This is a genomic window from Amycolatopsis vastitatis (assembly GCF_002234595.1).
GTDB lineage: Bacteria > Actinomycetota > Actinomycetes > Mycobacteriales > Pseudonocardiaceae > Amycolatopsis > Amycolatopsis vastitatis.
The window spans coordinates 1-113,569 of the sequence record NZ_NMUL01000002.1; the positions used below are offsets into that span (position 1 = coordinate 1).

The following is a 113,569-nucleotide window of genomic DNA, read 5'->3' on the forward strand; positions in this document are numbered from 1 at the left end:
GAACGCCACATTGGGGCGTTTGAGTCTCAGCCGACGCTGGTCAGTGGCGGGAGGCCGATCGACGCCGCGAGCGCGTCCAGCTCGCGGCGCACCGGCCCGGCCAGTGGCACGCCGAGGGCCCGGCACTGCTCCAGGTGCTGGGCCTCCCGCCAGCCGGGGTAGCGGATCGGCGTGCTGCCGTCCCAGCCCAGCATGCTGCCGAACAGCGCGCTCGCGGCGCGGTAGAAGCCGTCGGCGCTGCGCAGCGTCGTCGGCGCGATCGCCAGCACCAGCAGGCCCGTGTCGTGGTCGTGGTCGGCGACGCCGGAAAGCACCCCGGCGAGGACCTCGACCAGCAGCGTCAGCCCGGCGGCTTCCGAGCCGAGTTGATCCAGGTCGAAGACGAACTCGGGGTACGCGCCGCCGGGGGCGGCCATGCCCAGGGGGTTCAGCGGCTGGCCGGGTTCGCCGCCCGCGGCGAGGACCAGCCCGATCATCGCGTGCGGCAGGGCGCGCGCGGCGTGGTGCCCGGCCCGGCCGAACGGCCCGGCGCCGCGCATCGACACGAGCCCGACGCCGAAGCGGCCGGCCCGGGTCACCGCCCGGTCCATCGCGTCGCCGACGGCCCAGAGCCCGGGCCCGCGGCGGTAGTCGATCAGCGCGGCGGCGCCGCGGTCGGCGATCATCAGCGGCCGGGCGTGCGGGACGACGAGCCCGTTCTCCAGCAGCGGCAGGTGGACGCGGGTCAGGTCGGCGACGCCCGTCTCCGGCGAGCCGGTCAGGTCGCCGTGGCAGAGCGCCTCGGCCGCCATGCGGGCCCGCACTTCGGGGAGGCCGTGGGCGGCGAAGACATGTGCCACGAGGGTGACCAGCTCGTCGGCCCGTACGCGGGGCCAGGCCTGTTCCGGGATCGGGGTGTCGGGTGTTTCTTCTTCGGCGATCGCGGGTTCGGGGCGGGCGGAGCGGAAGGGACGCGGTCTGAGAGGCACTTCCCCGACATTGCCCAGCCCGGCTACGGGCGTCAACGAGGTGGGCCCGGGCCTACCCGACCGTGTGATCGAGGCGTCCGAAGAGTCGTACCCTGGGCGGCATGTGCCGAAACATCACCACCCTCCGAGGGCTCCAGCCGGCCGCGACGGGCGAGGAGATCGAGGCCGCGGCCCGCCAGTACGTCCGCAAGGTGACCGGCGTCCAGTCCCTTTCGGACGCCACGCGCGAGCCGTTCGAGGCCGCGGTGGCCGAAATCGCGGAGATCACCGCCCGGCTGCTGGAGCAGCTGCCCGAACGCCGTCAGCCCCCGGCGACCGTGCCGCCGCTGCGCCGTCCCGAGGTGCGGGCGCGGATCGCCGCGAAAGCCCTGCAGCAGCCGTGAGTCAGCGCACGCGCTGCGCGTAACCCCGCTCGTCGGTGTGGTCGACGCCGTCGTCCTTCGACAGGCTGTAGAGCCGGATTTCGGTGCCGTCCGGGTCGTTTGGGCGCACCATCCAGCCGGTGGTGGCCTCGAACAGCGGCGCGTGCTCGACCCCGAGCTCGTCCAGCCGCGCGATCCACGCCTCGGCGGCCGAGCGGTCGGCGGCTGCGCGCCAGGTCGCGCACGGGGAACTTGACGTGGTGGAAACCTTCGATCTTCGCGGTCATCGCCGCCCTGTTTTCCCAGTCCCGATAGGGTGATCACATGGGTGGACAGGCTTTGGTACTGGGCGGCGGCGGGGTCGCCGGAATCGCGTGGACGACGGGACTGCTGGTGGGACTGGCCGGCCACGGCCAGGACCTCACCGGCGCGGACCTGGTCGTCGGCACGTCGGCGGGCGCGGCGGTCGCGGCACAGGTGACGAGCGGTGTCGCGCTGGACGAGCTGTTCGCGCGCCAAGCGGACCCGGCGCGCCAGGCCCCGGAGATCCCGGCCGACATCGACTTCGAGAAGTTCGCCGCCGACTTCGGCGGCGCACTCACCGGCGCGACGACCCCAGCCGACGTGCGGCGGGCGGTCGGGCAGCTGGCGGTGAAGGCCGAAACCGTGCCCGAAGCGGATCGCCGCGCGGTCATCGAGGCCCGGCTGCCGGTGCACGACTGGCCGGAGCAGCGCCTGGTCATCGTGGCGGTGGACGCGGAAACCGGCGAGCCCCGCCGGTTCGACCACGAGTCGGGGGTGTCCCTGGTCGACGCGGTGGCGGCGAGCTGCGCGGTCCCGGGCGTCTGGCCCCCGGTGACGATCGACGGCCGCCGCTACATCGACGGCGGCGTCCGCTCGGCCGAAAACGCCGACTACGCGGCCGGCGCGTCCCGGATCACGGTCGTGGCGCCGCTGGGCCTGGAGTCACAGCTGCCGGCGGAGAAACCACTGCTCGTAGTGCTGGACGAACTGCGCGCGGCGGGCGCGGAGGTTGCCCTGATCACCCCGGACGAGGCTTCGGTCGCGGCGGTCGGCGAGAACCCGCTGGACCCGTCGACCCGCACGCCGGCCGCCGAGGCGGGCCGGGCCCAAGGTGCCGCGCTCACTTTGACCTGGGCTTGAGCGGATAGGCCGGCACCAGCAGGCCGGCGAGCCCGATCAGCAGCCCCGCCGCCGGAACCGCGAAGATCCAGTTACCCGGCAGCAGGACCTCGTCGGTGGTTTCGGTCGCCATCTCGGGCTTCCCGGGCCAGTAGCGCACCTCGATGCGGCTGCCCCGGACGTAGCCGGGACCGGATCGGACACGGGTGTGGCGGTCGTAGTTCGTGTGGGTCCGCACCTCCCGGGACCGGGCGCCGCCCGGCTCGTCGACGCGCGCCACGACCAGGTCCACGTCGAGCACGCGCTCCACGGTCGCCGCGGCCACGACCGAACCGGCCCGCTCCCTGAGCGTGACCCCGAGGAAGATCAGGCCGCCGAGGGACACCAGCGCGATCGCCAGGCAGATCATCGAGAACGGCGTCACGGCTGACCCCTCGGCGTCCTCCTCTCGCGCACCCTCGCCGTCCCATCGCGTCTTCATGCGGTGAGCACGTCCGAGGCGCGGACCGGGTTGCCTCGGGCCGTCGGCTACCCTCGTGGGGCGAGGTAGCGTGTCCGAGCGGCCGAAGGAACATGTCTTGAAAACATGCGAGGGGGCAACCTCTCCGTGGGTTCGAATCCCACCGCTACCGCTCCGATGACCCGGGCGCGGCCGCGCCCGGGTTCAGCTTTTCGGCCTCCGACAGGTGATCCAGCACGCGCTCGAACGCCGCAGCGATGGTCGCCTGCTCCTGCGGGGTCAGCAGGTCGATGAGGTGCTCGCGCACGCCTTCCACGTGCGTCGGCGCCGCCGTCGTCAGCAGTGCCCGGCCCTCGCCGGTCAGCTCCGTGATCACCCCGCGCTTGTCGTCGGGGTCGCGGGCCCGGCGGACCAGGCCCGCCGCCTCCAGCCTGCCGGCCTGGTGCGAAAGCTTGCTCTTCGTCGACCCCATGTAGACCGCCAGCTCCGACATCCGCATCCGGTGCCCTGGCTGGCTTTCCAGGCAGACGAGCACCTCGTAGTCGGTCAGCGACACCTCGTGCCGGTCGGACAGCTCGCGGTGCAGCCGCTGCCGCAGCAGGAGGGTCGCCACGATGTAGGAGCGCCACGCCGCCATCTCGGCTTCGTTCAACCACCGCACAGGTCGCTCCTCGGTCATAAGACAGCGTAGAACGCTGATCAAGGGACCGCGCGATCCGACGCCGATCCGTCGGCCGGTGAAAACCCCGCCGCAACATCGCCCGAAGGTGGGGTTACGAAAAGGTTGAGACTCGGCCGGAAAAGGCGCATTCTGCTTGTCGGCGGACGGTCGGCCAGGGTATGAGGCGCGGCGACGGTGACGTGCCGGCCCGGCTCCCCGCCAGGAGAGGTCAGGTGGTTGCGTGACGGGTGATCCTCGCGGTTGACCGCCAGCTGCGTCCCCGCGACTGAAACGGACAGAACCGAGTCGGTCGCGATTGTGAACAGCTACTGCGCGGGCTTCCATGCGTTCACGCATACGGCGTCGGTCGGGCCTGGATCCGGTCACGGCCTCGGAAGCCGTGACGACAGCGCCTGAACGCCGGTCCGGAAGCGGCCAACCGCTCGACAAAGACATACCTCGGTACAAAGAGCCTGGGCACGCCCGTCAGCGCGACGGCCGTGCCCAGGCTCGTTACGATTCTCGGGTGAGATTCGACGACGACGCCGGCCTGGACACTTCCGAAGTCCAGGACCTGCGCGGAAGCGGTGGAGGCGGCGGCGGGATCGGCGGCCGCGTGGCGCTCGGCGGCGGCGGACTCGGCGTCGTCGGCCTGATCATCTACTTCGTACTGTCCCAGCTCGGCGGGGTCAGCGTGCCGAGCGGGAGCAGTCTCGGCGGTGGCCTCGGCAGCGTCGGGTCCGGCCAGCAGGTCGACAACTCGAAGCTGGCCAGCGAGTGCAAGACCGGCGCGGACGCCAACAAGAACCACGACTGCGCCATCGTCGCGATCGTCAACTCCGTCCAGGACTACTGGACGCAGCAGTTCGCGCGCTCCGGCTCGACGTACCGGAAGGCGCCGACGAGGTTCTTCAACGGCGGCGTGCGCACCGGCTGCGGCAGCGCCACCTCCGACACCGGCCCGTTCTACTGCCCGGCCGACTCCGACGTCTACATCGACCTCTCCTTCTTCGACGAGCTGAAGACCCGCTTCGGCGCGCAGGGCGGCCTCTTCACCGAGTCGTACGTGCTCGCCCACGAGTACGGCCACCACGTGCAGAACCTGCTCGGCACGTCGAAGAAGGGCACCGGCACCGGCCCGACGTCCGGCTCGGTGCGCCTGGAACTGCAGGCCGACTGCTACGCCGGCGTCTGGGCCAACCACGCCTCGACGACGCCGACCGAGAGCGGCAAGCCGCTGATCACCGACATCACCCAGGACGACGTCGCGGCCGCGCTGGACACCGCGTCCCGCATCGGCGACGACTACATCCAGCAGAACCTCGGCGGCGGCCAGGTCGACCGCTCGAAGTTCACCCACGGCACGTCCGCGCAGCGCAAGAAGTGGTTCACCACCGGCTTCCAGACCGGCGAACCTGCCCGCTGCGACACGTTCGGCACGAACAACCTGGGCTAAGTCGCAACCCGTCGTGAGTGAGTAACAGTGTTAGAACACTGTTACTCACTCACGACCGGGAGTCAGGCGGTCAGGGCGTGCGGGTCACCGGCCACGGCGTGCGCGGTGAGGGACCGCTGGGTCGAACGCTTCTGCGCCGTCAGCGACTTCGACTTCGCCTTGCCGGGCTGGACGCCGTTGACGCTCTCGGTGCTCGTCGCGTAGACGCCGAGGGCCCAGGCGACGCCGTCCGCGTTGCGGTCCAGCGCGACCCGGTCGATGTTGCCCAGGTTGTCGCAGGCCTGGTGGTAGCACGGGTCGAAGGCGACGCCGGCCGTGCCGCCCCACTTCGCCGCCTGCGCCGGGGTCTTCAGCACCTCGGCGCCGGTGTCCAGGCCGCCGGCCGGGATGCCGACGGCGATGAACTCGCCGTAGTCCGAGCGGCCGGTGAAGTCGGTGCCTTCGAGAGACACTCCCCGCGCGGCCTGCATGAAGTCGACGAAGGTCTTCTCGATCTGCGCCGAGCCGTACGGGCCGGCACCCGCGCCGACGCCGTCGGAGTTGTCGCCGTCGTAGGCGAAGTACCCGGCGTTCGGCGAACCGATCATGTCGAAGTTCAGGTACAGCGCGATGTCGAGCTGCTGCTCGAAGCTGAGCTGGTCGACGTAGTAGGTCGAGCCGATCAGGCCGAACTCCTCCGCGCTCCAGAAGCCGAAGCGGACGGCGTTGTTGACCTTCGGGCCGCTCCCCAGCTGCAGCGCGGTCTCGAGCAGGGTCGCCGAGCCGGTGCCGTTGTCGTTGATGCCCGGGCCCGCCGGGACGCTGTCGAGGTGCGAGCCGAGCATCACGACGTTGTCCTTGCGCCCGGTCTTGGTCTCGGCGATGACGTTGTAGCTGGTCCGCGCCTCCTGGAAGGCGCGCAGCTCCAGCGTCACGTTCTGGCCGCCGAGCGTGGCCAGCCGCGCCCCCGCGGCCGCCGTCACGCCCCCGGTCGGGATCTTCGCGTTCTCCGGGCCCCCGAGCGTCCCGTTCAGGTCGCCGTCGGTGTTGTTGTAGACGATCGCGCCGACCGCGCCCGCGGCCGCGGCGGTCTGCTGCTTCTGCGCGAACGAGCAGCCCCCGCGCTTGATCAGGGCGATCTTGCCCGCGACGTCCGCGGGGTAGTCGGTGGCCTCGCAGCCGCTGGTGTCGTCGACCGCGACCACGGCGAGCGGCGCGGTGATGCCGCCGACCGGCGTCGAAACCGTGTACTCCATGGCGATGACCGGGACGTTCGCGCCGCCTGCGGTCAGCTTCTGGGCCAGGGTCTGCGAATAGGTGAACGGGAACTCCTGGCGCGTCACCTGGAACCCGGCCGCTTCGAGCTTGGCCGCGATGTACTCGGCGGACTTCTTGTGGCCCTCGGTGCTCGCCGCCCGGGTGCCGCCGTTGGTGTCGGCGAACCGCTGGAAGGCGACCAGGTGCCGGTTGACGCCGTTGACGTCGACCTTCTTGACCAGTTGTTTGGCCAAGGCCGGGCCGTCGGGGACCGTCGTCGCGGCGGCGGCCGGGGTGAGGCCGAGCACCAGCGTCGCACCGGCGGCCAGAGCCACCGGCGGGAGAAGTCTTGTTCGGAAGAGTGGCATGGTTGCTCACCTTTGTTCCGAATGCGAGGTACGTCAATGCGTCATTCGGCGGGAGATTCACCCACCGGTATACAGTCGACACATGTACGCGATCACCATCCGTGAGCCAGGTGACCCGGACGTTCTCGAGTGGGCGGAAGTCGCGGACCCGCGTCCCGGCCCCGGCGAAGTGCTGCTGGACGTCGCGGCGAGCGCGGTGAACCGCGCGGACCTGCTGCAACGCCAGGGCCACTACCCGCCGCCACCCGGCGCCAGCGAAACCATCGGCCTGGAGTGCTCCGGCACGATCGCCGAACTCGGCGAGGGCGTCGAAGGCTGGACCGTCGGCGACGAGGTCTGCGCGCTGCTCGCCGGCGGCGGCTACGCGGAGAAGGCCGTCGTGCCGGCCGGACAGCTGCTGCCGGTACCGGGCGAAATCGACCTGCTCACCGCGGCCGCGCTGCCCGAGGTGGCCTGCACGGTGTGGGCGAACGTCGTGATGCACGCGAAGCTCACCGAGGGCGAGGTGCTGCTGGTCCACGGCGGCGCCGGCGGGATCGGCACGCACGCCATCCAGGTCGGGAAGGCGCTCGGCGCCACCGTCGCCGTCACCGCGGGCTCGGCCGACCGGCTCGAGAGCTGCCGCCAGCTCGGCGCCGACATCACGATCAACTACAAGGACGAAGACTTCGTCGAGGTGCTCCGCAAGGAGACCGGCGGCGCGAACGTCATCCTCGACAACATGGGCGCGTCCTACCTGGGCCGCAACGTCGACGCGCTGCAGCAGGACGGGCGGCTCGTCATCATCGGCATGCAGGGCGGGGTCAAGGGCGAGCTGAACGTCGGCACGCTGCTCGGCAAGCGGGCGAGCGTGTTCGCCGCCGGTCTGCGGTTCCGCCCGCTGGACCAGAAGGCGGCGATCGTCGCCGACGTCCGCGAGCGCCTGTGGCCGCTGGTCGAGCAGGGTTCGGTCAAGCCGATCGTCGGCCAGGTCGTGCCGATGGCCGAAGCCGCGTCGGCGCACCGGATCCTGGAAGAGGGCAGCGTGTTCGGCAAGGTCCTGCTGGCAGCTAAGTCCTAGCGGAGTTCTTCCAGGACCCGCACGAGCTGGTTGATCTCGAAGACGTTGGAGTAGTGGGCGAGCCCGATCCGCACGGCGCCGCCCACTTCTCCGACACCCAGTGACGCGAAGACGCCGCTCGTGCCGTCATCGGCGAAAGCGCACAAGCCCTGCTTCGCCAGGTACTCGGCGACCTCGGGCGACTTCTTGCCGGCGACGGCGAAGGCGAGCGCGGGAATCCGGCGCATGGCGCTGCCGATGACCATGATGTGCCGCAGCGACAGCAGTTCCGTCGACAGCTGCGCGAGCAGTCCGGCGTGGTACGACTTCGCGGAGCCGAGCGAAGTGACCAGGCGTTCGCGGCGCGATCCGGCGGCGGCGTCGTCGAGACCCGCGAGGTAGTCGATCGACGCGATCAGCCCGGCCAGCAGCGGGTAGGCGTGCGGGCCGAGTTCCAGGCGCGCGGCGCCGCGCGCCATCGGGTCGAGCGACGCGGGCGGGATCCGCTCGATCATGTCCGGGTCGCGGAACACCAGTGCGCCCACCGAAGGGCCACCCCAAGCCTGCGCGGACACGACCATGACGTCGGCGCCGAGAGCGTTGATGTCCAGCGGCAGGAACGGCGCGGCGTAGGTGGCGTCGACGACGACGAGCGCGCCGACCCGCTTGGCGAACTCGATGATCGTCGGCACGTCCGGCCGGGTGCCGACGGAGCCGGACGCGAGCGTGACCGCGACGGCCTTCGTCCGCGCCGACACGAGCTGCTCGTACTGCCACGCGGGCAGCTCGCAGGTCTCGATGTCGATCTCACCCCAGCGCACGACCGCGCCGACGCGCTTCGCGGCGCGCTGCCACGGCGCCAGGTTCGCCTGCTCGTCGAGCCGGGACACGACGAGTTCGTCGCCGATGGTCCAGCGCTCGGCGAGCGCGTCGACGAGCCGGCGCAGCATCACCGGCGCGCTCGGCCCGAGCACGACGGCGGCCGGGTCGGCCCCGACCAGGTCGGCCACGGCCCGGCGGGCCGCGGTCACGATGCTTTCCGCACGTTGTGAGGCCGGAAACGCTCCGCCCGGCCCGGACACCGGTGCGCGCATCGCCGTGGACACGGCCGAAGCGACCTGTTCCGGTACCAGCATTCCGGCGGCGCCGTCGAAGTGAATCCAGCCGTCACCCAGCGCGGGAAAGAGCCCACGAATACGAGCGACGTCGAACGCCATGGGGACACCGTACGGACGTGCGGTTTCGCCGTGCGTCCGGGGTTGGGTGGAGAGCCACCGGGAACCCCGGAAGCCGCTACGCTCGGAGACGGACACCCCATGGGTGTCGCGGAGCGTGGCGAACGCGAGCCAGGATGGAGCACATGACCGAGCCGAACTTCACAGCGGGTGACCCGGGCCAGGAATCTTCACCCCACGTGGTGGTCGTCGGGCCGGACGGCACGCCGGTGGGAGCCGGCTCCCCCGATGGCGACCACCCTGAGTCGGTGGGCGACCTCGTCGAAGAGCCGGCGAAGGTGATGCGCATCGGCACGATGATCAAGCAACTCCTGGAGGAGGTCCGCGCGGCCCCGCTGGACGACGCATCGCGCACGCGCGTGCGCGAGATCCACCAGACGTCGATCCGCGAGCTGGAGAAGGCACTGGCCCCGGAGCTGCAGGACGAGCTGGAGCGCCTGGTCCGCCCGTTCACCGACGACTCGACGCCGTCGGACGCGGAGCTGCGGATCGCCCAGGCCCAGCTGGTGGGCTGGCTGGAGGGCCTGTTCAGCGGAATCCAGACGGCCCTGTTCGCCCAGCAGATGGCGGCGCGGGTCCAGCTCGAGCAGATGCGGCGGGGGTTGCCCGCCGGTCCTTCGGGTGCGGCCGGGCACGGGCATGAGCACGGGCCGGGGATTTCGGGGACGGGCCAGTACCTCTGAGCAGTTGTCCACAGACCAATGGGGATGTGGACAACTCCTGTGGACAACTCACTTTCCGTCGGCCTGTGTCATGAACGACTCTTTCCTGTCGTCAGACGTCATGAACGAGTCGTTCACGACACCCGGCCACTTTCAGCGCAGTGAGCGGAAGAACCCCCGGATGTCGCCGATCAGTGCGTCCGGTTCCTCCAGCGCCGGGAAGTGTCCGCCCGTCGGGAACTCCGTCCAGCGGACGATCTTGTCCGTTCGCTCCGCCAATGCCCGGATCGGCAGGCCGATGTCGTCCGGGAAGACCGCGACCGCCGTGGGGACCGTGTTCGGCGGGGGTGGCGCGCCCCAGCCGCCCGTCAGTGCCGCGTACAAGCGAGCCGAGGAGTTCGCCGTCTCCGTGAACCAGTAGATCGACACGTCCGCCAGGAGGTCGTCGCGGTCGATGAGGTCCTGCGTCGCGTTCGAGAACGAGCGGAACTTCTCCGCGATCCACGCCAGCTGGCCCGCCGGGGAGTCGTGGAGCCCGTACGCCAGCGTTTGCGGCTTCGTCGCCTGGATCATCGCGTAGCCGGTGCCCTCGCGCGAGAACTTCGCGCCCTTCTCCAGCGAACGCCTACCCTTGTCGAGCTCGTCGAGGCCCTCGAGGTCGGCTTCGGTGCGGACCACCGCCGTCGCCAGCATCGTCACGTGGATGCCCAGCAGCCGCTCCGGGAACCGCACCGCCAGCTCGCGGGAGATGATCGCGCCCCAGTCGCCGCCGTGGGCGCCGAAACGCGGGTAGCCGAGGCGGGTCATCAGCTCCGCGAACGCGCGTGCGATCCGCTCCGGGCCCCAGTCGGGCTCCGGTGTCGGGCCGGAGAAGCCGTAGCCGGGGATCGACGGGACCACCACGTGCAGGGCGTCCTCGGGGTCGCCGCCGTACGCACGGGGGTCCGTCAGCGGCCCGATGACGTCCAGGAACTCGACGATCGACCCCGGCCAGCCGTGCGTGAGCAGCACCGGCGTCGCGTGCGGCTCGGGCGACGTCACGTGCAGGAAGTGCACGTTCGTGCCGTCGATCGTGGTCGTGAACTGCGGGAACGCGTTGATCCGCTCCTCGTGCGCCCGCCAGTCGAAGCCCGTCCGCCAGTACTCGGCCAGTTCGCGCACGTAGCCGACGGGCGCGCCGAGCCGCCACTCCGCGCCGCCGGCGGGCTGGTCGGGCCAGCGGGTGTTCGCCAGCCGCGCGCGGAGGTCGTCGAGATCGGCTTGCGGGACGTCGATGCGGAACGGGGTGATTTCCGAAGTCATGCCGCAACGGTACGAACCATTGCGGACAGCAGCTGTCCTCAGCCGAGGATGCGCCTCGACCAGCGCCGCCTCAGCGACTCGGGCTGCGGCTCCGGCGGCGCGTCGGCCGGCTGCCGTCGCTCGACGGGGGCGTAGACGGTCCTCGCCACCTCCACCTTCGCCTTCCGGAGCCGCGCGAGGACGTCCGGCGCGTAGCCGCCGGCGGTCGGCCGGTCCGGCACCTGGCCGAGGTCTTCCAGCACCGTCCAGTTGGAGCCGAGCGCGGCCAGCGAGCGGTGCTTCGTCGCGTAGTAGTCCGGGTTCACCGACACCGCGACACCGGACGCTCCCACGGCCGCGGCCAGCATGTGCACGTGGAACCGGGTCGAGATCCAGGTCTGCCGGGGGTTGGCGGGCAGGCCGTGCGCCCAGACGTGGGAGAACGGGTAGAACCGGGCACCGGGCAGCTCGCGCTCCAGCAAGGCGAACACCTCGCGGTCGACCCGCGGCACGCCCTCGACGACGCCGACGCGCTCGGGCGGCACCTTCCACGCGCGCAGCATCGACAGCACCGCACCCGCCAGCTTGCCGATGCCGACCTCGACGAGGTCCGACTGCAGGCACAGCATGACCTCGGGCTGGTCCTCGGCCGTCTCGTAGCGGTGCGGGCCGATGCCCAGGAACGCGTCGTCGATCCCGGGCTGCACGTCCACGAGCTCAGCCGAGGCTTCGTCACGGACCTCGACGACCTCGAAGTGGTCCATCAGGCTCAGCAGCAGGGGCGTGACGTCGTCGCAGGCCGGCACGAGACCGTGCCCGGTCATCGCGGCCCGGCCGCCCGACCGTTCGACCGCCGCCGCGGCGCCGGCGAGGAGGCCGATCTGCTTGGGCCAGAGCTTGTTGATGTAGCCGCCGCCGACGACGTGCACGACGTCGGCCGTCGCGAGCAGCTCGATCCCGCCGTGCAGGCGAGGCATCATGCCGGGGTTGTGCACCGCTTCGCGCACCCACGCCGCCGCCTGCCACGGGTCCTCCGACGGCGCTTCCCAGCACAACCGCCACAGCGTGTCGGTGAACTTGGCCCGGGGGTGGATCCCGTCGAGCAGGACGGCCGCCGGCCCGGGGGAATGCGTGTCCACCCAGACGTCGGCGTCCGGTGCCATTTCGGCCAGCTCGCGGAGCCAGCTCGCCGCGATGAGCTCGTCGCCGTAGTTGGGGTGCCCCACCGGAGCCACCACGTAGTAAAGAGCACGCTGGGCCGACTTCGTCGACGAAGTCCCGTTCGGGGCGACCACCATGCGCGGAATGGTACGGCGTGACGGACTGTAATCCAGGTCACGTTGGCATTAGCCCCGGCCGCCGGTTGCGGACGGGGTTGGCCAGGCCGGTGGCGGGCACATCGGTACCCTCGTCCACGTGCATGCCACCAGCACGGTTCAGGCCGCGGAATCACCCGTAGCGACGTCGGCGCCGCCGACGTCGGACAGCAAGACGTTCGCGCGTGCCTTCGCCGACATCAAGGCCGGTTTCCGCGCCCGCGAGCTGTGGGGTCACCTCGGCTGGCAGGACATCAAGCAGCGCTACCGCCGCTCGGTGATCGGGCCCTTCTGGATCACGATCAGCCAGGCCGTCATCGCGCTCGGGCTCGGGCTGCTGTACTCGCAGCTGTTCAACACGCCGATCCAGGTGTTCCTGCCCTACCTGTCCACCGGCTTCATCCTGTGGGGCTTCATCAGCGGCTGCCTCGCCGAGGGCATGGAGACGTTCATCGCGAACGAGGGGCTGATCAAGCAGCTCCCCGCGCCGCTGAGCGTGTACATGCTGCGCACGGTGTGGCGCCAGACGCTGCTGCTGGCGCACAACATGATCGTCTACGTCGCGGTGCTGGCGATCTTCTTCACCGCGCTGGACAACCCGTACTCGCTGGGTTCGAAGGACGGGCTCTGCGGCGACCACGTGTACTGCCACCCCGGCCTCAGCTGGACCATGTTGCTGGCCATCCCGGGCTTCGTGCTGCTCGCGCTGAACGCGGGTTGGGTGACGCTGCTGCTGGGCATCATCTCGACCCGGTTCCGCGACATCCCGCAGGTGATCAACTCCGTGATCCAGCTGCTGTTCTACGGCACGCCGATCGTCTGGCCCGTCGACCAGCTGCTCGCGGGCGGCGCTCGCGCCAACGCCTCGTGGGCCTTGCCGATCATCCAGCTGAACCCGCTGTACCACTTCATGCAGGTGGTCCGGGCGCCGTTGATCGGGCAGTCGTTCACCCCCGGCAACTGGATCGTGGTCGGCTCCATCACCATCGTCGGCTGGGCGCTCGCGCTCGTCGCGATGCGCAATTACCGTGCCCGCGTCTCCTACTGGGTGTGACACATGGTCAGCATTGACGTCCACAACGCCTTCGTCGACTTCCCGATCTTCGACGCGAAGACCCGGTCGATGAAGAAGAAGGTGCTCGGCAAGGTCGGCGGCAAGATCGGCACCGACACGAAGGTGCCGATCATCGAAGCTCTGCACGACGTGACGCTTTCCCTGCGCGAAGGCGACCGCGTCGGCCTGGTCGGGCACAACGGCGCCGGCAAGTCCACGCTGCTGCGGCTGCTGGCCGGGATCTACGAGCCGACCCGCGGGTCGTCCCGGATCGAAGGCAAGATCGCGCCGGTCTTCGACCTCGGCGTCGGCATGGACCCGGAGATCTCCGGCCAGGAGAACATCATCATCCGCGGCCTCTTCCTCGGCATGACCGCCAAGGAGATGGAGAAGCGCGTCGACGACATCGCGGAGTTCACCGAGCTCGGCGACTACCTGCAGATGCCGCTGCGGACGTACTCGACGGGCATGCGCGTGCGGCTGGCGCTGGGCGTCGTCACCTCGATCGACCCCGAGATCCTCATCCTCGACGAGGGCATCGGCGCGGTCGACGCGGCGTTCCTCAACAAGGCGCGCGACCGGCTCAAGGACCTCGTCAAGCGCTCCGGCATCCTGGTGTTCGCCAGCCACTCGGACGAGTTCCTGTTCGAGCTGTGCGACTCGGCCCTCTGGATGGACGAAGGGCACGTGAAGCAACGCGGCTCGCTGCGGGACGTCCTCACGTCGTACAAGGGGCGCGACCCCTTCGAGAACATGAGCCAGGAGACCCTGGACCGCTTCGGCATCGAACCGGTGGCAACGACGAACGGCGGGGAATGATGGCCAGCGAGACCCGGCAGCTGCCCGACGGCGCGGTCGTCGGCGTGGTCGTCACGCGGCACCGGCGGGAGCTGCTCGCGGACTCGCTGAAGGTCATCGCGGCCCAGACCCGGCCGGTCGACCACCTGGTCGTGGTGGACAACGGGCCGGACGACTCGGCGCGCGAAGTCGTCGAGAACTACCCGCTGCCGTTCACGTACCTGCCGTCGCACCGGAACCTCGGCGGCGCCGGCGGGTTCGCGCTGGGCATGCTGCACGCGCTGTCGCTGGGCGCGGACTGGATCTGGCTGGCCGACGACGACGGGCGCCCGGCCGACGAGAACGTCCTCGCGATCCTCCTGGAAGAGGCGGAAAAGCGGGACCTGGCGGAGATCTCACCGGTGGTGTCGAACATCGACGCGCCGGACAAGCTGGCGTTCCCGCTGCGCCGCGGCCTGACCTGGAAGCGGTCGCAGTCCGAGCTGGGCGTGGACTTCCTGCCCGGCATCGCGTCCCTGATGAACGGCGCGCTCTTCCGGGCGTCCACTTTGGACGTCGTCGGCGTGCCGGACCTGCGGCTGTTCTTCCGCGGCGACGAGGTGGAGCTGCACCGGCGGCTGGTCCGCTCGGGGCTGCCGTTCGGCACGTCGCTGAAGACGAAGTACCTGCACCCGGACGGCTCGGACGAGTTCAAGCCCATGCTGGGCGGCAAGTTCCACGCGCAGGACCCGGAGAACGAGGTCAAGCGCTACTACACCTACCGCAACCGCGGCTACCTGCTGTCCCAGCCGGGCATGCGGAAGATCGGCGCGCTGGAGATCGTCCGCTTCGGACTGTACTTCGTGGGCGTGAAGCGGGACCCGAAGGCGTTCCTGCAGTGGCTGAAGCTGGTGCGCCAAGGCCGCGCGGAGAAGTTCTACCGCTACTAGGTTCACGCGAAAGGGCCCCCGCGCCGCGGGGGCCCTTTCGTCTCGTCCGCCTTATTCGCCGATGACCGGCGGCGCGGTCCGCAGGTCGGTGCCGAAGACCTCGTCGGGGTCGCCCTCGACCAGGTACGTCGGACGCGAGTGCTCGGTGTCCTCGTCGCCCTCGCCCTTCTGGCCGCGAGCCAGGCCGCCGCCGGGGCCCATGCCACCGCGGCCGGCGCCGCCCGCACCGAGGCCACCCATGCCGCGGCCCGCGGCCGCTTCGGCCGCACCGATTCCGCCCGGCCGAGCGGCGCCCGACGCGGCGCCCGCGCCCGTGGCGTTGCCCGCGCCCGAGCCGCCGGGACCGAAACCGCCGCCGCCACCGCGGCCGCCGCCACCGCCGACCTTGGAGTTGTAGGCCTCGTCGCCGCCGAAGTTCATGCCGCCCATGGGCATCGGGCTCATCGGCGGCATGGCGCCGAGAGACGGGTTCTGGTTCGACGATCCCCCGCCCGTAATCGAACTGGGCGTGAAGCTGGACGGCGTGGTGCCGCCGGCCGGCACGAACCCCGCCCCGGTGGTCGAGCCGGGACCGGAGATGTGCGCCGCGGCCCCCGAGCCGAAGTGGCCGCCACCATCCTGCAGGAAGCCCTGGGTACTGGCACCCGGCCCCGGGAGGTTCACCGAGCCGGGACCGGGGTTGTTCGCGCCGGACGGGAGGTTGATGCCGTTCTTGTCCCCGCCGCCGTTGGGGTCGCCGCTGCCGTTGCCGGTGCTGAAGCTGGGCGGCGGCGCGAAGGCGGGCTGCTTCGACGCGGCCTCGTAGAGGTTCTTGTCGTAGGTCGCCATGACGCCCGCGGCCTCGTCGTGCGCCGCCTGGCTGTCCTTCTGCTTCTGGATGGACTTGTCGACGTTGTCGGCCAGGTTGAGCGGGTTCGACGTCGCCCAGCCCTTGAACTCGTCGGTCCAGCTGAACGGGATCGGCGCCGGCATGGAGTTCTTCGCCGTGGCCGCGGCCTGGCCCTGGTCGTAGATCGTCTCCGAGGCCAGCTTCGCGTTCTGGGAGTTCGCGTCGGACCACTTGCTCAAGCTGGTGAAGTACTGCTGCGCGTTCTCGGCCGCGCTTCCTTCCCAGGTGCCCTTGGAGGAGTTGACGGCGGTGGTCATCGCCTGCGCGAACTTGTCGAAGACCTGGTGGACCTGGTGATAGGCGGTCGAGACCTCGGACACCTGGTCGACGTCGAGGTTGCTTTGGAGGAACGCCTGCAGCTGGGTGTGATCAGTGCCCTTGTAGTCCGCGTTCGGCGCGTGCAGCCCCTGGACGTACTCGACGTCGCGGCCTTTGGTGGCGTCCTCGACGTTCTGCTTCCCCATCTGCTGGGACTGGTTCTTCGCCTGGGCGCGAGCCATGTAGTCCTGGACCCACCCGAACAGCCAGTTGTTCGGATCGACGCCCTCGTCGGCCTTCTTCTGCAGGTAGGCGTCCCGGTCGGCGGGCGCCATGTCCTGGAGTTCCTGGGGCGTCTTGTCCGCCTGCTTCGGCGGCTCCCGTCGCGTCGTCATCTGGGATCCCCTTACCCCTTGGGCAGCTTCGGTTCGACGATCTTCGTGGCCATGTCTTCGGCGATCTGACAAGCCTTGTCGACGGTGTTCAGGCCGGTCGCGTTCACGTCGACACGCGACTTGTCGCCCACCCCGAGGGCGACGGTGCAGCCGAGCGGCGCGTCGCTCGACGCCTCCTTGGCCGGGCGGCCGTTCACCGGGAGGTCCTTCACGCCGTTGCCCGTGTCGTTGACGGAGTCGAGCGGGGCGTTGTCGCGGATCGCGACGCTGAGGATCATGCCTTCTTCGGTCGCCGAGGCGGTCTTGTGCTGGAAACGGCAGATCCGGGCTCCGCCGAGCTTTTTCTCTTCGGCAGGCTCGAATGAAGAGGCGTAACCGCTGACATCGGCTGCGGTGAGCAACGTGCACGGCTCCAGTGCCGCGGTCGAAGCACTGCCCGGGTCCGCCGAACTGGGGTTCTCGCTCGAAGGCGCGGCAGTATCCGACTTGACCGGCGAGGCGGTTCCCAGCTGAGTGCTCGTACAACCGGCCAGCAGGAAGGCACCCGCGACGAGGGGCAGGACGGCCCGTGCAAGGAGTTTCATCATTCCCTAAGGCTTGGACTTCATGGCGCCGAAAGCGGCGTCCTCGGACTCGTTGTAGAGGCCGGCGGCTCGTTCGAGTGCCTCGGTCGCCTGGCGGGCCACTTCCTTGAGCTGTTCGAGCACCACACTGGCGGAACCCTCGGCGTCGGCTGCGCCCTTTTGGTCGTGTGAGGCCACCGTGCGCCCGTACGGGTGATTCCCCAGCTGGGGTGACTGGTTGAGCGTGTAGATGGCGTCGCCCTTGTCGCGCAGGTCGTTGACCAGGTCGTTCAGCGCGTTCGTGAGGGGCTTCACACCCTCGGGCGTGATCTTGAAGCCGCCGCTCTTGGCCGCGCTCAGCAGCTTCTGCGTCTCCGCGGTGACGCTCTGCACCGCCGCCTTCATGGCTCCGGACGTCAGCGGATTGACGATGTCCGACATCGATCCGCCACCGCCATCGGCAATCAGCATCGCTGTTCCACCCCGAATCGCTTCACCCGTGCGCGTGCACCCGGGAGTCTACTAGCCGGGCACCCTCCGCCACGGCCGTTCACCGATCTTCACCTGGGACGCAGCCCCGCGGCCGGTGGTTCCCGAGGCTCAGAACCGGCCCTCGAGCTGGGCGTACAGCTGCTGGGCCAAGCGCGCGTTGTCGGCCGGGGCGTAGGTGATCCAGCGCTGGCCGTCCGCGGCCGCCCTCGACGACATCAGCCAGCGGCCGGACGGGGTGTCGAACCAGGCCAGCGGGGGGAACGCGCCGCCGCGGGTCTGGGCCGTGAACTGGCCGATGCGCTTCTTCGGCTCCTGGAACACGCGCTCGATCATCCGGAGCTGGGGGCCGCCGGCCCCGCCGCTGGGCGCGCGCGGGCCGGTGACGCCCGCGAACGGGTCGTACACGTCGTCACGGCGCTGGTGGCGGGGCTGTTCGGCCGGGCGCGTGATGGTGACCGACTGGCCGGGCGCGGCCGGGGTGAGCGGGAGCAGGTCGACGATCGCCGGGACGATGCCGGTCGGGCGGACCTCCTCGAAGACGATCAGGTTGTCCTGCTGCCGGGCGAGCACCGCGAACTGGCCGTCGGTGGCGACGCGGGCGAACAGGTGCCGGTCGCCGAGCTCCGCGGCCGCGTTGATCGTCACACTGCCCCGGACGAAGGTGGCCAGCGCCAGCTCGGCGTCCGGGTCGAGGCGGCCACGGCTCCACAGCCCGCGGCCGGTCAGGTCGCGGACGACGGCGTCGCGGATCATCGCGCGCTGCTCGACGGTCGTGCCGACGTGCGGGACCTCGAACGGCGTCGGCGCGCGGCCGAGCCCGAGCTGCTCGAGCAGGATGTCCACCGCCGCCAGTGACAGCGAGAACGAGTGCGGCATTCGCTTCCAACCCCCCGCGGATGAGTCCGGCCTTCCCCGAAAACGGTAGTCCACCCGGCCGCTGCGACAACCGGGGCTTCGCCCGGGGGCCCCCGAAAGACGGCTCTGCCCTCAGCGAACCCCCTTGCCCAGCCAAGATCGCCGCTGGTCCGATGGACGCATGGCCGACCCGAAACCCGCACTCGTGCTGCACCTGGCGACCGGCGGCGAGCCGCTGCTGTTCGCGCTGACCACCGAAGAATCCGGAAAGCTGGCGGGCAAGCTCACCCAGCTCGTCAAGGCGGGCGCCGTCGAGACGGTGACCACCAAGGACCACCAGGAGGTGGCGATCAACTTCGCCCACGTCGCCGCCGCCTACCTCGACGACCTCACCCGGAAGACCACGGTGTTCGGCATGCGGTGAAACGCACGAAGGCCGCCCCACGGCGAGCGTGAGACGGCCTTCGCGGAGCCCGTGGCTCAGAGCTTGTACAGGCGCTTCCAGTTCTCGCGCGAGGTGAGCTCGGGCATGGCGCGCTTGTACTGCTCCTGCACCGCCGCGCCTTCCTTGCGCAGCCGCTGGATGACCCGCGCGCCCTGCTTGGCCAGCGCGAACATCTTCACCCGGTCGTACGACCGGACGCGGACGCCTTCCTGGCTGGCGTCGGTGACCACCGCGGTGTCGAACAGCGCGATGTGCCACCAGTTCGCCTCGTCGATCGGCACCGCGCCGAGCCCGAAGCGGCTGCGGCCGAGCACCCGGTCGAGGACTCGCTTGATCAGCACCAGGCGCTGCATGCTGGGCCGCGGCGCGCTGTTGATGATGCCGATGTCGTTGGACGCGATGCCCGGGACGTCGGTGGCCTTGTGGCGCTTGGTCTCGGGGTAGGCGTCGCGGATGCGGCGGATCTCCTTCATCGCCTCGACCCCACCGTCACGCAGGATCTCCGGCCCCGCGAGGAAGTCCTCGACGGCCTTGATCAGCGTCGCCGACAGCCCGTACTGCATGCCCAGCAGGTAGCGGACCAGCTGCGCGATCAGGACCCGCGAAAGCAGGTTCAGGTTGAACGGCGAGTGCAGGGCGGCGGTGATGATCGAGTTGCGCAGGTTGAAGTACCGGTGCCACTCGTCCCAGTCCTTCATGTGGAAGTCCGCGTGCCACACGCCCGCACCCGGCAGGGTGACGGTCGGGAAGCCGTGCGCGCGGGCCCGGTAGGAGTACTCGGCGTCGTCCCACTGGAAGAAGAACGGCAGCGGGTAGCCGGTGGCCTGGACGACCTCGTAGGGGATCAGGCAGGACCACCAGCCGTTGTAGCCGGCGTCGAGACGGCGTTCCTGGCGGTTCGGCTTCAGCGTCTCCTCGTCCACGCCGAGCAGGTCGGCGGTGGACAGCGAGTGCTCGACCGGCTGGCCGGGCTCGAGCGTGTTGAGCCGGGCGTACTCGGCGCCGACGTGCAGCTGGTTCGGGTGGAACAGGTTCAGCATCTGCCCGCCGACGATGATCGGGTTGGCGGCGCGGTTGGAGAACGCCGTCATCCGGATCACCAGGTCCGGCTCGAGCAGGACGTCGTCGTCCATGAACAGGACGTTCGCGTGCTCGGTCGCGGTGTGCCCGGCCACCTCGAAGAGGCCGCGGGTGAAGCCGCCGGCGCCGCCGAGGTTGGGCTGCTTGATGTAGTGCAGCTTGTCGGCGAGGTCCTTGGCGACCTGCTCGAAGCCGTCGCGGGACTCGACGAGGTCGGTGCCCTGGTCGGCGACGTAGATCGCGTCCAGGGTGTCCAGCGAGGAGACGTCCGCGGCCAGGGCCTGCAGGTTCTTCAGGCAGTCGTCGGCGCGGTTCATCGTGCAGATGGTCACCGCGGTCGGGCGGATCGCGGGCGGTGCTTCAACTGTCCAGCGGACCTGCTCGACGCGCAGCGTCTGGCCGCCCTCGGTCTCCAGGTCGAGCCAGAGCGCGCCACCGTCGTAGAACTTGTCCAGCTTGCCGGTCAGCGCCACCTTGGCCTGCTTGGCGTCCGAGACCTGCTCGGCGGCCACGACCCGGGGCTCGCCCTCGACGTCCGAAGCGCCCATCGACAGCAGGCCGGTACCGGTGACGACGGCCTCGACCGAGACCTCGGTCACCGTCGTCCACCGCTGCCAGTAGCTGGCCGGGAACCGGCCGAAGTACGTGTTGCCCGACACCTTGGAGGCGGGCTCGAGGGTGATCACCGCACGTTCCCGCACGGCCGAGCCCCACTCGAGCTCGGCGTACAGGTCCTTGCTCACGATCGGCGCGGGGCCGGCGTAGAGCCCGCGCTGCGCCGTCAGGCGACCCTGCGGAGTGTGCTCGGTGAACCGCGTCTCGGCGGCCGCGCCGGCTTCGGTGGTCGGCGCCGGGGTGGCTGTTTTACCGGGCATTGGTTCCTCAGTTCTCCTCAGTCGACGGTTCGCGGAAGACGACCCACTTCAGCATCACGAAATTGATCACGGTGGCGGTGGCCTGCGACACGGCCCAGCACAGCGTGTGCTGCCACGCGGACTCCGGCAGCACCTGCAGCATGAGCTGGTTCACCCCGACCGCGACGAAGAACGTCACGGTGTAGAGCATGACGAACGAGCCGACCTGCGCCTTCCCGTCGCGGCGCCCGCCGGCGAAGGTGAACTTCCGGTTCAGGAAGAACGCCGTGGTCGTGCCCACGATGAAACTGATAGCGCGGGCGATGTCGACCCACGGTGAAGCGGCCATCCCGGCCAGCTGGGTCAGCAGCGTGTAGGTGCCCAGGTCGACCAGGGCGCAAAAGCCCCCGATCAGGGCGAAGCGGATGAGCTGGCCCAAGAGTCCTGGGGAGGACTGAGCAGCCGCTACGTCGGCTTGCGGATCGGTCGCCACCACTGCATTACCTCATTGCCTGAGTCATGGTCACCCGCGCGGGCGCTTGTGCCTTGATTCGCAAAGTGTAGAAGCGGGCATTTCAGGGTCACGTCTCGGGCGTCGTTCGGCGTGGCTACCCTGGTCGGGTGACCCACCTTCCCGAGACACAGCGTCGCACGCTCACCGGCTGGGGACGCACCGCACCGACCGTCGCCGACATCCTGTCCACCCCGGACGTCGAGGTCATCGCGCGAGCCGTCGCCCAGGCGGGTGAACGCGGTGTCATCGCGCGTGGCCTGGGCCGCTCCTACGGCGACCCGGCGCAGAACGCGGGCGGCCTGGTCGTCGACATGACCGCGCTGGACCGGATCCACTCGATCGACCCCGACTCGGGCGTCGTCGACCTGGACGCCGGGGTCAGCCTCGACAAGCTGATGCGCGAGGCGCTGCCGTACGGCCTGTGGGTCCCGGTGCTGCCGGGCACCCGCCAGGTGACGATCGGCGGCGCGATCGCCAACGACATCCACGGCAAGAACCACCACAGCGCGGGCAGCTTCGGCAACCACGTCGTGTCGATGGATCTGCTGACCGCGGACGGCCAGGTGCGCACGCTGACGCCGGAGGGCCAGGACGCGGAGCTGTTCTGGGCGACCGTGGCCGGCATCGGGCTGACCGGGATCATCGTCCGGGCGAAGGTCCGGATGAAGAAGACCGAGACCGCGTACTTCATCGTGGACGCGGACCGCACGGCGAACCTGGACGAGACGCTCGGCCTGTTCACCGACGGCTCGGACCTGACCTACGACTACTCGATGTCGGTGCCGGACCTGATCTCGTCGGACCACCGGCTCGGCCGGGCGACGTTCTCCCGCGGCTCGCTCGCGAAGCTGGACGAGCTGCCGCCGAAGCTGCGGTCCGCGCCGCTGAAGTTCGACGCGCCGCAGCTGGCGACGCTGCCGGACGTCTTCCCGAACGGCCTGGGCAACAAGCTCACGTTCGGGCTGATCAACGAGCTGTGGCAGAAGACGGTGCCGAAGAAGGGCGCCCGGGGCAAGATCCAGAACCTGACGCAGTTCTACCACCCGCTGGACATGCTCAGCGAGTGGAACCGGGCCTACGGCTCCAAGGGTTTCCTGCAGTACCAGTTCTCCGTCCCGTTCGGCGCGGAGGACCAGCTCAAGGCGATCTGCCGGCGGATCGCGACGTCGGGCCACTACTCGTTCCTGAACGTGCTGAAGCGCATGGGCGAGGCCAACCCGGCGCCCATGTCGTGGCCGGCGCCGGGCTGGATGCTCAGCGTGGACTTCCCGGTCAAGCGCGGCTTGAGCCGGTTCTGCCTGGAGCTCGACGAGGCCGTCCTGGCCGCGGGCGGGCGGCTGTACACCGCGAAGGACTCCCGCACGTCGCCCGAGACGTTCGCGAAGATGTACCCGCGGCTCGAAGAATGGCGCAAGGTGCGCGCTTCCATCGACCCCGAAGGCGTTTTCGCCTCTGACATGAGCCGGAGGCTCGAACTGTGATCGACGCGGTGGGCAACCCCCAGTCCCTTCTTCTGCTCGGCGGCACGTCCGACATCGCGCTCGCGATCGCCGAGAAGTACCTGGCCGAGAAGCCGCTGCGGGTCGTGCTGGCCGCACGGCCGTCGCCGCGGCTCGACGCGGCCGCGCAGCGCCTGAAGGACAAGGGCGCCGAGGTGTCCACTGTGGACTTCGACGCCACGGACACGGCGTCGCACCCCGGCGTGCTGGCCAAGGCGTTCGATGGCGGCGACATCGACGTCGCGGTCGTGGCGTTCGGCCTGCTCGGCGACCCGGAAGAGGTCTGGCAGGACCACACCAAGGCCGTCGAGCTGGCGACGGTGAACTACACCGCCGCGGTGTCGGTGGGTGTCGCGCTGTCGGAGAAGCTCAAGGCGCAGGGCCACGGCACGGTGATCGCGCTGTCGTCGGTGGCCGGCGAGCGCGTCCGGCGGTCCAACTTCGTCTACGGCTCGACCAAGGCCGGTTTCGACGGCTTCTACCTGGGCCTCGGCGAGGCCCTCGCGCCGCACGGCGTGAAGGTGACGGTCGTCCGCCCCGGCCACGTCAAGACGAAGATGACCGCGGGCCTGAAGGACGCTCCGCTGGCGCAGACGGCCGAGCAGGTCGCGGAGATCGCCGTCGGCGCGGCCCGCGCGGGCAAGGAGCTGGTGTGGGCGCCCGCGCAGTTCCGCCTGGTGATGTCGGCGCTGCGGCACGTCCCGCGGCCGATCTTCCGCAAGCTCCCGATCTGAGTTTCACACCTCGTCGAAGGCCCGCACCGCGAGGTCCGGGTCTTCGGCGAAGAACTGGCTTTCGACGTCCACGAGCAGGAACACGCCGGCTCCTTGCCCTCTCTGGGACCAGACCTCCCCCACCGCTCCCAGGGGGGCGACCCCGAGTCCAGTCTACCGTCGGCGGCCGACGGAACTCGCCGGAAAGCCGACGACCGCGCGAGTTGTCCACAATGGGCGCCGGGTGTGGACAACTCAGTGAGCGGTGGCTCAACCGCCCGAGGTGTGGGCCGGCAACAGGTACAGGTTCTGACTGCCCATCCACGGCGAATCGATGTGCCAGCTCGCCAGTGCCGCCGGTGGCGGCGCGCGGCGGGTCGTCGCCAGGACCAGGTCCGGGCTGAGCGGCGCCACGCTGTGGTCGAAGTTGTGGAAGTTGGCTTCCAGCAGGGCGCGGCCGATCTCGCCGCTGCGGCGCTTCGTCTCCGTGATCGCCGGGTCGACCGCGCCGCGGTCGGAGAACTCGTCGACCAGCTCGCAGTCGCACGCGTACGCCAGCGCGCCCACCTCGCCCGCCGTCTCCACCTTGCGGCCGTGGGCGATCGCCGCCAGCTGACGGCCGATTTCGCGGTACTCCGTCGTCGACGCGTGGTTGCTGGTGATCGGCGCGAACTGGCGGGGGATGCCCGGCAGCGCGTACACCGCGACGCTCGCCGCCAGCGTCATTCCGGCCAGCGTCCACGTCGCGCGCCGCACCCGCTCCGGGACCGCTGACGCGTACGCGGCGAGGAAGATCGTCGCGCCGATGATGCTCGGGGCGTAGTACCAGTGGTACGGCGGCACGCCCAGCCGGCTGTAAGCCAGGTAGTGCAGGGCACCCGCGACGGCGAGCGCCGCGAACGGCGTCAGCCGGCGGGCGGTCTCCGAGCCACGGCGGTACTGGACGATCCACGCCATTCCCGCCAGGCCGCCGAGCAGCAGCGGCAGGAAGGACAGCGCCGCCGCGGCCGGGAAGTTGCGCCAGTACAGCAGCGGGCCGTTGGTGAAGCCGAACGGTCCCCACGACTGCTGGCTGATCTTGATGACCAGGGTGTCCGGCACCGCCGACCCGAGCACGACCCAGCTGAACGCGAACCACGGCAAGGTCACCGCGAGCGCCGCGAACGCCGTCCGCCAGATGCCGTCCCAGAACTCGCGGCGGGCCGCGAACACCACGGCCGCGATCAGCAGCAGGTCGAGCCGGACGAGCGCGAGCAGCCCGATCATGACGCCGAGACGGCCCGGGCTGCGCTCCCCCGCGTAGACCAGCGTCCACACGACGCCGGTGGCGCCGAGCGCCACCTCCAGCCCGACCGAGGACAGCAGCAGCGGGTTGACCAGCAGCAACGCGAACGTCAGCGGCGCGAACGCCGCCGGCAGGCCGGTGCGCTCGCCCAGGCGGCGCAGGCCCAGCACGAGCAGCACCTGCGCGGCGACGAACACGATCCCGGCGGCCAGCACCGCGTCCCGGACGACGAACGTGACCGCGGCGAGGGCCAGGACGTTCAGCGGGGACGTCGCGGTGTTCGCCGTCCCCTGTTCGATCAGGCCCCAGTGGGCGTGAAAGGCGAGGTTCTTCGCGTACGACAGCGTGATGTAGGTGTCATCGATCAGATGGTGGCTGACCAGGGCGAACACCAGGGTGGAGGCCGCCGCGGCCGCCGACGGGAGGACCCACGAGCGGGCGACGGGGACGGCCACCGGCAGCGCACCGGCGGCTTTGGGGAGTTCTGCGGAGGCGCTTCGCATCCGAGCCACCGTACCTCGCTCGTGATGCTTCTGTGATCTGAGCGGGGTACGGGTGGCCCAGGACACAGTCCCGGTCAGATGCCGTCGCCGGATCCCGAGTTGCCCGAGTTACCGGAGTTGCCGGGGTTGCCGCCGCGGAAGCCCGGGCCGTGGCCGTTGAAGCCCTGGTTGCCGTTCGGGGCGTTGTACTGGCGGTGGATGCCGGGCCTGCCGCCGTGGTGGTCGGTCGCCGCCGCGATGCCGCCGACGATGCCACCGCCGATCAGGACGCCCAGCACGCCGACGCCGACCAGCTGGGTGGCGCGGTGCCCGACGAACCGCCGGAACCCGCCGGGCTGCCGCTGAGCGGCCGGAGGCGGGCCCCAGGCGCCGTAGGCCTGGCCGGGGCCGGGCTGGGACAGCTGCGGGGTGGGTGGCGGCGGCTGGCCGTGGACGGCCGTCTGGTCGGCTGCCGGGGGCGCATCGGCCGGGGCGGCGGGCCCGCCGGTCTCCGGCGCGTGCGCGGCAGGTGGAGTCCGGTCGGCCGGGGCGGCGGGCTCAGGCGTGGGTGCGGCGGGTGGAGTCCGGTCGGCGGCAGCCGCCTCGGCCGTGGGCTGCACAGTCGTGGGCTGCTCGACGGTCGGCTGGTCGGCCCCCTCCGGGACCTTCTCCTCGCGCGGCTGGTCATTCATGGTCGCTCCCGTGGTCACGGGGACGGGCGCACTGCCCGCCCCCACCACTCAGGGTGCGCCGCTCAGCTGTGGACGACCTGAAGCGAACCTGTCGATCTGCCATGAATCATCACAGGTAGAACGCCAGGAACAGGGTGACCACCCAGGTCGCGCCCAGCACCTGCAGGATGCGGTCCTTGAGCGCGATCTCCTCCGGCTCGCCCGCGATGCCGCCGTCGACGTCCACCGCGTACCGCAGCACCGCCACCAGGAACGGCACCATCGAGATGAGCGCCCACACCGAGTTGTGCTCGGTCTGGCGGATCTCGAACGCCCACAGGCAGTACGACATGATCAGGATCGCCGCCGACGTCGCCCAGACGAACCGCAGGTAGCTCGCCGAGTACTTCTTCAGCGACGAGCGGATCTTGGCGCCGGTGCGCTCGAACAGCATGATCTCCGCGTAGCGCTTGCCGGCGACCATGAACAGCGAGCCGAACGCCGTGACCAGCAGGAACCACTGCGAAAGCGCGATGCCGCCCGCGACACCGCCGGCGATGGAGCGCATCAGGAAGCCCGAGCCGACGATGGCCAGGTCGACCACCGGCTGGTGCTTCAGGCCGAAGCAGTAGCCGAGCTGGACGGCTTCGTAGACGCCCAGCACCACGGCGAGCTGCCAGCTCGCCGCGAACGACACGCCGAGGCCGGCCAGGAAGAACACGACCGCGGCCCCGTACGCGACGGGAACCGGCACGATCCCGGCCGCGATCGGCCGGTTCCGCTTGGTCGGGTGGGCCCGGTCGGCCTCGACGTCGATGGCGTCGTTGATGAGGTAGACCGAGCTCGCCGTCAGCGAGAAAGCCACGAAGGCGATGATCGCGTCGATCAGGAGACCGGTGCGGTCGGTCGACTTCGAGAACGCGAAGAACGGGGCCGCGAAGACCAGGACGTTCTTCACCCACTGCCGCGGCCGCGCCGTCTTGATGACGCCGGCGATCAGGCCGAGGGGGCCACGTGACGGTGTCTCTGCCGGCGCTGCCGAAGACTCAGCCGTCTCCGGAGCCTCAGGAGTCACGGCCGTCTCTTCACTGGGGCGCTGCTCGGTCGTTTCGCTCATGGGTTCTTCTTCAGCTTCCGTCGTATCAGTCCACCGACGAGCCCCCCGAGGGCCGCACCGGCCAGGACGTCTGTCGGATAGTGAACGCCGAGCACGAGCCGCGAGGCGAGCATCGGCGGTACCAGGGCGGGCACCAGGTTACGCCCGGTCAATCCGGAGTAGAGCACCGCCGCCGCCGTCGTGGACGTCGCGTGCGACGACGGGAAGCTCAGCTTGCTCGGCGTGCCGACCAGGACCTCTACGCTCGGGTGGTCCGGTCGCGGTCGCCTGACCACGCGTTTCACCGCGATCGACGCGGCGTGCGCGCCGACGACACCGACCGAGGCGACCAGCCAGTCCTTGCGGCGCTTCTTGTCGACCGCGGCCCCGATCAGGCCGAGGGCGAACCACCCGGCACTGTGCTCGCCGAAGTGGGAAAGGCCGCGCGCAGCCTTCACCGAAGCTTCACTCTTCAGAAAGCCCTGGGCCTTCGCCAGGACCGCGACCTCGCCCGTCGGGCTGCCCTTCTCAAGCATCGAGGGACCCGTCGAGCGGCGCGCCGTCGGTCAGGTGCGGGGCGATCTTGTTGTCGAACGCCGACAGCGCCGACCCGATGGCCATGTGCATGTCGAGGTACTTGTAGGTGCCGAGCCGGCCGCCGAACAGGACGTTCTTCTCGCGCGCCTCGGCCTTGGCCAGCTCGCGGTAGGCCTCGAGCTTCTCGCGGTTCTCCGGCGTGTTGATCGGGTAGTACGGCTCGTCGTCCTCGCCCGCGAAGCGGGAGTACTCGCGGAAGATGACCGTCTTGTCCTTGGGGTAGTCCCGCTCCGGGTGGAAGTGCCGGAACTCGATGATGCGGGTGTAGGGGACTTCCTGGTCGTTGTAGTTGACGACCGAGGTGCCCTGGAAGTCACCGGTCTCGGCGACCTCGGACTCGAAGTCGACGGTGCGCCAGGTGAACTTGCCCGCCGAGTAGCCGAAGTAGCGGTCCAGCGGCCCCGTGTAGACGGTCGGGGTGCCCGCCGGGATGTGCTCGCGCACGTCGAAGTAGTCGACGTTCAGCCGGATCTCGATGTTCTCGTGCTCGGCCATCTTCTCGAGCCACGCGGTGTACCCGTTGACGGGCAGGCCCTCGTAGGTGTCGTTGAAGTACCGGTTGTCGAAGTTGTACCGGACCGGCAGGCGCGTGATGATGTTCTCGCCCAGGTTCTTGGGGTCGTTCTCCCACTGCTTCGCGGTGTACCCGCGGATGAACGCCTCGTACAGGGGACGGCCGACCAGCGAGATGGCCTTCTCCTCGAGGTTCTGCGCCGCGCTGGTCTCGAACTCCGAGGACTGCTTCGCGATCAGCTCGCGGGCCTCGTCCGGGGTGTGCGACTTGCCGAAGAACTGGTTGATCAGCGCCAGGTTCATCGGGAACGAGTAGACCTGGTCCTTGACCCGCGCGAACACCCGGTGCTGGTAGTTCGTGAACTCGGTGAAGCGGTTCACGTACTCCCACACGCGCTTGTTCGACGTGTGGAACAGGTGCGCCCCGTACTTGTGCACCTCGATCCCGGTCTCCGGGTCGGGCTCCGAGTACGCGTTGCCGCCGAGGTGGCTGCGCCGCTCCAGGACGAGGACCTTCTTGCCCAGCTCGGCCGCGGCCCGTTCGGCGACGGTCAGGCCGAAGAAACCGGACCCGACGACGACGAGGTCGTAACCTGCGAAATCGTCTTCAGTAATCTGTGCGGGGTTCGTGTGCGCGCTCACGGGCGTCGAGGGTACGCAGGTCGGTCGCGCGGCCTGCACCCGACTATCACATTTCGGCCTACGACACACCTGGAAAGCAGTGCCTGCACCCGAGGACTTCTGGAGTTACTTCGCCGCGGTGGCCACCTACCTGGCCGTACTGGCGGTCCCCGGCGGGCTCGTCGGGTGGGCCGCCGGCCTGCGCGGCTGGGCGCTCGCCGGGCTCGCGCCGCTGCTCAGCTACGCCGTGACCGGCCTGGCCGGCCCGTGGCTGGCGATCGCGCACGTGCCGTACGGCTCCCTGAGCGTCGCCGCGTGCACCCTGCTGCTCGCCGGGGTGCTGCTCGGCCTGCGCCGGGTCGCCACCGCGCGAGGCTGGTTGACGCCAGGTGCGGAGGAGCCGCACCCGCCGTGGACGCGGCGGGCGCACCTGGCCGTCGGTGCCTGCGTCGCGGTCGCCGTCGCCGTGTCGATCGTCGTGGTGGTCTCCGGCCGCGGCGGGACGACCGCGGTGTTCCAGCGCTGGGACACCGTCTTCCACGCGAACGGCATCCGCTACATCGCCGAAACCGGCGACGGCTCCCTGACCGGCATGGGCACCATCAACTGGTACCCGGCCGGCTCCTTCTACCCGAACGGCTACCACCTGGTCGGCGCCCTGGTCTACGAGCTGTCCGGGACGTCGATCCCGGTCACGCTCAACGCCGTCACGATGCCGATCGCCGGGCTGTTCGCACTGGCCATGGCCGCGGTCGTGCGCCAGCTCGGCGGCCGCGCGGTGTTCGCGGGCAGCGCCGCGCTGGTCGCGGGCGGCGCGACGACGGGGGCGTACGAGTCGGTGTCGAGCGGGCTGCTGCCCTTCGCGCTCGGCATCGTCCTGACGCCGCTGGCGGTGGTCGCGCTGCAGCGGTTCGTCGTCCGGCCGGGCGTCGACACCGGCGCGGTGCTGGCGCTGAGCGCGACCGGCCTGCTCGCCGCGCACTCGAGCGCCCTGTTCGGAGCGATCCTCTTCGCGTTCCCGCTGGTGGTGCAGCGCTGGTACCGGACGCTGCGGGGCAAGCGCGTCGACGGCGTCCCCGAGGGCAAGCGCGCCTGGCGGGTCGTCGTCGGCGACGTCCTGCGGATGGTGCCGGTGATGGTCGCCGCCGGGGTGCTGGCCGCGCCGATGATCCTGGGCGCGATCGGCTTCACGTCCGGGTCGTACCCGTACTACGCGTGGGGCTCGCACATGCCGGTGGGCAAGGCGCTGCTCATGCTGGCGACCTTCAAGCAGGTGCTGCCGGTGCCGCAGATCTGGCTGACGGTGTTCCTCGCGATCGGCGTGCTCACGGTCCTCGCGCTGCGGCGGATGCGCTGGCTGCTGCTCTCGGCGATCGGGTTTTCCGTGCTGTTCGTGCTGGTCGCGTGCTTCGGCGGCGAGCACTGGGTGATCAGCTTGTCGCGGCCGTGGTGGAACGACCGGTTCCGGCTGATGGCCCTGGCGGCGATCCCGATGTGCCTGCTCGCCGCGCACGGGATGAGCGAGACGCAGCGGTGGCTGGCGAAGGTGGCGAGCGGGCGCGCGTGGGTGCGGGCGCGGCCGTGGCTGACCGGCCGCGTCGGGCTGGCGACGGCGGTGCTGCTCGTCGTGGCGATGGGTGTGCTGACCGGCGGGTTCTACCGCGCGGCCAACGCCAAGACGGTGTCGCTGCTGTACTACAACGGCCTGCCCGGCGAGGTGGTCCCGCCGGTGAGCGCCGACGAGATCGCAGCGATGGAGAAGCTCGGCACGCTCGGCATCCCGGCCGACCAGAAGGTGCTCAACGACCGGCTCGACGGCACGGCCTGGATGTACGCGCTGACCGGCGTGCACCCGGTGGCCGGGCACTACGACGCGGGCGTCGCGCCGCCGGACGCGACCTACCTGGCCCAGCACTTCGGCGACTACGACAGCGACCCCGAAGTCCGCGCGGCGGTCCACCGGCTGAACGTCCACTACGTGCTGGTCGGCAGCGGCACCATCCGCCGCGACACCCCGATCGCGCCGGGCCTGCGGAACCTGGACGGCCACGACTTCGTCCAGGTCATCTACCGGAACCCGGGTGCGGTGATCTACCGGATCGTGAAGTGAAGCAGCCCTCGTGGCCGCGGCCCCCAGCCGCGGCCACGAGGGCTTCCGTACCCCCGGGGTTGATCTCTCGTCCCTCCATGAACCCTGACGCCCGCGGGACGTGAATCGGTTTCCCGGCCACGCGGATGTCACTCGTTCGGAGTAACGATCACCCGCGGAGCTCCGGCAGGACGTCGCTCGCGACCTGCTCCAGGACGGCTTCGCGCCCCTCGTACGGCGACGACGACCGCGGCCAGTGCGAGATCACGTCGGTGAAGCCCAGCTCCCCCGCCCGGCCCACCGCGTCGCGGAACGCCTCCACGCTGCTCAGCGAGAACACCGGCGAAGAGTCCAGGCTGAGGTGCCGCTGGATGCTCGCCCGGTCCCGGCCCGCCGCGTCCAGCCGCCGGTCGAAGACCTGGCACAGTGCCGCCACCCCGCGCCACCACTCGTCGGCGGTCTCGCCGCCCTTGCCGGTCGTGACCCAGCCCGCGCCGAAGCGTGCCGCCAGGGTCATCGTGCGCGGGCCGTTCGCCGCGACGACGAACGGCAGGCGCGGCCGCTGGACCGGGCCGGGCAGGTTGCGGGCCCCGCGGGCCCGGTAGTACTCGCCCTCGAAGTCGCACTTGTCGGTCATCAGCAGCCCGTCGAGGGCCTCGACGAACTCCGTGAACCGGTCCACGCGCTGCTTCGGCGTCAGCTCGGGTGCGTCGAGGACCGCGCCGTCGTAGTGCAGGTGGTCGACGCCCGCGCCGACGCCGAGGACGAGCCGTCCGTCCGAGACGTCGTCGAGGGTGTTCAGCTCGCGCATGAACGGCACCGGGTGCCGGGCCACCGGGGAAGCCACGAACGTCCCCAGCCGGATGCGCGACGTCACCATCGCCGCCGCGGTCAGGGTCGGGACCGCGGAGAACCACGGGCCGTCGACCAGGTTTCTCCACCCCAGGTGGTCATACGTCCAGGCGTGGTCGAAGCCGTATTCCTCGGCGGCGCGCCACTTCGGCTCGGCCGCCCACCAACGATCTTCCGGAAGAATGACGATGCCTACTCGCACAATGCCGGACGCTATCGGGAACCACCGACAATCGCTCGGACGGGGCGGACCTCACCCGAACGTGTCAGGGACAATGGCGGGGTGGAGAGACCCCAGTTGATCGCGTCCGACGTCGACGGCACCCTGCTCGGCCCCTCCGAATCCCTGACCGGCCGCACGATCGCGACCGTCCGCCGGGCGATCGAGGCGGGGGTGCCGTTCGTGCTGGCCACCGGCCGTCCGCCGCGCTGGATCGCGCCCGTGGCCAAGCCCCTCGAGCTGACCGGGTACGCGGTGTGCGCGAACGGCGCCGTCCTGTACGACTGCGGCCGCGAGGAGGTCGTCGCGGTGCACGGCCTGCTGGCGCCCGAGCTGCTCCACGACATCGCCCACGCGCTGGACAAGGCCCTGCCCGGCTGCCGGCTGGCCACCGAGCGCGTCGGCACCGGCGCCGACCACGAGATGCGCAACTTCGTGATCGAGCCGGACTACCACAACCCGTGGGGCGACGGCGAAGGCCGCACCGCGCCGCGGGCCGAGGTGCTCGGGCACCCGGCGATCAAGCTGCTGGTCAGCCACCTCGGGATGTCGTCGGAAGAAATGGCGGACGGGGTGAACGCGCTGTTCGACCGGGAGGTCGACGTCACCTACTCGTCGTCGGGCGGCCTGGTCGAGCTGTCCGCGCACGGCATCACCAAGGCGACCGGTCTCTCCGACGTCGCCGAGCGGCTCGGCATCGAGCGCGAGCGGGTCATCGCCTTCGGCGACATGCCCAACGACGTCGAGATGCTCCGCTGGGCGGGCCACGGCGTCGCGATGGAGAACGGGCACCCGCAGGCCCAGTCCGCGGCCGACGAAATCACCGGTCCGGCGGGCGAGGACGGCGTCGCGCAGGTCCTCGAGCGCTGGTTCTAGCCGTCTTGCGGGGGTCCGGGTGGCGGAGCCCCCGGCCCGGGGCGAAGCCCCGGATGTCACAGCCGTCTTGCGGGGGTCCGGGTGGCGGAGCCCCCGGCCCGGGGCAAAGCCCCGGATGTCACAGCCGGTCCAGCTCGGCCGCTTCGGCCGGGGTCGGCGCCGTCCCGCCCAGGTGGGCGGGCAGCCACCAGCGGTCCTCGTCGGACGCCGGCTGGTCCGGGTACTCGGCCTGGGCGCGCTCGAGCAGCGCGCTCATCCGGGTGCGCAGCTCCTTTGTGACGACGTCCCAGTCGTCACCCTTCGCTGGGTGCATCGGCTCGCCGATGAGGATCGAGACCGGCACGTGCCGCCGGGTCAGGTCCTTCGGACGGCCCTTCGTCCAGAGCCGCTGGGTGCCCCACAGCGCCATCGGCACGACCGGGACGTCGGCCGCGGCGGCCATCCGGACGGCGCCCGACTTGATCTCCTTGACGGTGAACGACCGGCTGATGGTGGCTTCGGGGAAGACCCCCACGACCTCGCCGGCCTGCAGCTTTTGGAGCGCCTCGCGGTAGGAGGCCAGCCCGGCGGAGCGGTCGACGGAGATGTGGTGCATCCCGCGCATCAGCGGGCCGGCGATGCGGTTGTCGAAGATCTCCTTCTTCGCCATGAACCGCGTCAGCCGCTTGGCCGGGCGCGCGCCGAGGCCGCAGAAGATGAAGTCGAGGTAGCTCACGTGGTTGCACGCGATCACCGCGCCGCCGCGGCGCGGGATGTGCTCCGCGCCCTCGATCCGGATGCGGTTGTCGAGTACCCGGAACATCGTCCGGGCCGCCGCGATCACGGGCGGGTACACCAGGTCAGCCATCCGGCAAGGTTACGGGACCGTAGGTTGTCCGCGGCCGTTCGAGCGGTGAAGGCCACAACCGGGGACAGCCAGGACGAGCGCGAGCAAGATCGCGAACAGCGCCACGGACTGGTGCTTGATGCCCTCGATGCCGTCGCCGAGGGCCGCCGTGCCGAACTGCGTCACCGAGACGGCGAACAGGAACGCCAGCACGACGCCGAGCGCCTTTCGCCGCTCGAACCAGGCCCTGAACAGCACGAACAGCCAGATCGACACCAGCGCGAACAGCCCGAGCGGGGCGATCAGACCGGTGAGCCACGACACCACCGGCACCCGGTACTCCTGCGCGTGCGGCGGGAACCCCGCGCTCTCGTCGAAGCTGCCGAGGTAGTCCGGCCGCGCGGTGAGCTGGTCGCTCGCGGCGCGGTTCAGCACCTCGAGGGTGCGGCCGGGGTGGGTCGCGAAGTACGTCACGACGTTCCGGCGGCTGATCCGGTCGCGGTACCGCGGGTACAGCGGGTCCATCGTCGCCGGGTGCGGGTGCCACCAGCCGTTGCCCGCGTACTGGGCGAACGACGGCGGCAGCCCGAGTTCGGCCAGGTCGGCCCGGGTGTCGTGCCGGCCGTCCACGATGTTGAGGAAGATCGAGTTGAACGCGTTGATCTCGCGGGAGTCGTCCCCCGGGAACTCGGTGTACGTGCCGTCGGGCGCTCGGGCGGGCTCGACGCTCTGCTGCGCGTAGAGCGTGACTGCGCCGACCGCGCCGATGACCAGCAGCGCCGACGCCCACCGCCGGACGCCGCGCAGGGTGCCGGGCCGGGCGAACAGGATCGCGAGCGTGAGGATCGGCAGGATGGTCAGCGTCTGGACCTTGGCGTTGACCGCCAGGACGCCGCCCGCGAACGTCACGGCCATGCCCGCGTAGCTCCACCGGCCCTCGCGCGCGGTCAGCAGCAAGCCGCCGGCGACGAGCAGCAGGCCGAGGAAGGCCGTGCCTTCGCCGAGGATCGCGGCGAAGTACCCGAAGAACGCCGAGTCGGCGACGACCAGCAGGAGCCCGGCCGCCGCGAAGAGCCGGGTGCGGCGCCGGTACGGCAGGCCGAGCACGATCGCACTGATCGCCGCCGCGGCGATGACGCTGCTCAGCAGGCCCAGGACGACCAGGCTCAACGTCCGGGGGAAGCCGGCGGCCCCGGCGATCCGGACGGCCAGGTCCGCGAGCCAGCTCTGCGTCAGCAGGTACGTCGGGCGGCAGGGCGGCGTTCCCGGCGCTGCGGTGTAGGCGAGGTGGACGAACGGTTCGGGCAGGCCCGTCCAGGTGATCCCGGCGCCGCACAGCACGCGGCCGCCGTCGCCGTTGTTCGAAATCGCGATCGGGCGCGGCACCAGGAACCGCACCACGAACAAGGCGAGCGCGGTCCCGAACACCCCGATCCCGAGCCGGGCTTCGGCGCCCAGCCGCGGTTTCGGGACGTCGAGCTTCACGACGGACAGGGTACGTAGCTGAAGTCCGGGTCCTTGGCGAGGTCGGCGACCAGGGTCTTCGCCTGTTCCGCCCGCGGGTACACCGAGACCCAGTACGGCGTGCCGACGCGGCGGAACGTCGCGACCTCGTACTTGCCCGCGTACACCGGGTCGATCGCGCAGTGCTGGCGGTCGGCGTAGCCGCCGTCGGCGGGGACCGCGACGGTCGGGCGGCGGCCGTTGACGACGTAGTCGTAGTCGGTCGAGGTGCCGCCTTCGTGCCGTCCTTCGCGAGCGATGTGATCGTCGGTGCGGCCGAGGACGTCGATGATGAGCAGCTGCCCGCCGTGGGTGGCGAGCGAGCCGGGCGCGGCGGCGCTGACCACCGACCCCGGCGGCAGGTACTCGCCGAGCCAGCCGCCGATTTCGGCGAGCTCGGTGCCGTGCGCGCGCCAGTCGCGCACGCGGTCGAGCATCTCGGGGCTGAACACCGACACGAGCACCGCGATCCCCGCCAGCCCGCAGGCGGTCACCGGGACCAGCCGCGTCGCGGACGACCTCCGCCTCGGCGACGGCTTCCCTTCGGCGTCCACGGTCAGCACGCCGAACACCGAAGCGGACGCGACGGCGAGCAGCGGCGGCACCGGGGCCAGCAGCCGCCACGACGGGCCCGGGTCGCCACCGACCAGCACCGCCGCCACGGCCAGCCCGGCAGCCGTCACGAAGAGCAGCCAGATCAGCGCGCGGGCCTCGACCTCTCCACGAAAGGCAGATTCGGTGCGACGCAGCAGCAGCGCGACCGCGGCGACCAGCCCGAGCAGCAGGAAACCCTGGTGCGCCAAGGCGAATCCCGAAACGTACGGCCAGCCGGCGTCGAGTTGCGCACCGAGCGGCCCGCCGAGCTTCGCGGCCAGCGGCGCGGGGAGGAAGTGCTGGTAGAACGTCGCCCGCCAGGCCAGCCGGGGAATCAGGAAGACCAGCGCGCCCAGCGCGTAACCCACGGGCGCCCACCAGCTGTGCTTCTCCTTCAGCGCGGCGCCGACGAGCCACAGCCCGGCCAGCACGGCGACCACCAGCCCTTCCGGACTGGTCATGACGGCGAAGGCGACCAGCACGCCGGCGACCACCGGGCGACGCGCCGCGAGCGCGTAGCCGAGCGACAGGACGAGGAGCACGAACAGCGGGACCTCGGAGCCGGACGGCCCGTAGACGGCGAGGCCGCCGGCACTCGCGGTGAGCACCGCGGCGGCGACGCCGAGCGCCGGGCGCGGCTCGGTGCCGGGTGGCGTGGCCGCGGCGACGATCCGGTTGACGAGGAAACAGGAAACGAGCACACAGCCGAGCGCGGAAAGGACACCGAACACGACGGCGGCGGTTTCCACGTCGGCGCCGAACGCGGCGCGCGGTAAGGCGATCAGCACCAGCCAGAGGAAGTTCGTGTAGCCCTCGACGCGTTCGCCGGGGTTGAAGACCGGGCCGTTGCCGTCGGCGATGTTCTGCGCGTAGCGGAAGGTGATGAGCGCGTCTTCGGTCACGGTCGCGAACAGCAGCTGGTGGAGCAGGGAAAGCCCGAGGGTGAGGGCGAGGACGAATCCGCGCCAGCCGCGATCGGTGTCGAGGCGGTCCCAGGTCAGCACCACGATCGCGGCGAGGACCAGCCACGCCACCACGACCGCGTAGACCACCCGGCCCCCTCCACCTCGTCAGCGCCCCTGCCGGTCAGGCGGGTCTCTCGCCAGGCTATCGATCATCCGCGGCGAGGCGTTTCCCGTCGGCCGATCACTTGCCCGAATGGGCGAAGATCAGCCCGACGGCGCCACTCAGGCAGGGGAAATTCACCTCCCAGAATAACCCGTTCGGGTGTTGCGCCTGACGGCCGAAGTGACGTCCCGGAAAGGCGCTGATCGGCGTATCACCCCAGCTCATTCGGGGGATCATGGTCGGCTTAGTCTCGACCGTGCTTTCCGTCACCGTCGCGATTGTCGTCATCGCCGTGCCCGGTCTCGTGACCGGTCTCACCGCGGGTTTGCGCGGCTGGGCCCTGGCCGGGTCGACCCCGTTGCTGAGCTACGCCATCGGCGGGCTCACCGGGCCGTGGACCGCGGCGATCGGGGTGTCGTTCAACGCCGTCACGTACGCCGTTTCGACCGTCGTGTTCGCCGCGGTCGCTTTCGGCGTCCGGAGACTGACAGTGCGTCGCTGGGCACCGGAGCCGGAACCCGGGCTGTGGGCGCGTCGCGGGCACCTCGCGGTGCTGGCGTGCCTGCTGTTCGCGTCGGCGGCCGGCGTCTACGCGACGCTGCTCGGCATGGGCCGGATCGGCGTGCTGCCGCAGGGCTTCGACGCCGTCTACCACGGGAACGCGGTCCGCTCGATTGCCGACACCGGCGACGGCAGCCTGTTCGGCACCGGCCACGTGAACTGGTACGGCGACGCGGCCCCGGTGTTCTACCCCAACGGGTACCACCTCCTGGCGGCGGTGACGTACCGGCTCAGCGGGGCGTCGATCCCGGCGACGCTGGACGCGAACACCGTGCTGCTGCCCGGTTTACTCGCGTTGTCCCTGGTGACGCTGGTGCGGGAGTTCCGCGGCCGGGCGGTGCTGGCGGGCGCGGTGGCCTTGACGGCGGTGGCGCCGGTGATGGGTGTCTACGAGTCGATGGACCGCGGGCCGCTGCTGCCGTTCGCGCTGGGCGTGACGCTGACGCCGCTCGCCGCGGTGGCCCTGCGGCGGTACCTGGAGCGGGTCGCGCCGGACACCGGCCTGGTGCTGGTGCTGGCCGCGGTGGGCTTGCTGTGCATCCACTCCTCGACGTTGTTCGGCGGGATCCTGTTCGCCGGGCCGCTGCTGGTCCAGCGCTGGCTGGGCTCGTGGCGGCGGATCGGCCGCGACCTGCTCGCGCTGTCGCCGGTCGCCGTGGTGTCGCTGCTGGTGGCGTGGCTGCAACTGTTCGGGGCGCTGGGGCTGGCCGAGAGCACGCTGCCGTACTACGGCTGGCCCAGCGAGTACCGCGCGACGACGGCGCTCGGCGCGTTGCTGGGTTTCCAGCATTTCGAGCCGCACCCGCAGGTGTGGCTGTCGGTGGCGTTGTTCCTGGGGATCGTGTTCTTCACGCGGGCTGGCGCGTTGCGCTGGATCGGCCTGACGGCGGCGGTGACGGGCTTGGCGTACATGGCGGTGGCGTCGTCGAACGCGCCGATCGTGATGGCCCTGTCCCGGCCGTGGTGGGACGACCCGTACCGGTTCTTCTCGATGGCGGCGATCCCGCTGACCGTCCTGGCCGCCCACGGCCTGGCCTCGACGCAAGCTTGGTTGCGAGACAGGGTGCGGGTGCCCGCCGTGGCCGTCGCGGTGGTGGTGCTGGTGGGATTCGTGGTGCTTTCGAACGGGCTGTACGTCCGCTCCAACGGCGACCGCGTGTACACGGGCTACCAGGCGGCCGACCCGGCGACGCTCCGCGTGACACCCGGCGAGCAGGCGGCGATGGCGGAACTCGGGAAACTGGCGAAACCGGGCGAGTGGGCGATGAACGACCGCTTCGACGGAACAGCGTGGACCTACGCTTTGTCGGGAATTCGAACGGTGGCCGCGCATTTCGACGAAACTTCACCACCTTCGGACGCGGTACTGCTCGCGAACCGCTTTCGCGACTATTCGACGGACCCCGCGGTCCGGGCCGCGGTCCGGCGGTTGAACATCCATTGGGTCATTCTGGGAAAGCCGTCCACCGAACCGGGCAAGCCTTATCAGCCGGGGTTGATCGGGCTGGCTGACGCGCCGTTCCTGAAGGAGGCCTACCGCAACCCGGACGCGGTGATCTACCGGCTGACGTCCTGAGTTGTCCCCAGGTGCGTCAGGGTTGTGGACAGCCTGTGGACAACTCGGTCAGGCGGGGGCGGTCACCGAGCGGGCCGAGCGGGCGGCCACCGCGGCCAGGCCCGCCGTCAGGAGGTCGGCCACCGTGAACATCACCCGGGAGGCCACCGCGAACGCCGTGGCCTGGCCGACGGTCAGGCCACTGGCCGTCAGGACCGCCACCTGGGCCACCTCGCGGACGCCGACTCCGCTCGGGAGGATGAACGCGAACGTGCCCACCGTCATCGCCACGGCCATCGCGCCCACGCACAGCACGAAACCGCTGACGCCCGGCGTGCCGACCGAGTTGGCCAGGAGCCACAGGTGGACGCCCTGCAGGCACCACGCCGCCGTCGAAGCGGCGAAGACCTTGCCCACCACTCGCCAGCCCAGGGGGTGCGCGAGCGGAGGGCGCCGGAGGATCCGCAGCACCAGCGACGTGCCCCAGGTCAGGATCTTCGGGTGCAGCATCGCCAGGCCGAGCGGGATGAGCACGAACAGCCACAGCGCGCGCGGGCTGTTGCTGAACACCGCCGGCGCCGCCAGGAGCGACACCACCAGCGCCGACACCACGCCCACGCCGAGCTGGATCAGCGAGCCCGTGAAGATCCGCGCGCGGGCCAGGCCCGCCTTGCGGCCCAGCTCCATCTGCAGCAGGTACGCCCAGACCGAGCCCGGCACGTACTTGCCGAGCGAGCCGACCAGGCAGATCTGCGCGCCGCGGGCGTAGCCGATCGGCTTGCCCAGGTCGTCGACCATCGTCTGCCAGCCCCAGGTCGACACCAGGATCGCCGCGACGAGAGCAACCAGGCTCAGCAGCGACGACTCCCAGGCGACGTCACGCAGGGTGTGCCAGAACTCGCCCCAGTTCGACGCCAGCTGCTTCGCCGCGAAGGCGATGACCAGCAGGATGGCGACCCAGCGGACGACGTCGAGGATCTTCGCCTTCGCCGACTTCGGCGGTTTGCCGGCAGCCGGCAGCTCCTCAACTGTCGTCATCGACCGTCTCCTCAGGCCTGCACCGTGACCAGGCGGCTGAACTCGGAGAGCAGATCGTAGCCGTCCCACACCGCCGAGAACGTCAGCGCGCTGCCGAAGGGCACGATCCGGTCGACGCCCCGGCCCGCCAGGTCGTGCGCGAACGCCGTCAGCTCCTCGGTGGTGAAGCCGAACTGGCTGACCGTCTGGTCCTTCCGGAGCACGATCGGCACCAGATCGGACAAGGAGGACACTCGCGCGTTCGCGAACGTGCCCGCGCCGAGCCACTCGCGCGGCAGCACCGCCGGGTCGGCCAGCTCCAGCGTGGCGAGGCCGTTGCCCTGGAACTCGATCTCCTTGACCAGCCCGTCGACCGCCGCGCCGTACGCCGAGACGCGCTTCTGGACGGCCATCGCCGGCTCCGTGACGTGCTGCTTCGTCTCCAGCACCGCCGCCAGGAGCTTGCGGAACTCGCTGCCCGCCGCCCGGGCACCGGATTCGTCGCCGACCCAGAACACCGCGCGCGGAGACGAGCAGGCGGCCTGGTCGAACCAGTACGAGTCGTTGTAGAAGCCCTCGGCGGCCGCGCGGCGCTCGGCTTCGGACGCGCGCTGCCAGCCGTCGACCGAGGCGACGGCGAACGACGAGCGGTCCGGGAACGTCAGGTCACGCGCGTGCGGCGCGAGGGGGTACTTGCGCAGCGCCGCGACCGAGCCGTCACCGCCCCAGATGACGCGCAGGTCGGCGGCCAGCGACAGGGCGCCGCTCACCTCGTCGCTGCGGTCGTAGGTCACCATCCGCTGGGTGGCCGTGATCGCGGCCGCCGTCGCGGCGTCCACTTCGGACAGTGCGGCGTTCAGCGCATCCAGCACCGCCTCGGCGGCCCCCGCCGAGCGCGACGAGACCCGCACGACGTTGTGGTTGCCCGCCAGCGCGGACAGCGCCCACGAGTAGACGAAGATCGTGTCGACGTTCGCCGGCGGCACGTGGAACACCAGCCCGCGCGGGAACCGCAGCGCGGTCCCGGAAGTGTCCAGAGTGGACAGTGCCTTGGCGATCTCGCCCTTGCGCAGGAAGAAGCCGAGGGAGGCCAGTTCCGGGAACCGTCGCGCGGTGGCCGGGGCCAGCAGCTTGCGCGCGAACTTCGTGACGAACTCGACGATCCGCGGGTCGCCCACGCGCAACCGGCCGCCCGGCGGCGACGCCCGCAGCTCGTCGACCAGGGCACCGGCCTCGACCGGAGGACCGGCGGGGAAACGCTGAGTCAAGGACGTCATGCCGCCGCTCCCGAGAACGTGTCCGAGCAGCCGCGGGCCTCGGCCTTCGGCAGCCTGCCGAGCACGGAGAAGTGCTTGCCGGGCCAGTCGCCGTCGTCGATGCCGTTGTAGACGCCGAGGTCTTCGGTGAGCAGCACGTGCCCGGGGTAGGACCGCGGCAGCGTCGAGACGACCTCGATCACGCCCGGCTCCCCGACCGGCTGCTCTTCCCACGTCTCCGGGTTCCGGATGACGACGTCGGCGAAGTCCGGGCAGTACAGCGAGTTCCCGGACGGGCCTTCGAGGAACACGGTGCCGATCTGCTCGATCATCCCGTAGTAGTTGTGGATCCGGGTCAGGCCGGTGTCCTCTTTGAACCGCCGCCGGAACTCCGTGTTGTCCACCGCGCGGTCGATCAGCTTCTTCCAGCCACCGCTGTGGATCAGGATGCCGTTCGACAGGTCCAGGTCGTTGTCCCGCGCGACCTCGTACAGGTACAGCCACACCATGAACGTGAAACCGAAGATCAGGAACGGCTTGTCGCCGTACTCGGCCAGGAACTTCTTGACCGCTTCGACGTCCGGCTGGTCGTTCTCGTCGAGCACGTACGTGTGCTTGCGGCCGAAGTTCGCCATGCCCAGCACGCCCGCGCCGCGCGCGGAGAACGAGCGGCGGTTCTTGATGATGCCGATCGTGTCGACCATCAGCATCGGCAGCCGCTCGCCGCCGAGGACCTCCTGCAGCGTCGCGCCCAGCTGCTTGGTCTGCGCGCCCGCCGCCTCCTTGTCGAGGTAGATCCGGGACGCGCCGGCGCCGGTGGTGCCCGACGACGTCAGCGTCTTGAAGACATCGCTGTCCGGGACGGACTTGAGGTCGTGCGTCTTGAACATCCGCACCGGCAGCCACGGCAGGTCGGCGATCGAGCCGAAAGCCGCGTCCGGCGCGATCCCCAGCGAAGCCAGGATCCGGTCGTAGCCCTCGGAGTTCGCCCGGTGGTGGGCGGTGAGCGAAGCCAGCTCGGGCAGCAGCAAGGCTTCCCGGTCGGCTCGCGACCGCGTGAATACGCTCATACCCGCCCCTCCAAGGTCCGGTAGTCGATCTTGCCGCTGGCCAGCAGCGGCACGGTGTCGATCGGGCGCACGTCGAACCCGCTGACGTGCAGGTGCAGCCGCTCGGACAGCGCCCTCGACGCGTCCTTGCAGATGTCCTTGTCGGCCCCTTCGGCGAACAGCACGACCTTGTCGCCGGCGGCCACGGCCGCCACCACGTCGATCCCGACCGCCGCCGCGCGCGCGGCGTGCTCGAGGTCGTCGAGGCTGACGCGGTTGCCGAACACCTTGCCGATGCGCTTGAGCCGCCCGGTGATGAACAGGTACCCCTCTTCGTCGACGTACCCGAGGTCACCGGTGGCCAGCACGCCGCCGTACTCGTCACCCTTGGCCAGTCCGGACTCGTCGTCCGCATAGCCCATCATCACGTTGGGCCCACGGTAGACGACCTCACCGACGATTTTCGGGTGCGTGGTCTCCGAGCCGTTGTCCCGGCGGACCGCGAACTTGCCGCCCGGCAGCGCCGGCCCGGCGGAACCGAGCTTTTCGGCCAGCCGCTCGGCGGGCACCGTCGTCATCCGCGGCGACGCCTCGGTCTGGCCGTACATGACGTACATCCGGCCGCCGACGGCGAGCATCTTGTCGTTGAACTCGGCGATCAGCTCGTCGCGCAGCTTCCCGCCGGCCTGCGTCAGCGTGCGCAGCGTCGGGTACTTCGCGGGGTCGAACTTGAGCCGCCGCAGCATTTCGTAGTGGTACGGGACACCCGAGAGGGACGTCACGCCGTAGGTGTTCACCGCGTCCCAGAAGCCGCGGCCGAGCACGCCGGACGGCTCGATCACCACGGTCGCGTCCCGCACCAGGTGCGAGTTCAGCACCGACAGGCCGTAGCTGTAGTGCAGCGGCAGGCAGGTGGGCGCGACCTCGTCGGCGTCGATGTGCAGCACCTGCGCGATGGCGTCGGCGTTGGCCAGGATGGCCTGCCGCGAAAGCCGCACGAGCTTCGGGTTGCCGGTCGATCCGCTGGTCGGGAGCAGAACGGCGAGGTCGGGGTGCGGGTGCACGCCCTCGGCGGCGTCGCGGACCCAGTCGGAGCCCCGCAGCGAATACCCGTCAGGCGCGTCGCCGGAAGCCGACAGCACCGCCGACGGCCGGAACCGCGAGACCAGCCCGGCCAGCACGTCGGCGTCCAGCGCCGGGTCGATCAGCGCGATCGCCCGCCCGGACTCGAACGCGCCCAGGTACGTCAGCACACTCGGCAGGTCGACCGCCATCCGCGCGAAGACGACACCCGTGGGGAGCGCCGCCAGCTTCTCCATCGAGCGGCCGACCTCGGCCGCCAGTTCCGCGCCCGCCAGCGTGCGGCCCCCGGCCACGTCCACCAGCCGAGCCCCCGCACCCAGCAACGTCACAGCACCAAGCCTCCGTCGATCCCCAGCACCTGGCCGGTGATGAACGACGCTTCGTCGCTCACCAGGAACCGGATCGCGTTCGCCACTTCTTCGGGCCGGCCCAGGCGCCCCAGCGGCGTCCGGCTCGAGTTTTCGGCCTTCGCGTCCTCGCTCAGGCCCGAGGTGAGATCGGTCTCGATCACGCCCGGCGCGACCGCGTTGACGCGGATGCCGGACCGGCCGAGCTCCTTCGCCGCCGAGCGCGCGATGTTCGCTACCGCCGCCTTCGACGCCGCGTACACCGTCTGACCAGCGCTTCCGTACTCACCGACGATCGAGGCGAGCACCACGATCGCGCCGGACTTCTTGCGCATCATCGCCCGGGCCGCGGCCTGGACGGTGTGCAAGGTGCCGGCGACGTTCGTGCTCAGCGTCGTGTCGACGAGTTCTTCCTTGATCATCCCGAGGAGCGCGTCCTCCATGATCCCGGCGTTCGCGACGACGATGTCCAGCTTGCCGTGCTCCTTCGCGACGCCCCTGACCAGCGCAGACACCGCCTTCGCGTCGGTGACGTCGAGCGCGAGCCCGGCCGCGGCCCCGGCCGCCGAAGCCGCCTCCTTGGCGCGGGACTCGTCGCGGCCGGTGAGCACCACCGTCGCGCCCGCTTCGGCGAGCGCGCGGGCGGTGGCCAGGCCGATCCCCCGCGTCCCGCCGGTGACGAGCGCGACGCGACCCGACAGCGACAAATCAGTCATTCTTCGACTGCAGCTCGGTGACCATGTCGACGGCGACCTTGAAGCTCGACATGTCGATGACCTGGTCGGTGTCGAACTCGACGTCGAACTCGTCCTCGATGGCCGCGACCAGCGCCATGTGGCCGACCGAGTCCCACGCCTCGATGTCGCGGTACTTCAGGTTCTCTACGTCCACACCGCCGTCGAGGTCCAGCGCCTCGACGAAGACCTCGCGCAGCTTGGGGGCGACTTCCGACATCTGACAGCTCCTAGTGCTCGTCGCGCGGGCGAGCGTCCCACGCCTTTACCAAGGTAGAGAGGTCGCCGGGCAGCGTGACGTCCGGGAGACCTTCCTTGCCCTTCAGCCACGGCCCGAGGGCTTCGATCGTCTCCTCGTCGAGACCGCGGCGGGACAGGCCCACGACGTTGACGCCGGTGACGCGGGCCGGGTTGCCGACGGCGATGGTGAACGCGCCGATCTCGCGCCGCACCGCCGAGCCCATTCCGATCATCGCGCCGGGCCCGACCACGACCTTCTGGTGCAGGATCGCGCCCATGCCGAGGTTCGCGCCGTCCCAGATGTGGCAGTGGCCCCCGGTCACGGCGTTCGAGGCGATCGTCACGCCGTCGCCGACCAGGCAGTCGTGCGCGATGTGGGAGTTGCGGAGGTAGTAGCCGTCGCTGCCGACGGTCGTTGTCCGCCAGGTTCCTTGATGAACACTCACGTACTCGCGGATGCGGTTGCGGCTGCCGATGACGACACCGTGGCCGTCGTGATCCGGGTCACCGGTCGGAGCGTCTTCCCAGGAGGCGGGATGCGGACGGTTGCGGTCCTCGCCGGGTGTGCCGATCGTCACGTGCGGGCCGATCCAGTTGCCGTCGCCGATCCGGGCCGGCCCGGCGATCACCGTGAACGGCCCGATGACGTTGTCCTCGCCGAGCTCGACGCCTTCGCCGATGACGGCGGTCGGGTGGATGCGGTTGGCCACGGGCGGGTATCCGTTCGTCGGCGGCTGGGTACTGGGCGTGCTACCGCGCCCGGTAACGTGTGGCCCGCGTTGTTGCAGGGCGGCCGGGCGCAGAACCGGCGGCTCACTGTACCGGACGCACCGAAATCGCCTGCCGAGAGAGACTGCCCATGATCCCCATCACTGTGGTCGACGTCCGCGACGCGGAGGACCTCGTCGTCGAGGTGCTGCGCTCCGGCGCCATCGCACAGGGACCGATGGTCAAGCGCTTCGAAGACGCCTTCGCGGCGGTCTCCGGGACGAAGCACGCGATCGCGGTGAACAACGGGACCACCGCGTTGGTCGCCGCGCTCCAGGTGCTGGACCTGAAGCCGGGTGACGAGGTCATCACCTCGCCGTTCACCTTCGTCGCGACGCTGAACGCGATCCTCGAGGCCGGCGCGACCGTCCGGTTCGCCGACATCCGGCGCGACGACTTCGCGATCGACCCCGACGCCGTCGCCAAGGCCGTGACGGACCGCACGAAGGTGCTCATGCCCGTGCACCTCTACGGCCAGACGGCGGACATGGGCAAGCTCGCGCCCCTGGCCGCCGAGCACGGCCTCCAGGTCATCGAGGACTCCGCGCAGGCCGTCGGCGCGTCGTTCGAGGGCAAGCAGGCCGGCTCGTTCGGCATCGGCTGCTTCTCGCTGTACGCGACGAAGAACATCACCACCGCCGAAGGCGGCGTCATCACCACGGACGACGACGCGCTGGCCGACAAGTTGCGCGTGCTGCGCAACCAGGGCATGCGCGCCCGCTACCAGTACGAGGTCGCCGGCCACAACTACCGGATGACCGACCTGCACGCCGCCGTGGGCATTCCGCAGCTGGCGAAGCTCGACCAGCTGACCGCCGCCCGCCAGGCGAACGCGAAGCGGCTGTCCGAGGGCCTCGCGGGCACGCCGGGCCTCGAGGTCCCGAAGGTGCTGCCGGGCCGCGAGCACGTGTGGCACCAGTACACCGTGCTGGTCGGGCCGCACGCGTTCCTCTCGCGCGACGAGCTCGCCGCGGCGCTCACCGAACGCGGCATCGGCAACGGCATCTACTACCCCAAGATCGTCTTCGACTACGACTGCTACGCGGGTCACGACCTGATCCCGGGCGCGCGCGTCGAGGACTTCCCGGTGGCTCGCGCCGTCTCGGAGCAGGCGCTGTCGCTGCCGGTGCACCCGCACCTGACCGAGTCCGACCTGGACACCATCATCGAGACAGTTCGCGAGGTACTGGGCGCATGACGCATCGGATCGCTGTTGTCGGGACCGGGAACATGGGATCGCTGCACGCACGCGTGCTGGCCGGGAACGAACGCGTGGATCTCGTCCGCGTGATCGATCCGCGCGAGGAAGCGGGCCGGGCCGTCGCCGAGCGGTACGAGACGAAGTGGACGCCCGAGCTCGGCTCACTGTCCGATGTGGACGCCGTGGTGCTGGCCTCGGCCACCGAGGTGCACTACGACCTGGCGCAGGAGATCTTCCGCCAGGGCAAGCCGATGCTGGTCGAGAAGCCGGTCTGCAACAGCTTCGAGAAGTCCCAGGAAATCGTCTCGCTGTCGGCGAAGAACGACATCCCGCTGATGTGCGGGCTGCTGGAGCGTTACAACCCGGCGGTCATGACCGCGCTGGCGCTGGTGCAGGAACCGATCCACCTGATGGCGCGGCGGCACGGCCCGTACGCGCCGCGGATCAAGACCGGCGTCGCGTGGGACCTGCTGGTGCACGACGTCGACCTGGCGATCCAGTTCTTCGGCGGGGCGACGCCGTCGCGCGTGACGTCCGGCGCGGGCTACTTCCACCCGCAGTCGGCCGAAGGCGCCGAGGACACCATCGAGACGGTGCTGTCGTTCCCGACCGGCCTGGCCACGGTGTCGGCGTCCCGGCTGGGACAGCGGAAGGTCCGGTCGCTGATGGTGTCGGAGCTCGACCGGCTGATCGAGATCGACCTCCTGCGCCGCGACGTCACGATCTACCGGCACGTCTCGCACGACTCCGTCACCCCGGACGGCCTCGGCTACCGGCAGCAGACGGTCATCGAGATCCCGGAGCTCGTCACGGCCCGGGAGCCCCTCGCGACCCAGCTGGACCGGTTCTGCGACCTCCTCGAGGGCAAGATCGACGCCGACACCGAGCGCGACCTGATCCTGCCGTCGCACCACGTCGTCGAGCAGGTCCTGACGCAGGCCGCGGCCTAGCTCACCGGCACCGGGAACGCGGCCGGGCTCCGGCGATCGCCGGGGCCCACCGCGCGGACGCCGAAGAAGACGTTGTCCTTCGACAGGTCGATCTTCGCCGTCAGCGCCGGGCCGACGTCGATCGCGTGCGTCCAGTCCGGGGCCGTCGTCTCGCGCCAGAGGACCTCGTAGCTCGTGGCGCCCGGCGTGGCGTTCCAGAGCAGCTCGGAGTCGTTCGTCAGGGCCGCCGTGCGGATCTTCACGGCCTTCGGCGTGCCCGGCGCCGTCGCCAGTGACCACAGCGCGGCGCCGTTCACCCGCGCCACCCGCGCGATGAACGGGAAGTCGCAGAACTCCGGCAGGTCGCCGTACTGGACGCCGTTCTCGACGCGGACGTCCTGGTGCTGGTGCGCGAAGTCCTCGTTCGGCTCGGTGAACCGCGCCGCTGGGTAGCCCTGCTCGAGGAAGCCGATGTGGTCGCCGCCGCGCAGGTAGCGGTCGCGCCGGTAGATGACCCGCACGGTCATGCCGGTCGCGTCGTTCTCCGCCACGGACTTCACGAACCGGGCCAGCTGCCGCGGCGGGGAGTCGTTCTCGCCGCCGATGCTGCGACGCAGGTTCGCTTCGGCCGGCGTCTCCGCCGTCGGGACGCCCTCGGCGAACAGGCGGATCGTGAAGGGGTCGCGCGTGCCGTCGTCGGCGCGGCTGGAGCCGACGATGTCGTCGGTGAACATCGCCTGGACGTCGGTGCCTGCCGCCTTGAACTGCTGCGCCAGGTACCGCGAGCCGTAGAGGCCCTGTTCTTCGCCCGCGACGGCGGCGAAGACGATCGTCGCGGGCGGCTGCCGTGTCGAGAGCACCCGGGCCAGCTCCAGGGAGACCGCGACGCCCGAAGCGTCGTCGTCCGCGCCCGGCGCGTCCCCGGTGAAGTCCATGACGTCGGAACGGCGCGAGTCGTAGTGCCCCGAAACGACGTACACGCGCCCGGGATCGGTGGACCCGCGCAGCGTCGCGACGACGTTCGTGATCTTCGTCGGCACCGGGATCCGGTCCGCCGGCGGCTGGACGTACGACTGCAGTTCGACGCTCAGCCGTCCCCCGGAGGCCGCCGCGACCTGCTGGAACTGCGCGAAGAGCCAGTCACGGGCGGCGCCGATGCCGCGGGCACTGTCGTCCTGCGCGGACAGCGTGTGCCGGGTGCCGAACGCGGCCAGCCGCCGGACGGTCGCTTCGATCCGCCGTTCGTCGACCTGGCGCAGCAAGGCACGCTGCTCCGGATCCGGGCGCTGGGGGCGAACCGGGGCGCCGGGCCCGCGGTCCCCCGGTTCGGCGGCGCCGGCCGGGACTCCGGTCGCGGACGCCGCCACCGTCGCGGCCGACGCGGTGAGGAACGCTCGTCGAGAGGTCACGGTGGGGTTCTTACGCCCGCCGCGCGTCCGCGTGTACCGCCTATTTGGTGAGGCGCTCGCCGTTGGCGTCGTACGCGACGAGCGGGGTCAGCGACGCGGAGTCCGGGACCTGGTCGGGGTTGAACCAGAAGATGACCACGTTCGGATCGGCGGTCCACTTCGCCAGCTTGGCTTCCACCGTGGCGCCGTGGACCGTGGTGGTGATCTTGGTCGCCGGCCCGGCGAAGTAGCCGAAGACCGGGATGACCTCGCCCTCGAGGGTCTCGCCGCCGTCCGTGGCGTGGAAGCCGAACGACCGGTCGGAGCCGCGGAACTCGTTCGTGACCAGCACGGCCTGCAGCGAGGTCCCGGACCGGAAGCCGGCCACCAGGCCGAAGCGGACGCCTGGCAGCTCCGGCAGGTCGAGGGCCCGCGCGTAGAAGACGAGCTCCCCGGCAGAGGTCCGGATCCCGGTGCCGACGACCTCGCCGATCGGCTGCTCCGCGTGCGGCGCTGGGGCCGCTGTCGACAAGGCGGGCTGGGGCGACGGCGGCTGCGCGACCGGGGCGGGCGCGGGCTGCCGCAGCTGGACGGCGAACACCACCACGAGCACGACGGCGGCCGCGGCGGCGATCCCGGCGGTGCCCGTCAGCACGCGGCGGCGGCGCCGGAGCCGGGTGCCGTCGGCCATGATCCTGGCCAGGTCCGGCTCGGCGAAGGGCTCGTCGGGCGGCTGCCGGAGGGCGGCGCGGAAGTCGTCGAGATCGTTCATCGCCCGCTCCCTCCGATCAGCGTGTCCTCCGGGCCGACCTCGACCCTCAGCTTGGCCAGGGCCCGCGAGTTGGTGCTCTTCACGGTACCCACCGAAACGCCGAGCTCACGGGCCACGTCGGCTTCGGGCAGGTCGAAGAAGTGCCGCAGCACGACGACGGCGCGTTCGCGGTCGGTCAGCTTCTCGAGCACCGCGGTGAGCCACGCGCGCTGGGTGACGGCCTTGTCGACGTCGAGGCGGTCCTGCTGCTCGGGCAGCACCTCGGTGGCGTACTCGCGGATGGGGCGCCGCCAGCCGTCGATGACGTGGTTGACCAGGACGGTGCGGGCGTAGCCGTAGGCGTCCTTGTGCCGGACCCGCGACCAGGCCGCGTACGTGCGCGTGAAGGCGGTCTGGGCGGCGTCCTCCGCCTGGTGGCGGTCGCCGGTGAGCAGGTACGCGGCGTGGGTGAGCCGGGCCGACGAAACGCGGACGAACTCCGCGAACTCCTCGTCGCCGCGCGCCATGCGTCACCTCTTTTCGTCCGTTTTCACTGACGGCCGGGCGGCGGAAAGGTTGCCCTCAACCTTTCCGAGCGTACGCCCGTACTGAGCTGTGGACGATCTTGCGCCCCGGCTCGGCCGGGGCGCCGACTGAGGGAGAAAGCCGATGAAGAAACGACTTTTCGTCGCCGGCGCGGCCGTCGCCGCGTGTGGCGCACTGGTGGTGTCCGGTGTCCTGGCCACCGCGAACGCCGCCGCGGCACCGGCCGCGGACACCGTGGCCGCACCGGTTTCGCCGCCGCCCACGCGCGTCGCGGCGTCCCAGCACGAAGTACTGGGCGACGTCATCCCGTCGGGCTTCGGCGACGTGGTCTTCTACGGCGTGAAGCTGCAGGAACCGCGGCTCCCGGAGACGACGTTCGGCATCATGGCCGGCGCGCGTGACGCGGCGGGTCGGCTGACGGACCTGATCATCGCCAACGAGACGACGGGCTCCGACAAGGCACCGGGCTTCCACGCGGTGTCCGGCGGCCTGAACATCAACGGGCACGACGTGCCGACCTTCGGCTACTACTCCGGCCCGGCCGCGAAGATCACGGGTCGCATCTGGGGGACGACGGGCGTGGCGCACCAGGCGCGCTGGAGCGCGGACCCGAACGTGGTCGTGTTCTGGTTCAACCCGGGCGTGGCCGAGCCGGAGAACCTCAAGGCCTACGACGCGGCGGGCAACGAACTCCCGGCGGGCGACACGGGCGTCGGCCACGGCTGAAACGTTGCGTAACCGCAATCCCACGGGACGTGACTGAGAGCTAGATTGTCCTCCGGACGCAACTCGGGGGCTCTCTTCGCCGCCGCATGCCTGTTGACCGGGGTCACAGCGTGTCGGGGCGGCTCCGCGACGGCGGCGTCGGCGACCACGCCGGCGCCGCCGTCATCCACTTCGGTAAGCGCTACGGCCGCTGGGCGTGCCGAGTGATGAGGGCGTTCAGGTCGATGGTGAGTTCGGCACCGGCGAACTCGAGCTTGGCGATGCCGGATTGTTCGCCGAAGTCTTCGTAGTCCTCTTCGACCAGCCTGTAGGTGGTCATGCTGACCGGCGGGTCGAGGTCGATGATCCAGTAGTGCTCGATCCCGGCCTCGGCGTACTCGGAGAACTTCGTGACCCGATCGGTCCGCTTGCTCCCCTCGGACAGGACTTCGACGGCCAGTCGTACCTCACCGACAGCCAACCGGGCCGGATTCGCCTCCACGAGAGCGGTCGGTACCACCATCACATCGGGTACGCGCACGGTGAGCGGCACCTCGGCGACCACCATCTCGGTCTCCTGTAGTGCAGTGAACTCGCCCGGGATCTGCTCGTCGAGCCAATAGGTCAGCCGCGTGACGGCACGTTGATGGAACGACAACGGGCGCGGCGACACGAGAAGGACCCCTTCGACCACTTCGACATGGAACTCCTTCATTTCCGGGAGTTCGATCCAGTCGTCGAGGGACAGGAGATGGTGAGGCCATTCCATGACACTCAACCGCCTTCTCCTGTCTTCGGTCACTGGACGTCATCTTCTCACGCAGCCTGCCGTATTGCCACTGCTCTGAGTAGTCACCCAATGGGGCCCTACCAGCGCAAACTGTCACAAACGCCGAACAGCGAGCCACCGCCAGCGCTGCCGCTCGGTGACCACTGTGGCGGCCGCCAGCACGCTCACGACGATCGCCGCCCACGCAGGCCAGGCGATCCACGAACTGACCACCGCGGCGACGAGCTGCAGCAGCACCAGCAGGATCGTCACCCAGCCCGGCACGGCGACGATCACCTTCGCCTTGTCGCCCGGTGTCGAGAAGCACGTCGGCAGGCCGATCAGCACCACCACGGACAGCGCCGCCAGCAGCCAGGAATGCCCGGCCAGTGCCCATGGCGTGGCCACCCAGGCGACGAGTTCGGTCGTGAAGCGCAGGACGGACGGCAGGCGGTCGTCAGGACGGCCCGCGGTGGATTCCCCAGTCACCCGCGAAAGCTACTCCGAAAAGTCGCCCGGCGGCGCGCCCCAGCCGGGAGACTGGCCGCGTTCCTCCGCGATCTCCCGGCGGCGGGCGTTCTCCGCGCGGACCCGGTCCACTTCGGACTGGATGTACTCCTCGTCGTAGCGCTGGAAGACCCGGGCCGGGTTGCCGGCCACCAGCGTCCGCGGCGGGACGTCCTTCGCCACCACCGAGTTCGGCTGCACCGTGGCGAAGTCGCCGATCGTCACGCCCGCCATGATCACCACCAGGCCGCCGATGAAGCAGCCCTTGCCGATCTTCACCGGTTTGCGCTCGATCAGGTCGCTGCCCGAGTGGTTCTGCAGCGTCATGTTCGCCAGCCAGCTGGAGTGCGTGAAGATCAGCGTGTTCAGCCCGATGCTGGTGTGCTCGCCGATCTCCAGGCCGCCGCTCGCGTCGAGCGCCGCGCCTTCGCCGATCCAGCAGTGCTCGCCCATCTTCAGGTTCTCGGGGCTGATGATCTTCACGCGCTCGCGCACCCGGCACGTCGAGGGCAGCCCGTAGAACGCCGCCCGCTCGGCGTCGTTCATGTACTGCGAGACCAGCTCGGTCAGGATCTGCGGGCGCAGCCGGTGGCTGCGCTCGTCATCGAAGAACATCGGCTTCCGACACCAGCTTCTCGAACGTCCTCAGGTGCTCTTCGGTGACGACGTCGAGGCCGAAGTTCGACCGCACCATCTCGCTCTCGCGCTGCGCGATCAGCGCCCGCTTCTCCGCGTCGTCGAGCAGCTCGATCACCGTGCGGGCCACCGCTTCCGAGTCGTCCGGGCGGACCAGCAGAATGTTCTCGCCGTTGCGCAGCTCGATGCCCGGGTAGTTGTCCTCGGTGACCGACGCGATCGTCGCCGTGCCGGAGAGCATCGCCTCCAGCGACGCCGTGCCGCAGCCGCCGTTGAGGTCGTGCGTGACGATGTCCGCCGCCGCGAAGTACGCCGGGACGTCCTCCTTCGGCACCGGGCCCGCGACGACCAGGGCGTCCGAGACCCCCAGCTCGGCGGCCCGCTTCAGGAACGCGTCGTGGTAGACGCGGCCGACCACGACCACCCGGACACCGGGATGTTTGTCCAAAATGGACGGCAGAGCTTCGATCAGCGGCAGCCGGTTGCGCAGCGGGATCACGTGCCCGAGGGAGACGATCAGCGGCTCGTCGCCGATCCCGTGCTCCGCGCGGACGTCCTTCGTCACCGGCTTCGCGAAGTGGCCGGTGTCGACGGCGATCGGGAAGTACTCCGAGTTCGCGTCGCTGGTGCCGTACCGCTCGACGCAGTAGTCGACGCCGAGCTTGTCGAGGATGACGTACCGCGGCCGGATGTAGTTCAGGATGGGCCGCACGAGCACCGCGTCGAGCAGCCGGAACACCCCGCCGTACAGCTTGTTGTCGCTGATCAGCAGGGTGTGGATGGTCAGCAGCGTTGGGACGCCGTGGCGCCGCGCGTAGATCCCGGCCAGCCAGGACAGGTCGAAGAACTGGCCGTGCAGGTGGATCGCGTCCGGCTTGAACTCGTCCAGCAGCTTCCACAGCCGCCGCCAGTTGCCCGGCCGCAGCGACGCGAAGCTCATGTCGAAGTCGATCGACAGCCCGACCTGCGGCATCTTCACCGCCGGGAGGCGCACGACGCGGTAGCCGTCGCGCTCCTCCTCCACCGGCGCCTCGCCGTAGGCGGCGGTGATCGCCAGCACCTCGTGCCCGGCCTGGACGAACTGCGCCGCCAGTGACGCCGCCATGTGCGCGCTGCCGCCGACCCGCGGCGGGAAGAAGTTGTTCACCACCGCGACGCGCATCGCACGTCCTCGGGCAGGCCCCGCGACTGAATTCATGCCGCCTCCGCGGGAAAGAGCACGTCGGCGGTATTCACTCGGTTTCCTTGACCAGGTCCCGCATCCCGTCTTCGACGGTGATCAGCGGCTCCCAGCCCAGCACGTCACGAGCGCGGCTGATGTCGGCGGCGCGCCGCGAGACCAGCACGTCACGCTCGTTGAACAGCGGCTCGACGTCGACACCGACGGCCTCGATGAGGATCTTGGCCAGCGCCGCGATCGACGTGTCGATGCCGGTGCCGATGTTGATCGGCACGTTCGCCTTCTCCGACTCCAGCGCCGCGAGGACGGCCCGCGCGAGGTCGGTGACGTGCACGAAGTCCATCGACTGGTCACCGCGGCCGTCGATGATCGGCGGCTGGCCGTTGCGCAGCCGCTGGATGAAGTGGTTGATCACGGACGTGTAGTAGGCCTCGATCTTCTGGCCGGGGCCGTACACGTTGAAGAACCGCAGCGCGTTCCAGGACAGGCCCTGGGTGCGCTCGTAGAAGCCGAGCAGGTCCTCGCCCGCGCGCTTCGAGATGCAGTACGGCGTGAGCGGGCGCAGCTCGTCGTCCTCGTGCATCGGCAGCCGCTTCGGGTCGCCGTAGACCGACGCCGTCGAAGCGAACACCAGCCGCTCCACGCCCTCGTCGGCCGCCGCGGCGAACACGTTGTGGTTGCCGATCATGTTGATGTCGATCGACTCGTGCGGGTCGGCGATCGACTTGTTGATCGACACCGTCGCGAAGTGGATGACGTGCGTGCAGCCGCGCATCGCCTCGCGCACCGCGCCGCCGTACCGGACGTCCTTTTCGACGAGTTCGACCTTGCCGGTGGCGACGAACTCGTTCACGCGGGACCGGTCGCCGCGGGTCATGTTGTCGAAGATCCGGACCGTGTAGCCACTCTCGAGCAGGAGCGGGATGACGTGCGCGGCGATGAAGCCACCGCCCCCGGTGAAGAGCACCTTCTTGTCGGACACCAAATTCTCCTCGGTCGGTGGCTTCAGGACAGGGACTGCACGGCTTCGCGCACGACCTCGGCGACGCGGGTGACTTCGGCGTCGGTGAGGTTGGCGTGCATCGGGACGGCGAGCTGACGCGCGAACGCGTCCGCCGAAACGGGCAGCGGGGCCTGAGGCCCGTAGATCGGCTGCAGGTGCGAGGCGTAGGTACCGAAGTTGCACTGGACGCCCTGCTCGCGGATCCGCAGCGCCAGGGTGTCGCGGCTGATCTCCGGGGCGACCGTGAGGAGGTAGGCCTGCCAGGGGTGTTCGCGGTCGGGCAGTTCGACCGGGACGGTCAGCGCGTCGACTTCGGCGAAGGCCTCGTGATAGCGCTTCGCGACCGAACGGCGGGCCGCGAGCAGGTCCGGCAGCCGGTCGAGCTGGACGTTCATGATCGCGGCCTGGACGTCCGACATCCGGAAGTTGTAGCCGAGCTCGTGGAACTCCGGGATGGGCAGGGTGTTCGAGCCTTCGCGGCTGATCGCCGGCTCGATGCCGTAGGTGTGCAGCTTGCGGGCGTGCGCGATGAGGTCTTCGCGATCGGAGACCAGCGCGCCGCCCTCGCCGGCGGTGATGCCCTTGCGGCCGTGGAAGGAGAACGCGGCGAGGTCGGCGAGGCTGCCGGCCGGGCGCGTGTTGTACGTCGCGCCCGCGGCGCAGGCGGCGTCTTCGAAGAGCCAGAGGCCGTGCTTGTCGGCGATCGCGCGGTATTCGTCGAAGTCGCCGGGCTGGCCCGCGACGTCCACGGCGAGGATGCCGACGGTCTTCGGGGTGATCAGCGACTCGACGTGCGCCGGGTCGGCGCTGAACACGTCCGGGCGGATGTCGGCGAACACCGGTGTCGCGCCGGCCTGCACGACGGCGTGGCCGGTCGCCGGGAAGGTGTAGTCCCCGACGATCACCTCGTCACCCGGCCGCACGCCCAGGACCTTGAGGCCGAGGAAGAGCGCGGAGCCGCAGTTCGCGGTCGTCAACGCGTGCGCCGTGCCGGTGACCTGGGCGAACCGCTCCTCGAAGCGACGGCACGCCGGTCCGGCACCGGCCAGCCAGCCGGACCGGAAGACCTCGGCGACGGCGGCGAGCTCCTCTTCGCCCACGGTGGGTTGACCTAGGGCAATGCTCTCGGACGACATACCTCTCCCATTGCGTGGGGACCCGGCGAAGTGTATAGACGCACGCTCAGGTGATTCACAGGCCCACGCCGAAGTCGACTTTCGAATGGCGCCCACCACGTGCCGAAGGACGTCCTACGCTGGGCCCATGCGATTCGGGGTGCTGGGGGCCGTCGCCGCATGGGACGCGGGCGGCGCACTGGTCGCGATCGGCGGCCCGCGGTCGCGGACGCTGCTGGCCTTGCTCGCCCTCGAAGCCGGGCGGTTCGTGCCCGCCGAACGGCTGATCGACGGCATGTACGGCGAGTATCCGCCGGACGGCGCGGCGAACGCGCTCCAGTCCCAGGTCTCGCGCCTGCGGACGGCGTTGAAGGAGCTGGCGCCGGTCGAGTTCACCGCGGCCGGGTACCGGCTCGTCGTCGAACCGGACGAAGTGGACGTTCTCGCCTTCGAACGTCTTGCGCGGGAAGGCCGGGCGCTGCTGAAGAACGGCGAGCACGCGCGAGCCGCGGACGTGCTCGGCGAGGCGCTGGCGTTGTGGCGCGGGACGGCGTTCAGCGACCTGGCCGACGCGCCGTTCGCCACCGCCCAGGCCGCGCGGCTCGAGGAGCTGCGGGCGGACGCGGCGGACGACCACGTCGAGGCCCGGCTGGCACTGGGGCAGGCCGAGGACGTCCTCGCCGGGCTGCGGGAGACCGTCGCCGCCCAGCCGCTGCGGGAACGGCCGCGTGCCCAGCTGGTGCGGGCGCTGGCCGCCGCGGGCCGGCCGGCCGACGCGCTCGCCGCGTTCGAAGACGCCCGCCGCACCCTGGCCGACGAACTCGGCGCCGACCCCGGCCCGGAACTCGCCGAAGCCCACCTCGCGGTGCTCCGCGGCGAAACCGAACAGCCGGTGATCCCGGCGCTGCCCGCGCAGCTGACCAGCTTCGTCGGCCGCGGCGACGAGCTGCGGCAGGTGGCGGAGCTGCTGGCGCGCAACCGGCTCGTGACGCTGACCGGGCCGGGCGGCACCGGCAAGACCCGGCTGGCCGTGGAAATCGCCGCGGCCGAAGCCGGGACGGTCGCGTTCGTCGAGCTGGCACCGCACGGCGGCCCCGACGTCGTCCGCGCGGTGCTGAGCGCGCTCGGCCTGCGTGACGCGCCGACCGCCGCACTGGCCGCGGCCCGCGGTGGCCCCCAGGACCCCCTCGAGCGGCTGGTGTCGGCGTTGCACGACCGCTCGACGCTGCTGGTGCTCGACAACTGCGAGCACGTCGTCGACGTCGCGGCCCGGCTGACCGCGCGGCTGCTCGCCGCGTGCCCGGGCCTGCGGGTGCTCGCGACCAGCCGCGAGCCGCTCGGCATCACCGGCGAGCAGCTGGCACCAGTGCCGCGGCTGGCCGTCCCGCCGCCCGGGACGCCCGCCTCGCGAGCCACGGAGTTCCCCGCGATCCGGCTCTTCGCCGACCGGGCGGCCGCGAGCGACCCCGCGTTCGCGGTCGACGAATCGACGATCGGCGACGTCCAGCACATCTGCGCGGCCCTCGACGGCCTGCCGCTGGCCCTGGAGCTGGCCGCGGCCCGTGTCCGGGCCCTGGAGCTCGGCGAGATCGCCGCCCGGCTCGACGACCGCTTCCGGCTCCTCGCCCGCGGCAGCCGGACGGCGGAGGCGCGGCACCGCTCGCTGCGCGGCGTCGTCGAGTGGAGCTGGGACCTCCTCGGCGCCGAGGAGCGCGAGCTGGCCCGTCGGCTGACGGTGTTTTCCGGCGGCGCGACCGCCGCGGCCGCCGCCGAAGTGTGCGGGGCCGACGGTGACCTGCTGCTCGAACTGGCCGACAAGTCGCTGGTGGAGGCCGTCGGCGGCCGGTTCCGGATGCTGGAGACGATCCGCGCGTTCGGTGCGGAGAAGCTCGCCGAAGCGGGCGAAACCGAGGCGTTCCACCGCGCGCACGCCGAGTACTTCCTGCGCTTCGCCGAAGAAGCCGACCCGATGCTGCGGACCGCGGCCCAGCTGGAGTGGCTGGCACGGATCGACGCCGAGTACGACAACCTCCTGGCCACCCTGCGCTGGGCCACCGACCACGACGTCGTGCTCGCCCTGCGGCTGGTGCCGCCGCTGGCGATGTACTGGTGGATGCGCGGACGGCGGTTCGAGGGCGCCGGGCTGTCGCTGGCTGTCGTCTCGCGGTGCCCGCCGGACCTGCGCGAGGAGTACGTCGAAGAGTTCCTGGTGTGCGTTCTCGGGGCGATGTCGGCGCATCCGGACGAGTCCCTGGAGCAGTACCTGCCGATGGTCCACCGGTACGCGACGAGCGTGGACTGGGCGCCCCGCAACCCGATCCTGGTGATGCTGATGGGCGTGGTCGCCGGTCCGCCGGATGACGACGAGCAGCTGCTCGGCCGCGGCGAAGCGCTGCTGGCCCACGGCGACCCGTGGACCTGGGCGCTGCTGCCGACGGGGATGGGCCTGCGGGCGATGATGACGGGCGACCTGGCCGCGGCCGAGGAAGGGCTGCGCGAAGGGGCGGCGCAGTTCCGGGCGCTGGGCGAGCGGTGGGGCCTGTCGATGGCGCTCGACCACCTGTCGCAGCTGCTGACCTGGCGCGGCGAGCACGACGCCGCTCTTCCGCTGATGGACGAAGCACTGGGCCTGATGCACGAGATCGGCGCGACGGACGACGCCGCGGACCTCATGACCCGCCGCGCCTGGACCCGGCTGCTGTCCGGTGACTTCGGCGGTGCCCGCCAGGACTACGAACTGGCGGCGGCGATGGCCCGGCGCACGGGAATGCCGGAATCGCGCGCGTCGGCGTACATCGGACTGGCCAACCTGTCCCGCCACGAAGGTGATCCGGCGACGGCGCGGGAGTGGTGCGAGCGCGCGTTGACGGAGTGCCGGGGTGGCTCGTTCTCGGCGGAGACGGTCCGCGCGATGGCGATGGTCTCGCTGGGCTGGCTCGCGCTGGCGGAGGGCCAGGCCGCAGAAGCGGCCGCGTGGCACCGCGACGCGTTGGTGCTGGGCCGTCACTGGCACGCGAGTGACGTGGTGGCGGCCGCGTTGGAGGGCATGGCGGGCGCCGCGGCCCAGCCGGCGCAGGCGGCGGTGCTGCTGGGCGCGGCGGCGGGGATGCGCGGGACGCCGATCGCCGGCGACCTGGACGTGTCGGCGGTGCGGGCCCGGGTGCGCGAGTCGCTGGGGGCGGACGGGTTCGAGCGCGCCTACGGCACCGGCTTGGGGATGAGTGCCCAGAAGGCGCTGACCACGGCCGGGCTGGCGGAGGTGACCGGCTCAGCCGCTGATCCTTCCCCTTCCCCGCTCGCGTAGCCTGGTCGATCGTGCGCAACGTCGTAGTCGTCGGGGGCGGGATCGTCGGTCTGGCCGTGGCCTGGGAGCTGACCAGGCGCGGGCTGGACGTCACCGTGCTGGAAAAGGAGTCCCGCTGGGCGGCGCACCAGACCGGGCACAACTCGAACGTCGTCCACGCCGGCCTCTACTACAAGCCGGGTTCCTTCAAGGCGCGGATGTCGGTCGCCGGGAACCGGTCCATCGTGGACTTCGCGCGCCAGTACGGCGTGCCCGTCGAGGTGTGCGGGAAGCTCGTCGTCGCGACCCGGGACAGCGAAATTCCCGCGCTGAACACCCTCGCCGAGCGGGCCGAAGCCAACGGCGTCCCGGCGAAGAAGATCTCCCCCGCCGAAGCTCGTGAGTACGAGCCCGAAGTGTCCTGCGTCGCCGCGCTGCGGGTCGAGTCGACCGGGATCATCGACTTCCCCGGCGTCTGCCAGGCGCTCGTCCGGCTGCTCGACGAGGCCGGCGTCGACCTCCGGCTGGACAGTCCCGCGGTGGCCATCCGCGCTCGCGGCAACGGCGGCGTCGAGGTCGCCACCGGCAGCGACGTCGTCGTCGCCGACGGGCTCGTCAACTGCGCCGGCCTGCACTCCGACCGCGTCGCGCGGCTGGCCGGGCTGACGCCGTCCGCGCGGATCGTGCCGTTCCGCGGTGAGTACTACGAGCTCAAGCCGGACCGGCGGCACCTCGTCAAGGGCCTGATCTACCCCGTGCCGGACCCGACGCTGCCGTTCCTCGGCGTGCACCTCACGCGCATGCTCGACGGCAGTGTCCACGCCGGCCCGAACGCCGTGCTCGCGCTGCGGCGCGAGGGCTACCGCTGGACCGACTTCTCCGCGAAGGACGTCGCCGAGGTCGCGGCCTTCCCCGGGATCTGGCGGCTGGCGCGCAAGTACGCGTTCCCGACCGGGCTCGACGAGGTCCGCCGCTCCTTCTCGAAGAAGCGGTTCGCCGCGAGCCTCGCCCGGCTCGTCCCGGCCGTCACCGAAGCCGACATCGTCCGCCACGGCTCCGGCGTGCGGGCCCAGGCGATGCGCCGCGACGGCTCGCTCGTCGACGACTTCCTCATCGAAACCGCGCGCGACCAGGTGCACGTCCTGAACGCGCCGTCGCCGGCCGCGACGAGCGCGCTCGAGATCGCGCGCCACATCGCCGACCAGGTGTCTTCGGACAGCTAGCCCGGCAGGTTCGCGGTCACCAGCGGCAAGCCCTGCTTGACGAGGTCGCACGTCTTGGTGTCGTCGCCGATGAACCCGCTGACCACCTCCACCGAAGACGTCTCGCTGATCGCCAGGGTCGCGCCGCAGGTGACCCGCAGGCCGCCCATGTTCGGGAACACGCCCCACTTCTTGCCGCCGACGTCGACGGTTTCGGTCGGGGGGACGTCCTTCGTGCCCGGCCACTCGCCGGCCGGCGTGCTCGGCCCGAGCCAGACCTCGAACGCCTTCTGGCCTTCGTCGCCGTCGGTGTCGTCCCACAGGCAGTAGGTCGCGTTCGGGACCGTGGACGAGCTGTCCTTCTCACCGTTGGGCGAGATGTCCTTCAGCTGGGCCACCTGGTCGGGCTTCAGCATCGTGCACGGGTCCACCGACAGCAGCGGCCCGCCCGGCTCCGGCTTCGACGACCGCGACGGCGTGATCGACGGCGCGGGCTTGCCGCCGGGCAGGTGCTCGGCGACCTGCGGGATGGCCGCCTTGGCCAGCTCGCAGGACTTCTCGATCGGCGGCCCGGAGACGCTGACGTACGCGAACGACTTCGCCCCGAGCACGGTGTACATGACGCAGTCGTCGCCGAGGACGGACGCGTACTGCGTCCAGCTGAGGCCCCCGAGCTGCTGGGGCGAGGACTTCCGGAGCGCGCCTGCCAGGTAGTCGTCCAGGGTGATCGACGTCGTCATGCCGACGTTGAGCACCGAGGAGGGGTCGACGTCGTCCGTGCTGCTCCACAGGCACATCGACGGCTGGTCGGACTCCTTGTTCTCCTTCACCGCGCGACCGGGGTTCTGGTAGCCGAGGGCGCCGACCTGGTCGGGGCTCAGCAGCGAGCAGGCGTCGACGGCCTTGGCCACCGGGCCCTGGCCCGGCACCGGCGACGCCGAACCGCCGACGGTCACCGTGCAGCCGGTCACCACGGTCACGGCCGCGAAGACCGCCATGACCTGCCATTTTGCCAATCCGGCCGAAAGTAGGCGGACACGGGCCGGAGCGCATCCGCTCACTGGCCGCTGGTCCGCCGTGGCTGCCGGCCGGATTGGCAAAGATCGGCGCAGTATCCGCATGAGTCCTCCCGTTCGGCCCGGACTGTACTGGGACGAACGGAGCAGCACCGCGGATCCACCGGATTCAGCGGGGCGTCAGGACTTCCTTGCCGCCGACGAACGGGCGCAGCGCCTCCGGCACGCGGACGGAACCGTCCTCCTGCTGGTGGTTCTCGACGATCGCGACGATCCACCGGGTGGTGGCCAGGGTGCCGTTGAGCGTCGCGGCGATCTGCGGCTTGCCGTTCTCGTCGCGGTAGCGGACCGACAGGCGGCGGGCCTGGAACGTCGTGCAGTTCGACGTCGAGGTCAGCTCGCGGTAGGTCTCCTGCGTCGGGATCCACGCCTCGCAGTCGAACTTGCGGTGCGCGGACGTGCCGAGGTCGCCGGTCGCGGTGTCGATCACCCGGTAGGGCACCTCGATCTTCGCCAGCATCTGCTCTTCCCAGCCGAGCAGCCGCTCGTGCTCCGCCTCGGCGTCCGCCGGCTTGGCGTAGACGAACATCTCCACCTTGTCGAACTGGTGGACGCGGATGATGCCGCGGGTGTCCTTGCCGTACGAGCCTGCCTCGCGGCGGTAGCAGGACGACCAGCCCGCGTAGCGGTTCGGGCCGTCGTCGAGGTCGAGGATCTCGTCGGCGTGGAAGCCGGCGAGCGGCACCTCCGACGTGCCGACGAGGTAGAGGTCGTCGTCCTCGAGGTGGTAGATCTCGCTCGAGTGCTGCCCGAGGAAGCCGGTGCCGGCCATGATCTCCGGGCGCACCAGCGACGGCGTGATCATCGGCGTGAACCCGTTTTCGAGCGCCTGCGCGATGGCCATGTTGAGCAGGCCGAGCTGCAGCTGCGCACCGACGCCGGTGAGGAAGTAGAACCGCGAGCCCGAGACCTTCGCGCCGCGTTCCATGTCGACGCCGCCGAGGCCTTCGAGCAGCTCGAGGTGGTCCTTCGGGGTGAAGCCGAGCTTCGTCGGCTCGCCGACGTGCTTGAGGACGGTGAAGTCGTCCTCGCCGCCGACCGGCGCGTCCGGGTGGACGAGGTTCGGCAAGGTGCGGAAGAGCTGGTCGAACTCCTCCGACGCGGTGTTCTGCTCTACTTCGGCGGCCTTGACCTGCGCGGCGAGCTCCTTGGCCGTGGCCAGCAGCTGCTGCTTCTCCTCCGGCGGCGCCTTCGGGATCTGCTTGCCCAGGAGCTTCTGCTCGTTGCGCAGCTTGTCGGCGGCCGCGATCGAAGACCGGCGGCGGGTGTCGAGGGAGAGCAGCTTGTCGACCACTCCTTCGTCCTCGCCACGGGCGCGCTGCGACGCGCGCACGGCTTCCGGGTCATCGCGCAGAGTCCTGGGGTCAATCACGGGTCAGAGGGTAGTCCGTACAGACTGTGCGTCCCTACTGGGTTATCCCGACAGTCTGATCGTTGAAGGGCTGTTCACGGCCTCCCCATACTCCTTGGAGACTCGCAGAGGAGGCGTCCGAATGACCGACGAGCTGCTGGCCCGCCACCGCGCAGTGATGCCGAGCTGGATGTCCCTGCTCTACGAGGAGCCGATCGAGATCGTGCACGCGCACGACCGGCGGATGACGGACGCGCAGGGGCGCACCTACCTGGACTTCTTCGCCGGCGTGCTGACCAACTCGATGGGCTACGACGTCGCGGAGATCGGCGACGCGGTCCGCAAGCAGCTCGACACGGGCATCCTGCACACCTCGACGCTGTACCTGATCCGGTCCCAGGTCGAGCTGGCCGAGCGGATCGCGAAGCTGTCCGGCATCCCGGACGCGAAGGTGTTCTTCACGAACTCCGGCAGCGAAGCCAACGACACGGCGTTGATGCTCGCGACGCAGTTCCGGCGCAGCAACCAGGTGCTGGCGATGCGGAACTCCTACCACGGGCGTTCGTTCGGGACGGTGGCGATCACCGGCAACCGCGGCTGGTCGGCGTCGGCGCTGAGCCCGGTCAAGGTCAACTACGTCCACGGCGGGTACCGGTACCGCAGCCCGTTCCGGGACATGTCGGACGCGGACTACATCGACGCGTGCGTCGCGGACCTGGTGGACGTGCTGGACACGGCCACGGCAGGCGACGTGGCATGCCTGATCGCCGAGCCGATCCAGGGGGTGGGCGGGTTCAGCCTCCCCCCGGACGGCCTGTTCCGGGCGATGAAGGAGGTGCTCGACGAGTACGGGGTGCTGTTCATCTCGGACGAGGTCCAGACCGGCTGGGGCCGCACGGGCGAGCACTTCTGGGGCATCGAGGCCCACGGCGTGACACCGGACATGATGACGTTCGCGAAGGGCCTGGGCAACGGCCTCGCGGTCGGCGGCGTGGTGGCCCGCGGAGACGTCCTGGATTGTTTCCAGGCCCAAAGTTTCTCGACGTTCGGCGGCAACCCGGTCTCGATGGCGGGCGCGACGGCGGTCCTGGACTACATCAAGGACCACGACCTGCAGGCGAACTGCGCGGCCCGCGGCGAGCAACTGCTTGGAGGACTGCGCTCGATCTCCTCGCCGATCGTGGCGGAGGTCCGCGGCAAGGGCCTGATGATCGGAGTGGAGCTGATCAAGCCGGGCACAACCGAGCCGTTCGTCGCAGCGGCGGCCCGGATGCTGGAGGAAACGAAGAAGCGAGGCCTGCTGATCGGAAAGGGCGGCCTGCACGGCAACGTCCTGCGCCTGGGCCCCCCAATGACCCTCACGGCAGAAGAGGCCCAGGAAGGGCTGGACATCCTGACGGACTCACTGGCGGCAACGCACGCAGCGCTCGCCTGACTCCATAAAGGAGCTGGGTGGTCATCCCGTCGCCTGAGGCCGCGAAATCACTTTGAGCCGGGCCCGCAACCCAAGGACCAACGCGAGAAGACGACGCAAGCTTGCGGGCCCGGCTCAAAGTGATAGGCCTCAATCAGGCGACGGGATGACCACCCGGCGGCCCCCACGAGAAGGTGGGAGGACAGCGATCGGGGTGGCCATCCCAGAGCCTGCCCGTCCGGCGAGGACAGTCTTTTCTTCTGCTGCAATCCGCGGCATAGCGGGTCCGACCTCCCCCGCCCCTCCGGTGGGAGTGTCAGTCGACCGTCGACTGAAGTGCGGCTTGGACGAGGGGCGGGGGAGGTCTGGTGACGTCGAGGTCGTCTTGCGCTGCCGGCCGCCGGTCTGCGCCGGGCGGGCCCTGCAGAAAACCCCGGCGCCAGGCGGCCCCTGTGGACAACCCCGACGCTGAGCGGCCCCTGTGGACAAACGCAGCGGAGGGCACCGATTCCGTCGGTACCCTCCGCTAGCGTGGAAAACGGGGGCTGCTCAGCCCCGGACGAACCGCGCCACGTGCTCGGCCAGCTCCTCGCCCGCGTCCTCCTGCAGGAAATGCCCGGCCCCGGCGATCACCGGATGCTCCAACCCCTGCGCGCCACGCATCGAGCGCTGAAGCACCGGCGCCATTCCGCCCGTGATCGGGTCGCCGTCGGAGAAGGCCACCAGGAATGGCAGGTCCAGCTCGGTCAGCGTCTTCCACGCGTCGCGGTTGGCCGAAGACGCCGGGTCGTCCGGGCGGTACGGCACCAGCGAGGGCATCGCTCGGGGGCCGGCCTTGTACATCTCGTTCGGGAACGGCGCGTCGTACGCCGCCCGGACCGGATCAGGCAACGATGTGGCGCAGCCCGACTGGACGAGCCGTCCGATGTCCAGCACCGGTGCCTTCTGCACCGCCTCCCGGAACGCATGCCACACCGCGGGCATGTCCACGTCGCCGGTCGGCAGGCCCGTGTTCGCCGCGACCACGCGCGAGAAGCGGGACGGCTCCGCCGCCACCAGGCGCAGCCCGATCAGGCCGCCCCAGTCCTGGCCGACCAGCGTCACGTCCCGCAGGTCCAAGGCGTCGAACGCGAAGCCGCGCATCCATTCGACGTGCCGGGCGTAAGTGTGGTCCGCCAGGTCGCCCGGCTTGTCCGAGCGGCCGAAGCCGACCAGGTCCGGCGCGATCGCGCGCAACCCCGCCGCGGCCAGCACCGGCAGCATCTTCCGGTACAGGAACGACCAGCTGGGTTCGCCGTGCAGCAGGAGCACCGGCGGCCCGTCGGACGGCCCGGCCTCCACGTACCCCACTCTGATCACGCCGCCGTAGGGGTCGGCGAGTTCGGCGTAGCGAGGCTCGAAGGGGAAGTCGGGCAGGTCCGTGAACCGGTCGTCCGGTGTCCTCAGCAGGCGCACGGAACCCACGCTAGTGCGAACGGACCAGCGTGGCCACGGTCAGGAAATACCGACCGCCACCACGAGACCCAGGCCGAGGTGCGCCGCCGCGACCACGATGCTCACCGGGGCGAACTCCTCGCTCTCGATGGTCGAGGCGACGTCGATCCGGGTCGCCCACTCCAGCAGCCGCACCGCGACGACCTGGACGACGATCCCGATCAGGCCGTAGACGAGCGACGTGATCAGGCCCTCGGTGAGGTCGCTCGCCGAGTTGAAGATCGCCACGACGACGATGAACGCCATCGACAGCATCCCGGACGCGGTCACGATCACCGCGTTCGGCAGGCCCGCGTGCACCAGCTTCGACAGCTTGCCGGGCGTGGTCCAGTCGATCGCGTAGAACCCGGCGAACATCAGCAGCAGTCCGACGACGCCGTACAGCAGGATCGCGCCGATCCCCCGCACGAGGTCGGAGCCGAACGTGTCGGACAGCGCAAGGGTCGAGGTCACGAGTTTCTCCCAGGTGGAAAGAGCTGATCAGCGCAGGTGTTGTATCACGCTTCGGGGATGCGGTGGGGGACGAAAGCGGCACCGTCGTCGGTGACCAGGCCGCCGGTCTCACGGATGCCCAGCCCGGCCGAGCTGTCGCCGACGATCCACGCGCCGAGCGCCGGCCGGTAGCCGTCGAACTCGGGCAGCGGGTCGAACGCCTGGTAGACGAAGCCTTCCGCGCCGTAGACGCCGTCGGTCTGGGTCTCGTAGCCGGTCGCGACGATCTGGACGTTCGCGCCCTCGCGACCCAGCTTCGGCTTGCGGACGTACTCGGTGAGGATGCCGGGGTCGTCGGCGAACGCGGGCAGCAGGTTCGGGTGGCCCGGGTAGTTCTCCCACAGGATCGCCAGCAGCGTCTTGTTGGAGAGGATCATCTTCCACAGCGGCTCGATCCACAGCGTCCGCGGCAGCGACTCGACGGCGTGACGGCCGAACTCCTCGTCGACCACCCACTCCCACGGGTAGAGCTTCAGCACGGTCGCCATCTGCTGCTCTTCGAGGTCGACGAATCGCTTGAGCAGCGGGTCCCAGCCGATCTCCTCGATCGCCAGGCCCACCGTGTCGAGGCCGGCCTCGGCCGCGGTCTCCTGCAGGTACGCCGTGGTGACGTTGTCCTCACCGGACGGGTCCGCCGCCGACCAGGTGAAGTGCAGCTCGTTGGACGGCAGCTTGTCCCGCAGGAACGACCACCGCTCGACGAGTTTCTCGTGGATCGAGTTCCACTGGTCGTCGTCCGGGAAGACGTCGGTCTTCCAGTGCCACTGCAGCAGCGACGCCTCCAGCAGCGTGGTCGGCGTGTCCGCGTTGTACTCCAGCAGCTTCGCCGGCGACTTGCCGTCGTAGCGCAGGTCGAACCGGCCGTATACGTGCGGGTCCTGCCGCTTCCACGACTCGGCGATGTGCGGCCAGACCCACTCGGGGATGCCGAACCGCTGGTAGCCCTCGGTCGTCACGACGTTGTCGACGGCTTCGAGACACATCGAGTGCAGCAGTTCGACGTCGGCTTCGAGCGAGAGGACCTCGTCCATGTCGAAGACGTAGTGCACGGACTCGTCCCAGTACGGCCGCACCCGGCCGCTGCTGTCGCGGGCCGGCGTGCCGTAGACGAGTCCCTGCTCTTCGACGATCCGCTGCCAGTCTCGCCGCGGCTCACGCCGGTCCCGGTACACCTACGATCCCCCGCTCTTGCCGCTGCCGCCCGTGCCGCCGCTCTTGCCGCTGATGCCGAACCCGCCGCGCTGGACGGACTTGCCGGTCTTCGTCGTGACGTTGGCGCGCGACGACGGCGCGTCGTACGAACCACCGGACACGTGCTGCCCGATCGTGCCGCTGCCGCCGTAGTTGTAGCGGTAGCTGTTGAAGCCGCCGCCCCCGATCGGGAGGAACAGGAAGCCGCCGCTGACGTGGCCGCCGTGGCTGGTCACGTAGTTCTCGTCGCAGTTGTCGTCGTTCTGGACGACACCGTTCGAGTCGGTGCAGACGGCTGTGACTTCGGTCGGCTTCGCGACGGTGTAGTACGTCGCGACCAGGCCGACGAGCCCGACCGTCACGCCGCTGCCGATCAGGATCTTGCGCCGCGTCGCCGCCTTGGCGTCGGACTGGCGGGCCAGCTCTTCGTCGCGCTCCTCCTGGGCGAGCGCCTGTTGACGCGCGCGCTGCTCGGCGAGCGAGGGCTCGCGGGGTTGGGTGTTGGAGTCCTGGAACCTCATCGAGCCGCGCTTTGGCGGCTCAGGGGGCGGCTGGTCCCCAGCGTTGCTGTCCTGCGTCATGTGCGCTCCGTAATCACCGGCCACCACGAAACCGTGACCACCCTAACCACCCGGATCGCGCACGTCGCGCGCGGCGCGGGCATCATGGACTGCGATGTCTCCCAGCGCCGATCGGTTCCCCGCCGCCACGCAGACCCTGCGCACCCGCGTCGTGATGGGCGGGATCTTCGCGGGCGCGCTCATCGCGCTCGCGCTCAGCGTCGTGTTCTCCTGGAGCGACGGCATCACCGGCGGGGCCGGTGGTGGCGCCGGCAGGCTGTCCGCCGCCGCCCAAGAGGCGTTCCACTCGCCGCCCGGCAGCTGCCTGACCTGGGACAACCCGGACGCGAGCGACGCGCGCAAGGTCGCTTGCACCCAGCCGCACCTGTTCGAGGTGACCACGCTGGTGGACATCGGCGCCCAGTTCCCGGAGGGCGCGCCGGTGCCGTCGCTGGACCAGTGGCAGCAGATCGCGCAGCAGAAGTGCACCGCGGACGTGAAGCCCTACCTCGGGCACCGGCTCGACCCGTACGGGAAGCTCACGACGAACCTGCTCCGCCCGACGCCGTCGCAGTGGGAGGACGGCGACCGCCAGCTGCGCTGCGGCCTGCAGTGGGCGGGCCCCGGCGGCAGGCTGCTGCCGACGACCGGGCCGGCGAAGGACCAGGACCAGTCGCTGGTCTTCGAGCCGGGCACCTGCCTGGCCCTGCTCGGCAAGGGCGTCGGCGACCCGATCGACTGCGCGAAACCGCACTCGTACGAGATCATCGCGACCCTCGACCTCAAGTCGAAGTTCAAAGAGGGCTACCCGACGCAGGACGACCAGAAGGCCTGGCTCGACACCGAGTGCAACAAGGCCGCCGCGGACTACACCGGCGGCGCCGATCTCGACGCGAAGCACCTGATCCTGACCTGGGACCTGCGCGAGCAGGAAAGCTGGGACGTCGGCTCGGCCAAGGTCAACTGCAAGGTGGCGGCGGCCCTGCCCGACAAGAGCGGCCTGCAGGCGGTGACCGGCAGCCTCAAGGCCGCGCCGGCCGGGCCCGACGGCGGTCAGCCGCAAGACGGCGGCGGCCCGCCTTCGGACGGGGGCGGCGGCCCGGTCTCGCCGAGCGCCACTCCGCCGTCGACGAAGAAGAACGGCTGATGCCCGTCGAGATGAGCCGGGAGCGGTTCGAAGAACTGGTCTCGGAAGCCCTGGACGAGGTACCGGCCGAGTTCGCGCGCGCGATGGACAACGTCGTCGTGCTCGTCGAGGAGTTCAACGACGAGGCCCCGGACATCCTCGGGCTCTACCACGGGATCGCGCTGACCGAGCGGACGTCGTCGTACGGCGGGGTGCTGCCGGACCGGATTTCGATCTACCGGCAGCCGATCCTGGCCATGTGCGAGGACGAGGACGAGGTCGTGGAGGAGGTCCTGATCACCGTCGTGCACGAGCTGGGCCACCACTTCGGCATCGACGACGCCCGGCTCCACGAGCTCGGCTGGGGCTGAGCCGGCGCGGATTTCCCCGGCGCACCAAGACTTTCCGCCGATTTCGACATTCGGCGCGGGAAACTGTCACGAGTTTCACCAGTAGTGACAACGTGACCACGCGCAGCCATCACCGCCGTTATCCTCTTACCCAAGTCGTTGGGTGACTTCGATTCGTGCGGGGAGGCGCAATGAACGAAGCCCGGAACGACGGGAACGGACGAAGACTCAGGTGGCTGCTGACGTCGAGCGCGACGTCCCACCTGGGTGACGGCATCGGCAAGGTGGCCCTGCCGCTGCTGGCCACGACCCTGACCCGCGACCCGGTGCTCATCGCCGGGCTGTCCGCCACCCAGTTCCTGCCCTGGCTGCTGTTCGCCGCGGTCGCCGGCGCGCTGGTCGACCGGATCGACCGGCGGCGGGCGATGATCGCCGCGAACACCGCCCGCGCCGTCGCGGTCGGCGCGCTGGCCGTCATGGTCGCCGCCGGCGGCATGACGATCTGGCTGGTCTACCTGACCGCGCTGATCATCGGGACGGCCGAGACGATCGCGGACAGCGCGGCGAACGCGCTCATCCCGGCCGTCGTCGGCGACGGCTCGCTCGACGCGGCCAACAGCAAGCTGCAGGCCTGCGAAATCGTCGGCCAGACGTTCCTCGGCGGCCCGGTCGGCAGCCTGACGTTCGCGCTCTTCGCGGCCTTCCCGTTCATCCTCAACTCCGCGGGGTTCGCGATCGCGGCCGCGGTGCTGCTCGGGCTGGCCGGCACCTACCGCGGCACGGCGGAAACGGCCGTCCGGCCGGCGAAACTGCGCACCGAGCTGGCGGACGGCCTGCGGTGGCTGCGCGGACACCCGCTGCTGCGGCGGCTGGTCGTCGTCGCCGGCGTGCTCAGCCTGGTCAGCGAGCTCGCGCAGGCGCAGCTGGTGCTGTACGCGCTGCAGGACCTCCACCTGTCCGACGCGACGTTCGGGCTGTTCGCGTTCGTCGGCGGGATCGGCGGCCTGGCCGGCGCGGGCGTCGCACCGCGGCTGGTGCACGCGACCGGCCGTCGCGCGGTCGTCGTCGGCGGGATCGTCTGCTGCGGCATCGGGTTCGGCGGCATGGGCCTGGTGCGCTCACCGGTCGCGGGCGCGGCGCTGTTCGGGCTGTTCGCGGCCGCGGTCGTCGCGGTGAACGTCGTGCTCGCGACCGCGCGGCACACCCTGGTTCCCGGCGAGCTGCTCGGCCGGGTGCTCGGGGTGTGGCGGACGGTGGTCTGGGGCGCGATCCCGCTGGGCGCCCTGCTCGGCGGGGTGCTGACCGAGGCACTCGGCACGGCGGCGCGGACGTTCGCGGTCTCGGGGGTGGTGATGCTCGCGATCGCCGCGTTCGCGTTCGGCGCGCTGCGGCGGTTCCCGCTCGGTGACAAATCGGACTCAGCCGCGGCGCTGACGCACCACGATCCGGGATTGTGAGCTGAAATAGCTCCTCACCCAGGTGGTGAGGAGGCTGCTATGCGCACCGCGGACACCGGCACCGGCACCGGTCCCGGCTTCGACGACTCTCCGGCCGAGTCCGATGAGGTCACGACGTCGGCCCCGGCGCCGTCACGCCGGATGCTGGTGCTGGCCACGGTCGCCGGGTTCGTGCTGGGCAGCGGTGTGCTCGGCCTGCTCTGGGGACTGTCCGGGGTGCACGCCGGAGCGCTCGAAGACGCCGTCGCGGCGTGCCAGGCGCTCGACCGCGTCGGCGAGCTGCCCGACACGAGCCGCGACGCGCAGCCGTCGCTGACACCCAGCCTGACGTCGGAGCGGCTGCACCGGATGATGGCGGCGCGCGAGCTGTCCTCGGCCGCCGCCCAGGTCGACCCGAACTACCAGGCGCTGGCCGACCACATCGACGGCGTCAGCCGGATGGTGCTCAGCCTGCACTTCAACGACCTCTCCGGCCAGCGGCACCTGGTCCAGGCTCAGGAAATCTGCGCCAGGATCTAGGCGGGGTGGACGGTCTTCACCGCGAGCTGGTTGCCGGGAATCTTCGTGCTGGCGCAGCCGGTGCCGTCTTCGGGCACGAAGTTCGACGCGGTCTCCTGCGGCAGGTAGATCCGCAGGCCCTTCACCGGCGTCGGCTGGCAGGTGCCCGGGTCGAAGTTCTGCACGTTGACGAACTGGATGTCGGCGACCGCGGTCTGGCCGGGGTTCAGCTTGACGGCGTTGCCCTTCGTGCCGTCGCGGAAGGCGTCCTTGCCGACCTGGTGCCCGTCCGCACCGGCCACATAGGACACCCCGGGGAACCCCTGGATGGTGCAGGGCTTGGCGCTGACGTTCTTGATGAGCAGCGGCCGGTACACCGAGCCGGCACCGGCGTCACCCTGGCCGAGCGAAAGCTGGACGTCGCCGGCCTTGCAGAGCCCGTTGTCGACGGGCTGGGCGACCGGCGGCGCGGCCGGCGTCGGGCTGCCCAGGCTCGACGTGGCCGTGGTGACCGTGGGGGTGGCGGTCGGCGACGCCGAGGAGGACGGCGCCGAGCTGTCCGCCGCGGGCGTGGTGCCCCCACTCCCGCAGGCGGAAAGCGCGAGAACGCCCGCCGAAGCCGCGACGACCGGGAACAACCGTGAAAGCTTCGTCCGAACCATGTCCATCGCCTCCCTGGTGTGGTGCTACTGGGTAGACGTACCGGTCGTGCGCAGGTTGGTCAGCTTCGTAAATTCCCCACCAAACGTGTTCTAAACGTGACGGGATCACACTTTCGTGACGGTCAGAGCGGCGTGTCGACCCAGGTCAAGCAGTGCCACTGCCCGTCCGGGCGAGCCTGGAGTTCCACGAGCCCGGTGTTCGGGATCAGCGCCGCGTTGGCGACGTCCGGGTGGACGTTCGGGGCCAGCCACTCGCTGCCCAGCCGGATCGCGCCACCGTGGCTGACCAGGGCGATCACGCCGTCCGGGTCGGCCTGCTCGTGCTTGGCGCGCAGCCTGCCGACCGCGTCCAGCATCCGGGTGCGCACGCTCGTGCCGCTCTCGCCGCCGGGCAGCGACGCCGCCAGCTCGCCGAGCGTCCAACGCCGGACCGTGTCCATGTACGTCCGGATCGACGCGTGGTCGGTCGCGCCCTCCAGGTCACCCGCGACGACCTCGTGCACCCCGTCGACGACCTGCACGTCCAGCGAGAACCGGGCCGCCAGCGGCGCCGCGGTCTGCTGGGCACGCGTCGCCTGAGACGCGTAGACGGCGACGACCGGCTCCTCCGCCAGCCGCGCCGCGAGGGCGTCGGCCTGCCGACGGCCGAGGTCGGTCAGCGGCGGTCCGGGCAGGGCGGTGTCGAGCGCGCCACGGACGTTCCCGTCGGTCTGGCCGTGGCGGATGAGCAGCAGCCTCACGCCAGGTCCCCCCTGCGGACCGCGGCCGCCCAGCCGGCCGCCTCGACGAAGTCGTCGTTGCCGAAGCCGGACTCGATGGTGGTCTGCGTCCCGTCGGCCCGCGGGTGCGAGCCGAGGAACCGCAGGTTGCGGCACTGGCGGCGCAACGCCGTCAATGCGTCGAGGACGCGCGGCTCGGCCACGTGCCCCTCGAAGTCGATGAAGAAGCGGTATTCGCCGAAGTTGGACCGCGTCGGCCGCGCGTCGAGCCGGGTCAGGTTGATCCCGCGGGTGGCCAGCTCGGTGAGCAGCTCCGCGAGCGTGCCGGTGCGGTTCGCGGCCGCGGCGACCACGGACGTCCGGTCGGCGCCGGTCGGCTCCGGAAGCTCGCCCGGCCGGCGGACCAGCAGGAACCGCGTCGCCGCGTCGGAGACGTCGGCGACTTCGGTGGCCAGGACTTCCAGGTCGTAGTGCTCGACCGCGACCGGCGCGCAGACCGCGGCGTCGAAGTCGCCTTCGAGCACGCCGACCGCGGCGGCCGACGTCGACGACGACGCCACCGGGTGCGCGTCCGGCAGGTTCGCCTCGAGCCAGTCGCGGACCTGGGCGAGCGCGTGCGGGTGGCTCGCGACGGTCCGGATCTCCCCGCCGCCCCGCCGGGTCAGCACGCTGAAGTGGACGGGCAGGATCGTTTCGGCCACGGCCACCAGCGGGGTCGACTCGCTGAGCCCGTCGAGCGTGGCGGGCACCACGCCCTCGACCGAGTTTTCGATGGGGACGCACGCGGCGTCCGCCTCGCCCTTGCGGACGGCGGTCATCGCCAGCCGGACGGTCTCGACCGGAAGCAGTTCTTCGCCGGGGGCGAGGGCCCGCGCGGCCTGTTCGGTGAAGGTCCCTCGGGGGCCGAAGTATGCGATCCGTGACACAGCACTCAGGCTACGGGGCCCCGCCGTGGCGACTTTCACTCGGACAGCCGGTACTCGAACCGGTTACGCCGGGTGGCGTTTTTTGCGATGCTGGGGTACGTGACCGCCGATTCGGGCACACACACCGATCGTGAGGACGCCGGGACGTCCGGGCTCGCCCCGGGCACCCCGGAGCTGGTGCTGTGCGCCGTCGATGAACCACTCGCCGACGCCTGGACGACCGCCGCGAAGTCGGTGGCCGGCCGGGTCCGCGTGCACCGCGGGTCGGTCCTCGACATCGCCGCCCAGGCCGTGGTCAGCCCGGCCAACTCCTACGGCTGGATGCGCGGCGGCATCGACGCCGTCTACGCGCGGGCCTTCCCGGGCATAGAGCAGAGCGTCCGCAGCGAGATCCTGGCCTTTCACGGCGGTGAGCTGCCGATCGGCGAGGCCGTGCTCGTCCCGACCGGCGAAGCCCAGCCGGCGTGGCTGATCAGCGCGCCGACCATGCGCGAGCCCGGCGAGGTGCTGCCCGCCGACACCGTGCACCCCTACCTCGCCGCCCGCGCGGTCTTCCTGCAGTGGCGAGACGGACGGCTCGACCACGGGCCGGTGCGGAAGTTCGTCGACACGATCGCGATGCCGGGCCTGGGCACCGGCGTCGGCGGCGTCGAACCGGCGACGTGCGCGCGCCAGGTCGCGGCGGCCTGGGACGAGGTTTTCCGTCACGCTCGGTAATTTCCCGAGGATTCGGGGTGGACTACATCACAGCGCGTTCACGGGCCGTAAGCCCTACCGTTGAATCACGCAGGTGAACGTCCGCCAGTGCAGGCGACGGCCGGAGGAGTGTGCGATGACCCGGGTCCGCGAACTCAGCCCGTATGTCGAGCTGCACCGGGAACAATGGAAAGAACTGCGAAGTTCGACGCCGTTGCCGCTGACCGCGGCCGAGCTGCTGCGGTTGCGCGGTCTCGGCGAGCAGGTCGACCTGGCCGAGGTCGCCGACGTCTACCTGCCGCTCTCCCGCCTGATCAACCTGCAGGTCGCCGCGCGCCAGCGGCTCTACGAAGCGACGACGACGTTCCTCGGTGACGACTCCCGCGGCACGAAGGTCCCGTTCGTGATCGGCATCGCCGGCAGCGTGGCGGTCGGCAAGTCGACCACCGCCCGCATCCTGCGCACGCTGCTCGCCCGCTGGCCGGACCACCCCCGCGTCGACCTGGTCACCACCGACGGCTTCCTGTACCCGCGCGCCGAGCTGATGCGGCGCGGGATCATGCACCGCAAGGGGTTCCCCGAGAGCTACGACCGGCGCGCGCTGCTGCGGTTCGTCACGGAGGTCAAGTCGGGTGCCGAGCGCGTCACCGCGCCGGTGTACTCGCACCTGGCCTACGACATCCTGCCCGGCCAGGAGCAGGTGGTGCAGCAGCCGGACATCCTCATCGTCGAGGGCCTGAACGTGCTGCAGCCGGGGCCGCGGCTGATGGTGTCCGACCTCTTCGACTTCTCCATCTACGTGGACGCGCACACCGACGACATCCAGCGCTGGTACATCGAGCGGTTCCTGGAGCTGCGGCACACGGCGTTCGCGGATCCGGCGTCGCACTTCCACCACTTCGCCGGCCTGCCCGACGACGAAGCCCGCGCCGAGGCGCGGCACCTGTGGCGCTCGATCAACGAGCCGAACCTGATGGAGAACATCAAGCCGACCCGGCCGCGGGCGACGCTCGTGCTGCGCAAGGACTGCGACCACGCCATCAACCGGGTCCGCCTGCGCAAGCTCTGACCCGCTCGATCTCATCGGGGGCTCCGGGTGGCGGAGCCCCCGGCCTGGGGCGAAGCCCCAGATGTCACAGCTGCTTTTCGGGGGCTCCGGGTGGCGGAGCCCCCGGCCTGGGGCGAAGCCCCAGATGTCACAGCTGCTTTTCGGGGGTTCCGGGTGGCGGAGCCCCCGGCCTGGGGCGAAGCCCCAGATGTCACAGCTGCTTTTCGGGGGTTCCGGGTGGCGGAGCCCCCGGCCTGGGGCGAAGCCCCAGATGTGACAGTCACGCGGCTCGTCACCCACATGCCGCGCTTTCCCACGCTGAGCGAACGCGCGACCACGATCCGGTGTGGACTCGCGACTCTCCGCGCCGGATTCCGGCCGTTCGGCCGAGGCGAAGCGTTCAGGCGTAACCGGTTGGCCGATACCGGCGCACCCGTGTGAAAGCGACCCTGAAGGAGTCAGGAAAACGGCTCTGAGCTGGGGAGGAGGCCCACGATGTTCTCGATGATCCTCACGTGGGTCGGTGCGGTGCTGGGTCTGGCGCTGTTGATCGCGATGGCCGCCGGAACGTTCGTCGTGGACATCGACGACCGGCTGCAGGAACGCCGCCGCAAAGCGAAGGCTGCCGAGCCCGCAGGCCCCCTCCCCTAGACGTCAGAGTCCGGCCAGCGCCTCGAGGTAGGCGTCGGCGTCGTATTCGAGGTTTTCCGCGTCCAGCAGGCTGTTTTCCAGCACGTCGATCAGCTGCTCGAAGATCTCGTCGCGGTCCAGCTCGCCCTCACGCAGGCGCTCGACGGCCTGCCAGGCCTCGGCGGGCTCGTTGTCCCACAGCTGGTCGACGATCGTCGCGCGCAGGATCAGCCGCTGCTCTTCCTCGTCCTCGTCGGCCTCGGCGATGACGAGCGCCCGGCGCTGCTCGGGGTCGGTCGGGTCGAGGTCGACCTCTTCCTCGTCGATTTCCGTGGTCAGCGACGGCACGGCGAACATCCGCCGCTCCAGCGCGTCGGCCAGCTCGCTGGGCGACAGGTCGCCGACGTCGCCGAAGTAGCGCTCCAGCGGCGAGTCGTCTTCGTCGGTGTACTCGCCCAGGTAGTCGGCGACGGCCTCGTCGAGCGCGGCGACCGCGGTCTCGGACAACCCGGCCCGCTCCGCCGTCCACTGCACCCAGGCCAGCACGACCGGCTCGACGGCGTCTTCGTGGTCGGCGTCGAGTTCGTACTCCTCGCCGAGCAGGCCTTCGAGGAACCGTGCGACCTTCTCCGGGCCGATGCGCAGCGGGTTCGCCGGGTCGGTGCGCACGCCGTGTTCCAGCAGCAGGGCACCGATCGCGCGGGCGGCGTCGGCGTCCTCGCCGCTGGCCGCGACAAACTGCTCGACGACGGCGGCCCGCTCGGTCTCGGACCACTCGGCCACCTCGGGCACGAGCGCGGGTTCCGGCAGCGCGCGGCACCAGGTGAGCGCGACGGCGTGGAAGCGCGCGTAGTCCTCGCTGACGTCGGCCTCGTCGAGGTGGTCGGTGGCGGCGAGACCGTCCGCGATCAGGCGGTGTGCCTCGGCGGGGTCGACCGCCTCGAAGACGACCAGCTCCGGGTCCGCGTCGGCCTGCTCGCGCATCTCGGCTATGACGTCTGCGGGCTGGTCGATCACGACGAGGTCCCGCACCCGGCCGCCCTCGGTGAAGTCGAGCAGCGCCAGCAGGCCGTACGCCTGGCCGCCGTGGGAGAAGACGCAGAGCAGGGACGACTCGTCGCCGTAGACGTCACCGGTCCGCAGGCACTCGCCGGCGGTGGCCCGGCCCAGCTCGTCGGCCCAGGACGGCTCCGGGATGCCGCGGCCGAGGACGACCTGCAGCCCGGCGTCGGCGGCCTTGCGTTCGACGTCGGTCTCCGCGACGACCTTCAGCGCGGCCAGCAGCGCGGCGGCACCGGGCGTGATCTTGCGCTGGGCGAAGGCGATGAGTTCCAGGCCCAGCGGCTCGTCGCCGTCCTCGACCGGCAGGTCGCGGAACTGGCCGAGCACCTCGGAGGCGAGCAGCTCGACGTCGACCGGCGCGGGGTCGGCACCCAGCGCCGAAAAGTCGTTCAGGACGTCCTTGAACAGACCGGTCACGCTGTGGGTGACGGGCTGCGGCGGCTTCTTGCGGGCGCGACTGACCGGGCTCATGCATTCATGCTTTCACCTCACCGCAAGCCGGTCGCGGTGGCCCTGGCGCGAGGTCCCGCCGCGGGCTCGACGGGGAGGCGCCGAGCCGGACGACGGAACAGGGCCACCGCGACGTCGCTGGCCAGAGCGGCGTCACCGCCTCGCCGTGCTCACGGTGTCCCGGTGCACGTGTAACACCGGTCCACCTCGGTCAACGAGGGGTGCGCGCGGAAGTTACGGCTTTTGGCAAGGCGATGCGGGCGGTCCGGATTTCCGTGATCAGGCGGGTTTTCCGGCGGTGGGTTTCCACCAGCCCGGCGAGGTAGGCGGTGAATTCGTCCGGGGTTTCGGCGCGCTTGTGCAAGGTGCGCAACAGCTTCAGCCGGCGGGCAGCCTCCTGGTAGGCCTGCGGGTCCTTGCGCTCGATGAGCTCCTCGACGTGCTCGCGGAAGACCGGGATCGTCTCGGCCGGGTGGTCGGCCGCCCGTTGTTCCGCCAGCTCCAGCTTGAGGTCCGGCGCGGCGCCGAACCGGACGCAGGCCCGCCAGGCCTCGTCCGGACGGCCGTCGTCGAGCAGGACGCTCACGAGTTCGCCCGCCTGCTCGACGCCCTCGGCGGCGCGTTCACGCAGGCACGCCAGCGCGTCGCGGCGCTGCACGGTCCACTTCCCCGCGGCCTGCGCGGCTTCGCGCAGCGCCGTGTACGTCTCGCGGCCAGGCTTGGCGTCGAAGTCCTTGCGACGGCGAGACGTCTCGTCTTCGGGTTCGGGCTGTGGCTGCTTGTCGTGCGTGAGCGCGCGGGCGGCGTGCGCGATGGCCTCGCTGTGCCGCCCCGCGGCCCGCAGCACCCGGACGATCTTGAGGCTGACGTCCACCCGCGGCGGCTTGGCCGAGAGGATCGCGACCAGCTCGTCGACGTCGCCGAGCACCTCGGCCAGCTGTTCCCGCAGCCGTTCGGCCACGTCACGGCGGTGCCCTGGCCCGCTCGCCGCCAGCACGTCGTCCACAGTGGACTTGATCCGCTTGAGGCCCGGCTCGCCCAGCGCCGTCGCGAACTCGGCGAGGTCGATGACCGGACGCCCGGGGCCGTCGAACTCGACCTCGAGGATCCAGTCGGCCAGCTTCTCGGGGTCCGGCGGCCGGGCGGCGCACGCGCGGGCGTACAGCTCGACGGCCCGGTCCAGCCGGTCGGCCAGGTCGCCGGCGTGGTCGCCGGACTGCTCCAGCACCTCGCTGATGTCGTCGACCGTGCGCCGGGCCAGCGGGCCCAGGTCGGCGCGGCTGCCGGCGTCGAGCATCCGCTGCAGCGTGTCGAGGACCGCGCCGACCTTCGCGGTGTACTCGACGTTCCCGTCGGTGACCGCGGCGTCCAGCAGCCGGTGCGCCTCGCTGACGTCACCGGATTGGGTGGCGGCGCGCAGTTCGAGCGAATGCCGCAACTCAGGGTCACGTTCGGCTTGGGCGTGCAGCAGGTCCGCCAGCGTCTCCGCGTCCAAGGTGCGCAGGTAGGGGCGAAGATCCGAGGGGGGACTCACGCGCACCAGTCTGCCCGAGGCTGTCCAGCACGCGTGTGGGCCAACCGCGTGCTCTTTTCGGAGTAACAGGTGACGGTTCGCAGTCGGCTCATCGACGCCGCAAGTCGTCGAGCACGGCTTTCAGCGGCCACGGCTCCGGCAGATGCGGTCGTCGTGACCGTGCGTGGCGGGGTCGCGGGATGGCCGCGCGGACGGTCGGCACCATGATCGGCACCACCGGCACCGGCACGCGCGCCACGAGCCGCCGCACCACCACCATGAGGAGCAGCGCGGACAGCAGGAGCGCCGCGCCCGCGGCGAGGGCGCCGCCGAGGGTGCGGCGTCCGTCGTCAAGGGTCAGCTGCACGGCGTACTGGCTCTGCTGCGAGTACAACCGGCCGAGCTCACCGGAAACGGTGTAAGCGGCGCTGCGCCACGTGGACTCGGCCACCGGCAGCGGTTCGGCGGCGATGATCGAGTCCTCGGCGGCGGCCAGCCTGCTCCAATCGGCGCTACGCGTGAGCGACTCGTACGCCGTCCGGCCACTCTCGGTGAGCTGCGGCGCGACCCGCGCGAGTTCGGCCCGGTAAGCGGCGACGGCGGAGGCGTACGCCCGCCGCGTCACGCTGTCCAGCCCGGCGAGGGCGAGGGAATCGGAGCGATCCATGCCTTCGGCGACGGAAAGCAGCTCGACGGCGATCATCTGCTGATAGGCGGATTCGGCGTTCGGCGCGCGGCGCGCGTAGTCGCGCAGGCCGGCGATGGCGGTGTCGATCCGCTGGGTGAAATTCGCGTACGCGGCGGACTGCCGGTCGGGCACGGCCATCGCCGCGCTCCGCTGGGCCTGCAGCGCGACCACCGCCCGGGCGGTCCGATCGGCGGCGGCGGCCGTTTCCATGGCGAGATCGCGGGTCCGAACCGCCTGGTGGACCAGGAAAACCGCGATCACCACGGCCACGACGACGAGCGCGCTGCCGGGGATGAACGCGATGCCCAGCATGCGGCCGCGGACGGATCGCAGGTACTTCAAGACGTTCCTTTCCCAGCCTTGGGCCCCGCAAGCATCCCGACGAAGTTCAACCTATTGAGGGAGAGATTCACCGGTCAACGGCAGTCCGCCATACGGCCGTTAGCGCACGGTGACTACCGGGGACAATCACCCCCGTGACTTTCGACGAAGTGACCCAGCGCCTCCGCGGCTTCGCGGCGGCTCGCGCCTGGGAGCCGTACCACACCCCGAAGAACCTCGTGATGGCGTTGTCCGGCGAAGTGGGCGAGCTGACTTCGCTGTTCCAGTGGCTCACACCGGAGGAGTCCGACGCGTGGCGCGAAGACCCTTCGCTGGAGGCGAAGGTGCTCGACGAGATCGCCGACGTCACGCTGTACCTCCTGCAGCTGGCGGACCGCCTCGGCGTCGACCTGCCGGCGGCCGCGCACGCGAAGATCGACCGCAACGAGCTCCGTTTCCCGCCGCCGGCCTAGCCCCAGAAGACGCCGTTCGGGTTCCGGTCGATTTCGGCGAGCAAGGCGGGCGGCGTGCTCGCGACCGGCGCGTCCGGGTAGGACAGCCACCGCCCGTTCCGGTCGGCCCACAGCACCGACCAGATCCCGAACTCGTCGAGCCGCAGCTGCGCGATCTTCTGTTCGGACCACTCGGGCCCAACCTCCGGCGACCAGGGCGCCCGCCGTTCGACGATGGTGACCGCGCGGCCCCGCGTCCGGCACTCGACCCGGATCCGGTCCTGAAGGTGCGCGGGGACGCGTTGCGCGCACCACCGTTCGATCTGCCGCAGCGCGAGCTCCGGAATTGCCGCCATACCGCCCAGTGAACCCGGTCCACCTCAGCCGGGCCGCACGGGGTCACCCCCGAGCGCGGCTTCGGCCGTGACCTCGAAAGCCTCGACGTCGGCGACGCGGGTGGCGAACTGCGGCGTGACGACGTCGCTCACGACGGCGACGGCGTGGCGATCCACCACCCGCCGAGCAGCGCACCGACGCCGAGCACCGCGACGAAGATCCCGGCGGCCAGCGGCGTCCCGCCGAACATGGCCAAGACGACGACGAGCATCAGCAGCAGTCCTACGCCCATCAGGATCCGGCCGCCGACGAGCCGTCCCCGACGTCCCGGTGCGGAAGCCACGGCACGCTCCACCGGCGGGGCCGTGAACACCGGTGACGTGCTTGGCACCTGCCGCGTCACCGGCGGCCGGGGAACAGCAACCGGCTGGACCGGAACAGGCGCACTTCGCGTAACCCGTTGTGGTTCGACGGCCCGTTCGACTGACGCGGACTCGAAGCCCAGAACAGTCGCCGCCTCCTGAACGCCGAGGACGACGGCGCCCAGCTCGACCGCCCTCGCCAGCCTGGGTTCTTGTGCCGGAACCGTCTCGTCCCGGATCAAGTGGGTCACCGTCGAGGTCAGCTTCTTGGCGAGCTGAGCCCCTTCGGCCAGGATCCGCGCGCGAAGCTGGTCCGCCGCTGCCGTGGAGCCGAGTACCAGAACCCTGGTCGGCTTGCCGACGCCCGAGGGACGCACGTCACCGAGGACTTCGGCGACCCCGAGCGCGGTGGCCACCTGCTGCAGCTCGCCGGCTTCCTCGATGGTCACCACGCCGTCGCCTTCGGCGACATCACGGAGGGACATCACGAACTGCTCATGGGTGGCACGAACCTGCGCTTCGGGAATGCCGGCTTCGGTCGCCAGCGCAGCCAGGGCCCAGACCTCTTCGTGCGTCAGATGGGCGTCGGCGACGACCCCCGCGAGCAGGTCGAGGTAGGCGTATCCGAGCCCCGGATCCCCGCCGATCGGTCCCATCGTGACACGTTCCACGACGTCGGCCATCCAGCTCTGCTCGACGTTCGGTTCCCCGGCACGCGGCCGCAGGCGCCCTCCGGCGGGGAACCGCGGAACCGCAGGCAAGGCCGGAACGACTGCGAACTCGAACCCGTGCCGGCCGAAGAGCGCTGTCACCAGTCGTGCGATCGCCCGGGCGCCGGTCAGGGCCGGCTGAGCAACGCGAACGGGCACCCCGAACGCGTGGGCCACCGTGGAGAGCCGGTAGTTCGGCAGCCTGACAGCGGTCTGCGCGGCCGCGAGCGTGCAGATGCCGGGCAGGACGGGAACCCGGACCCCCAGACGGGCCACCTCCCCGCTCAGGAAGCCGTCCACGAACGGCAGGTTGTGCGCGACGAGGACGCTGCCTCCGCACAAGTCCAGCAATGGCCCCAGCACGGCGCCGAAGGGGGGCGAATCATCGAGCTCGCCGCGGTCGAGGCCGTGCACGAAGGCCGACCCCGGCGGGACCCCTCGTCCGGGATTGATCGAAGTCGTGAACTCGCCGACGATCGTGCCGTCCAACCTCGTCCGAACGGCGGCGAGCTCCACGATGTGCCCCGGCCGCAAACCCGTGGTGCGGATTTCCACGGCGGTGAAGTCGATGCCGTGCGCGGGATGGCCTCCGACACCGGAGAGCGGAAGAGATTCGATCACGTCGTCAGAATCGCGCCGACCGTCGTCGATGTGACGCCTTTTCTTCCGGACACAGTTGTTCGTAACCCAATCGTGACAGCAAGATTCCACCGGATAACAGATGATGGTCCGTTACGTGCTGAGGCGTAACGTCGGCCCGCGTTTTCACGAACTCGGAGTCGGCACGTCGCGTCGAGGAACGAGGACCACCCGCATGCATCCATCCGCACAGGTACCGTCGCGTCCGAAAAGACGAATGCCGAATTGGCTCAAGATCATCCTGGCCGTCTTTGCCGTCTTGTTCATTCTCGGCGCGATTTTCGGGAAGTCGCCGGACCAGAGCACGACGGCGGCGCCGTCGACATCCCCACCGACGACGAGCAGCGCGGCCACGCCCGCCGCGGAGGCGTACACCGTGGCGACCGTGACGGACAGTGCGACGCTTGAAGTGGTCGACAGCGACGGTGTCCGGAAGACAGTGCACGTCATGGGCGTCACCACAGTCGGCACGAGCAGCGACTGCTTCGGCGCGGAATCGCTGGCGTGGGCCACCAGCAAACTCACCGGTACGGTGGTCCACCTCGGCACCGAAACGGCGGGCGCGGTCACGGTGGCACTGGCGGACGGCCGGGACTACGCGGCGCTGGCGGTCCAGAACGGCTACCTCAAGTCGGCGACGTCGGCATTCGAAGCTGCCGAAACCGCTGCCCGGCAAGGTGCTCGCGGATTCTGGGGACCGCCGTGCAACGGCTCGGTCAACGTCGCCGTGCCGGCGACGCAACCGGCTCCGCAGCCGACCTCGACGCCGCCCGCGCCATCCACGAAGGCGGCGCCCCAGCAGAATCCGGTCCGGACGACCGCTGAAGAGCCTCCCGCCCCGGAACCTGACAATGGCAGCGTGTACTACGCCAACTGCGCAGAAGCCAGAGCGGCCGGGGTGGCCCCGATCCACAAGGGCGAGCCGGGTTATCGCAAGGGCCTCGATCGCGACGGCGACGGCGTGGCCTGCGACAAGGGTTGATCGCCACGGGGTTCCGGCTCGCCCGCGGGCCGGAACCCCGACTGTTCAGCCTTTGACTGCCGGACCCAATTTTTGCTCGAGATCGTTCAAAATCGCGTGCACCGGCGCCCAGCAGAGCATCACACTGTCGGCGTCGAACCGCGGCTGCTCCGCCATTTCCTTCCGCGGGTGGATGAAGTTGCGGAAATCGCGAACCCGGTGAGCGAAGTCCTTCGCGTCCAGCTGGATCCAGTCCTTGGCGTGCGCGGTGTCGATGAGCAGCTGAAGCGAAACTCGCTCGTGGTTGATCCGCTGCTGCCGCTGCGATCGTGGATCGAAGAAGCCGTTCGACCTGATGTCGTCGTCGCGTTCGGTGAGCACGGTGAGAAGCAGCCCTTCGACGAAACTGCCGATGCCGATGATGGCCATCGTGTAGGCGCCACCGGATTCACACACCTGCGTTTCCTCGACCCGACGGCTCAGCATTTCCACCGCACTAGCGTCGGAGATCAAGATCCCGAGGCGGTTCCTGAGGTCCGGTGGTACGGAGTACCTGGGTTGTTCGTCGGTCGCGCCGAGCTCGCCGATGACCGGACGTCCGCCGACGAGCGTGACCACCAGACCTTCCGGTATCAGCTTTTCGTTGACCACCGCACGGAACTCCGCCGCAGTGACGTCGCCGTCGTCGTACTCGATCGGATCGCAGACCCGGCAGAGCAGACGTTCGATCTCGGCGTGGTTGTCACGGCGTTCGTCGAGCTGTTCCCGTAGCCAGGGGATTCGCGGTGAGCCGTCGTAATCGGGTGGGCCTGCCCACCCGGCGTGCCGCAGCAACTCGGCCAGCTGATAGCCCTTCCGTTCGTACGAGCCGCCCATGTCGACGATGACCTCGGCCAGCCGGTCGGCCGTCCGGGAGTCCAACGGGAACATTCAGTTCTCCTCTTTGTCCGCAAGGTCCTGCGCAATGTCGACGGCCCGGCTCAGACGCTCGACGATCCGCTCGCCGCGCCGGCGGAAGCCCAGCTCGGCCATCGCCTGCCGGAGGCGCTCGTCGCGGTCGAGCAGCAAACCATCGCTCATCAGCCAGCGGCAGATCTCGATGAGCTGCCGTTCGGTGTACTCCTGGATGGACAAGCCGGCCGGGACGCGTGGCCGCGGACCACGCGCGACCGCAGGCGGTGGCTCGCTGCGCTGCGGAAGCGCGTGCTCGGGTTCCGCCGCAGGTGCGGCGTCCGCCTCCGCCATCGCCTGGTGCCACGCCACGACGATGTTGTCCGCTTCCCTTTCCGGGTCGGCGAACCACGCCGACGACCAGACGCGGTGGAACCGCCAGCCGAGGTTTTCCAGGTGTGCCTGCCGCAACCGGTCGCGGTCCCGGGCACTGTGCGCCTGGTGATAGCGATGCCCATCGGCCTCGACGGCCAGGACCATCCGCCCAGGCTGATCGCGGTGTTCCAGCGCGAAGTCGATCCGGTACTCCGAAAACCCCCATTGCGGGTGGACCGGCACACCTCGATCCACCAGTGCGTCGAGCATGGATCGCTCGAACCCGTTCAACGGCAGCTCCGCCGCGCGGCCGACCTGGTCGACGCGCAGGTGGGCGGCGAAATCGAGATAGCGCCGAAGGAGTTCGGTACCGGTGATCTCGGTCGACGGCTCGATGTCGTGGTGGGTGAACGACGCGACCACGGTCATCCGGCGTTTCGCGCGGGTCACCGCCACGTTGACCCGGCGCTCGCTGTCCTTCCGGTTAAGGATGCCGAACCCGGTCCGGTTGATCTTGCCGGACGCGGTGCGGGCGACCCCAACTGTGAGGATGATCGCGTCACGCTCGTCACCCTGGACGCTCTCCAGGTTCTTGACGAAGAACCGGCGTCCCAGCTCGACCTCGTCCGAGAAGAACTCGTCGAGCTCCGGGTGTTCCCGGCGTGCTTGCGTCAGCCGTTGCTCGATCCGCCCCTGGTGCTTGACACCCGGGGTGATTACGCCGAGGCTCTCGCGCGGCCGGAGCCGGGCGTGTTCGAGTATCAGCTGCACCACGCGCTCGACCTCGGCGGGCGCGGAACCGTTCTGCCCCGGCGAAGCTTCGCCGTCCACGGTGACGAGGGTGACGGGACTGTCTTTTTGCGCGCCGGGGAAGGTCACCAGGCCGTCGCGGTAGATCTCCCGGTTCGAGAAGGCGATCAGGCGTTCGTCCGCGCTCCGGTAGTGCCAGCGCAGCATCTCGGTCGACGGCATGATGGGTCTCAACGCCGTCAAAACCGACTCGTAGTCGGACAGATCGCCGTCGGCATCCTCGTCCTCGTCGTCGGCGACGATGGCCCGGTCGAAGAAGTTCGAGGGCGGCAGCTGCTTCTCGTCACCGGCGACCACCAAGTGCTCGCCCCGCATGATCGACGTGATCGCGTCGTGCGGGCGGATCTGGCTCGCTTCGTCGAAGATCACCAGATCGAAGTGTCTTTCGGCAGGCAGCATCCGGCTCACGACCAGCGGCGACATCGCCCAGCAGGGTCGGAGGGAGAGCAGGACGTCCGACGTCTTCTCCACGAGCTTGCGGGTCGACATGTGGCGCGTCTTCAGGCTCGCCTGCTTCTTGAGGATCTGCGCCTGGTCAGGATGGTTGTCCTGGGCTTCGCGGGCTCGTCTCGCCACTTGCCGGCGCACTCTCCGTGCAGCTGTCACGAAGTGCTCTCGGTCGGCGGCGCGGAAGTCGAGCGCCGCTCGGTTCTGCCGGTCGGCGACGAACTGGCCGAGCTCCGGGATCCGGAGCTTGAAGTCGTCCTCGATCGAGGAGAGCCAGATCCGTTCGAAAGCGCCCCACGCGTCGTCCGCGGAAAGGTTCCGCGCCGCGATCTCACCGAGCAGCGGCTCGAGGCCGAGCTGCCGGAACCGGTCGAGCAAAGCGTTCAGCTTCGGCATCTTGAACAACATGGCCTTGTCGCCGGCCAGCGCGGTCAATCGCTGTTCGACTTCGGGGGCGGGCCCGGTGGCCAGGTCCGGCCACCGCGCCGACAGGGCGACCGCCGCCAGCTGCCGGCGCATTTCGGTGTACTCCTGTGCGACCTGGTCCAGCCCGATGATCCCCGCAGGCGCTACTTCCCGGCCGCCCATTTCCTGCCACCGCTGCCGTTGGGCCAGCACCGCCAGCAGCGCGACGTGGAGCGCAGGTTTTTTGGCGGTGCCAGTCGTCGACATCCCCCGCAGTTGCTTGACGAGAGCTCGGCGTTGTCGCCACGACAACGGCTGTGCGTAGCGAGCACGGGTCGCGCGGTCGGCGGTCGCTTGGACGAACTGGTCCAGCTGCGTTCCGAAGATCGTGGGACCGAAATCCCGTACGCTCTGCGAAACACCATCGAGCAGTTCGAGCACCTGTTCCCAGCCGTCGAAGTCGGGCGGCTGCCGGAGGCCGACTTGCGCGATGAGCCTGTGCATCCCGTGCTGACTGCGCTTCAGCGTCTGGTTGGCCACCTGGTCGAGCTGGATCAGCACCGCTTCGGCTTGGTCCACGGTCCGGACCTGCGTGTTGCACCACGGTGTCTCACGGCGGAGGATGCGCAGCCCACCGGAGTCGACGAAGTCCTTTATCGACTCCTCGAGTTCAGCGGCGACAGCGGCGTTCAGGGCCCGGAGGTGGGCGCCTCGGAAGGCACCGGGGATATCCGGCGCGGGCGGCAGGTCGAGCAGCCTGTTCCGAACTTCGTAGGCGCTCAAGTCCCAAGGCTGCCGCCGGATGTGGAGTTCACGCGAATGGTCGAGCAAGCGTTGCCTGGAGCTGACGAGACGGCCGTGCAACCCGGCGACGTCGATCGGCGGTTCCTTCGCGAGCTGGTCGAGGCTGAGCGCGAGTTGCTGCGCGACCTGCCGCTTGCTGATCTTCTGCTGATGCAGGTCGAACATCAATCCGTCGAGGCCGACGGCCGCCAGCCGGTTGAGCACAGCCTCGATCGCGGCGCGCTTCTCCGCGACGAACAGCACCTTCTTCCCGGTGGCCGCGGCCCCGGCGATGATGTTCGCGATCGTCTGGCTCTTCCCGGTTCCCGGCGGTCCCTCGATGAAGACGTGGCGACCGGAGAGCGCGGTCATGATCGCCCGGTGTTGCGATGAGTCCGCGTCCTGGACAAGGAATTCGTCAGCAGGCGGCAATGAGTCCACCGCCGGTGGACGGAATTCACCTGATACGACCAGCGATTCACCGGCTGGAGTGAACCCGGCCAGAGCCGCGATCAGGTCGTGTGACGCGAGCAACTCGGTCGCGTTGGCCAGGTCTTCGACCATGGGAAGCTTCTCGTAGTTGAACGTCCCGAGGACCACGGCCTGCTCGAGCTGCAGCTCGATCCCGTGGGTCGCGGCGACCTCGGCGAGCCGGGCGTGGGCGTTTTCCATCTGGATCGCATGAGGCGCCGAACCGTCGATCACCTCGCCGATCCGGTCGGCGAGCACCTGGACATCGACGCCGTACTGTTCGTTGAGCGCGTGCAGCAGCACCGGGTTGAGCTCGGCCTCGTCGGTGAGTTCGAGCGTGTAGTCGCTCTCCGACGTCGTCCTGGCCTTGATCGTGACCGGCCGCAAGAGGAGCGGCGCTCGCAGAGGCAGCACCGGAACCGCGCCCTGCCGCTGCTTGGGCGTCGTGCAGACGAGCCCGAACGCGACGCGACCGACATCCAGGCCCTGCTCCTCTTCGAACAGCTGAATCCGCTTGCTGAGGCTGCGAGCCCGGCTGCAAGCGTCCCGGAGCTTCTCGGGTTCGGGCAGCAGCTTGCTCAGCCGGACCTTGGCTCGTGACGTCAGCTCGGCCATGGCGCCCGGATCGGCATCGGTCAGCTCGAGGCTGCCCTGCTTCGTGTTCTTGAAATACAGGAGCGTGTTGCGAAAGCTCAGGTCGATGAGGTTGCGGCGCCACTCGACGGCCTTCGCGGCGACGACATCGAGACGCCCGGTGTCCAACTGCGCGGTCATGCCGCTGTTCCCCCTCAGCAGAACGGTTCGGTTGACCTGACGTGACCGGCACGTGAGGGCCCGCCGTTCTGCGACGAGCCCTCCAGGATTCCAGAAGATCGCGTCGGGCGGAACCCGTCCGATCGGTGTAGTTCAAGCACGGTCGTCACTCCTTCTCCGGCACGTCGGGAAGAGATCGTTTTTCGCGGCGGATCTGTCACGAACAAGCGGGGGAACCACCCGGATGGCCCTGACCCGACGGGGGTTAACCTGGGCCGATGAACACCGCCGACGAACTGCTCGGCCGGCTCACGAGCCTGGACCGCGAAGGGCTGGCGAAGGTCCTGGCCCACCGGCCGGACGTGCTCGAGGAGCCGTGGCCGCGCCGGCTGGACGTCGTCGCCGCGCGGCTGGCCTCGGCCGAATCCCTCAACGAAGCCCTGCTCCAGCTGCCGATGCCGCTCGTGCAGGTTCTGCGCGCCGTTCAGCTGTGTTACGCGCTGGGGCGGCGACCGGCTCCCCTCGGCGAAGTCGCCCGTCTTCTCGGGACCGCGAACGTGGAGTCCTTTGTAGACGATCTCGCCGACCGTGCCCTGCTGTGGCGCGACGGCGGCGACGTCTTCCTTCCGGAGTTCCTGCACCGCAACAGTTTCCAGCCCGAAGGCCTCGGGCAGCCCGTCGCGAACCTGCTCGGGGAGCTCGGCACGCTCCGGCTGACGAAGCTGTCGCGCGCGCTCGGCCTGCCCCACGCCACCCGGAAGCCGGAGCTTCTGCTCGAGCTGGTGCGGTTCTTCCGCGACGACGAGCGCGTCCGCGAGCTCTTCGCCACCGCGCCCGGGGAAACGCGCAAACTGCTGCGGGACATGGCCGACGGCGTGCCCGAGATCGACGGCGTCGCCCCGGCGGGCTGGGCGTTCGACCACGGTTTCCTGTTCGGGACCTACTACGGCAGCGTGGCCATGCCGATCGAGGTGGCGCTCGCGCTGCGGGGCCCGGACCACCCATTGCCGTTCACGCCCGAGGAACCCGCGTTCACCGTGACGCACACCGGAACGGAAGCCGCCGAAGCCGCGTCGTCGGCCGCCGCGCTGCGGCTGCTCGATCGGGTGTCGGCGATCGTCGATCTGGCCACCGCGGAACCGTTTCCGCTGCTCAAAGACGGCACGATCGGGGTGCGGCTGGTCAAGAAGCTCGCCAAGGAGACCGGGGGCACGCCCGAGGAGATCGAGCTGGCGATCGACCTCGCGGCGCAGGCCGGGCTCCTGCTGGCCGACGAACCCGAGCCGCCGCGCCGCGGCCGGAAGGCGTCACCGCCCACGCTCGCGCCGGATCCGGAGCTCGCTCGGCCCGCGCCGGCGCTGCTGTACCGCCTGCTGCTGACGACCTGGTGGAACCCCGAGCCGCTGGAGTACGAGCCCGACGTCGACTCGCTGGTGCGGCGGGCGGTCGTGCGGCTGCTGGCGCGGCTCGATCCCGGCGACGCGGTCGCGGACGTCGACGCGCTCACCCGGCTCGCCGAGTGGCACGCGCCGATGCTGCCGACCGACGACTTCGCCGGGCACCTGCGGGTCGCGCTCGCCGAGGCCGAGTTGCTCGGCGTCGTCGCGCACGGCGCGGTCACCGCGGCCGGGCGCGCGCTGCTCGCCCCGGACAAGCTCGTGGAAGTCACCGACGAGCTCGTCTCCCGCGCACGCACGACGGCGTTGTTCGGCACCGACCTGACGGCGATCGTGCCCGGCTCGCCCGACACCCGGCTCACCGCGCTGCTGGACCGCGTCGCCGACCGGGAGGCCCAGGGGACCGCGACCAGCTGGCGGTTCTCCCCGGCGTCCGTGCGGCGCGCGTTCGACCAGGGCGCCACCGCCGCCGGGCTGCTCGACGACCTGGGCGCGATCGCCGCCGGCGAACTGCCGCAACCGCTGGTGTACCTGGTGAACGACGTCGCGCGGCGGCACGGTGAGGCGCAGGTGCTCGACGTCGCGAGCGTCGTCGTCGGAGAGCCCGCGCTGCTCGCCGAACTCGCCGCGCACCGCAAGCTCGCCAAGCTCGGCCTGCGCGCGGTGGCCCCGACGGTACTGACGTCCACAGTGGACGCTTCCGGCACACTGGAAGCGTTGCGGGGAGCGGGTTACGCCCCGACTCACCACGCCGCCGACGGCACCATCGTGCTGCCCGCGCGTGACCAGGCCCAGCCGGCGATGGCCCTTCACGACCCCGACCCCGGCGAACTGCCACCCGATCCCGCCGACCACGCCGCGCGGCTGCTCGCGGCCCCGGCGAGCGGGCCGGCCCTGCTGCGCGGCCAGCTCGCACGGGCGATGAGCGATCGCTACGGCGGCCGCCTCACGGCGAAGCAGCAGCAGCTCTGCTGGCAGCTCGAAGCCGGCCTCCCGGTCGACGTCGTGTACCGCGAGGACGGCGCCGAGCCAGTCCGGCTGGTGATCGCGTACCCCGAACTCGACGGTGACGTCCTGGACGTCTGGTCACTCGAGGACCGCGGCTACCTCAGGCTCGAGCTGGCGCGCATCGACCTGGCTCAGGCCTCCACCGCGGTCAGTTTCGCGTAGGCGACGACGTTGTCGAGGTAGTTGCCGCTCGCCCGGTCGAACGCGCCGCCGCAGGTGATGAGCCGCAGTTCGGGATCCGGCGTGTCGCCGTACACCTGGTCCGTCGGGAACGCGGCCTTCGCGTAGCGGTCGACGCGGTAGACGGTGAAGACCGCGATCCGGCCGTCGGCACGGCCGACCCGGGCCTGCTCGCCGGGCCGTAGCTCCTTCAGCCGGGAGAAGGCGCCGGGCACGTGCTTGTAGTCGACGTGCGCGGCCAGCACCGCCGGGCCGGCCTCGCCGGGCGACGGCGCGCCGGTGAACCAGCCGACCGTCGTGGCGTCGCCCGGGACCTCCAACGCGCCGCCCGGCGTCAGCCCGAGGTCCTTGATCCCTTCGACCCGGACACCGATCGCCGGGATGGTCAGGGACGCCGGTTTCGCCGCGGGGAGGCCGGGGGCGGTCTCCGCCGCGCTGCCCGCGACGCTCGCCAGGCCCGTGGTGCCCGGGGTGGCCGGGCTGGGCGGGGCGATCGGCGCCGTCGCCTTCGGCGACAGGACGAGGACGAGGGCAACGGCCAGGACGACGCCGAGCGCGGTGGCGACCGCCGCGACGGCGGGCCACAGGCGCGGGTGCCTCAACTCGGGCGCCGGCGCAGGTAGAGCACCATGCCACCGGACGCCGCCGCGGCGAGCAGCGTCCCGCTGACCACCAGGAAGCCGGGCACCTCGGGGTCGGGCTCGCCGCCACCGGTGGCCACGCCGCCGACCGGCTTCACCTTCACCTGTCCGCCCGCGGCGGGTTTCTTGGTCGTCGTCTTCGGCGCGGTGTGCGTTGTGGTGGCGGGCTTTGCGGACGTCGGCGTGGTCGTGCTCTGCTTCGGGCGGTGCGGAAGTGATTCGCAGACAATGCCGTCCTTGTCGTTCCCGTCCAGGTGGTTGGGGTCGGACGGATCCCGGTCGTAAACAGCCTGTGCGTCTTCCTGGTACTTGAAGTCCGAGCAGTTCAGGTCGCCGACGAGCGGCGTCGCGAGCTGCGCCGAAGCGAAGGGAACGGGACCGAGGAAAGCGAACCCGGCAACGGCGGCGGCCGTGATCAGGGCACGACGGAACAAGGACAACGGAATTCCTTCCGAGCGGAATCGGGGCGATTGCGTGGTTACTATCGCGACCTCGGCGGAGCCGTTACGGACCATTCCGAGATTTCGGAAATGCCAGCGCCCAACCAAGAACGCCGCGTCCCGTGATTCTCTGCCGTTTCCACGGTGACCTGCGGATACACCAGCCAGGAATGCGCGCCTGCCGAAATGTTACGGGGTTCGCGGTCACACCTTTGAGGTAATTCACGTGTGACGGTGGCGACCGGCCGCCACCACGGGGTCCGCGCACCCCGTAACCTCGGGGTATGCCGATCCAGGTACTGCTCGTCGACGACCACGAACTGGTCCGCCGTGGGCTGCGCGACCTGCTCGGCGACGAGCCCGACATCGAGGTCGTCGCCGAGGCGAGCAGCGTCGAAGAGGCACTGGCGGTGGCGATGCACGTCGAGCCGGAGGTCGCGGTGGTCGACGTCCGCCTCGGCGACGGCGACGGCATCACGCTCTGCCGCGAGCTGCGGTCCAAGCCGAACCCGCCGGCGTGCCTGATGCTGACCGCGTTCGACGACGAGGAGGCGATGGTCGGCGCGATCATGGCCGGCGCCGCGGGCTACCTGCTGAAGCAGGTGCGGGGGCAGGACGTGGTGAACGCGGTCCGCGAGGTCGCGGCGGGCCGGTCGCTGCTGGACCCGGTGAGCACCGCGCGGGTGCTGGACAAGATGCGGCACCCGCCGACGGACGAACTGGCGACGCTCACCGAGCGCGAGCGCGACGTGCTCGAACTGATCGGCCAGGGCCTGTCCAACCGCGAGATCGCCGAGCGGCTGTTCCTCGCCGAGAAGACGGTCAAGAACTACGTCACTTCCGTGCTGGCGAAGCTGGGCATGCAGCGCCGGACGCAAGCGGCCGCCTGGATCGCGCGGCGCGAGAAGTAACCCCGCGCGGCCGGCCCGTCCGCAATCCGCCGTTCGCTGCGTCCTTTTTGGCTTCCCGTCACGGTCCGCCACGTCGATCAGCGCTTTTATCGGCAAAGTTTCACTCGAACGTGAGTCGAATATATGTTCGACGAGCCGGTACGATCATGGCGAGGGCGTGGAAGGGAGGCTGGATGACCCGCGAAGGATAGATCGCGCAGGAATACCCGGTCAGTCGAGTGGAAGATCGAACGCGACGAGCGTGCCGAGGCTGGGTGAGGAGTTCAGGAAGAACTTCCCGCCCGCGGCGTCCGCGCGTTCGGCGAGATGGCGCAGACCACGGGTGGCGACGCCTTGGGGGACGCCGGAACCGTTGTCCCGGACACGGAGTTTCACGCCACCGGAGTCCCTGGTCAGCGTCACGCGGGTTTCGCTGGCGCCGGAGTGTCTGACCACATTGGACAGTGCTTCGCGCAGGGCGGCCCGGATGTGGTCGGCGCGTTCCGCGGGGATGTCGGCGAACTCGCCGGACAGCTCCAGGGTCGGCGGGTAGCCGAGCAGCTCGCCGGCGATGCGGACCTCGCCGCGCGCCGACTCGGCGAGGTCGGTGGGCGTGCCGGTGTCGTGGCGAGGCTCCGGTGACCGCAGCGCGCGCACGGTGCCGCGGATTTCCTCGATGGTCTGGTCGAGCTGGTCGATCGCGTCGGACAGCCGGGCACCGTCGGCTTGGGCGAACCGCTTGCGCATGTTGCGCCGGACCCGGTCGAGCTGCATGCCGGCGCCGTAGAGCCGTTGGACGATGACGTCGTGGAGCTCACGCGCGATGCGCTCCCGCTCTTCGTACAGCGCGACCCGGTGCCGGGCGTTGGCGCCCTCGGCGAGCGCGAGCACCACCCCGGCCTGCGCGGCGAAGGCGACGAGCATCTCGACGGTGCCGGCGGAGAACGGCTCACGCCCCCGCTTGCGGTAGACGGTCAGCGCCCCGAGAACCCGCCCGCCGGACCCGAACGGCGCGGCGGCGAAGGGCCCGTAGCCGTGGAGCTCGGCGGGAACGTAGGGCGCGGTGCGCGGATCGACGGTGAAGTCGTCACTGGCCACGGGCTCACCACCGCGGGCCACCCGCCCGGCGGCGGAGTCCGAGGGAAGCGCGAGCCCCCGCAGCGACTCACCGGGCGAAGGCTGCGGCTGACCGGCGTGCACGCCCGCGCTCGCGTCGCCTGGTGACCGTCCGGCACTGCCGGTCGCGCCCAAACCACCGGGCGAAGCCTGCCGCTGACCGGCGTGCACGCCCGCGCGATCGGCACCCGCGCGTGTCGGCACCGCTGCTCCGCCGACCGCGGGACCGACCGGCTCCTCGCCGGTCGGGTCGTCACCAGCCGGGTCGACACCGCTGGCGGCGACCGGGTGGGCGGTGGCGTAGTGCGCGGCCTCGACCACCACGCGCCCGTCCTCGGCGCTCACCATGGCCAGCCCGAGGTCGGCGTCGGCGAGTTCGGCCGCCCTGGCGACGACCGTGTCCAGCACCGCGCCCGGGTCGTCGCCGGACAGGGCGGTGCTCGTGATCTCGGTGGCGGCGGACAGTGCCCGCGCGGCAAGCGTCGGATCCATGAGTTCCGTCATTATCGCGCGGCGCGGTGGCGGCGCGGCAAGGACACCGCGGGAATCGATCACGTCACCGGCACCCGGGCGGCGACCCGGCCGTCGCGGACTTCGAGCACCACGTCCGCGCCGTCGGCCTCTTCGGCGCGATGGGTCACGTGCACCACCGTCCGGCCCGCCAGCGCCTCCCGCAGGTGCGCGCGCACTGCCTGCGCCGTCGGCTCGTCGAGGTGCGCCGTCGGCTCGTCCAGCAGCACGAGCCCCGCCGACGGCGCCCCGAGCAGCGCCCGCGCCAGCGCGACTCGCTGTGCCTGTCCGCCGGACAGCCCGCTGCCGCCGCTGCCGAGCACCGTCTCCAGCGACACGTCGGTGAGCGCGGCCTGCCGCAACGCCTCGCGCAGCTCGTCTTCGGTCGCCGTCGGGCTGGCCAACCTGAGGTTCTCGGCGACGGTCGTCGCGGCGAGCATCGGCTCCTGCGGCGCCCACGCCACCCCGTCCGGAACGGCGACCACACCTCGCCGGGGCGGCACGAACCCGAGCAGCGCGGCGACGAGCGTCGACTTGCCGGCACCGCTGGGTCCCACGACCGCGGCGTACGTCCCGGGGGCGAGTTCGAAGTCGACGTCGTGCAGCACGGCCGGGCCTCCCGGCCAGCCGAGGTCCGCTCCCCGCAGCGCGACCACCATCCCGGGCACCGGCGAGCGCGGCTCCGGAACGTCCGCCAAGCGGCGACGCGCGCGCCGCAGCGTGTCCCAGTGCTGCGCCACCGGCGGAAGGAGCGCGAGGACCTCCGCCAAGGCGAGCGGGACCAGCGCGAGCAGCGGCGCCAGGACCGGGTCGAGCCGTCCGGCCGCGACCGCTTGGGCGGCGAGTGCCGTGCTGACGACCGCGGCCGCCCCGCAAACCAGCGTGACCAGCGCTTCCGCCGCACCCACGCCGAAAGCTTGCCTGCGCGCTTGCGCGGCCAAGCGCGTGTCGGCGTCGGCTAGGGCGCGGCGGTGGTCCCGAGCCGTCCCGAAGGCGAGGAGTTCGGCCGCCGCTTCGAACAGCACCAGGACTCGCGACGCCACCTCACGACGGCCGGCCGCCAGCGCCGAAGTCGCCCGTCGCTCGGCGCGCAGCGCGACCCACGGCGCGCACAGTCCGAGCGCCACGGCCGCTGCGAGCGCCAGCCCGGCCGACGGCAGAACCCACGTCTGGACGGCGATCGCCCCGGCCGCGACCAGCGCGACCACCAGCGGCGGCGACACCACCCGCGGCAGGAGGTCGCGGACGGTGTCGACGTCGGCGACCAGCCGGCGTTGCCCTTCCCCCGCGTGCAGCGGCCCGAGCCGGACCAGGGAACTCCACAGCCGCACCCTGACGCGGCCGGCGACGCGGAACGCGGCGTCGTGCGTGACCAGCCGCTCGACGTACCGAAGCCCGGCGCGGCCCAGCCCGAACGCGCGGACGCCGACGACCGCGACCGTCAGGGTCAGGATCGGCGGCTGCTGCGACGCCTTGGCGATGAGCCAGCCCGACGTCGCGGTCAGCGCCACCCCGGCCAGGAGCGCGACCGCGCCCAGCACGGCGCCGCCGAAAAGCCGCCTGTCGAGGAGGGCGCGCCACGCCAGAGGCGGCCGCGAAGAGTCCTCTGTGGACAGTTCCGGAACCGCCGGAACGTCGGACGACATGTCGACCGCGGCCGTGCGCTCGTGGGCCGCGATGATCGCCGCGGCGCCGTTGCCGACGGCACGTTGCACCGCGTCCAGGACCAGGCGCGCGTTGGCCTCGTCGAGGTGCGCGGTCGGCTCGTCGAGCAGCAGCAGCCACGCGCCGTTCCGCACGCGCTGCAGCGCCCGGGCGACCGCGACGCGCTGGCGTTGCCCCAGCGACAGTTTCGCCACCGGGCGGTCCGCGAGGCCGGCCAGGCCGACTTCGGTGAGCAAGCCGGCGGATCCCACTTCTTCGCGAACCGTGCCGCCGGCGAACACCGGCGACTGCGGCACCCACGCGACCTGCTCGCGCCAGCGCGCGAGGTCGGCGTCGGCGAGGTTCGTCGGGCCGACCGTGATGGCACCGTCGTCGGCCGGGACGAAGCCGAGCAACGCCGAGAGCGTCGTCGACTTGCCGCCGCCGCTCGGGGCGCGAAGCCAGACCGTCTCGCCGGGACGCACCGAGAACGTCTCGCCGTCGGGGGCGAACCCGCCGCGTCGCGCGACGCGAAGAGACGACACGCGCAGTTCGCCCCGCGAAGGAACCGCGCTCCCGGCCGGGAGCAGCGGGAGTGCCAGCAGGTCGGCAACGCGCCGGACCGCTTCGACGCCGTCCTCGCTGGCGTGGAACGCGGCGCCGACCGCACGCAGCGGCTGGTAGCACTCCGGCGCGAGGATCAGCACGCCCAGCCCGATGGCCAGCGGCAAGTCACCGCCGACGAGCCGGACGCCGATCACCACCGCGACCAGCGCCACCGAGAGCGTCGCGATCAGTTCGAGCACGAACGCCGACGAGAACGCGACCTTCAACGTCTTGAGCGTCGCGCGGCGGTGGCGTTCGGACAGCCGCCGGACGGTCTCCCCCTGCGCGGTGGCGCGGCGGAACGCCGTCAGCACCGGCAGCACGCGGACGAGCTCGAGGAGCCGTTCGGACATCCGGTGGGTGGCGTCGGTCGCGCCGGCGACGCGGCCGGCGGTGTACTTGCCGACGAGGATCGCGAACATCGGCAGCAGCGGCACCGTCAGCGCGACGATCACGCCGGACGGCCAGTCGGCGAACAGGATCGCCGCGCCGGCGCCGAGCGGCACGACGGCCGCCGTCACCAGCGCGGGCAGGTATTCGCGGAAGTAGGCGTCGAGCGCGTCGAGGCCACGGGTGGTGAGTGCGGTCAGCTCGCCGTGGCCGCGGCGGGCGATCCACTCGGGGCCGAGACGCAGCGCGTGGTCGACGGCCTTGGCACGCAGCTCGCGCTGGGCCGTCGCGGCGGCGCGGGCGGAGACCGTGCGCACCGCCCAGCCGGTCAACGCGCGCGTCGCGACGAGCGCGAGCAGCGCGGCCAGCTGGGCGGTGCGTCCCCCGGAACCTGCTCCGACGATCGCCGCGAGGACGTCGGCGAGCAGGAATGCCTGGGCCACCAGCGCGGCGGCGTTGAGGAAGGACAGGAAACCCACCAGGGCCAGCGCTCGGCGCGCGGCCGGCACGAGGGCCGGCAGTGCGCCGAGCGGGCCCTTTCCCGGCCGCGCCGAGTCCACTGTGGACTCCGAGGCGGAAAGGGGAGCGCGACCGGGAAGATTGCTCATGGTGCGTGCACCGCGGGGATGTGCTGGGTGCCGATGCGCTTGCGGAACACCCAGTACGTCCAGCCCTGGTAGATCAGCACGGCCGGGGCGCCGAAGGCGGCGACCCAGGTCATGACGGTCAGCGTGTACGGGCTCGACGCGGTGCCTGCGATGGTGAGGGTGTTGGCGGCGTCGAGCGTCGATGGCAGGACGTTCGGGAAGAGCGCGCCGAACATGGTGACGGCGGCGCCGGCGATGACCACGCCGAGCGCGGCGAAGGCCTGCCCGTCGCGGTCGGCGCGCAGCCGCAGCCAGGCGACGACCGCGGCGACGGCGCTGATCCCGAACGCGAGCAGCGTCCACAGCGTGCCTTCGCGCCACTGGACGACGGCCAGGAACGCGACCATCGGCACCATGGCGGCCGGCAGGAGCTTGAGCGCCAGGCTGTGCGCGCGTTCCCGCAGGTCACCGCTGGTTTTGAGGGTGAGGAACGCGGCACCGTGGGTGATCGAGAAGGCGGCGATGGCGACCGCGCCGAGCAGGGTGTCCCAGCGGACGGCGGCGAACGCGGAGCCGACGCGGTTGCCGTCGGCGTCGAGGGGCAGGCCGAGGACGGTGGTCGCGAGGATGAGGCCGACGCCCAGCGGCGGGACCCACGAGCCGGCCATGATCACGCGGTCCCAGTTGCGCCGCCAGCGCTCGGAGTCGACCTTGCCGCGGTATTCGAAGGCGACGCCGCGGCCGATGAGGGCGAGCAGGACGAGCAGGAGCGGTAGGTAGGCGGCCGAGAACAGGCTGGCGTACCAGCCGGGGAAGGCCGCGAACATGGCCCCGCCGGCGACGATGACCCAGACCTCGTTGCCGTCCCAGACGGGCCCGATGGTGTTGACCATGACGCGGCGCTCGGTGTTGTCCTTGGCGAGGACGGGGAGCAGCATGCCGACGCCGAAGTCGAAGCCTTCGAGGAAGAGGTAGCCGAGCCAGAAGAAGGCGATGACGGCGAACCAGACGGTGGCGAGTGTCACCGGGCACCTCCGTCCAGCCGGTGGCCGTGAGTTATCCACAACGAGCCGAGTTGTCCACAGACGGACTGTGGGTAACTCGCGCGAGTGGTCACATCGACACTCATCGTCAACACCTCAGTAGGCGAAGGCGAGGGTGTCCTCGCCCGGTTTGTCGGAGTCCTTCGACTTCTTCGGGGGCATCACCGCGTCGACGCCGCCGCGGACGTACTTGCGCATCAGGTACAGCTCCACCACGCCGAGGGCCGCGTACACCGTGGTCAGGGCGATCAGGGACGTCCACACCTCGCCCGTCGTCAGGCGGGAGACCGCCTGGGCGGTGAACATCCACACCCCGTCGACGCCGCTCGGGTTGGGGACGACCACGAACGGCTGACGGCCCATCTCCGTGAAGATCCAGCCCGCGCTGTTGCCGAGGAACGGCGTCGCGATGCCGCCGAGGACCAGCCACGGGAACCAGCGGGCCGTCGGGACGCGGTCGCGGCGGGTCAGCCACAGGGCCAGGACCCCGATGCCCGCCGACACGGCGCCGAAGCCGATCATCATGCGGAAGCCCCAGTACGTCACCGGCAGGTTCGGCACGTAGTCGATCGGCTTGCCGGCCAGCGAACCCAGGGCCGGGTCGTCCGGGTAGTTCGTGCCGTACTTCGCCTGGTACTCGCCGACCAGGTTCTCCACGCCCTTGACCTCGGTCTTGAAGTCGTTGTGCGCCAAGAACGACAGCAACGCGGGCACGTTGAAGGTCTTGACGTCTTCGCAGTTCGCGCCCGACACGTCACCGATCGCGATGATCGAGAAGCTCGCCGGCTTTTCCGTGTGGCACAGCGCTTCCGCCGATGCCATCTTCATCGGCTGCTGCTCGAACATCAGCTTGCCCTGCGTGTCGCCGGTGATCGCGAGGACCGCGAACGCCGCCACGCCGACCCAGCCGCCGAGGCGCAACGACGAGCGCCACACCTCGGCGTGTTCGCCGCGCCGCCACAGGTGCCAGCCCGCGACGCCCACCAGGAACGCCGCCGCCACCGAGAACGCGCCGGCCAGGGTGTGCGGGATCGCGGCCAGCGCCGTGTTGTTCGTCAGCACCGCCCAGATCGAGTTCATGGTCGGCTTGCCGTTCTCGAACGTCACGCCCACCGGGTGCTGCATCCACGAGTTCGCCGCCAGGATGAAGTACGCCGAAGCCATCGTGGCCAGCGAAAACGCCCACGCGCACATCAAGTGAACACGCTTTTGCAGCCGGTCCCAGCCGAAGATCCACAGGCCGAGGAACGTCGACTCGACGAAGAACGCGACGAGCCCTTCCATCGCGAGCGGCGCGCCGAAGACGTCGCCGACGAAGCGCGAGTACGCGCTCCAGCTCATCCCGAACTGGAACTCCTGCACGATCCCGGTCACCACGCCCATGGCGAAGTTGACCAGCAGCAGCTTGCCCCAGAACTTCGTCATCTTCAGGTGCCGCAGCTCGCCGGTGCGGACCCAGCGGGTCTGCATCGCCGCGACCAGGATCGACAACCCGATGGTCAGCGGGACCATCAGGAAGTGGTAGACGGTGGTGATGCCGAACTGCCACCGCGCTAGCTCAAGGACCTCCACGTGGTCCAGCGTGCTCCGGGGCGCCGGCCGCAGCCAGATCAACTGGTCCCGTCCGGCACAGGACCAACGTCCCGGGTGACTACAGCTGGTCGAGCGCCTTCCGCGCCTCGGCCGCCACCGTGCGGCGCGGTCCCGTGTCGCCGAGGCCGAGCACGTGGGAAAGCGCCAGCTCGTACGCGGTGTCGAACGCCTTGTCCGCCGCCACCGGGAGGTCCGGCCGGACGCCGGTGCCTTCCCAGTTCTCCCCCGTCTCCGGGTGGAACGAGCGCGCGATCGACACCGTCACGTCGAGGTAGGTGTCCACTTTGTACTGTTCACGCGGGTGGGCGCCGCCGCGGGTGGACTCCCCCACGGTCTTCGCCCGGCCCTGCTGCTGGAGCGAAAACGCCAGGTCTTCCCCGCCGGAGAACGTGTCCGGGCCGGTCAGCACCCAGATCGGCTTGGTGCCGCCGAACTTCGGGCCCGGCACGTACGGCAGCGTCCACATCTGAGTCGTGCGGTGGCCTTCACGCTCGTAGAGGTCGAGGTAGTGGGTCCGCTCGTCGACGAGGTAGCTCTGCAGGAACGCGCTCGTGTCCGGGTCGCCGCCGCGGTTGCGCCGCACGTCGAGCAGCAGCGCGTCGGCCGGCGCGACCAGTGTCATCGCCGCCGAGAACGCCGGCGCCGCGAAGTCGAGCGGGTAGAGCAGGGTCGTGTCGAGGTAGCCGACGTTGCCCGGCAGCCGCCGCACCGACGCGATCCCGAAGTTCTCCAACTCGGCCGTCCGCCGGAAGTCCTCCGACGCGAACTCGGCGTCGCCGTCCTCGGCCACCGGGTCGGCGTGGTGGCGCAGCCGCAGGTGCTTGTCGCCGTTCACCGACTGGAGGTCGGCTGTGACGGCCGTCGCGAATTCCGCGTCGCCGAGGTCTGCGTACGCGCCTTCGTCGAGACGCGCGCGAAGCACCTTCGCGAGCTTTACGGCGACGTCCGGGAAGACGTAGTGCGCTTCCAACCGGCGGATGACCTCTTCGACCTGCGCAGCACGCGCCTGGGACCCCATGCCGTGAACCTACCGCAGGCCACAACCGGAAATTCGGCGTGCCGAAGAAATATGTGCGACGCACCTCGTTGTCAAATTCATGGCCACCGATCAGGCAATTTCGCGCGAGCCATCAGCTTGCGACTTTCCCGAGCTCCCCTTTATCGTTGCAGTGAAAGGGGCGAAGAAATCCTCATGACTGCCGCTATGGTGGCGCTGATCAGCGCGTTCGGCCTGGTCCTCGCCGTGGAGCTGCCGGACAAGACGCTCGTCGCGACCCTGGTGCTGACCACCCGTTTCCGCGGCTGGCCGGTTTTCGCCGGGGTGTGCGCCGCGTTCGCCGTGCAGTGCGTCATAGCGGTCGCGTTCGGTAGCGTGTTGACGCTGTTGCCGGACGTAGTCCTTTCGCTGGTCGTCGCCGTCATGTTCGGTCTCGGCGCTTTCATGCTCCTTCGCGAAGGCTTCAGCGAAGCCGACGAAGCAGGCGAAGACGCTTCGCGCACCGGCCCCTCGGCGCTGTCCTTCACGCGCTCCGCGATGACGTCGTTCGGCGTGCTCTTCGCCGCCGAGTGGGGCGACGCCTCCCAGCTCGCGACGGCGAGCCTCACCGCCCGGATCGGCAACCCCTTCGCGGTCGGTGTCGGTGCGTTCAGCGCGCTCGTCGTGGTCGCCGGGCTCGCGGTGTTCATCGGCGCCAAGCTGCGCAGCCGGATCAAGCCGAAGCTGATCCAGCGCTGCGCCGGGTTCGCGTTCGCCGGGTTCGCGGCGTTCGCCCTGCTCCAGCTGGCCTTCTGACCGATCTTTCACAGGTTTGCCCGGTAACCTTTCGGCAACGAAAGGGAGAGCACCAGGTGAACAAGCCCTCGACCGCGGTCTCGCCGCTGCACGGCCGGGTCGCGCTCGGCGGCATCGGCCTCGCCGTGGCCATCTCGATCGACCTGCACCTGCGGCTGTCCGGCCAGGTCAGCCCGATCTGGCAGACGCTGTCGGAGTACGTCTACGGCAAGCTCGGCACGGCCTCGGCAGCTCCCCTGTTCAGCATCATGTGCCTGGCGCTGTCGCTCGGCTCGGTGGCGTTGCTCGCCGGGATCGCCAAGGCCCACCGCCCGGGCACCACCGTCGTCTGCGTGCTGCTCGGCGTCTGGTCGGCCGGGCTGCTGGTGTGCGGCCTCGTGCCGGTCGACCCCGACGGCCAGGCGCGCTCGCTCGCCGGGCAGGTCCACAACCTCGCCGCTCTGACGGCGTTCGTCGCGCTGCCCGCCGCCGCGTTCGTGCTGACGAAGAAGGGCCGCGAGCGTTGCCCGTGGGAGCCCCGCCGGACGACGATCCGGCGCCTGGCCACGGCGAGCTTCGCCAGCGTCGGCGTGGTGCTCGGCGGGTTCGTCCTGACGCTCGTCCTCGGGCCGGCCCAGCAGGACGTCACGCTGGGCCTCTTCGAACGCCTGCTGTTCACCGTCGACGTCGCCCTACTGCTGACGATGGTCCGGCCGCTGCGTTAGCCGTCCGTCTTCAGGATCTCGGCCAGCCGGGTAGCGGCCGCGACGACCTGCGGGCCCACCTCCGCCGCCTTCAGCGGTTCCATAGAGACGACACCGACGCTCGCCCGCAGTCCTGGCACCCCGCGGACCGGCGCGGCGACGCCGGACGCGCCCGCCTCGAGTTCGCCGGTCGACGTCACCCAGCCGTTGCCGCCGGGACGCAGGGTCATCGCCTTGCCGGCCGCGCCGGCGGTCAGCGAATGCCGGCTGCCGACGCGGTAGGCGACGTGAAAGTTCGTCCACGACGGCTCGACGACGGCCACCGCAAGCGCTTGCGGTCCTTGGGCGACCGACAGGTGCGCGGTCGCGCCCACCTTCTCGGCCAGCTCACGCAGCACCGGCCCGGCCGCGTCGCGCAGCTGCGGCAGCACCTGCCCGGCCAGCCGGAGCAGGCCGACGCCGAGACGGACCTTGGTGCCGTCACGCCAGACCAGCCCGCGTTCGGACAGCGGCACGAGCAGCCGGTAGACGGCCGCGCGGCTGGCCCCGATGGCCACGGCCAGCTCGGAGATGGTCGCCGCGTCGCCGCCCGCGTCGGCCACTGCCTGCAGCAGCGCCAAGCCCCGGTCGAGCGTCAGCGACCCCTCCCGGCTGGTCACAGCAAGCCGAGTTCGCCCAGGTCGGCGACCGGCTCCTCGAACGACGCCGCCGCGTAGGACGCGAAGAGCGACCGCACGGCCTTCGCCGCCGGCTCGGACAGCGCGCGGGCCTCGTCGGCCAGCCCCTGGGCGTCGGTCGACTCCAGCGCCGCCCGGACGTCGCCGCCGGACAGGCTGCGCGCGGAGGCCACGAGCAGGTTCAGGAAGCCGTGGTGCACGAAGCCGGTGCCGGGGTCGGTGTGCCGGACCGCGCGGTGCAGGCTGTTCGTCGCCTTGAACGACGCCCCGGTGGCGCCGCTGACGACGGCGAGGAAGTCCGCCACCTCGTCGACGCTGGGGAAGTTCTCGCCCGCCTGGCCGCCGCAGCGGATCTTCGGCCAGCTGCCGTGCTCGATCACCTTGCGCACGCCGTCGAGCCAGCCGACGCCGCGCCGCGGCTCGACCACCCGGATGACGTCCTCGGGGACGAACTCCGAGACGCGCTCCAGCCACACCTCGTCGACGTCGGACGGCGCCGGCATCTCGACCATCCGCAGCGCGAGCAGCTCGCTGCGCGATTCGACGATCGAAATCGCCTTCGGGACGCCGCCGAGACCGGTGTCGATGATCAGCGAAAGCGGCAGCGGCTGCTTCGGCTTGATCTTGATCAACTCGGTGATCAGCTCGGGCAGCCGGGACGCCTGGCAGAGGAAAACTCCCAGTACACCGGCGTGTTCGGACTCCCGGCTCGCGAAGTGCGCGCGCAGGGCTTCGGGCATGGCCGCATCGCCCGGAGGGAACAGCGCCGAGTCGTCGACGAGCCTCGCGAACAGGGGAGGAATTCCACGGGGGCCGGGGGGCGTGAGTTCCACAGCGCTTGACACGACTGACACGCTAGTAGCGTACGACATCAGGACAAAATCGTTCGCACAACGGACACGTCAGAAGGGGACGTCGATGCCTTACTACCGGCGAGTAGGCGAGATCCCGCACAAGCGGCACACCGCGTTCCGGAAGCCGGACGGCGGCCTCTACGCCGAGGAGCTGATGGGCGTCGAGGGCTTCTCCGCGGACTCCGCGCTGCTCTACCACCGCGGCCTGCCGACGGCGATCGTCGACGCCGTCGCGGTCGAGGAGGACCGCGGGTCGCTCACCCCGAACCACCCGCTCAAGCCGCGGGCCTTCAAGACCCGGGACCTCAAGTTCGGCGGCGGAGCCGACGCGGTGACCGACCGCCGCCGCCTGTTCGGCAACGCCGACGTCACCATCGGGTTCGTCACGGCGACCGCGCCCAGCCCCCTGTACCGCAACGCGGCCGGCGACGAGCTGTTCTACGTCCAGGGCGGCTCCGCGACCGTCGAGACGATCTACGGCCGTCTCGAGGTCGGCGACGGCGACTACCTCGTGATCCCGACGTCGTGCACCTACCGCGTCCTGCCCCACGGCGAGATCAACCTCTTCACGCTGGAGGCGCGCGGCCACATCGGGCCGCCGAGGCGCTACCTCTCGGCGAAGGGCCAGTTCCTCGAGCACGCGCCGTACTGCGAGCGCGACATCCGCGGGCCGTCGGAGCCGCTGCTGGAAGACGGCGAGGACGTCGAGGTGCTCGTGCGGCACCGCGCAGGCCTGACGCGCTACACCTACGCGACGCACCCCTTCGACGTCGTCGGCTGGGACGGCTGCCTCTACCCGTGGGTGTTCAACATCGACGACTTCGAGCCGATCACCGGCCGCGTGCACCAGCCGCCGCCTGTGCACCAGACGTTCGAGGGCCCGAACTTCGTCGTCTGCTCCTTCTGCCCGCGGAAGGTCGACTACCACGAAGACGCGATCCCGGTGCCGTACAACCACGCGAACGTCGACTCCGACGAGCTGATGTTCTACGTGCGGGGCAACTACGAGGCCCGGAAGGGCTCGGGGATCGGGATCGGCTCGCTCTCGCTGCACCCGTCCGGGTTCACGCACGGCCCGCAGCCGGGCGCGGCCGAGGCGTCGATCGGCGCGGAGTTCTTCGACGAGACCGCGGTCATGGTCGACACGTTCGCGCCGCTGGACCTCGGCGAAGCCGCCGACGCGTCCGAAGACCCCGGGTACGCGTGGACGTGGTCGCGCCGCGGCCCTAAGCCCGCCGCCCCTAAGTGATAGTCAAGTTTCGGCAACGCGACCCCAGCCCCGTTCCGCCGACCGGATAATGAACTTCCGGGTGGCGGAACGGGGAGGGTTCGATGATCAATTCCCAACCAGCGCGGCGCAAAAGAAAAATTCTCCCGTTCGTGGCCGCGATCGTGGTCGCCGCCGGGCTGATCGTCGGAATCCGGTACTGGACCAGCGGCTCGAGCAACGACGCCGACGCGCCGAAGTGCTCCGGCGCGGACGCCGTCGCGCTCAACGTCGCTTCTTCGCCGGAAAAGGTCGGCATCGTCCAGGAGGCCGCGAAGGCCTACTCCGGACGGACGGTCGCCGGGCACTGCGTGGACGTCGTCGTGAAATCGAAGTCGTCCGGCGTGGCGATGCAGGCGCTGGCGAAAGGCTGGAACGAAGCCACCGACGGCCCGCGCCCGGACGTCTGGACGCCGGCCGCGAGCGGCTGGATCAACCTCCTGCGCGTCAACGCGAAGGGCGACACCGGGTCGATCGTGCCCGACGGCGACCCGCAGTCGATCGCGAACTCGCCGCTGGTCGTCGCGATGCCGAAACCGATGGCCGAAGCGCTCGGCTGGCCGGGCAAGGCGATCGGCTGGAAGGACCTCGCCGCGCTGGCCACCGACCCGGCGGGCTGGGCGAAGTACGGCCACCCGGAGTGGGGCAAGTTCCGGCTCGGCAAGACGAACCCGAACATCTCGACGTCCGGGCTGAACGCCACCATCGGCGCCTACTACGCCGCGACCGGCACGTCGTCCGACCTCACCGCGGCCGCGCTCGAGAAGCCGGACGCGAAGCAGTTCGTCACGAACATCGAGCAGGCCATCGTGCACTACGGCGACACCACGCTCACCTTCCTGACCAACCTGCAGAGGGCCGACGACAAGGGCGCCGCGCTCTCGTACATCTCGGCGGTCACCGTCGAGGAGAACTCGCTGATCGGCTACAACCAGGGCAACCCGACGAACGACCCGGCCAAGGTCGGGCAGCACGCGCCGCCGAAGGTCCCGCTGGTGGCGATCTACCCGGGTGACGGGACGCTGAACTCCGACCACCCGTTCGTCACGCTGAACTGGGCCGACCCGACGCGCAAGCAGATCGCCGCGGACTTCCTCGGCTACCTGCGCATGGACGAGACGCAGGCGAAGTTCGCCGCGCTGGGCTTCCGGTCGTTCGACGGCAAGCCGGGACCGCAGGTGACCACCGCCAACGGCGTCCAGCCGGACGCGAAGATCACCTTCCTGCGGCCGCCGTCGCCCTCGGTGCTGTCGAAGCTGCTGTCCTCGTGGACCGACCTGCGCAAGAAGGCGAACGTGCTGCTCGTCGTCGACGTTTCGGGCTCGATGAGCGACGAGGTGGCGGGCACCGGCAAGAGCAAGATCGACCTGGCCAAGCAGGCCGCGATCGACTCGCTCGGCCAGTTCGTGCCGCGGGACCAGGTCGGGCTCTGGCAGTTCTCCACCCGTCTCGACGGCGACAAGGACTACCAGGAACTGCTCCCGGTGCAGCCGCTCGGCACCAACGGCAAGGAGACGCTGGCGATGCGGCTGAGCGGGCTGACACCCCAGTCCGGCACGGGGCTGTACGACTCGTCGCTGGCCGCGTACGAGTACATGAACGCCCACCTCGACCCGTCGGCGATCAACGCGGTCGTCGTGCTCACCGACGGCCGCAACGAGGACTCCGGCGGCGTCGACCTCGAGCACCTGGTGCCACAGCTGCGGCCGGAGGGCAACGCGGAGTCGGTCCGGCTGTTCACGATCGCCTACGGCTCGGACGCCGACCAGGACGTGCTGAAGCAGATCGCGGAGGCGACCGCGGGTTCGGAGTACGATTCGTCCAAACCGGACTCGATCAACCAGGTGTTCACCTCCGTGATTTCCAATTTCTGATGAAGTTCGCCCGTGAGCTCGCCGAACCGTGGGGGCTGCTGGTCGCCGCCACGTCGGCCGGGGTGGCGTGGGCCGTGCAGCTGCCGGTCCTCGCCGCCGTGGGGGTCGGGGTGGCGGTGCTCGCCGCCCGGGCGGGCGTGGCGGTCCTGGGCGGGGAGAAAGAGCTTCCCGCGCGTGAGGCGCGGGTGCTCGACGTCGCGCCCGGGTCGGCCGAGGAGAGCTGGCTGAACCGGGCGGAGAGCGCGGCCGAAGGGTTCGTCTCGCTGAGCGAATCCCTCGCCGCGGGCCCGCTCGCCGAGCGCGTCGCGGACATGGAGCCGGTGGTCCAGGAGACGCTGTCGACCCTGCGACGGCTGGCCGGCCGCGCGTCGGCGACCGGCAAGGCCCTGTCCCGGGTCGACCTCGACGGCGTCACGCGGGAACGCCGTCGGCTGGAACAGTCGCTGGCGTCGGCGCGCGAGGAGGTCCGCGGCGACCTCGAACAGGCACTGACGGCGGTCCAGGCCCAGGCGGACGTGCACGCGCGGCTCTCCGGCGCCCGCGACAAGCTGCTGGCCCAGCTGCAGTCCGGCGCGCTCGGCCTGGACAGCCTGGTGGCGCGGGTGGCGGAGCTGACGGCGGCGACCACGGACATCGCCGTGGACACGGGCGCGGTGCGGGAGCTGAGCGACCAGCTGGAGGGCATCCGGCAGGGCGTGCTCGAAACCGAGCAGGCGACGCGGAAGTCGCTGGGTTAGACAGCCACCGGCGTACGGTCGCGGCGGGGCAGCAGCAACGGCGTCGCCAGCACGACGACCCCGGCGATCCCGATCGCCCAGCGCGGGCCGGTGAGGCCGGCGAGCACACCCCAGACCGCGGTCAGCGTGGCGATCGCCGCCTTGGTGCTGACCGACCACGCCGACAGCGCCCGCGCGACGCGGTCCGCCGGGAGCTGCTCGAGCCGGTAGGTCGCGATGACGGGGTTGAAGACGCTGCAGCTGACGATCAGGCCGAGCTCGACGACCATGACGTAGACCAGCCCGCCGGTGCCCGGCACGAAGGCCAGCGCGAGCAGCCAGCACGCCCTGACCGCGCCGGCCGTCACCAGGACGGGGTGGCGCCCGAACCGCTCGACGAGCCGCGGGGTCAGCCGCGAGCCGGCGAGCCCGCCGAGGCTCGGGACGGCGAACGCGAGCCCGTACTGCCACGGCGTGAACCCGAGCTGGTTCAGCATCAGCACGGCGAGCAGCGGCTGGGTCCCCATGACCAGGCCGTTGAACACCATGGCGTTGAAGAGCAGCGGCCGCAGTCCCGGGTGTTTCAGCAGGAAGCGCCACCCGTCGGCCAGATCCCGCGCGCGCAGCCGGGTGGTGTTGCGCGGGCGTGGTTCGTTCTCGCCGATCGCGCGGATCCCCAGTGCGGAAAGCACGAAGCTGACGGCGTTGGCGGCCACCGAGGTCACCGGGCCGAACAGCGCGAACGCCGCCCCGCCGAGTGGCGGGCCGAGCGCGGTGGCGGTCCAGTTCGTCGACTCGAACCGGCCGTTCGCGACGAGGAGGTCCTCCGGCGGAACGAGTCCCTTGAGGAAGGCGCCGCTCGCGGAGGTGAAGGTGATGTCCGCCGCGGCGACGACCACCGAGACGACGAGCAGCTGCGCGAAGCTCAGCGCCCCGAGGGCGTAGGCAGCGGGCACGCTGATCAGCGCGGCGAACCGGACGAGGTCCATGGCGATCATCACCGGCTGCTTCCGGCGGTGGTCGACCCACGGGCCCAGCGGCACGGCCACGAGCGCGCCGACGGCGGGCCCCACGGCAGCCAGGGCCGAGACGGCCGCCGGTCCGGCGTGCAACACGAGGATCGCCAGCATCGGGAAGGCCCCGAAGCCGAGCCACGTCCCGAACGCGCTCACGGCGTAAGCCGACCAGAGCCACCTGAACCGCGGCCCCAGCGACCGCCCGCGCATCACCGGGAGATCAAAGCCGGGAACGGCCGCGCGAGGCAAACAACCGACGCGGCGGCGAGCCACAACGCCGCGTTGTGAATCTAGAGTCGGTCGTCGTGGACCTCGACGCCGTGCGCACCTTCGTCGCCGCCGTGGAGGCGGGCCGGTTCCAGGACGTCGCCACCGACCTGTCGATCACGCAGCAGGCCGTTTCGAAGCGCATCGCCGCGCTGGAGAAGTCGCTCGGGGTGCGCCTGTTCACCCGAACCGCCCGCGGGGCTGTGCTCACCGGGGACGGCGAAGCCTTCCTGCCGCACGCCCGTGAGCTGCTCTCGGCTGAGCTGCGAGCGCTCGCGTCGGTGCGCACCGGGCCGCTCCGGGTCGACGTCATCGGCCGGCGGTTGTGCCCGGCCACGTTGCTGCGCGGCTTCCACGAGGTGCACCCGGACGTCGCGTTGGAGGTCACGACGCTCTTCGACACCGCGGTCGCCGCGATCCGGGACGGCTCGATCGACGCGTCGTTCCGCGCGGTCGTCTCGCTGCCCGAGGACCTCGAGGCGCAGTGGGTGCTCGACGAGCCGATCCAGCTGTTGTGCGGACCCGCGCATCCGCTCGCCGAATCGCCTTCGGTGACTCCGGCCGAGCTGGCCGGGCATCGGATCTGGATGCCCGGTGTGGTGCCCGGAACCGAGTGGGGCGCGTACTACGCCGAGTTCGCGGCCGCGTTCGGCCTGTCCATCGACGCCGCCGGGCCGAACTTCGGCACCGAGGTCGTCATGGACACCATCGCGGAGTCGGCGGAGGTGGCGACCTTGGTCGGGGCGGGCAGCCGGGTGTTGTGGCCGCCCGGGCACGACTTGCGACGCGTGCCGATCGAGGAGCCCACGCCGGTGTATCCCCATTCGCTGGTGTGGCGGCGGGACAACGCGCACCCCGGGCTCACAGCGCTTCGGCGTCACCTCGCGAAGAGCGAGCGTGTCGCCGGCGCATGGCGACCGAGCTGGGCCGCTCAGCCGAGCCAGACCGTGCCCAGTACCGGATAACCGGGCACGCCCGTCTTCGCGGCGCCCGGCGTCGGCGCTCCCGCGATCCACAGCCGTCCGGTGGCGGCGATATTGGCGGCCATCGACGGGTCCGCCTTGGGCAGGCGGAAGGGGACCACCCGGCCGTCGGCCAGCATGGTCAGGCCGCTCAACCGGGCGGAACCGCGGCGGCTCATCCGGACCGGGCCGTCGAGGACCGCGCGCAGTTCCGTCCAGTGGTCGGCCGGCAGGGGACGGCCGTGGGCGAACGAGCGCAGCGCGACCGCGAGCGCGCCCAGCAGCGCGCCGGCCCCGAACGTCCACGCGGCCCACCCCACGACCGGGAAGTCAAGCGCGACCCACGCCGCGAAACCGGCCAGGACCAGCAGGAACGCCGCTGTCGCCCGCAGATCGCGGGCGAGCTGGCGGCGGTGCGCGGTCAGCACGGGGTCGAGCCTCGGCGAACCGGACCCGGCCGGTTCCGGCACCGGCACGGCGCCCGGCGGCGGCGCGTCGTGGATGTGGGCGCGGCGGAGACGCACCACGCCGGAGAGGCCGACGAACACCTTCGGGCCCCGGCCCAGCAGCCAGACCCGCCGGTGCCCGGCCACCAGCAGCCGGTGCGCTTCGTCGAGCCGGACGCGCAGCCACCGGCCGTCCGGCAGGCGCACGCCGACCGTCCGCCCGGCCGCGACCAGGCCGTCGGCGGTGATGTCCACCCTCCGGAACGCTTCTCGCTTCAGGCGTGTCTCGGGCACGTGGGCGTACGCGCGGTAGTGCCACCACGCCTCGATCGAGCCGGCCAGCGCGAACGTGCCGACCGGCAGGGCGACCCCCGCGCCGGCGACGAACTGGGCGATCCCGAACACCAGGAAGAACCCCGCCACCAGCCGCCGGTTCGCGGTGTCGCCGAGGCGGTCGAGGTACTCGCCGAAGATCGGCAGAGCGCCGGACGGCATGGCGGGGTCGAGCTCGAACGCGCGCACGCGTTCGGGAAGCGGGACGATCGGCACGCTGAGCCCCCACCCGGGTCGGCACTGGTACCCGCCTTTTCGACGAACTGGGCATCGGCGTTACCGGATGCTCCGATCGGCGGAAGCGACGTGACCGCCACGACTACCCAGACCACACGATTCAGGTTAGGCTCGCCTAAGTAGGAGGTGAGCCGTGACCGAGGCACCCACATCGATCCGCCGCCCGCCGGCGCCGAACCCCGCCGAGCGCGCCAAGACGATCGCGACCCGCAACGGCCCCGCGTCGTTGCTGCCCACCTGCGACCGCGCCGACCTGAGCGGCGAGCGGGTCGTCCCGGTCCTGCACCACGTGCACCCCAGTGGCAGCGTCAGCGTGCTGCTGCCCGACGACCACTCGATGGTCCACGCGGCGAAGCAGACCCAGCGCGGCGAGCTGGCCGTGATGGCCGAGCTCGCCGACCAGGCCCCGGTGGACCTGCGGGAACCGATCCGCGGGCTGCTGTGGATCACCGGCTGGCTGCGGCCGCTGTCGCCGGAGTCGGCCCGCGCGCGGGCCGTGGCGATCGCCGAGACGCGGCCGGACGAGCGGCTCCTCGACGTCGGCCACGGCGTGACGCTGCTGCGGCTCACCCCGGCATCACTCGTGCTCGCCGACGCCGAAGGCACGCATTCGCTGCGCCCGCACACGTTCAGCGCCGCGCCACCCGACCCGTTCCACGACTACGAGGCCCAGTGGCTGCGGCACCTGGAGAGCGACCACGCCGACGTCGTCGAGCAGCTGGCGAAGCACCTGCCCGCGGAGTTGCGCGGCGGCCGGATCCGCCCGCTCGGGCTCGACCGGTTCGGCCTGCGGCTGCGCGTCGAGTCCGACGGCGGCGACCACGACGTCCGGCTGGCGTTTTCGAAGTCGGTCGACAGCCCGCCGCAGCTCGCGGCGGAGCTGCGGCGGCTGGTCGGCTGCCCGTTCCTGCGCGGGACGTCAGGCTAGTTCGGCCGGGAAACCGCCCTTGGCGATCGGGCCCCAGCTCTCGATGGTGACGCGGATGATGCTCTTGCCCTGCTTGACCATGGCCTCGCGGTATTCGTCCCAGTCCGGGTGCTCACCCGAAATGGCGCGGAAGTACTCCACGAGCGGCTCGACCGAATCCGGGATGTCCAGCACCTCGGCGGTGCCGTTCAGCTGCACCCACTGGTCGTTCCACTCGTCGGACAGGACGCAGGCCGAGACCTTCGGGTTGCGCTTGACGTTCACGACCTTGGCGCGCTTCGGGTAGGTCGAGACGACCAGCCTGCCCTCGGCGTCGACACCGCACGTGACCGGCGAGAGCTGCGGGCCGCCGTCCGCCTTCGTGGTCAGCAGGATCGCGCGGTGGCGGGTGGACAGGAACTCGACCAGCGCGGCGCGGTCGACGGTTTCGTTGGTGGCGATGCTCCTCGGCATACCCCGAAGGTAGCGTGCGTTCATGACGTTCACCGCGCGATCGTGGCTGGCCCCGGCCCGCCCCGAGTTCCCCGGGACGATCGAGGACCCCGCCGAGCGCCGTGCGGTCAAGCTCGAGCTGCTGATCGTCTTCGGGATCACGCTCGGGATGTCCGGGGTGCGCAGCCTGCTGTCCCTTGTGGACTCGCTGTTGCAGCCGGTGCCACTCGCCCAGCAACAGACCCAGCTGAACGTGCCGCAGGCCGCGGCCAGCCTGA

106 protein-coding genes and 1 tRNA gene (1 of these 107 cut by a window edge) are annotated in these 113,569 nt (G+C 70.7%); 40 read left to right on the forward strand and 67 right to left on the reverse strand.

Annotated elements, in window-relative coordinates:
• Window positions 1–26 precede the first annotated feature (26 nt).
• Window positions 27–968, reverse strand: a complete 942-nt coding sequence (locus CF165_RS01335; RefSeq protein WP_240521419.1) for an Ldh family oxidoreductase — start codon at window positions 966–968, stop codon at window positions 27–29.
• Between the two features lie 101 nt (window positions 969–1,069).
• Here CF165_RS01335 and CF165_RS01340 point away from each other — a divergent pair, with 101 nt between their 5' ends.
• Both CF165_RS01340 and CF165_RS01350 read left to right on the forward strand, forming a co-directional pair.
• Window positions 1,070–1,351, forward strand: coding sequence for a DUF2277 domain-containing protein (locus CF165_RS01340; RefSeq protein WP_093945557.1), 282 nt, complete (start codon window positions 1,070–1,072; stop codon window positions 1,349–1,351).
• A 303-nt stretch (window positions 1,352–1,654) separates the two neighbouring features.
• A complete protein-coding gene (locus CF165_RS01350) occupies window positions 1,655–2,494 on the forward strand; it encodes a patatin-like phospholipase family protein (RefSeq protein WP_167441306.1) in 840 nt (279 codons plus the stop codon).
• Here CF165_RS01350 and CF165_RS01355 read toward each other — a convergent pair.
• Window positions 2,475–2,954, reverse strand: a complete 480-nt coding sequence (locus tag CF165_RS01355) for a DUF3592 domain-containing protein (RefSeq protein ID WP_143268414.1) — start codon at window positions 2,952–2,954, stop codon at window positions 2,475–2,477. The genes CF165_RS01350 and CF165_RS01355 overlap by 20 nt on opposite strands.
• 64 nt (window positions 2,955–3,018) lie before the next feature.
• On the opposite strand from CF165_RS01355, the gene CF165_RS01360 reads away from it, so the two are divergent.
• A tRNA-Ser gene (locus CF165_RS01360) sits at window positions 3,019–3,105 on the forward strand.
• Here CF165_RS01360 and CF165_RS01365 read toward each other — a convergent pair.
• Window positions 3,100–3,612 carry a MarR family winged helix-turn-helix transcriptional regulator gene (locus CF165_RS01365; protein WP_205660740.1) on the reverse strand — a complete coding sequence of 171 codons (513 nt, stop codon included), beginning with the start codon at window positions 3,610–3,612 and terminating at the stop codon, window positions 3,100–3,102. The two genes, CF165_RS01360 and CF165_RS01365, sit on opposite strands and share 6 nt — an antisense overlap.
• A 508-nt stretch (window positions 3,613–4,120) precedes the next feature.
• Between CF165_RS01365 and ypfJ the strand changes: the two genes are divergently transcribed.
• Window positions 4,121–5,050, forward strand: coding sequence for a KPN_02809 family neutral zinc metallopeptidase (gene ypfJ, locus CF165_RS01370; RefSeq protein ID WP_093945560.1), 930 nt, complete (start codon window positions 4,121–4,123; stop codon window positions 5,048–5,050).
• 62 nt (window positions 5,051–5,112) lie between these two features.
• On the opposite strand, the gene CF165_RS01375 is transcribed toward ypfJ, so the two are convergent.
• Window positions 5,113–6,654, reverse strand: a complete 1,542-nt coding sequence (locus tag CF165_RS01375) for a M28 family metallopeptidase (protein WP_205660741.1) — start codon at window positions 6,652–6,654, stop codon at window positions 5,113–5,115.
• 82 nt (window positions 6,655–6,736) lie between these two features.
• Here CF165_RS01375 and CF165_RS01380 point away from each other — a divergent pair, with 82 nt between their 5' ends.
• Window positions 6,737–7,714, forward strand: coding sequence for an NAD(P)H-quinone oxidoreductase (locus CF165_RS01380; RefSeq protein ID WP_093945561.1), 978 nt, complete (start codon window positions 6,737–6,739; stop codon window positions 7,712–7,714).
• Here CF165_RS01380 and CF165_RS01385 read toward each other — a convergent pair.
• Entirely contained in the window at window positions 7,711–8,910 is a 1,200-nt protein-coding gene (locus tag CF165_RS01385; RefSeq protein WP_093945562.1) for a cysteine desulfurase-like protein, read from the reverse strand. The two genes, CF165_RS01380 and CF165_RS01385, sit on opposite strands and share 4 nt — an antisense overlap.
• A gap of 134 nt (window positions 8,911–9,044) precedes the next feature.
• On the opposite strand from CF165_RS01385, the gene CF165_RS01390 reads away from it, so the two are divergent.
• Window positions 9,045–9,611 (forward strand): bacterial proteasome activator family protein, encoded by a 567-nt coding sequence (locus CF165_RS01390; RefSeq protein WP_093945563.1) that lies wholly within the window; start codon window positions 9,045–9,047, stop codon window positions 9,609–9,611.
• Between the two features lie 132 nt (window positions 9,612–9,743).
• On the opposite strand, the gene CF165_RS01395 is transcribed toward CF165_RS01390, so the two are convergent.
• Both CF165_RS01395 and CF165_RS01400 read right to left on the reverse strand, forming a co-directional pair.
• Window positions 9,744–10,892, reverse strand: coding sequence for an epoxide hydrolase family protein (locus CF165_RS01395; RefSeq protein WP_093945564.1), 1,149 nt, complete (start codon window positions 10,890–10,892; stop codon window positions 9,744–9,746).
• A gap of 38 nt (window positions 10,893–10,930) precedes the next feature.
• Window positions 10,931–12,169, reverse strand: coding sequence for a polysaccharide pyruvyl transferase family protein (locus tag CF165_RS01400; RefSeq protein WP_093945565.1), 1,239 nt, complete (start codon window positions 12,167–12,169; stop codon window positions 10,931–10,933).
• A 118-nt stretch (window positions 12,170–12,287) separates the two neighbouring features.
• Here CF165_RS01400 and wzm point away from each other — a divergent pair, with 118 nt between their 5' ends.
• From wzm to glfT1, 3 genes are read left to right on the forward strand one after another with little or no spacing between them, the layout of a single operon-like run.
• The gene (gene wzm / locus CF165_RS01405) at window positions 12,288–13,241 is read left to right on the forward strand and encodes a galactan export ABC transporter permease subunit Wzm/RfbD (protein WP_093945566.1); all 954 of its coding nucleotides are present in this window, start codon (window positions 12,288–12,290) and stop codon (window positions 13,239–13,241) included.
• 3 nt (window positions 13,242–13,244) lie between these two features.
• Window positions 13,245–14,060 (forward strand): galactan export ABC transporter ATP-binding subunit Wzt/RfbE, encoded by an 816-nt coding sequence (wzt, locus tag CF165_RS01410; RefSeq protein ID WP_093945567.1) that lies wholly within the window; start codon window positions 13,245–13,247, stop codon window positions 14,058–14,060.
• On the forward strand, window positions 14,060–14,968 hold the full coding sequence (glfT1, locus tag CF165_RS01415) for a galactofuranosyltransferase GlfT1 (protein ID WP_167441307.1): 909 nt from the start codon (window positions 14,060–14,062) through the stop codon (window positions 14,966–14,968). The genes wzt and glfT1 overlap by 1 nt, the downstream gene beginning before the upstream one ends.
• A gap of 51 nt (window positions 14,969–15,019) precedes the next feature.
• Here glfT1 and CF165_RS01420 read toward each other — a convergent pair whose 3' ends face one another.
• The 4 genes from CF165_RS01420 to CF165_RS01435 form a co-directional block, all read right to left on the reverse strand.
• A complete protein-coding gene (locus CF165_RS01420; RefSeq protein WP_093945569.1) occupies window positions 15,020–16,510 on the reverse strand; it encodes a hypothetical protein in 1,491 nt (496 codons plus the stop codon).
• Between the two features lie 11 nt (window positions 16,511–16,521).
• On the reverse strand, window positions 16,522–17,097 hold the full coding sequence (locus CF165_RS01425; RefSeq protein WP_093945570.1) for a DUF3558 domain-containing protein: 576 nt from the start codon (window positions 17,095–17,097) through the stop codon (window positions 16,522–16,524).
• A 3-nt stretch (window positions 17,098–17,100) separates the two neighbouring features.
• Entirely contained in the window at window positions 17,101–17,544 is a 444-nt protein-coding gene (locus tag CF165_RS01430; RefSeq protein WP_093945571.1) for a hypothetical protein, read from the reverse strand.
• Window positions 17,545–17,673: 129 nt separating this feature from the next.
• Entirely contained in the window at window positions 17,674–18,441 is a 768-nt protein-coding gene (locus tag CF165_RS01435; protein WP_093945572.1) for an ESX secretion-associated protein EspG, read from the reverse strand.
• Between the two features lie 160 nt (window positions 18,442–18,601).
• Here CF165_RS01435 and CF165_RS01440 point away from each other — a divergent pair, with 160 nt between their 5' ends.
• Window positions 18,602–18,844: a hypothetical protein gene (locus CF165_RS01440; protein ID WP_093945573.1), complete on the forward strand. Its 243-nt coding sequence runs from the start codon at window positions 18,602–18,604 to the stop codon at window positions 18,842–18,844.
• A gap of 56 nt (window positions 18,845–18,900) precedes the next feature.
• On the opposite strand, the gene CF165_RS01445 is transcribed toward CF165_RS01440, so the two are convergent.
• Window positions 18,901–20,820 (reverse strand): glycosyltransferase, encoded by a 1,920-nt coding sequence (locus tag CF165_RS01445; RefSeq protein ID WP_093945574.1) that lies wholly within the window; start codon window positions 20,818–20,820, stop codon window positions 18,901–18,903.
• A 7-nt stretch (window positions 20,821–20,827) separates the two neighbouring features.
• The gene (locus CF165_RS01450) at window positions 20,828–21,295 is read right to left on the reverse strand and encodes a GtrA family protein (protein ID WP_167441308.1); all 468 of its coding nucleotides are present in this window, start codon (window positions 21,293–21,295) and stop codon (window positions 20,828–20,830) included.
• 125 nt (window positions 21,296–21,420) lie between these two features.
• On the opposite strand from CF165_RS01450, the gene dprE1 reads away from it, so the two are divergent.
• Complete coding sequence (gene dprE1, locus CF165_RS01455) at window positions 21,421–22,794, forward strand: decaprenylphosphoryl-beta-D-ribose oxidase (protein ID WP_093945576.1); 1,374 nt, start codon at window positions 21,421–21,423, stop codon at window positions 22,792–22,794.
• Complete coding sequence (dprE2, locus tag CF165_RS01460) at window positions 22,791–23,546, forward strand: decaprenylphospho-beta-D-erythro-pentofuranosid-2-ulose 2-reductase (RefSeq protein ID WP_093945577.1); 756 nt, start codon at window positions 22,791–22,793, stop codon at window positions 23,544–23,546. The genes dprE1 and dprE2 overlap by 4 nt, the downstream gene beginning before the upstream one ends.
• A gap of 249 nt (window positions 23,547–23,795) precedes the next feature.
• Here dprE2 and CF165_RS01465 read toward each other — a convergent pair whose 3' ends face one another.
• The 5 genes from CF165_RS01465 to glf all read right to left on the reverse strand — a co-directional run bounded on the left by CF165_RS01465 (window position 23,796) and on the right by glf (window position 28,811).
• Window positions 23,796–25,313, reverse strand: a complete 1,518-nt coding sequence (locus CF165_RS01465) for a hypothetical protein (protein WP_093945578.1) — start codon at window positions 25,311–25,313, stop codon at window positions 23,796–23,798.
• 74 nt (window positions 25,314–25,387) lie between these two features.
• A complete protein-coding gene (locus CF165_RS01470; RefSeq protein ID WP_093945579.1) occupies window positions 25,388–25,984 on the reverse strand; it encodes a hypothetical protein in 597 nt (198 codons plus the stop codon).
• 109 nt (window positions 25,985–26,093) lie between these two features.
• Window positions 26,094–27,080, reverse strand: coding sequence for a decaprenyl-phosphate phosphoribosyltransferase (locus tag CF165_RS01475; protein WP_093945580.1), 987 nt, complete (start codon window positions 27,078–27,080; stop codon window positions 26,094–26,096).
• Window positions 27,077–27,595 (reverse strand): phosphatase PAP2 family protein, encoded by a 519-nt coding sequence (locus CF165_RS01480; protein ID WP_093945581.1) that lies wholly within the window; start codon window positions 27,593–27,595, stop codon window positions 27,077–27,079. The genes CF165_RS01475 and CF165_RS01480 overlap by 4 nt, the downstream gene beginning before the upstream one ends.
• Window positions 27,588–28,811, reverse strand: a complete 1,224-nt coding sequence (gene glf / locus CF165_RS01485) for a UDP-galactopyranose mutase (protein WP_093945582.1) — start codon at window positions 28,809–28,811, stop codon at window positions 27,588–27,590. The genes CF165_RS01480 and glf overlap by 8 nt, the downstream gene beginning before the upstream one ends.
• 79 nt (window positions 28,812–28,890) lie before the next feature.
• Here glf and CF165_RS01490 point away from each other — a divergent pair, with 79 nt between their 5' ends.
• The gene (locus tag CF165_RS01490) at window positions 28,891–30,900 is read left to right on the forward strand and encodes a DUF6541 family protein (protein ID WP_093945583.1); all 2,010 of its coding nucleotides are present in this window, start codon (window positions 28,891–28,893) and stop codon (window positions 30,898–30,900) included.
• Window positions 30,901–31,048: 148 nt separating this feature from the next.
• On the opposite strand, the gene CF165_RS01495 is transcribed toward CF165_RS01490, so the two are convergent.
• Entirely contained in the window at window positions 31,049–31,933 is an 885-nt protein-coding gene (locus CF165_RS01495; protein ID WP_093945584.1) for an LLM class flavin-dependent oxidoreductase, read from the reverse strand.
• Window positions 31,934–32,029: 96 nt separating this feature from the next.
• Between CF165_RS01495 and CF165_RS01500 the strand changes: the two genes are divergently transcribed.
• On the forward strand, window positions 32,030–32,827 hold the full coding sequence (locus tag CF165_RS01500; protein ID WP_093945585.1) for an HAD family hydrolase: 798 nt from the start codon (window positions 32,030–32,032) through the stop codon (window positions 32,825–32,827).
• A 118-nt stretch (window positions 32,828–32,945) separates the two neighbouring features.
• On the opposite strand, the gene CF165_RS01505 is transcribed toward CF165_RS01500, so the two are convergent.
• The 4 genes from CF165_RS01505 to CF165_RS49895 form a co-directional block, all read right to left on the reverse strand.
• Window positions 32,946–33,674 carry a lysophospholipid acyltransferase family protein gene (locus CF165_RS01505; RefSeq protein ID WP_093945586.1) on the reverse strand — a complete coding sequence of 243 codons (729 nt, stop codon included), beginning with the start codon at window positions 33,672–33,674 and terminating at the stop codon, window positions 32,946–32,948.
• Between the two features lie 9 nt (window positions 33,675–33,683).
• Window positions 33,684–35,138, reverse strand: a complete 1,455-nt coding sequence (gene wsfD, locus CF165_RS01510) for a glycan biosynthesis hexose transferase WsfD (protein WP_093945587.1) — start codon at window positions 35,136–35,138, stop codon at window positions 33,684–33,686.
• The gene (locus CF165_RS01515; RefSeq protein WP_093945588.1) at window positions 35,135–36,802 is read right to left on the reverse strand and encodes a DUF8728 domain-containing protein; all 1,668 of its coding nucleotides are present in this window, start codon (window positions 36,800–36,802) and stop codon (window positions 35,135–35,137) included. The genes wsfD and CF165_RS01515 overlap by 4 nt, the downstream gene beginning before the upstream one ends.
• A 94-nt stretch (window positions 36,803–36,896) precedes the next feature.
• A complete protein-coding gene (locus CF165_RS49895; protein WP_143268416.1) occupies window positions 36,897–37,088 on the reverse strand; it encodes a hypothetical protein in 192 nt (63 codons plus the stop codon).
• On the opposite strand from CF165_RS49895, the gene CF165_RS51675 reads away from it, so the two are divergent.
• Entirely contained in the window at window positions 37,054–38,955 is a 1,902-nt protein-coding gene (locus CF165_RS51675) for a DUF6541 family protein (RefSeq protein ID WP_167441309.1), read from the forward strand. The genes CF165_RS49895 and CF165_RS51675 overlap by 35 nt on opposite strands.
• A gap of 48 nt (window positions 38,956–39,003) precedes the next feature.
• On the opposite strand, the gene CF165_RS01525 is transcribed toward CF165_RS51675, so the two are convergent.
• From CF165_RS01525 to CF165_RS01555, 7 genes are read right to left on the reverse strand one after another with little or no spacing between them, the layout of a single operon-like run.
• Window positions 39,004–39,972 (reverse strand): lysylphosphatidylglycerol synthase transmembrane domain-containing protein, encoded by a 969-nt coding sequence (locus tag CF165_RS01525; protein WP_093945589.1) that lies wholly within the window; start codon window positions 39,970–39,972, stop codon window positions 39,004–39,006.
• Window positions 39,973–39,983: 11 nt separating this feature from the next.
• Entirely contained in the window at window positions 39,984–41,228 is a 1,245-nt protein-coding gene (locus CF165_RS01530) for an acyl-CoA reductase (RefSeq protein ID WP_093945590.1), read from the reverse strand.
• Window positions 41,225–42,277, reverse strand: coding sequence for a LuxE/PaaK family acyltransferase (locus CF165_RS01535; RefSeq protein WP_093945591.1), 1,053 nt, complete (start codon window positions 42,275–42,277; stop codon window positions 41,225–41,227). The genes CF165_RS01530 and CF165_RS01535 overlap by 4 nt, the downstream gene beginning before the upstream one ends.
• Window positions 42,274–43,668: an AMP-binding protein gene (locus CF165_RS01540; protein ID WP_093945592.1), complete on the reverse strand. Its 1,395-nt coding sequence runs from the start codon at window positions 43,666–43,668 to the stop codon at window positions 42,274–42,276. The genes CF165_RS01535 and CF165_RS01540 overlap by 4 nt, the downstream gene beginning before the upstream one ends.
• A complete protein-coding gene (locus CF165_RS01545; RefSeq protein ID WP_167441310.1) occupies window positions 43,665–44,402 on the reverse strand; it encodes a glucose 1-dehydrogenase in 738 nt (245 codons plus the stop codon). Before CF165_RS01545 ends, CF165_RS01540 begins: the two co-directional genes overlap by 4 nt.
• The gene (locus tag CF165_RS01550) at window positions 44,395–44,640 is read right to left on the reverse strand and encodes an acyl carrier protein (protein WP_003096467.1); all 246 of its coding nucleotides are present in this window, start codon (window positions 44,638–44,640) and stop codon (window positions 44,395–44,397) included. Before CF165_RS01550 ends, CF165_RS01545 begins: the two co-directional genes overlap by 8 nt.
• 10 nt (window positions 44,641–44,650) lie before the next feature.
• On the reverse strand, window positions 44,651–45,370 hold the full coding sequence (locus CF165_RS01555) for an acyl-ACP--UDP-N-acetylglucosamine O-acyltransferase family protein (RefSeq protein WP_093945594.1): 720 nt from the start codon (window positions 45,368–45,370) through the stop codon (window positions 44,651–44,653).
• A 149-nt stretch (window positions 45,371–45,519) separates the two neighbouring features.
• Between CF165_RS01555 and CF165_RS01560 the strand changes: the two genes are divergently transcribed.
• Window positions 45,520–46,626 (forward strand): DegT/DnrJ/EryC1/StrS family aminotransferase, encoded by a 1,107-nt coding sequence (locus CF165_RS01560; RefSeq protein WP_093945595.1) that lies wholly within the window; start codon window positions 45,520–45,522, stop codon window positions 46,624–46,626.
• Window positions 46,623–47,579 carry a Gfo/Idh/MocA family protein gene (locus tag CF165_RS01565; protein WP_093945596.1) on the forward strand — a complete coding sequence of 319 codons (957 nt, stop codon included), beginning with the start codon at window positions 46,623–46,625 and terminating at the stop codon, window positions 47,577–47,579. The genes CF165_RS01560 and CF165_RS01565 overlap by 4 nt, the downstream gene beginning before the upstream one ends.
• On the opposite strand, the gene CF165_RS01570 is transcribed toward CF165_RS01565, so the two are convergent.
• The 3 genes from CF165_RS01570 to CF165_RS01580 are packed head-to-tail and all read right to left on the reverse strand — an operon-like array spanning window position 47,576 to window position 50,224.
• Window positions 47,576–48,967 carry a M20/M25/M40 family metallo-hydrolase gene (locus CF165_RS01570; protein WP_093945597.1) on the reverse strand — a complete coding sequence of 464 codons (1,392 nt, stop codon included), beginning with the start codon at window positions 48,965–48,967 and terminating at the stop codon, window positions 47,576–47,578. The two genes, CF165_RS01565 and CF165_RS01570, sit on opposite strands and share 4 nt — an antisense overlap.
• A 40-nt stretch (window positions 48,968–49,007) precedes the next feature.
• Window positions 49,008–49,718 carry a hypothetical protein gene (locus tag CF165_RS01575; RefSeq protein ID WP_093945598.1) on the reverse strand — a complete coding sequence of 237 codons (711 nt, stop codon included), beginning with the start codon at window positions 49,716–49,718 and terminating at the stop codon, window positions 49,008–49,010.
• Window positions 49,715–50,224: a SigE family RNA polymerase sigma factor gene (locus tag CF165_RS01580; protein WP_093945599.1), complete on the reverse strand. Its 510-nt coding sequence runs from the start codon at window positions 50,222–50,224 to the stop codon at window positions 49,715–49,717. Before CF165_RS01580 ends, CF165_RS01575 begins: the two co-directional genes overlap by 4 nt.
• A 142-nt stretch (window positions 50,225–50,366) precedes the next feature.
• On the opposite strand from CF165_RS01580, the gene CF165_RS01585 reads away from it, so the two are divergent.
• Window positions 50,367–50,969 (forward strand): hypothetical protein, encoded by a 603-nt coding sequence (locus tag CF165_RS01585; protein ID WP_093945600.1) that lies wholly within the window; start codon window positions 50,367–50,369, stop codon window positions 50,967–50,969.
• 181 nt (window positions 50,970–51,150) lie between these two features.
• Here CF165_RS01585 and CF165_RS01590 read toward each other — a convergent pair whose 3' ends face one another.
• From CF165_RS01590 to CF165_RS01615, 6 genes are all read right to left on the reverse strand, one after another.
• Entirely contained in the window at window positions 51,151–51,750 is a 600-nt protein-coding gene (locus tag CF165_RS01590; protein WP_240521420.1) for a Uma2 family endonuclease, read from the reverse strand.
• An 81-nt stretch (window positions 51,751–51,831) separates the two neighbouring features.
• Window positions 51,832–52,206, reverse strand: a complete 375-nt coding sequence (locus tag CF165_RS01595) for a hypothetical protein (protein WP_093945602.1) — start codon at window positions 52,204–52,206, stop codon at window positions 51,832–51,834.
• Between the two features lie 9 nt (window positions 52,207–52,215).
• Window positions 52,216–52,839: an acyltransferase gene (locus CF165_RS01600; protein ID WP_093945603.1), complete on the reverse strand. Its 624-nt coding sequence runs from the start codon at window positions 52,837–52,839 to the stop codon at window positions 52,216–52,218.
• The gene (locus CF165_RS01605; RefSeq protein WP_093945604.1) at window positions 52,826–54,022 is read right to left on the reverse strand and encodes a glycosyltransferase family 4 protein; all 1,197 of its coding nucleotides are present in this window, start codon (window positions 54,020–54,022) and stop codon (window positions 52,826–52,828) included. The genes CF165_RS01600 and CF165_RS01605 overlap by 14 nt, the downstream gene beginning before the upstream one ends.
• A 70-nt stretch (window positions 54,023–54,092) precedes the next feature.
• The gene (locus CF165_RS01610) at window positions 54,093–55,022 is read right to left on the reverse strand and encodes an NAD-dependent epimerase/dehydratase family protein (protein ID WP_093945605.1); all 930 of its coding nucleotides are present in this window, start codon (window positions 55,020–55,022) and stop codon (window positions 54,093–54,095) included.
• A 23-nt stretch (window positions 55,023–55,045) separates the two neighbouring features.
• On the reverse strand, window positions 55,046–56,179 hold the full coding sequence (locus tag CF165_RS01615; RefSeq protein WP_167441311.1) for a DegT/DnrJ/EryC1/StrS family aminotransferase: 1,134 nt from the start codon (window positions 56,177–56,179) through the stop codon (window positions 55,046–55,048).
• Window positions 56,180–56,306: 127 nt separating this feature from the next.
• Between CF165_RS01615 and CF165_RS01620 the strand changes: the two genes are divergently transcribed.
• Both CF165_RS01620 and lhgD read left to right on the forward strand, forming a co-directional pair.
• Window positions 56,307–59,462: an AfsR/SARP family transcriptional regulator gene (locus tag CF165_RS01620; RefSeq protein WP_093945607.1), complete on the forward strand. Its 3,156-nt coding sequence runs from the start codon at window positions 56,307–56,309 to the stop codon at window positions 59,460–59,462.
• A gap of 11 nt (window positions 59,463–59,473) precedes the next feature.
• On the forward strand, window positions 59,474–60,664 hold the full coding sequence (lhgD, locus tag CF165_RS01625) for an L-2-hydroxyglutarate dehydrogenase (RefSeq protein ID WP_093945608.1): 1,191 nt from the start codon (window positions 59,474–59,476) through the stop codon (window positions 60,662–60,664).
• On the opposite strand, the gene CF165_RS01630 is transcribed toward lhgD, so the two are convergent.
• On the reverse strand, window positions 60,661–61,641 hold the full coding sequence (locus CF165_RS01630; RefSeq protein WP_093945609.1) for a DUF3558 family protein: 981 nt from the start codon (window positions 61,639–61,641) through the stop codon (window positions 60,661–60,663). The two genes, lhgD and CF165_RS01630, sit on opposite strands and share 4 nt — an antisense overlap.
• Before the next feature lie 187 nt (window positions 61,642–61,828).
• Window positions 61,829–63,091: a serine--tRNA ligase gene (gene serS, locus CF165_RS01635; protein ID WP_093945610.1), complete on the reverse strand. Its 1,263-nt coding sequence runs from the start codon at window positions 63,089–63,091 to the stop codon at window positions 61,829–61,831.
• 121 nt (window positions 63,092–63,212) lie between these two features.
• Between serS and CF165_RS01640 the strand changes: the two genes are divergently transcribed.
• Window positions 63,213–64,505: an aspartate aminotransferase family protein gene (locus CF165_RS01640; protein WP_093945611.1), complete on the forward strand. Its 1,293-nt coding sequence runs from the start codon at window positions 63,213–63,215 to the stop codon at window positions 64,503–64,505.
• A gap of 528 nt (window positions 64,506–65,033) precedes the next feature.
• On the opposite strand, the gene CF165_RS01645 is transcribed toward CF165_RS01640, so the two are convergent.
• Genes CF165_RS01645 through CF165_RS01660 form a run of 4 tightly spaced genes read right to left on the reverse strand, consistent with a single transcriptional unit; the run spans window position 65,034 to window position 68,242 of the window.
• Window positions 65,034–65,939 carry a haloalkane dehalogenase gene (locus CF165_RS01645; protein WP_240521421.1) on the reverse strand — a complete coding sequence of 302 codons (906 nt, stop codon included), beginning with the start codon at window positions 65,937–65,939 and terminating at the stop codon, window positions 65,034–65,036.
• A gap of 39 nt (window positions 65,940–65,978) precedes the next feature.
• Window positions 65,979–66,431 carry a DUF350 domain-containing protein gene (locus CF165_RS01650; RefSeq protein ID WP_093945613.1) on the reverse strand — a complete coding sequence of 151 codons (453 nt, stop codon included), beginning with the start codon at window positions 66,429–66,431 and terminating at the stop codon, window positions 65,979–65,981.
• 44 nt (window positions 66,432–66,475) lie between these two features.
• On the reverse strand, window positions 66,476–67,642 hold the full coding sequence (locus CF165_RS01655) for a glutathionylspermidine synthase family protein (protein WP_093945614.1): 1,167 nt from the start codon (window positions 67,640–67,642) through the stop codon (window positions 66,476–66,478).
• Window positions 67,643–68,242, reverse strand: a complete 600-nt coding sequence (locus CF165_RS01660; RefSeq protein WP_240521422.1) for a hypothetical protein — start codon at window positions 68,240–68,242, stop codon at window positions 67,643–67,645.
• 94 nt (window positions 68,243–68,336) lie between these two features.
• Between CF165_RS01660 and CF165_RS01665 the strand changes: the two genes are divergently transcribed.
• The 4 genes from CF165_RS01665 (at window position 68,337) to CF165_RS01680 (ending at window position 71,673) form a co-directional block, all read left to right on the forward strand.
• Window positions 68,337–69,368, forward strand: coding sequence for a septum formation family protein (locus CF165_RS01665; RefSeq protein ID WP_093945616.1), 1,032 nt, complete (start codon window positions 68,337–68,339; stop codon window positions 69,366–69,368).
• The gene (locus CF165_RS01670) at window positions 69,368–69,718 is read left to right on the forward strand and encodes a metallopeptidase family protein (protein ID WP_093945617.1); all 351 of its coding nucleotides are present in this window, start codon (window positions 69,368–69,370) and stop codon (window positions 69,716–69,718) included. The genes CF165_RS01665 and CF165_RS01670 overlap by 1 nt, the downstream gene beginning before the upstream one ends.
• A 170-nt stretch (window positions 69,719–69,888) precedes the next feature.
• Entirely contained in the window at window positions 69,889–71,154 is a 1,266-nt protein-coding gene (locus tag CF165_RS01675) for an MFS transporter (protein WP_093945618.1), read from the forward strand.
• A 39-nt stretch (window positions 71,155–71,193) separates the two neighbouring features.
• Window positions 71,194–71,673, forward strand: a complete 480-nt coding sequence (locus tag CF165_RS01680; RefSeq protein WP_093945619.1) for a hypothetical protein — start codon at window positions 71,194–71,196, stop codon at window positions 71,671–71,673.
• On the opposite strand, the gene CF165_RS01685 is transcribed toward CF165_RS01680, so the two are convergent.
• From CF165_RS01685 to pheA, 3 genes are all read right to left on the reverse strand, one after another.
• Window positions 71,670–72,320, reverse strand: a complete 651-nt coding sequence (locus CF165_RS01685) for a DUF4232 domain-containing protein (protein WP_093945620.1) — start codon at window positions 72,318–72,320, stop codon at window positions 71,670–71,672. The genes CF165_RS01680 and CF165_RS01685 overlap by 4 nt on opposite strands.
• A gap of 116 nt (window positions 72,321–72,436) precedes the next feature.
• Window positions 72,437–73,054, reverse strand: a complete 618-nt coding sequence (locus CF165_RS01690; protein ID WP_093945621.1) for a histidine phosphatase family protein — start codon at window positions 73,052–73,054, stop codon at window positions 72,437–72,439.
• Window positions 73,051–73,959, reverse strand: coding sequence for a prephenate dehydratase (gene pheA, locus CF165_RS01695; protein ID WP_093945622.1), 909 nt, complete (start codon window positions 73,957–73,959; stop codon window positions 73,051–73,053). The genes CF165_RS01690 and pheA overlap by 4 nt, the downstream gene beginning before the upstream one ends.
• Before the next feature lie 99 nt (window positions 73,960–74,058).
• On the opposite strand from pheA, the gene CF165_RS01700 reads away from it, so the two are divergent.
• From CF165_RS01700 to CF165_RS51680, 3 genes are all read left to right on the forward strand, one after another.
• On the forward strand, window positions 74,059–74,676 hold the full coding sequence (locus CF165_RS01700) for a macro domain-containing protein (RefSeq protein ID WP_093945762.1): 618 nt from the start codon (window positions 74,059–74,061) through the stop codon (window positions 74,674–74,676).
• Between the two features lie 115 nt (window positions 74,677–74,791).
• Entirely contained in the window at window positions 74,792–75,724 is a 933-nt protein-coding gene (coaA, locus tag CF165_RS01705) for a type I pantothenate kinase (protein ID WP_093945623.1), read from the forward strand.
• 474 nt (window positions 75,725–76,198) lie between these two features.
• Entirely contained in the window at window positions 76,199–76,354 is a 156-nt protein-coding gene (locus tag CF165_RS51680; RefSeq protein WP_167441312.1) for a hypothetical protein, read from the forward strand.
• Between the two features lie 3 nt (window positions 76,355–76,357).
• On the opposite strand, the gene CF165_RS01715 is transcribed toward CF165_RS51680, so the two are convergent.
• From CF165_RS01715 to CF165_RS01725, 3 genes are all read right to left on the reverse strand, one after another.
• Entirely contained in the window at window positions 76,358–77,866 is a 1,509-nt protein-coding gene (locus CF165_RS01715; protein WP_093945624.1) for a hypothetical protein, read from the reverse strand.
• Between the two features lie 190 nt (window positions 77,867–78,056).
• Window positions 78,057–79,379: a DUF6880 family protein gene (locus tag CF165_RS01720; RefSeq protein ID WP_338023387.1), complete on the reverse strand. Its 1,323-nt coding sequence runs from the start codon at window positions 79,377–79,379 to the stop codon at window positions 78,057–78,059.
• 88 nt (window positions 79,380–79,467) lie between these two features.
• A complete protein-coding gene (locus tag CF165_RS01725; protein WP_093945626.1) occupies window positions 79,468–80,388 on the reverse strand; it encodes a nitrate- and nitrite sensing domain-containing protein in 921 nt (306 codons plus the stop codon).
• Window positions 80,389–80,522: 134 nt separating this feature from the next.
• Between CF165_RS01725 and CF165_RS01730 the strand changes: the two genes are divergently transcribed.
• Entirely contained in the window at window positions 80,523–80,840 is a 318-nt protein-coding gene (locus tag CF165_RS01730) for a nucleotide pyrophosphohydrolase (RefSeq protein WP_093945627.1), read from the forward strand.
• Here CF165_RS01730 and CF165_RS01735 read toward each other — a convergent pair.
• Together CF165_RS01735 and CF165_RS01740 are read right to left on the reverse strand one after the other, a co-directional pair.
• Window positions 80,837–81,175: a DUF3024 domain-containing protein gene (locus CF165_RS01735; RefSeq protein WP_020642747.1), complete on the reverse strand. Its 339-nt coding sequence runs from the start codon at window positions 81,173–81,175 to the stop codon at window positions 80,837–80,839. The genes CF165_RS01730 and CF165_RS01735 overlap by 4 nt on opposite strands.
• Before the next feature lie 128 nt (window positions 81,176–81,303).
• Complete coding sequence (locus tag CF165_RS01740; protein ID WP_093945628.1) at window positions 81,304–82,848, reverse strand: 3'-5' exonuclease; 1,545 nt, start codon at window positions 82,846–82,848, stop codon at window positions 81,304–81,306.
• A gap of 100 nt (window positions 82,849–82,948) precedes the next feature.
• Between CF165_RS01740 and CF165_RS01745 the strand changes: the two genes are divergently transcribed.
• Window positions 82,949–83,848: a thermonuclease family protein gene (locus tag CF165_RS01745; protein ID WP_093945629.1), complete on the forward strand. Its 900-nt coding sequence runs from the start codon at window positions 82,949–82,951 to the stop codon at window positions 83,846–83,848.
• Between the two features lie 45 nt (window positions 83,849–83,893).
• Here the strand turns inward: CF165_RS01745 and CF165_RS01750 are convergent, their stop codons facing one another.
• A complete protein-coding gene (locus tag CF165_RS01750) occupies window positions 83,894–84,757 on the reverse strand; it encodes a hypothetical protein (RefSeq protein ID WP_093945630.1) in 864 nt (287 codons plus the stop codon).
• Entirely contained in the window at window positions 84,758–88,783 is a 4,026-nt protein-coding gene (locus CF165_RS01755; RefSeq protein ID WP_093945631.1) for a PDDEXK-like endonuclease domain-containing protein, read from the reverse strand.
• A 257-nt stretch (window positions 88,784–89,040) separates the two neighbouring features.
• On the opposite strand from CF165_RS01755, the gene CF165_RS01760 reads away from it, so the two are divergent.
• A complete protein-coding gene (locus CF165_RS01760) occupies window positions 89,041–91,329 on the forward strand; it encodes a helicase-associated domain-containing protein (protein ID WP_093945632.1) in 2,289 nt (762 codons plus the stop codon).
• Here CF165_RS01760 and CF165_RS01765 read toward each other — a convergent pair.
• On the reverse strand, window positions 91,299–91,949 hold the full coding sequence (locus CF165_RS01765) for a class F sortase (RefSeq protein ID WP_093945633.1): 651 nt from the start codon (window positions 91,947–91,949) through the stop codon (window positions 91,299–91,301). The two genes, CF165_RS01760 and CF165_RS01765, sit on opposite strands and share 31 nt — an antisense overlap.
• Entirely contained in the window at window positions 91,946–92,428 is a 483-nt protein-coding gene (locus CF165_RS01770; protein WP_093945634.1) for an excalibur calcium-binding domain-containing protein, read from the reverse strand. The genes CF165_RS01765 and CF165_RS01770 overlap by 4 nt, the downstream gene beginning before the upstream one ends.
• 284 nt (window positions 92,429–92,712) lie before the next feature.
• Between CF165_RS01770 and CF165_RS01775 the strand changes: the two genes are divergently transcribed.
• Window positions 92,713–93,339, forward strand: a complete 627-nt coding sequence (locus CF165_RS01775) for a response regulator (protein WP_043788689.1) — start codon at window positions 92,713–92,715, stop codon at window positions 93,337–93,339.
• 210 nt (window positions 93,340–93,549) lie between these two features.
• Here the strand turns inward: CF165_RS01775 and CF165_RS01780 are convergent, their stop codons facing one another.
• The 5 genes from CF165_RS01780 to CF165_RS01800 all read right to left on the reverse strand — a co-directional run bounded on the left by CF165_RS01780 (window position 93,550) and on the right by CF165_RS01800 (window position 101,825).
• A complete protein-coding gene (locus tag CF165_RS01780) occupies window positions 93,550–94,926 on the reverse strand; it encodes a sensor histidine kinase (protein WP_093945635.1) in 1,377 nt (458 codons plus the stop codon).
• Between the two features lie 59 nt (window positions 94,927–94,985).
• Window positions 94,986–98,192, reverse strand: a complete 3,207-nt coding sequence (gene cydD, locus CF165_RS01785; RefSeq protein ID WP_205660742.1) for a thiol reductant ABC exporter subunit CydD — start codon at window positions 98,190–98,192, stop codon at window positions 94,986–94,988.
• Entirely contained in the window at window positions 98,189–99,196 is a 1,008-nt protein-coding gene (gene cydB / locus CF165_RS01790; RefSeq protein WP_093945637.1) for a cytochrome d ubiquinol oxidase subunit II, read from the reverse strand. Before cydB ends, cydD begins: the two co-directional genes overlap by 4 nt.
• A 114-nt stretch (window positions 99,197–99,310) precedes the next feature.
• On the reverse strand, window positions 99,311–100,786 hold the full coding sequence (locus CF165_RS01795; RefSeq protein WP_093945763.1) for a cytochrome ubiquinol oxidase subunit I: 1,476 nt from the start codon (window positions 100,784–100,786) through the stop codon (window positions 99,311–99,313).
• A gap of 79 nt (window positions 100,787–100,865) precedes the next feature.
• Window positions 100,866–101,825, reverse strand: coding sequence for a S41 family peptidase (locus tag CF165_RS01800; RefSeq protein ID WP_093945638.1), 960 nt, complete (start codon window positions 101,823–101,825; stop codon window positions 100,866–100,868).
• A 186-nt stretch (window positions 101,826–102,011) separates the two neighbouring features.
• Here CF165_RS01800 and CF165_RS01805 point away from each other — a divergent pair, with 186 nt between their 5' ends.
• Window positions 102,012–102,599: a TMEM165/GDT1 family protein gene (locus CF165_RS01805; protein ID WP_093945639.1), complete on the forward strand. Its 588-nt coding sequence runs from the start codon at window positions 102,012–102,014 to the stop codon at window positions 102,597–102,599.
• Window positions 102,600–102,655: 56 nt separating this feature from the next.
• Window positions 102,656–103,303: a DUF998 domain-containing protein gene (locus tag CF165_RS01810; protein WP_093945640.1), complete on the forward strand. Its 648-nt coding sequence runs from the start codon at window positions 102,656–102,658 to the stop codon at window positions 103,301–103,303.
• Here the strand turns inward: CF165_RS01810 and CF165_RS01815 are convergent.
• Together CF165_RS01815 and CF165_RS01820 are read right to left on the reverse strand one after the other, a co-directional pair.
• Window positions 103,300–103,941, reverse strand: a complete 642-nt coding sequence (locus tag CF165_RS01815) for an IclR family transcriptional regulator (protein WP_093945641.1) — start codon at window positions 103,939–103,941, stop codon at window positions 103,300–103,302. The genes CF165_RS01810 and CF165_RS01815 overlap by 4 nt on opposite strands.
• The gene (locus CF165_RS01820; RefSeq protein WP_276209715.1) at window positions 103,938–104,792 is read right to left on the reverse strand and encodes a hypothetical protein; all 855 of its coding nucleotides are present in this window, start codon (window positions 104,790–104,792) and stop codon (window positions 103,938–103,940) included. The genes CF165_RS01815 and CF165_RS01820 overlap by 4 nt, the downstream gene beginning before the upstream one ends.
• A gap of 85 nt (window positions 104,793–104,877) precedes the next feature.
• Between CF165_RS01820 and CF165_RS01825 the strand changes: the two genes are divergently transcribed.
• From CF165_RS01825 to CF165_RS01835, 3 genes are all read left to right on the forward strand, one after another.
• Window positions 104,878–106,062: a homogentisate 1,2-dioxygenase gene (locus CF165_RS01825; protein ID WP_093945643.1), complete on the forward strand. Its 1,185-nt coding sequence runs from the start codon at window positions 104,878–104,880 to the stop codon at window positions 106,060–106,062.
• Window positions 106,063–106,145: 83 nt separating this feature from the next.
• Window positions 106,146–107,954: a substrate-binding and VWA domain-containing protein gene (locus tag CF165_RS01830; RefSeq protein ID WP_093945644.1), complete on the forward strand. Its 1,809-nt coding sequence runs from the start codon at window positions 106,146–106,148 to the stop codon at window positions 107,952–107,954.
• Window positions 107,954–108,691: a hypothetical protein gene (locus CF165_RS01835; RefSeq protein WP_093945645.1), complete on the forward strand. Its 738-nt coding sequence runs from the start codon at window positions 107,954–107,956 to the stop codon at window positions 108,689–108,691. The genes CF165_RS01830 and CF165_RS01835 overlap by 1 nt, the downstream gene beginning before the upstream one ends.
• On the opposite strand, the gene CF165_RS01840 is transcribed toward CF165_RS01835, so the two are convergent.
• Window positions 108,688–109,899 carry an MFS transporter gene (locus CF165_RS01840; RefSeq protein ID WP_093945646.1) on the reverse strand — a complete coding sequence of 404 codons (1,212 nt, stop codon included), beginning with the start codon at window positions 109,897–109,899 and terminating at the stop codon, window positions 108,688–108,690. The genes CF165_RS01835 and CF165_RS01840 overlap by 4 nt on opposite strands.
• 92 nt (window positions 109,900–109,991) lie before the next feature.
• Between CF165_RS01840 and CF165_RS01845 the strand changes: the two genes are divergently transcribed.
• Window positions 109,992–110,918 (forward strand): LysR family transcriptional regulator, encoded by a 927-nt coding sequence (locus CF165_RS01845; protein ID WP_093945647.1) that lies wholly within the window; start codon window positions 109,992–109,994, stop codon window positions 110,916–110,918.
• On the opposite strand, the gene CF165_RS01850 is transcribed toward CF165_RS01845, so the two are convergent.
• Window positions 110,885–111,910, reverse strand: a complete 1,026-nt coding sequence (locus CF165_RS01850) for a hypothetical protein (protein WP_093945648.1) — start codon at window positions 111,908–111,910, stop codon at window positions 110,885–110,887. The two genes, CF165_RS01845 and CF165_RS01850, sit on opposite strands and share 34 nt — an antisense overlap.
• A gap of 154 nt (window positions 111,911–112,064) precedes the next feature.
• On the opposite strand from CF165_RS01850, the gene CF165_RS01855 reads away from it, so the two are divergent.
• Window positions 112,065–112,859: a DUF2470 domain-containing protein gene (locus CF165_RS01855; protein WP_093945649.1), complete on the forward strand. Its 795-nt coding sequence runs from the start codon at window positions 112,065–112,067 to the stop codon at window positions 112,857–112,859.
• Here the strand turns inward: CF165_RS01855 and CF165_RS01860 are convergent.
• The gene (locus CF165_RS01860; protein ID WP_093945650.1) at window positions 112,851–113,312 is read right to left on the reverse strand and encodes a PPOX class F420-dependent oxidoreductase; all 462 of its coding nucleotides are present in this window, start codon (window positions 113,310–113,312) and stop codon (window positions 112,851–112,853) included. The genes CF165_RS01855 and CF165_RS01860 overlap by 9 nt on opposite strands.
• A 22-nt stretch (window positions 113,313–113,334) precedes the next feature.
• Here CF165_RS01860 and CF165_RS01865 point away from each other — a divergent pair, with 22 nt between their 5' ends.
• Window positions 113,335–113,569, forward strand: partial view of a CPBP family intramembrane glutamic endopeptidase gene (locus CF165_RS01865; protein WP_093945651.1) — the 5' end (the start) only. It continues 578 nt past the right edge of the window; the window shows 235 of its 813 coding nt (coding positions 1–235); it begins with the start codon at window positions 113,335–113,337; its stop codon lies beyond the right edge, outside the window.

Coding starts and splice junctions, on each gene's coding strand:
- CF165_RS01340 (WP_093945557.1), top strand. CDS start 1,070: ATGTGCCGAAACATCACCACCCTCCGAGGGCTCCAGCCGGCCGCGACG.
- CF165_RS01350 (WP_167441306.1), top strand. CDS start 1,655: ATGGGTGGACAGGCTTTGGTACTGGGCGGCGGCGGGGTCGCCGGAATC.
- CF165_RS01355 (WP_143268414.1), bottom strand. CDS start 2,954: ATGAAGACGCGATGGGACGGCGAGGGTGCGCGAGAGGAGGACGCCGAG.
- CF165_RS01365 (WP_205660740.1), bottom strand. CDS start 3,612: ATGACCGAGGAGCGACCTGTGCGGTGGTTGAACGAAGCCGAGATGGCG.
- CF165_RS01375 (WP_205660741.1), bottom strand. CDS start 6,654: ATGCCACTCTTCCGAACAAGACTTCTCCCGCCGGTGGCTCTGGCCGCC.
- CF165_RS01380 (WP_093945561.1), top strand. CDS start 6,737: ATGTACGCGATCACCATCCGTGAGCCAGGTGACCCGGACGTTCTCGAG.
- CF165_RS01385 (WP_093945562.1), bottom strand. CDS start 8,910: ATGGCGTTCGACGTCGCTCGTATTCGTGGGCTCTTTCCCGCGCTGGGT.
- CF165_RS01390 (WP_093945563.1), top strand. CDS start 9,045: ATGGAGCACATGACCGAGCCGAACTTCACAGCGGGTGACCCGGGCCAG.
- CF165_RS01395 (WP_093945564.1), bottom strand. CDS start 10,892: ATGACTTCGGAAATCACCCCGTTCCGCATCGACGTCCCGCAAGCCGAT.
- CF165_RS01400 (WP_093945565.1), bottom strand. CDS start 12,169: ATGGTGGTCGCCCCGAACGGGACTTCGTCGACGAAGTCGGCCCAGCGT.
- wzt (WP_093945567.1), top strand. CDS start 13,245: ATGGTCAGCATTGACGTCCACAACGCCTTCGTCGACTTCCCGATCTTC.
- glfT1 (WP_167441307.1), top strand. CDS start 14,060: ATGGCCAGCGAGACCCGGCAGCTGCCCGACGGCGCGGTCGTCGGCGTG.
- CF165_RS01420 (WP_093945569.1), bottom strand. CDS start 16,510: ATGACGACGCGACGGGAGCCGCCGAAGCAGGCGGACAAGACGCCCCAG.
- CF165_RS01425 (WP_093945570.1), bottom strand. CDS start 17,097: ATGATGAAACTCCTTGCACGGGCCGTCCTGCCCCTCGTCGCGGGTGCC.
- CF165_RS01430 (WP_093945571.1), bottom strand. CDS start 17,544: ATGCTGATTGCCGATGGCGGTGGCGGATCGATGTCGGACATCGTCAAT.
- CF165_RS01435 (WP_093945572.1), bottom strand. CDS start 18,441: ATGCCGCACTCGTTCTCGCTGTCACTGGCGGCGGTGGACATCCTGCTC.
- CF165_RS01440 (WP_093945573.1), top strand. CDS start 18,602: ATGGCCGACCCGAAACCCGCACTCGTGCTGCACCTGGCGACCGGCGGC.
- CF165_RS01445 (WP_093945574.1), bottom strand. CDS start 20,820: ATGCCCGGTAAAACAGCCACCCCGGCGCCGACCACCGAAGCCGGCGCG.
- CF165_RS01465 (WP_093945578.1), bottom strand. CDS start 25,313: ATGCGAAGCGCCTCCGCAGAACTCCCCAAAGCCGCCGGTGCGCTGCCG.
- CF165_RS01470 (WP_093945579.1), bottom strand. CDS start 25,984: ATGAATGACCAGCCGCGCGAGGAGAAGGTCCCGGAGGGGGCCGACCAG.
- CF165_RS01475 (WP_093945580.1), bottom strand. CDS start 27,080: ATGAGCGAAACGACCGAGCAGCGCCCCAGTGAAGAGACGGCCGTGACT.
- CF165_RS01480 (WP_093945581.1), bottom strand. CDS start 27,595: ATGCTTGAGAAGGGCAGCCCGACGGGCGAGGTCGCGGTCCTGGCGAAG.
- CF165_RS01505 (WP_093945586.1), bottom strand. CDS start 33,674: ATGGCTGACCTGGTGTACCCGCCCGTGATCGCGGCGGCCCGGACGATG.
- CF165_RS51675 (WP_167441309.1), top strand. CDS start 37,054: ATGGTCGGCTTAGTCTCGACCGTGCTTTCCGTCACCGTCGCGATTGTC.
- CF165_RS01525 (WP_093945589.1), bottom strand. CDS start 39,972: ATGACGACAGTTGAGGAGCTGCCGGCTGCCGGCAAACCGCCGAAGTCG.
- CF165_RS01530 (WP_093945590.1), bottom strand. CDS start 41,228: ATGACGTCCTTGACTCAGCGTTTCCCCGCCGGTCCTCCGGTCGAGGCC.
- CF165_RS01535 (WP_093945591.1), bottom strand. CDS start 42,277: ATGAGCGTATTCACGCGGTCGCGAGCCGACCGGGAAGCCTTGCTGCTG.
- CF165_RS01545 (WP_167441310.1), bottom strand. CDS start 44,402: ATGACTGATTTGTCGCTGTCGGGTCGCGTCGCGCTCGTCACCGGCGGG.
- CF165_RS01550 (WP_003096467.1), bottom strand. CDS start 44,640: ATGTCGGAAGTCGCCCCCAAGCTGCGCGAGGTCTTCGTCGAGGCGCTG.
- CF165_RS01560 (WP_093945595.1), top strand. CDS start 45,520: ATGATCCCCATCACTGTGGTCGACGTCCGCGACGCGGAGGACCTCGTC.
- CF165_RS01565 (WP_093945596.1), top strand. CDS start 46,623: ATGACGCATCGGATCGCTGTTGTCGGGACCGGGAACATGGGATCGCTG.
- CF165_RS01575 (WP_093945598.1), bottom strand. CDS start 49,718: ATGAACGATCTCGACGACTTCCGCGCCGCCCTCCGGCAGCCGCCCGAC.
- CF165_RS01580 (WP_093945599.1), bottom strand. CDS start 50,224: ATGGCGCGCGGCGACGAGGAGTTCGCGGAGTTCGTCCGCGTTTCGTCG.
- CF165_RS01585 (WP_093945600.1), top strand. CDS start 50,367: ATGAAGAAACGACTTTTCGTCGCCGGCGCGGCCGTCGCCGCGTGTGGC.
- CF165_RS01600 (WP_093945603.1), bottom strand. CDS start 52,839: ATGTTCTTCGATGACGAGCGCAGCCACCGGCTGCGCCCGCAGATCCTG.
- CF165_RS01605 (WP_093945604.1), bottom strand. CDS start 54,022: ATGCGCGTCGCGGTGGTGAACAACTTCTTCCCGCCGCGGGTCGGCGGC.
- CF165_RS01615 (WP_167441311.1), bottom strand. CDS start 56,179: ATGTCGTCCGAGAGCATTGCCCTAGGTCAACCCACCGTGGGCGAAGAG.
- CF165_RS01620 (WP_093945607.1), top strand. CDS start 56,307: ATGCGATTCGGGGTGCTGGGGGCCGTCGCCGCATGGGACGCGGGCGGC.
- CF165_RS01630 (WP_093945609.1), bottom strand. CDS start 61,641: ATGGCGGTCTTCGCGGCCGTGACCGTGGTGACCGGCTGCACGGTGACC.
- CF165_RS01640 (WP_093945611.1), top strand. CDS start 63,213: ATGACCGACGAGCTGCTGGCCCGCCACCGCGCAGTGATGCCGAGCTGG.
- CF165_RS01660 (WP_240521422.1), bottom strand. CDS start 68,242: ATGACGCAGGACAGCAACGCTGGGGACCAGCCGCCCCCTGAGCCGCCA.
- CF165_RS01665 (WP_093945616.1), top strand. CDS start 68,337: ATGTCTCCCAGCGCCGATCGGTTCCCCGCCGCCACGCAGACCCTGCGC.
- CF165_RS01670 (WP_093945617.1), top strand. CDS start 69,368: ATGCCCGTCGAGATGAGCCGGGAGCGGTTCGAAGAACTGGTCTCGGAA.
- CF165_RS01675 (WP_093945618.1), top strand. CDS start 69,889: ATGAACGAAGCCCGGAACGACGGGAACGGACGAAGACTCAGGTGGCTG.
- CF165_RS01680 (WP_093945619.1), top strand. CDS start 71,194: ATGCGCACCGCGGACACCGGCACCGGCACCGGTCCCGGCTTCGACGAC.
- CF165_RS01685 (WP_093945620.1), bottom strand. CDS start 72,320: ATGGACATGGTTCGGACGAAGCTTTCACGGTTGTTCCCGGTCGTCGCG.
- coaA (WP_093945623.1), top strand. CDS start 74,792: ATGACCCGGGTCCGCGAACTCAGCCCGTATGTCGAGCTGCACCGGGAA.
- CF165_RS51680 (WP_167441312.1), top strand. CDS start 76,199: ATGTTCTCGATGATCCTCACGTGGGTCGGTGCGGTGCTGGGTCTGGCG.
- CF165_RS01715 (WP_093945624.1), bottom strand. CDS start 77,866: ATGAGCCCGGTCAGTCGCGCCCGCAAGAAGCCGCCGCAGCCCGTCACC.
- CF165_RS01735 (WP_020642747.1), bottom strand. CDS start 81,175: ATGGCGGCAATTCCGGAGCTCGCGCTGCGGCAGATCGAACGGTGGTGC.
- CF165_RS01745 (WP_093945629.1), top strand. CDS start 82,949: ATGATGGTCCGTTACGTGCTGAGGCGTAACGTCGGCCCGCGTTTTCAC.
- CF165_RS01750 (WP_093945630.1), bottom strand. CDS start 84,757: ATGTTCCCGTTGGACTCCCGGACGGCCGACCGGCTGGCCGAGGTCATC.
- CF165_RS01755 (WP_093945631.1), bottom strand. CDS start 88,783: ATGACCGCGCAGTTGGACACCGGGCGTCTCGATGTCGTCGCCGCGAAG.
- CF165_RS01760 (WP_093945632.1), top strand. CDS start 89,041: ATGAACACCGCCGACGAACTGCTCGGCCGGCTCACGAGCCTGGACCGC.
- CF165_RS01775 (WP_043788689.1), top strand. CDS start 92,713: ATGCCGATCCAGGTACTGCTCGTCGACGACCACGAACTGGTCCGCCGT.
- CF165_RS01780 (WP_093945635.1), bottom strand. CDS start 94,926: ATGGATCCGACGCTTGCCGCGCGGGCACTGTCCGCCGCCACCGAGATC.
- cydD (WP_205660742.1), bottom strand. CDS start 98,192: ATGAGCAATCTTCCCGGTCGCGCTCCCCTTTCCGCCTCGGAGTCCACA.
- CF165_RS01800 (WP_093945638.1), bottom strand. CDS start 101,825: ATGGGGTCCCAGGCGCGTGCTGCGCAGGTCGAAGAGGTCATCCGCCGG.
- CF165_RS01805 (WP_093945639.1), top strand. CDS start 102,012: ATGGTGGCGCTGATCAGCGCGTTCGGCCTGGTCCTCGCCGTGGAGCTG.
- CF165_RS01825 (WP_093945643.1), top strand. CDS start 104,878: ATGCCTTACTACCGGCGAGTAGGCGAGATCCCGCACAAGCGGCACACC.
- CF165_RS01830 (WP_093945644.1), top strand. CDS start 106,146: ATGATCAATTCCCAACCAGCGCGGCGCAAAAGAAAAATTCTCCCGTTC.
- CF165_RS01835 (WP_093945645.1), top strand. CDS start 107,954: ATGAAGTTCGCCCGTGAGCTCGCCGAACCGTGGGGGCTGCTGGTCGCC.
- CF165_RS01860 (WP_093945650.1), bottom strand. CDS start 113,312: ATGCCGAGGAGCATCGCCACCAACGAAACCGTCGACCGCGCCGCGCTG.